This is a genomic window from Haloparvum alkalitolerans, assembly GCF_050122995.1.
Taxonomy (GTDB): Archaea; Halobacteriota; Halobacteria; order Halobacteriales; family Haloferacaceae; genus Haloparvum; species Haloparvum alkalitolerans.
Map to the genome: position 1 here is coordinate 1 of NZ_JBNLIA010000016.1, position 97,865 is coordinate 97,865.

The 97,865-nt window shown below is 70.8% G+C and carries 93 protein-coding genes and 1 other RNA gene; 45 read left to right on the plus strand and 49 right to left on the minus strand.

All coding sequences use genetic code 11. The features are described from left to right. Positions 1–401 precede the first annotated feature (401 nt). Positions 402–1,484, plus strand: a complete 1,083-nt coding sequence (gene ahbB, locus ACQE3L_RS14270; RefSeq protein ID WP_426964538.1) for a siroheme decarboxylase subunit beta — start codon at positions 402–404, stop codon at positions 1,482–1,484. Between the two features lie 60 nt (positions 1,485–1,544). Here the strand turns inward: ahbB and ACQE3L_RS14275 are convergent, their stop codons facing one another. Further along, positions 1,545–3,170 carry a heme-binding protein gene (locus ACQE3L_RS14275; RefSeq protein ID WP_426964539.1) on the minus strand — a complete coding sequence of 542 codons (1,626 nt, stop codon included), beginning with the start codon at positions 3,168–3,170 and terminating at the stop codon, positions 1,545–1,547. Positions 3,171–3,376: 206 nt separating this feature from the next. Between ACQE3L_RS14275 and ACQE3L_RS14280 the strand changes: the two genes are divergently transcribed. Further along, positions 3,377–4,735 (plus strand): LLM class flavin-dependent oxidoreductase, encoded by a 1,359-nt coding sequence (locus tag ACQE3L_RS14280; RefSeq protein ID WP_426964540.1) that lies wholly within the window; start codon positions 3,377–3,379, stop codon positions 4,733–4,735. A gap of 271 nt (positions 4,736–5,006) precedes the next feature. Further along, a complete protein-coding gene (locus ACQE3L_RS14285) occupies positions 5,007–5,846 on the plus strand; it encodes a hypothetical protein (RefSeq protein WP_426964541.1) in 840 nt (279 codons plus the stop codon). Between the two features lie 4 nt (positions 5,847–5,850). Here the strand turns inward: ACQE3L_RS14285 and ACQE3L_RS14290 are convergent, their stop codons facing one another. After that, complete coding sequence (locus tag ACQE3L_RS14290) at positions 5,851–6,384, minus strand: PadR family transcriptional regulator (RefSeq protein WP_426964542.1); 534 nt, start codon at positions 6,382–6,384, stop codon at positions 5,851–5,853. A 108-nt stretch (positions 6,385–6,492) separates the two neighbouring features. Here ACQE3L_RS14290 and ACQE3L_RS14295 point away from each other — a divergent pair, with 108 nt between their 5' ends. Further along, positions 6,493–7,734: a tRNA sulfurtransferase gene (locus ACQE3L_RS14295; RefSeq protein WP_426964543.1), complete on the plus strand. Its 1,242-nt coding sequence runs from the start codon at positions 6,493–6,495 to the stop codon at positions 7,732–7,734. A gap of 114 nt (positions 7,735–7,848) precedes the next feature. Next, complete coding sequence (locus ACQE3L_RS14300; RefSeq protein WP_426964544.1) at positions 7,849–8,031, plus strand: hypothetical protein; 183 nt, start codon at positions 7,849–7,851, stop codon at positions 8,029–8,031. Between the two features lie 480 nt (positions 8,032–8,511). On the opposite strand, the gene ACQE3L_RS14305 is transcribed toward ACQE3L_RS14300, so the two are convergent. Next, a complete protein-coding gene (locus ACQE3L_RS14305; protein ID WP_426964545.1) occupies positions 8,512–9,144 on the minus strand; it encodes a TorD/DmsD family molecular chaperone in 633 nt (210 codons plus the stop codon). Continuing rightward, the gene (locus ACQE3L_RS14310; protein WP_426964546.1) at positions 9,141–11,426 is read right to left on the minus strand and encodes a hydrogenase iron-sulfur subunit; all 2,286 of its coding nucleotides are present in this window, start codon (positions 11,424–11,426) and stop codon (positions 9,141–9,143) included. The genes ACQE3L_RS14305 and ACQE3L_RS14310 overlap by 4 nt, the downstream gene beginning before the upstream one ends. Positions 11,427–11,738: 312 nt before the next feature. Here ACQE3L_RS14310 and ACQE3L_RS14315 point away from each other — a divergent pair, with 312 nt between their 5' ends. The 6 genes from ACQE3L_RS14315 (at position 11,739) to ACQE3L_RS14340 (ending at position 19,557) form a co-directional block, all read left to right on the plus strand. Beyond that, positions 11,739–14,954 (plus strand): molybdopterin-dependent oxidoreductase, encoded by a 3,216-nt coding sequence (locus ACQE3L_RS14315; RefSeq protein ID WP_426964547.1) that lies wholly within the window; start codon positions 11,739–11,741, stop codon positions 14,952–14,954. Positions 14,955–14,956: 2 nt separating this feature from the next. Beyond that, complete coding sequence (locus tag ACQE3L_RS14320; RefSeq protein ID WP_058366297.1) at positions 14,957–15,637, plus strand: 4Fe-4S dicluster domain-containing protein; 681 nt, start codon at positions 14,957–14,959, stop codon at positions 15,635–15,637. Beyond that, entirely contained in the window at positions 15,634–16,113 is a 480-nt protein-coding gene (locus tag ACQE3L_RS14325) for a hypothetical protein (protein ID WP_426964548.1), read from the plus strand. Before ACQE3L_RS14320 ends, ACQE3L_RS14325 begins: the two co-directional genes overlap by 4 nt. Continuing rightward, positions 16,110–17,120: a cytochrome b/b6 domain-containing protein gene (locus tag ACQE3L_RS14330; protein ID WP_426964549.1), complete on the plus strand. Its 1,011-nt coding sequence runs from the start codon at positions 16,110–16,112 to the stop codon at positions 17,118–17,120. Before ACQE3L_RS14325 ends, ACQE3L_RS14330 begins: the two co-directional genes overlap by 4 nt. A gap of 170 nt (positions 17,121–17,290) precedes the next feature. Beyond that, positions 17,291–18,520 carry a poly-gamma-glutamate biosynthesis protein PgsC/CapC gene (locus tag ACQE3L_RS14335; protein WP_426964550.1) on the plus strand — a complete coding sequence of 410 codons (1,230 nt, stop codon included), beginning with the start codon at positions 17,291–17,293 and terminating at the stop codon, positions 18,518–18,520. Next, positions 18,517–19,557 (plus strand): capsule biosynthesis protein CapB, encoded by a 1,041-nt coding sequence (locus ACQE3L_RS14340; protein WP_426964551.1) that lies wholly within the window; start codon positions 18,517–18,519, stop codon positions 19,555–19,557. Before ACQE3L_RS14335 ends, ACQE3L_RS14340 begins: the two co-directional genes overlap by 4 nt. A 152-nt stretch (positions 19,558–19,709) precedes the next feature. Here ACQE3L_RS14340 and ACQE3L_RS14345 read toward each other — a convergent pair whose 3' ends face one another. Next, positions 19,710–20,186, minus strand: a complete 477-nt coding sequence (locus tag ACQE3L_RS14345) for a deoxyuridine 5'-triphosphate nucleotidohydrolase (RefSeq protein ID WP_426964552.1) — start codon at positions 20,184–20,186, stop codon at positions 19,710–19,712. A gap of 223 nt (positions 20,187–20,409) precedes the next feature. Between ACQE3L_RS14345 and ACQE3L_RS14350 the strand changes: the two genes are divergently transcribed. Both ACQE3L_RS14350 and rimI read left to right on the plus strand, forming a co-directional pair. Then, complete coding sequence (locus ACQE3L_RS14350; protein ID WP_426964553.1) at positions 20,410–22,395, plus strand: aconitate hydratase; 1,986 nt, start codon at positions 20,410–20,412, stop codon at positions 22,393–22,395. Positions 22,396–22,491: 96 nt separating this feature from the next. Beyond that, positions 22,492–22,995 (plus strand): ribosomal protein S18-alanine N-acetyltransferase, encoded by a 504-nt coding sequence (gene rimI, locus ACQE3L_RS14355; RefSeq protein ID WP_426964554.1) that lies wholly within the window; start codon positions 22,492–22,494, stop codon positions 22,993–22,995. A gap of 36 nt (positions 22,996–23,031) precedes the next feature. Here the strand turns inward: rimI and ACQE3L_RS14360 are convergent, their stop codons facing one another. Next, positions 23,032–23,517: a GNAT family N-acetyltransferase gene (locus tag ACQE3L_RS14360; protein WP_426964555.1), complete on the minus strand. Its 486-nt coding sequence runs from the start codon at positions 23,515–23,517 to the stop codon at positions 23,032–23,034. Between the two features lie 150 nt (positions 23,518–23,667). Here ACQE3L_RS14360 and ACQE3L_RS14365 point away from each other — a divergent pair, with 150 nt between their 5' ends. Then, the gene (locus ACQE3L_RS14365) at positions 23,668–24,372 is read left to right on the plus strand and encodes a helix-turn-helix domain-containing protein (protein WP_426964556.1); all 705 of its coding nucleotides are present in this window, start codon (positions 23,668–23,670) and stop codon (positions 24,370–24,372) included. Between the two features lie 36 nt (positions 24,373–24,408). On the opposite strand, the gene engB is transcribed toward ACQE3L_RS14365, so the two are convergent. Further along, the gene (engB, locus tag ACQE3L_RS14370; protein WP_426964557.1) at positions 24,409–25,032 is read right to left on the minus strand and encodes a GTP-binding protein EngB; all 624 of its coding nucleotides are present in this window, start codon (positions 25,030–25,032) and stop codon (positions 24,409–24,411) included. Positions 25,033–25,497: 465 nt separating this feature from the next. Here engB and mptA point away from each other — a divergent pair, with 465 nt between their 5' ends. After that, positions 25,498–26,427 carry a GTP cyclohydrolase MptA gene (mptA, locus tag ACQE3L_RS14375; RefSeq protein ID WP_426964558.1) on the plus strand — a complete coding sequence of 310 codons (930 nt, stop codon included), beginning with the start codon at positions 25,498–25,500 and terminating at the stop codon, positions 26,425–26,427. Positions 26,428–26,473: 46 nt separating this feature from the next. Here mptA and ACQE3L_RS14380 read toward each other — a convergent pair whose 3' ends face one another. Together ACQE3L_RS14380 and ACQE3L_RS14385 are read right to left on the minus strand one after the other, a co-directional pair. Beyond that, positions 26,474–27,280 (minus strand): TrmB family transcriptional regulator, encoded by an 807-nt coding sequence (locus tag ACQE3L_RS14380; RefSeq protein WP_426964559.1) that lies wholly within the window; start codon positions 27,278–27,280, stop codon positions 26,474–26,476. A gap of 103 nt (positions 27,281–27,383) precedes the next feature. Beyond that, entirely contained in the window at positions 27,384–29,033 is a 1,650-nt protein-coding gene (locus ACQE3L_RS14385; RefSeq protein WP_426964560.1) for a DUF255 domain-containing protein, read from the minus strand. A 127-nt stretch (positions 29,034–29,160) separates the two neighbouring features. Between ACQE3L_RS14385 and ACQE3L_RS14390 the strand changes: the two genes are divergently transcribed. Continuing rightward, on the plus strand, positions 29,161–29,724 hold the full coding sequence (locus ACQE3L_RS14390; protein WP_426964561.1) for a pyruvoyl-dependent arginine decarboxylase: 564 nt from the start codon (positions 29,161–29,163) through the stop codon (positions 29,722–29,724). Positions 29,725–29,785: 61 nt separating this feature from the next. Beyond that, on the plus strand, positions 29,786–30,169 hold the full coding sequence (locus ACQE3L_RS14395) for a DUF5811 family protein (RefSeq protein ID WP_426964562.1): 384 nt from the start codon (positions 29,786–29,788) through the stop codon (positions 30,167–30,169). A 9-nt stretch (positions 30,170–30,178) separates the two neighbouring features. Here ACQE3L_RS14395 and ACQE3L_RS14400 read toward each other — a convergent pair whose 3' ends face one another. The 6 genes from ACQE3L_RS14400 to ACQE3L_RS14425 form a co-directional block, all read right to left on the minus strand. After that, positions 30,179–30,463: a DUF8015 family protein gene (locus tag ACQE3L_RS14400; protein ID WP_426964563.1), complete on the minus strand. Its 285-nt coding sequence runs from the start codon at positions 30,461–30,463 to the stop codon at positions 30,179–30,181. Between the two features lie 125 nt (positions 30,464–30,588). After that, positions 30,589–31,812 carry a proteasome-activating nucleotidase Pan2 gene (gene pan2, locus ACQE3L_RS14405; RefSeq protein WP_426964564.1) on the minus strand — a complete coding sequence of 408 codons (1,224 nt, stop codon included), beginning with the start codon at positions 31,810–31,812 and terminating at the stop codon, positions 30,589–30,591. A 228-nt stretch (positions 31,813–32,040) separates the two neighbouring features. Continuing rightward, complete coding sequence (locus tag ACQE3L_RS14410) at positions 32,041–32,304, minus strand: DUF2250 domain-containing protein (RefSeq protein WP_426964565.1); 264 nt, start codon at positions 32,302–32,304, stop codon at positions 32,041–32,043. Positions 32,305–32,398: 94 nt separating this feature from the next. Continuing rightward, complete coding sequence (locus tag ACQE3L_RS14415; RefSeq protein ID WP_426964566.1) at positions 32,399–33,637, minus strand: cation:proton antiporter; 1,239 nt, start codon at positions 33,635–33,637, stop codon at positions 32,399–32,401. Positions 33,638–33,646: 9 nt separating this feature from the next. Continuing rightward, positions 33,647–35,062 carry a 7,8-didemethyl-8-hydroxy-5-deazariboflavin synthase subunit CofH gene (cofH, locus tag ACQE3L_RS14420; RefSeq protein ID WP_426964567.1) on the minus strand — a complete coding sequence of 472 codons (1,416 nt, stop codon included), beginning with the start codon at positions 35,060–35,062 and terminating at the stop codon, positions 33,647–33,649. 64 nt (positions 35,063–35,126) lie between these two features. Then, entirely contained in the window at positions 35,127–35,723 is a 597-nt protein-coding gene (locus ACQE3L_RS14425; protein WP_426964568.1) for a DUF6149 family protein, read from the minus strand. Between the two features lie 272 nt (positions 35,724–35,995). On the opposite strand from ACQE3L_RS14425, the gene ACQE3L_RS14430 reads away from it, so the two are divergent. The 3 genes from ACQE3L_RS14430 (at position 35,996) to ACQE3L_RS14440 (ending at position 39,537) form a co-directional block, all read left to right on the plus strand. Beyond that, entirely contained in the window at positions 35,996–37,234 is a 1,239-nt protein-coding gene (locus tag ACQE3L_RS14430) for an NAD(P)/FAD-dependent oxidoreductase (RefSeq protein ID WP_426964569.1), read from the plus strand. A gap of 111 nt (positions 37,235–37,345) precedes the next feature. Next, positions 37,346–37,762 (plus strand): DUF7124 domain-containing protein, encoded by a 417-nt coding sequence (locus ACQE3L_RS14435; protein WP_426964570.1) that lies wholly within the window; start codon positions 37,346–37,348, stop codon positions 37,760–37,762. A 695-nt stretch (positions 37,763–38,457) separates the two neighbouring features. Continuing rightward, entirely contained in the window at positions 38,458–39,537 is a 1,080-nt protein-coding gene (locus ACQE3L_RS14440; RefSeq protein WP_426964571.1) for an anthranilate phosphoribosyltransferase, read from the plus strand. A 19-nt stretch (positions 39,538–39,556) separates the two neighbouring features. Here ACQE3L_RS14440 and ACQE3L_RS14445 read toward each other — a convergent pair whose 3' ends face one another. From ACQE3L_RS14445 to ACQE3L_RS14475, 7 genes are all read right to left on the minus strand, one after another. After that, positions 39,557–40,675, minus strand: coding sequence for a hypothetical protein (locus tag ACQE3L_RS14445; protein ID WP_426964572.1), 1,119 nt, complete (start codon positions 40,673–40,675; stop codon positions 39,557–39,559). Positions 40,676–40,714: 39 nt separating this feature from the next. Next, positions 40,715–41,371: an HAD family hydrolase gene (locus ACQE3L_RS14450; protein ID WP_426964573.1), complete on the minus strand. Its 657-nt coding sequence runs from the start codon at positions 41,369–41,371 to the stop codon at positions 40,715–40,717. A gap of 71 nt (positions 41,372–41,442) precedes the next feature. After that, positions 41,443–43,536: a CARDB domain-containing protein gene (locus tag ACQE3L_RS14455; RefSeq protein WP_426964574.1), complete on the minus strand. Its 2,094-nt coding sequence runs from the start codon at positions 43,534–43,536 to the stop codon at positions 41,443–41,445. Between the two features lie 108 nt (positions 43,537–43,644). After that, a complete protein-coding gene (gene yciH / locus ACQE3L_RS14460; protein WP_058366189.1) occupies positions 43,645–43,938 on the minus strand; it encodes a stress response translation initiation inhibitor YciH in 294 nt (97 codons plus the stop codon). Positions 43,939–43,998: 60 nt separating this feature from the next. Continuing rightward, complete coding sequence (locus tag ACQE3L_RS14465; RefSeq protein ID WP_426964575.1) at positions 43,999–46,323, minus strand: transglutaminase TgpA family protein; 2,325 nt, start codon at positions 46,321–46,323, stop codon at positions 43,999–44,001. Further along, a complete protein-coding gene (locus ACQE3L_RS14470; protein WP_426964576.1) occupies positions 46,320–47,408 on the minus strand; it encodes a DUF58 domain-containing protein in 1,089 nt (362 codons plus the stop codon). Before ACQE3L_RS14470 ends, ACQE3L_RS14465 begins: the two co-directional genes overlap by 4 nt. A 4-nt stretch (positions 47,409–47,412) precedes the next feature. Beyond that, positions 47,413–48,429, minus strand: coding sequence for an AAA family ATPase (locus ACQE3L_RS14475; protein ID WP_426964577.1), 1,017 nt, complete (start codon positions 48,427–48,429; stop codon positions 47,413–47,415). Between the two features lie 326 nt (positions 48,430–48,755). Here ACQE3L_RS14475 and gcvT point away from each other — a divergent pair, with 326 nt between their 5' ends. From gcvT to ACQE3L_RS14500, 5 genes are read left to right on the plus strand one after another with little or no spacing between them, the layout of a single operon-like run. Then, positions 48,756–49,976, plus strand: coding sequence for a glycine cleavage system aminomethyltransferase GcvT (gene gcvT, locus ACQE3L_RS14480; RefSeq protein ID WP_426964578.1), 1,221 nt, complete (start codon positions 48,756–48,758; stop codon positions 49,974–49,976). Next, positions 49,973–50,356: a glycine cleavage system protein GcvH gene (gene gcvH, locus ACQE3L_RS14485; protein WP_426964579.1), complete on the plus strand. Its 384-nt coding sequence runs from the start codon at positions 49,973–49,975 to the stop codon at positions 50,354–50,356. The genes gcvT and gcvH overlap by 4 nt, the downstream gene beginning before the upstream one ends. 25 nt (positions 50,357–50,381) lie before the next feature. Beyond that, positions 50,382–51,725, plus strand: a complete 1,344-nt coding sequence (gcvPA, locus tag ACQE3L_RS14490) for an aminomethyl-transferring glycine dehydrogenase subunit GcvPA (RefSeq protein WP_426964580.1) — start codon at positions 50,382–50,384, stop codon at positions 51,723–51,725. Next, positions 51,722–53,155 (plus strand): aminomethyl-transferring glycine dehydrogenase subunit GcvPB, encoded by a 1,434-nt coding sequence (gcvPB, locus tag ACQE3L_RS14495; protein ID WP_426964581.1) that lies wholly within the window; start codon positions 51,722–51,724, stop codon positions 53,153–53,155. Before gcvPA ends, gcvPB begins: the two co-directional genes overlap by 4 nt. After that, positions 53,152–54,048 carry a DMT family transporter gene (locus tag ACQE3L_RS14500; protein ID WP_426964582.1) on the plus strand — a complete coding sequence of 299 codons (897 nt, stop codon included), beginning with the start codon at positions 53,152–53,154 and terminating at the stop codon, positions 54,046–54,048. The genes gcvPB and ACQE3L_RS14500 overlap by 4 nt, the downstream gene beginning before the upstream one ends. Positions 54,049–54,060: 12 nt before the next feature. Here the strand turns inward: ACQE3L_RS14500 and ACQE3L_RS14505 are convergent, their stop codons facing one another. The 3 genes from ACQE3L_RS14505 to ACQE3L_RS14515 all read right to left on the minus strand — a co-directional run bounded on the left by ACQE3L_RS14505 (position 54,061) and on the right by ACQE3L_RS14515 (position 56,087). Beyond that, positions 54,061–55,287 carry an RNA-guided endonuclease InsQ/TnpB family protein gene (locus tag ACQE3L_RS14505; protein ID WP_426964583.1) on the minus strand — a complete coding sequence of 409 codons (1,227 nt, stop codon included), beginning with the start codon at positions 55,285–55,287 and terminating at the stop codon, positions 54,061–54,063. 165 nt (positions 55,288–55,452) lie between these two features. Continuing rightward, positions 55,453–55,860 carry a PIN domain-containing protein gene (locus ACQE3L_RS14510; RefSeq protein WP_426964584.1) on the minus strand — a complete coding sequence of 136 codons (408 nt, stop codon included), beginning with the start codon at positions 55,858–55,860 and terminating at the stop codon, positions 55,453–55,455. Beyond that, the gene (locus tag ACQE3L_RS14515) at positions 55,857–56,087 is read right to left on the minus strand and encodes an antitoxin VapB family protein (protein ID WP_426964585.1); all 231 of its coding nucleotides are present in this window, start codon (positions 56,085–56,087) and stop codon (positions 55,857–55,859) included. Before ACQE3L_RS14515 ends, ACQE3L_RS14510 begins: the two co-directional genes overlap by 4 nt. A 171-nt stretch (positions 56,088–56,258) precedes the next feature. On the opposite strand from ACQE3L_RS14515, the gene ACQE3L_RS14520 reads away from it, so the two are divergent. The 4 genes from ACQE3L_RS14520 to ACQE3L_RS14535 all read left to right on the plus strand — a co-directional run bounded on the left by ACQE3L_RS14520 (position 56,259) and on the right by ACQE3L_RS14535 (position 59,134). Further along, positions 56,259–56,492, plus strand: a complete 234-nt coding sequence (locus ACQE3L_RS14520; protein WP_426964586.1) for a DUF7385 family protein — start codon at positions 56,259–56,261, stop codon at positions 56,490–56,492. A 358-nt stretch (positions 56,493–56,850) separates the two neighbouring features. Continuing rightward, a complete protein-coding gene (locus tag ACQE3L_RS14525; RefSeq protein WP_426964587.1) occupies positions 56,851–57,120 on the plus strand; it encodes a hypothetical protein in 270 nt (89 codons plus the stop codon). Next, positions 57,120–58,169 (plus strand): isocitrate lyase, encoded by a 1,050-nt coding sequence (gene aceA / locus ACQE3L_RS14530; protein WP_058366183.1) that lies wholly within the window; start codon positions 57,120–57,122, stop codon positions 58,167–58,169. Before ACQE3L_RS14525 ends, aceA begins: the two co-directional genes overlap by 1 nt. Then, complete coding sequence (locus ACQE3L_RS14535; protein ID WP_426964588.1) at positions 58,169–59,134, plus strand: HpcH/HpaI aldolase/citrate lyase family protein; 966 nt, start codon at positions 58,169–58,171, stop codon at positions 59,132–59,134. Before aceA ends, ACQE3L_RS14535 begins: the two co-directional genes overlap by 1 nt. Before the next feature lie 42 nt (positions 59,135–59,176). On the opposite strand, the gene ACQE3L_RS14540 is transcribed toward ACQE3L_RS14535, so the two are convergent. Together ACQE3L_RS14540 and ACQE3L_RS14545 are read right to left on the minus strand one after the other, a co-directional pair. Then, entirely contained in the window at positions 59,177–60,163 is a 987-nt protein-coding gene (locus tag ACQE3L_RS14540; protein ID WP_426964589.1) for a phytoene/squalene synthase family protein, read from the minus strand. Between the two features lie 162 nt (positions 60,164–60,325). Further along, a complete protein-coding gene (locus ACQE3L_RS14545) occupies positions 60,326–60,544 on the minus strand; it encodes an HVO_2523 family zinc finger protein (RefSeq protein ID WP_426964590.1) in 219 nt (72 codons plus the stop codon). Positions 60,545–60,652: 108 nt separating this feature from the next. Here ACQE3L_RS14545 and ACQE3L_RS14550 point away from each other — a divergent pair, with 108 nt between their 5' ends. Continuing rightward, entirely contained in the window at positions 60,653–62,176 is a 1,524-nt protein-coding gene (locus ACQE3L_RS14550; protein ID WP_426964591.1) for a molybdopterin-dependent oxidoreductase, read from the plus strand. Between the two features lie 104 nt (positions 62,177–62,280). Then, positions 62,281–64,080 carry an oligoendopeptidase F gene (pepF, locus tag ACQE3L_RS14555; RefSeq protein WP_426964592.1) on the plus strand — a complete coding sequence of 600 codons (1,800 nt, stop codon included), beginning with the start codon at positions 62,281–62,283 and terminating at the stop codon, positions 64,078–64,080. Positions 64,081–64,147: 67 nt separating this feature from the next. Here pepF and ACQE3L_RS14560 read toward each other — a convergent pair whose 3' ends face one another. Further along, entirely contained in the window at positions 64,148–64,351 is a 204-nt protein-coding gene (locus ACQE3L_RS14560; RefSeq protein WP_426964593.1) for a hypothetical protein, read from the minus strand. Between the two features lie 172 nt (positions 64,352–64,523). Between ACQE3L_RS14560 and ACQE3L_RS14565 the strand changes: the two genes are divergently transcribed. Next, positions 64,524–64,817 (plus strand): DUF8134 family protein, encoded by a 294-nt coding sequence (locus ACQE3L_RS14565; protein WP_426964594.1) that lies wholly within the window; start codon positions 64,524–64,526, stop codon positions 64,815–64,817. Positions 64,818–65,232: 415 nt separating this feature from the next. On the opposite strand, the gene ACQE3L_RS14570 is transcribed toward ACQE3L_RS14565, so the two are convergent. Beyond that, positions 65,233–65,682 carry a hypothetical protein gene (locus ACQE3L_RS14570; RefSeq protein WP_426964595.1) on the minus strand — a complete coding sequence of 150 codons (450 nt, stop codon included), beginning with the start codon at positions 65,680–65,682 and terminating at the stop codon, positions 65,233–65,235. A gap of 159 nt (positions 65,683–65,841) precedes the next feature. On the opposite strand from ACQE3L_RS14570, the gene ACQE3L_RS14575 reads away from it, so the two are divergent. Together ACQE3L_RS14575 and ACQE3L_RS14580 are read left to right on the plus strand one after the other, a co-directional pair. After that, a complete protein-coding gene (locus tag ACQE3L_RS14575; protein WP_426964596.1) occupies positions 65,842–67,650 on the plus strand; it encodes a nitrite/sulfite reductase in 1,809 nt (602 codons plus the stop codon). After that, positions 67,650–67,967 carry a DUF6360 family protein gene (locus tag ACQE3L_RS14580; RefSeq protein ID WP_426964597.1) on the plus strand — a complete coding sequence of 106 codons (318 nt, stop codon included), beginning with the start codon at positions 67,650–67,652 and terminating at the stop codon, positions 67,965–67,967. Before ACQE3L_RS14575 ends, ACQE3L_RS14580 begins: the two co-directional genes overlap by 1 nt. 24 nt (positions 67,968–67,991) lie before the next feature. Here ACQE3L_RS14580 and ACQE3L_RS14585 read toward each other — a convergent pair whose 3' ends face one another. Further along, the gene (locus tag ACQE3L_RS14585; protein WP_426964598.1) at positions 67,992–68,528 is read right to left on the minus strand and encodes a TspO/MBR family protein; all 537 of its coding nucleotides are present in this window, start codon (positions 68,526–68,528) and stop codon (positions 67,992–67,994) included. A gap of 81 nt (positions 68,529–68,609) precedes the next feature. Here ACQE3L_RS14585 and ACQE3L_RS14590 point away from each other — a divergent pair, with 81 nt between their 5' ends. After that, a complete protein-coding gene (locus ACQE3L_RS14590; protein WP_426964599.1) occupies positions 68,610–70,055 on the plus strand; it encodes an NAD(P)/FAD-dependent oxidoreductase in 1,446 nt (481 codons plus the stop codon). Continuing rightward, positions 70,056–70,415, plus strand: a complete 360-nt coding sequence (locus tag ACQE3L_RS14595) for a hypothetical protein (RefSeq protein ID WP_426964600.1) — start codon at positions 70,056–70,058, stop codon at positions 70,413–70,415. Here the strand turns inward: ACQE3L_RS14595 and ACQE3L_RS14600 are convergent. Together ACQE3L_RS14600 and ACQE3L_RS14605 are read right to left on the minus strand one after the other, a co-directional pair. Next, positions 70,403–70,882, minus strand: a complete 480-nt coding sequence (locus ACQE3L_RS14600; RefSeq protein WP_426964601.1) for a DUF5812 family protein — start codon at positions 70,880–70,882, stop codon at positions 70,403–70,405. The two genes, ACQE3L_RS14595 and ACQE3L_RS14600, sit on opposite strands and share 13 nt — an antisense overlap. Before the next feature lie 109 nt (positions 70,883–70,991). After that, positions 70,992–71,594 (minus strand): TIGR00296 family protein, encoded by a 603-nt coding sequence (locus ACQE3L_RS14605; protein WP_058366317.1) that lies wholly within the window; start codon positions 71,592–71,594, stop codon positions 70,992–70,994. A gap of 282 nt (positions 71,595–71,876) precedes the next feature. On the opposite strand from ACQE3L_RS14605, the gene rnpB reads away from it, so the two are divergent. The 4 genes from rnpB to ACQE3L_RS14625 all read left to right on the plus strand — a co-directional run bounded on the left by rnpB (position 71,877) and on the right by ACQE3L_RS14625 (position 74,549). After that, an RNA gene (rnpB, locus tag ACQE3L_RS14610) (RNase P RNA component) lies at positions 71,877–72,271 on the plus strand. A gap of 238 nt (positions 72,272–72,509) precedes the next feature. Next, the gene (locus ACQE3L_RS14615; protein ID WP_426964602.1) at positions 72,510–72,992 is read left to right on the plus strand and encodes a Tfx family DNA-binding protein; all 483 of its coding nucleotides are present in this window, start codon (positions 72,510–72,512) and stop codon (positions 72,990–72,992) included. A 98-nt stretch (positions 72,993–73,090) separates the two neighbouring features. Further along, positions 73,091–73,981 carry a YqcI/YcgG family protein gene (locus tag ACQE3L_RS14620; RefSeq protein WP_426964603.1) on the plus strand — a complete coding sequence of 297 codons (891 nt, stop codon included), beginning with the start codon at positions 73,091–73,093 and terminating at the stop codon, positions 73,979–73,981. Beyond that, on the plus strand, positions 73,974–74,549 hold the full coding sequence (locus tag ACQE3L_RS14625; protein WP_426964604.1) for a cysteine hydrolase family protein: 576 nt from the start codon (positions 73,974–73,976) through the stop codon (positions 74,547–74,549). Before ACQE3L_RS14620 ends, ACQE3L_RS14625 begins: the two co-directional genes overlap by 8 nt. A gap of 39 nt (positions 74,550–74,588) precedes the next feature. Here ACQE3L_RS14625 and ACQE3L_RS14630 read toward each other — a convergent pair whose 3' ends face one another. The 3 genes from ACQE3L_RS14630 to ACQE3L_RS14640 form a co-directional block, all read right to left on the minus strand. Beyond that, entirely contained in the window at positions 74,589–75,119 is a 531-nt protein-coding gene (locus ACQE3L_RS14630; RefSeq protein ID WP_426964605.1) for a DUF5815 family protein, read from the minus strand. Positions 75,120–75,198: 79 nt separating this feature from the next. Beyond that, complete coding sequence (locus ACQE3L_RS14635) at positions 75,199–75,456, minus strand: hypothetical protein (RefSeq protein WP_426964606.1); 258 nt, start codon at positions 75,454–75,456, stop codon at positions 75,199–75,201. Positions 75,457–75,601: 145 nt separating this feature from the next. Continuing rightward, the gene (locus ACQE3L_RS14640) at positions 75,602–76,294 is read right to left on the minus strand and encodes a DUF4013 domain-containing protein (protein ID WP_426964607.1); all 693 of its coding nucleotides are present in this window, start codon (positions 76,292–76,294) and stop codon (positions 75,602–75,604) included. Between the two features lie 103 nt (positions 76,295–76,397). On the opposite strand from ACQE3L_RS14640, the gene ACQE3L_RS14645 reads away from it, so the two are divergent. From ACQE3L_RS14645 to ACQE3L_RS14655, 3 genes are all read left to right on the plus strand, one after another. Next, positions 76,398–77,111 carry a 5-formyltetrahydrofolate cyclo-ligase gene (locus tag ACQE3L_RS14645; RefSeq protein ID WP_426964608.1) on the plus strand — a complete coding sequence of 238 codons (714 nt, stop codon included), beginning with the start codon at positions 76,398–76,400 and terminating at the stop codon, positions 77,109–77,111. Between the two features lie 74 nt (positions 77,112–77,185). After that, positions 77,186–78,481 carry a TIGR00341 family protein gene (locus ACQE3L_RS14650; RefSeq protein WP_426964609.1) on the plus strand — a complete coding sequence of 432 codons (1,296 nt, stop codon included), beginning with the start codon at positions 77,186–77,188 and terminating at the stop codon, positions 78,479–78,481. Between the two features lie 106 nt (positions 78,482–78,587). After that, positions 78,588–79,340 (plus strand): SIMPL domain-containing protein, encoded by a 753-nt coding sequence (locus ACQE3L_RS14655; RefSeq protein WP_426964610.1) that lies wholly within the window; start codon positions 78,588–78,590, stop codon positions 79,338–79,340. 596 nt (positions 79,341–79,936) lie between these two features. On the opposite strand, the gene serS is transcribed toward ACQE3L_RS14655, so the two are convergent. The 12 genes from serS to ACQE3L_RS14715 form a co-directional block, all read right to left on the minus strand. Then, a complete protein-coding gene (gene serS, locus ACQE3L_RS14660; protein WP_426964611.1) occupies positions 79,937–81,307 on the minus strand; it encodes a serine--tRNA ligase in 1,371 nt (456 codons plus the stop codon). Positions 81,308–81,418: 111 nt separating this feature from the next. Further along, positions 81,419–82,192 carry a Nif3-like dinuclear metal center hexameric protein gene (locus ACQE3L_RS14665; protein WP_426964612.1) on the minus strand — a complete coding sequence of 258 codons (774 nt, stop codon included), beginning with the start codon at positions 82,190–82,192 and terminating at the stop codon, positions 81,419–81,421. Positions 82,193–82,921: 729 nt separating this feature from the next. Then, a complete protein-coding gene (locus ACQE3L_RS14670) occupies positions 82,922–83,629 on the minus strand; it encodes a hypothetical protein (RefSeq protein WP_426964613.1) in 708 nt (235 codons plus the stop codon). 55 nt (positions 83,630–83,684) lie between these two features. Next, positions 83,685–85,415 (minus strand): cytochrome c oxidase subunit I, encoded by a 1,731-nt coding sequence (locus tag ACQE3L_RS14675; RefSeq protein WP_426964614.1) that lies wholly within the window; start codon positions 85,413–85,415, stop codon positions 83,685–83,687. A gap of 1 nt (position 85,416) precedes the next feature. Continuing rightward, complete coding sequence (locus ACQE3L_RS14680; RefSeq protein ID WP_058366330.1) at positions 85,417–85,959, minus strand: cupredoxin domain-containing protein; 543 nt, start codon at positions 85,957–85,959, stop codon at positions 85,417–85,419. Positions 85,960–85,965: 6 nt separating this feature from the next. Next, positions 85,966–86,112 (minus strand): hypothetical protein, encoded by a 147-nt coding sequence (locus tag ACQE3L_RS14685; RefSeq protein WP_176696662.1) that lies wholly within the window; start codon positions 86,110–86,112, stop codon positions 85,966–85,968. 142 nt (positions 86,113–86,254) lie between these two features. Next, positions 86,255–88,828 carry a heavy metal translocating P-type ATPase gene (locus tag ACQE3L_RS14690; RefSeq protein WP_426964615.1) on the minus strand — a complete coding sequence of 858 codons (2,574 nt, stop codon included), beginning with the start codon at positions 88,826–88,828 and terminating at the stop codon, positions 86,255–86,257. A 99-nt stretch (positions 88,829–88,927) separates the two neighbouring features. Next, positions 88,928–90,010, minus strand: a complete 1,083-nt coding sequence (nirK, locus tag ACQE3L_RS14695; protein WP_426964616.1) for a copper-containing nitrite reductase — start codon at positions 90,008–90,010, stop codon at positions 88,928–88,930. A 251-nt stretch (positions 90,011–90,261) separates the two neighbouring features. Beyond that, complete coding sequence (locus tag ACQE3L_RS14700; RefSeq protein ID WP_426964617.1) at positions 90,262–90,921, minus strand: helix-turn-helix domain-containing protein; 660 nt, start codon at positions 90,919–90,921, stop codon at positions 90,262–90,264. A gap of 162 nt (positions 90,922–91,083) precedes the next feature. Then, positions 91,084–91,617, minus strand: a complete 534-nt coding sequence (locus ACQE3L_RS14705; RefSeq protein WP_426964618.1) for a halocyanin domain-containing protein — start codon at positions 91,615–91,617, stop codon at positions 91,084–91,086. A 104-nt stretch (positions 91,618–91,721) separates the two neighbouring features. Continuing rightward, positions 91,722–92,921, minus strand: coding sequence for a TIGR04347 family pseudo-SAM/SPASM protein (locus ACQE3L_RS14710; RefSeq protein WP_426964619.1), 1,200 nt, complete (start codon positions 92,919–92,921; stop codon positions 91,722–91,724). Then, complete coding sequence (locus ACQE3L_RS14715; protein WP_426964620.1) at positions 92,918–93,304, minus strand: Htur_1727 family rSAM-partnered candidate RiPP; 387 nt, start codon at positions 93,302–93,304, stop codon at positions 92,918–92,920. Before ACQE3L_RS14715 ends, ACQE3L_RS14710 begins: the two co-directional genes overlap by 4 nt. A 120-nt stretch (positions 93,305–93,424) precedes the next feature. Between ACQE3L_RS14715 and ACQE3L_RS14720 the strand changes: the two genes are divergently transcribed. Together ACQE3L_RS14720 and ACQE3L_RS14725 are read left to right on the plus strand one after the other, a co-directional pair. Continuing rightward, entirely contained in the window at positions 93,425–94,540 is a 1,116-nt protein-coding gene (locus ACQE3L_RS14720; protein WP_426964621.1) for a radical SAM protein, read from the plus strand. Between the two features lie 84 nt (positions 94,541–94,624). Then, positions 94,625–95,608, plus strand: coding sequence for a nucleoside recognition protein (locus ACQE3L_RS14725; RefSeq protein ID WP_426964622.1), 984 nt, complete (start codon positions 94,625–94,627; stop codon positions 95,606–95,608). 258 nt (positions 95,609–95,866) lie between these two features. On the opposite strand, the gene ACQE3L_RS14730 is transcribed toward ACQE3L_RS14725, so the two are convergent. Continuing rightward, positions 95,867–97,249 (minus strand): M28 family peptidase, encoded by a 1,383-nt coding sequence (locus tag ACQE3L_RS14730; RefSeq protein ID WP_426964623.1) that lies wholly within the window; start codon positions 97,247–97,249, stop codon positions 95,867–95,869. A 101-nt stretch (positions 97,250–97,350) separates the two neighbouring features. Then, a complete protein-coding gene (locus ACQE3L_RS14735) occupies positions 97,351–97,644 on the minus strand; it encodes a DUF5808 domain-containing protein (protein WP_058366340.1) in 294 nt (97 codons plus the stop codon). Between the last annotated feature and the right edge of the window lie 221 nt (positions 97,645–97,865).

Consider the following 97,865-nt stretch of genomic DNA (forward strand, 5'->3'; position numbering starts at 1 on the left):
GCCAAGCGGAGAGCGAGGAGCGCAGCGAGGGTCCCGCGAGCTTGCCGAGTGGGACGACGGCAGTCGCAGCCCGGCAGCCCGCTACTGCAGGCAGCCCGGACCGTCTGCCGGAACCCGGCGCGGTCGAGCCGGCTGGGGCTTTCTGGACGGTGCTGTTCCAAGCAACAGGATCTACGACAAAACGAGATCAGTAGCAGGGAGAGCCGGCTGGGGCGTTCTGAGTGTTGCTGTCCAGATCAGCAGGATCTGTAGCAGTCACAGAAAATACGTCGGACGGAGGGCCGGCTGCGTCTTTCGAGACGTTTCGGACCCACCCAACAAGCTCCACAACCGATCCGGAACCGCCACCCGCTCGCTCCGGCTCCGAAACCCGTAGGTACGCCCGTCCCCAACCACCACCAATGAGCCTCGACGCGGACTGGCGCGCCGGACTGAACGCCGTCGACGCGCGCCTGATCGACGAGTACCAGAGCGGGTTCCCCGTGACGGAGCGACCTTTCGACGCGGTCGCCGCCGATCTGGCCGCCGAGACGGGCGCGGACCTGACCGGCGCCGATGTCCTCGACCGCGTGCGCGACCTGCGCGAGCGCGGCGTCTTACGGCGGTTCGGGGCGGTCCTCAACCCGCCGGTCATCGGCTCCTCGACGCTCGCGGCCGTGCGGGCGCCCGAGGACCGCTTCGGGGACGTCGCGGACGCGATCAACGCCCACCCGCAGGTGAACCACAACTACCGCCGCGACCACGAGTGGAACATGTGGTTCGTCGTCACCGCGGCCTCCCGCGAGAAGCGGGACGCGATCATCGACGACATCGAGACGGAGACCGGCTGTGAGGTCCTCGTCCTCCCGATGCTGACGGACTACTACATCGACCTGGAGTTCCCGGTCGTCAACGGGGACCGGTTCGCGCGGGAGTCGCTCTCGGAGACCGCGGTCTCCGCGACCCGCATCTCGGAGGAGGCGCGCGGCGACCTCACGCCGCTGGAGGCCGCGCTCCTGCTGGAGATCCAGGACGGCTTCCCGCTCTCGGAGACCCCCTACCGCGACGTGGCGGCCGCGGTCGACGACGCGCTCGGGGCGGACGGGACCGCCACGGTCGCGGACGTGCTCGCGGCGGTCGAGCGCCTGCGCGCGGACGGCTGCATCAAGCGCATCGGCTGCGTCGTCAACCACGTCGTCACGGGCTTTCAGAACAACTGCATGGTCGTCTGGGACGTGCCGGACGACGAACTCGACGCCCGCGGCGAGGCGGTCGGCCGCCTCCCGTACGTGACGCTGTGTTACCACCGGCCGCGGCGGCCGGATCAGGACTGGCCGTACAACCTGTTCACGATGATCCACGGCCGCGAGGCCGCGGCGGTCGACGCGAAGGTGGACGAGCTCGCGGCCGACCACCTCCCGTTCGACCACGAGCGCCTCTACTCGACGGAGACGTTGAAACAGACCGGCGCGCGCTACGAGGACCTGCTGCCGGGCGGGTCGTAGCGACCGGTTCGAAAACCGCCCGCGACCGGCCGCGGTCGGTTCGCGGGGGAGCCGCGGCCTCTAGGCCAGGAACACGTGCCGCGGCTGGTCCGCGAGCACGTCGCGGCCCCACTGGACGGTGTTGCGGAAGTCGTCCGAGCGGAAGAAGGCCATCGCGTCCTCTTTGGCGGCCCACTGGCTCGCGATGAACATGTCGTTCTCGTCTTCGACGTTGACCATCAGGTCGGTCTCGAAGTGCCCGTCCATCCCCTCGAGCTTCTCGCCGACCGCGTCGAACTTCTCCACGAAGTCCTCCTGGTGGTCGGGCTTGACGGTGTAGAACATGCCCATCGTCCCGAAGCCGGACTCCTCGCCCGCGCGGGCGACGACCTCGGGGAGCTCCGAGAGGAACCCCGCGGCGGTCTCGGCCGCGGAGGCGGTGTCCCAGATGGAGACGACCGCGGCGCGGTCGGTCGCGCGCCCCTCGTAGACGGCGGTCTTGACGTGCGTGCCGTAGTGGTCGAAGTTGGCGCGGAGCCCCTCGACCTCCTCGAACAGCTCGTCGGGGTCGGCCTCGCTGTAGAGGACGGTCGCGAACACGTCCTCGCCGTGGGGTTGGCCCGCGTAGATGTCCAGGTCCGCGAGTTCGCCACGGATCGACTCCGCGTTCGCGTCGCCGCCGTGGCCGCTCGCGGTCTCGCCGCCGGCGTGGTCGCCGCCGCCGTGGTTGCCGTGGTCGTGGCCCCCGCCGTCGCTCCCGCCCTCGTCGGAGCCGTGCGGGTGGTCGCCCTGCCCGCCGGAGCCGGAGCCGTGCGGGTGGTCGCCGTGGGCGGCGCCGCCCTCGCCGTGAGCGCGTCCCCCGTGACCATCTCCGCGCTCGTCCTCGCTCGCCGGACAGGTGCCGGTCCGGTCCTCGTCGTGGTCCGCGGTCGGCACCTTCGCGCCGTCGAGGAACGCGCCGAGGTCCGCGGGCGGGAACCGGCGGCCGACGTAGAACTCGCCGAACTCGCCGTACCGGGAGGAGGCCTCGTCGAAGCGCATCTCGTAGACGATGTCCTTGATGTCGGCGGGGTCGGAGCCGAACAGGGTGACGCCCCACTCGTGGTCGTCGAAGCCGACGGAGGAGGCGATCACCTGCTTGATCTTCCCGGCGTACTCCCGCCCCACGTCGCCGTGGCCGGACATCAGCTCCGCCCGGTCCTCGAAGGAGAGGTCGTACCAGTTGTACTCCTCGCCGCGGCGCTTGCTCATGGGGTAGAAGGAGACGTACTCGTCGTCGGGGATCTCGGGCTTGAGTTTCCCCTCGATGTAGCGGCGCAGGCCCTCGTCGATCTCCTCTTCGTTGCCCTCGAAGTAGTCGTCGGAGACGTAGCCCGATACCTCGGTGACGGAGACGTAGGAGGTCTCGCGCTCGGTGAACTTCGCGAGGGCAGTGTCCTCGAACCGGCGCTCGATGGCCGAGAGGTCGTCGAGCGCGGGCCGGAAGTGGACGAACAGCAGGTCCGCCTTGTGGCCGACCATGCCGAAGACCGCGGAGTCGCCGGCGTCGGCGTCCGCGACCGCCTCGCGGTGGACGAGGAACTGCTCGCCCTCCTCGACCGCCCGCTCGCGTTCTCGCTCCGGGGCGTCCCGCCACGCGTCCCAGTCGACCGTCCGGAAGTCGTGGAGGGCGTACCACCCTTCGTCGGTTTGTGGGGCTTCGACCATACCCGTGCTTGGACGGCCGGGCCTTAGGGGTTTGCGAGTCGGCGCCGCCGGAACGGGACTCGCGCCGGGTACCGAAGTCGGCACACATCGCCGGACTCCCGCACGGATTGCCGACGTCGGTGACGGTCGCCGCGCGGGCGGGCGAGATAGCCACAAACACCGCCACTTTCTCCGAGGTTTACCGCGTGGGGGGCGTATCGCGGCGCATGTCCGAGCAGATGCGCTTCAACCTCTTCACCATGAACTCCGTCGAGCACGTCTCGCCGGGGTCGTGGACGTATCCGGGCGACCAGTCGCACCGGTACACCGACCGGGAGTACTGGACCGAGGTCGCCCGCACCGCCGAGCGCGGCGGGTTCGACGCGGTGTTCTTCGCCGACGTGCGCGGCATCTACGACGTGTACGGCGACGACCGCGAGACCGCCGTCGAGAAGGCGGTCCAGACGCCGGCGAACGACCCGCAGCTCGTCGTCCCCGCGATGGCGGAGGTGACCGACGACCTCGGCTTCGCGGTCACGCGCTCGACCACCTACACGCACCCCTACCAGCTCGCGCGGGAGTTCTCCACGCTCGACCACCTCACCGACGGCCGGGTCGCGCTCAACGTGGTCACCTCCTACCTGGAGTCCGCGGCCGCGAACCTCGGGCTCGACGAACGCATGGACAAGGAGACGCGCTACGACCGCGCCGCGGAGTTCCTCGACGTCTGTTACGCCCTGTGGGAGGACTCGTGGGAGGACGACGCCGTCGAGGTCGACCGCGAGGCCGGCCGCTACACCGACCCCGAGAAGGTCCACGCCGTCGACCACGAGGGCGAGCACTTCTCGGTCCCCGGTCCGCACGGCTGCGAGCCCTCGCCGCAGCGCACCCCCGTCATCTATCAGGCCGGGTCCTCCGACTACGGCCGCGACTTCGCCGCGCGCAACGCGGAGGCGGTGTTCGCCAGCCAGCCCACCGAGGAGGGCGTCGTCGAGTACATGGAGGACGTGAAGGCGCGCGCGGCCGACGCCGGGCGCGACCCCGAGAGCCTCCGGTTCTTCATCGGCGTCGTCCCGGTCGTCGGCGAGACCGAGGCCATCGCGGAAGCGAAGTACGACTCCTACAAGGAGAACGTCGACGTCGAGGCGACGCTGGCGCTTTTGTCCGGCTTCCTCGACATGGACCTGTCGGAGCTCGATCCGGACCAGAAGGTCGAGCACATCGAGACCGACGCCATCCAGGGGACGATGAACGCGTTCACCTCCTCACAGCCCGACCGCGAGTGGACCGTCCGCGAGGTCGCCGAGTTCTCCGGGCTCGGCACCACCTCGCCGAAGATCGTCGGGACGCCCGAGCAGGTCGTCGACGAGCTGGAGTACTGGTTCCACGAGGTGGGCGTCGACGGCTTCAACGTGAAGGAGGTCGTCCGCCCGGACTCGCTGCAGGACTTCGTCGACCTCGTCGTGCCGGAGCTGCGCGAGCGGGACCTGATCCGCGAGCCGGACGGCTACGAGGGCGACACGCTCCGCGAGAACACCACCGGCGGCGGCCCGCGGCTCCCCGCCGACCACCCGGCGAGACGGTAGCTCCGACCCGACGGCCGGAACGGGAAAACGCACGACTGCGCGCCGGCCGGACGCGGTCCGAAACGGGAACTGATGCCGCGCTCGTCACGCTTAAGTGGATACGGCGGCTTCTCTCGGGTGACGCTTCGTCTTGGAGGGCCGAAGCGTCAGCGGGGACCTATCTAGGGCGGCAGGCCCGCGCCGATTCGGCGCGGGCTTCCCCTTTCGTTTTGCGCCGATCGCCGAGTCGAAAGCCGACACGCTTACTCGCGACCGGGAGGTACGCCCGGCCGTGATCGTCGTCGCCACCGAGGACTTCCGGCTCTATCACGACCTCGTCGACGAGCTCCGCGAGCGCGGCGTGACCTTCACCACGATCCGGCCGGGCGCGGAGGTCCCCGAGCGCGCGACCGTGGTCATCGCGACCGACGACGACGAGGTCGACCTCGGCGGGCGCGAGGACGTGACCGTCGTCGCCGCGGACCCCGACGAGCCGCGGACCGCGGTCGACGAGGCGCTGGCCACGCTCCGGGGCGGCGGCGGGCGGACCGTGGTCGGCGTTGACCCCGGTCCCAGCCCCGGCATCGCAGTGCTCGTGGGCGACACGGTCGTCGCCGCGTTCCAGGTCCCGCTCGCGGACGCCGTCGACACCGTCCGCGAGGAGGTCGCGGGCGCGCCGGACCCCCTCGTTCGCGTCGGCGACGGCGACCGGCTAAAGGGCGCCCGGATCGTGAACGACCTCCCCGACGACCTCGCGGTCGAGCTGGTCGACGAGACCGGGACGACGCCGTACCTCGGCGCCGGCGCCCGCGGGATGGCCGACGTGCTCGCGGCGGTCAACGTCGCGCGCATCGCGGGCGAGGCGGTCGACCGGCGGGAGATCGAACCGACCGAGGGCGAACTCCAGCGGATCAAAGACGAATCGCGTCGCCGCTCGGCCGGCGGGCGGACCATCGACGAGGCGCTCGCGCGCGAGGTGGCCGCCGGCGAACTCTCGCTCGAGGAGGCCATCGAGAAACACCGGGACGGAGGCGGGGACGGGACGGACGACGGGACGGAAGCGGACGACGGGACGAAAGTGGACGACGCGACGGAAGCGGACGACGCCGCAGAAATGGACGACCCCGAGTAGGCCGTCACTCCCCGTCGGCCGGTCCCCCGTCGTCCGCGTACCGCTCGTAGAACTCCTCGACCGTGCAGTCGAACCGCTCGAACTCGTCGAAGTCGCGCTCGTGGTGGCGGATCACCTGTTCGACGATCCAGCGGCTGAACGTCTCGGAGTAGCACCACTCGCCCCCCTCGTCGTCGACCGCGAACCGGTCGTCGGTCGAAAGCGCCGCGAACAGGTGGTAGAAGCCGAGCACCACGTCGCCGAAGTCGCGGGCGTTCGCCCCCACCTCGCGCCGCTTCTCGGCGAGCTTCTCGCGGCCGGCCTCGGTGATGGCGAAGTACTTGCGGTCCGGCTCGTCCTCGCGCTCGATACGCTCGGTGTACCCTTCCTCCTCGAACTTGTAGAGGATGGGGTAGACGGAGCCGTAGGAGGGCTCCCAGTGACCGCCGCTGATGTCGGTTATCTCCTTGAGGAGCTCGTAGCCGTACCGGGGTCGCTCCTCCAGAAGCTCCAGCGCGAGGTAGGAGATGAGTCCCTTCGGCGGTCCGCTGTTCCGCATTTGGCCGGGATTTCGCCGGTCTCTCCGAAAGGGTTTCGGTCCGGACGGAGCCGGCCGTCCCGGCCGCCGACCGGCGGGGATTTACCGCCCGGGCCGCTACCGTGTGCCATGAGTCACGTCCCGACCGCGTCCGTCGATCCAGACGCCCTCCCGCCGGACGCCGACACCGTGATCTGCCGCGTCGGCGAGGTCGGCACCAAGAGTGAGCGCGTCCGCTACGGGATGCAGTCGACGCTCGGGGAGAACCTCCGGGCGCTCCTGTCGGACCGCGGGATCGAGGGGTCCGTGAGCCACCGGCGGAACCGCCCCCTAATCGAGACCGCGGAGCCGGCGGCCGCGACCGAGGCCGCCACCGACGCGCCCGGCGTCGTCTCCGCGAGCCCCGCGACGACGGTCGACCCGACCCTCGGGGCAGTCACGGACGCGCTCGCGCGAACCGCCGAGGCGACCTACGCGGGCGGGTCGGTCGCGGTCCGCGTCAACCGCGTCGGGACCGACTACCCGTTCACCAGCGAGGACGCCGAGCGCGAGGGGGGCGCCGCGGTGCTGGACGCGCTCGAGGCGCGGGTCGGCCGCGAGGCGGGCGACGCCGAGGGCCGACCGGCCGTCGACCTCGACGACCCCGACTACGTCGTCCGGGCGGAGGTCCACCCGGACGCGGCGTACGTCTTCGGCCCGAAACACCGCGGCCCGGGCGGGCTCCCGCTCGGCTCCCAGCGTCCGCTCGTGAGCCTGCTGTCCGGCGGGATCGACTCCCCCGTGGCCGCCTTCGAGGTGATGCGCCGCGGCGCGCCCGTGCTCCCGGTGTACGTCGACCTCGGCGACTTCGGCGGCCCGGACCATCGCGCCAGGGCGGAGGCGTCCGCGCGGACGCTCGCGCGCTACGGACCGAACCACCTCGACGAACTCCTGGTCGTCGACGGCGGCGACGTCTGTGCGGACCTGGCGGCCCTGCTCGAGCAGGGCCGGATGCTCGTCTTTCGCCGGTTCCTCTACCGCGTCGCCGCGGAGGTCGCCGCCGACCGCGGCGCGACCGGCGTGGTCACCGGCGAGGCGATCGGCCAGAAGTCGAGCCAGACGACCCAGAACATGAGCGTGCTCGACTCGGTCACGGAGTTTCCGGTCCACCGCCCGCTTTTGACGGTCGACAAGAACGAGATAACCGAGCGGGCAAAGCGGCTCGGCACCTACGAGGCGGCGTCGATCCCCGCGGGCTGTAACCGGTTCGCGCCCGCCCAGCCCGAGACGAACGCGGGCCTCGACCAGATGGCCGACATCGAGCCGGCGTGGCTGGAGGAGCGCGCCCGCGCGGCCGCGACAGGCGCGGAGCGCGTGTCCCTCTCGCGGTGAGGCGCCCGCCGTGAGACCGCGGAGCCCGCGATATTCGTGGTGTAGCGTCCCGGACGCCGGGGAATCCTGCCACGGTGGGGTGTGTTTTTGAGGGTGGGAGGCGATCGGGACGGTATGAGCGATCGAACGGTTCAGCTGTCGGCGGAGCGCTACGAGCGGTTGGAGGGGCTCGCGGCGGCCCGCGGGCGCACCGTCGAGGAGCAGGTCGCCGCGCTGGTCGACGACGCCTGCGACGGCGCCGGCGACCGGCCCGCGCCCGCGGACCTCCCGCTCGGGGTCTGCGACGGCGACGAGTGACCGGGGGCGACCACCGGCCGGGCGGCGGGGATGGCCGTCCCGTCGCGTCCCCGTCGTTGCATAAATATCTGTCGCCGGTTCCGGTCGAGATGGAACCCGCCCGGGGTCCCTTATATCGGACCGGCCGTACATGTTGGTGGGCAGATCCCACTGACATGCACCCGACCGGTTCGCCGGTCCTCCCAAGCCTGCCCATGTGTGAGCACGGCGTGCCGGAGACGGCACGCGACCTTGTCTGTCTCTCGCGTCGGATCCCGCTCCGGCGCCTCTCTCTCTCCGTCGCCAGCGGATCGCGTACCGGTTGCGTCGACCGCCGTGGGCCGCGTCCGCGGGCGACCTCCCGATCTTCGCGACGGCTCGACCGACGGAGCCCCGGCTCCGTCGGGGCACAGAAAGAACGGCGGTCAGATCAGAAGCAGCGGTCAGATCAGAAGCAGCGGTCAGAGACGGAGCGCCCGTCCGACTCGCGCCGCCGACTGCTCAGGTCATCGCGTTCGCGATCTCCTCCTCGAAGGCGACGTAGCCGCGCAGCAGGTGCGCGGCCGCCTCGTAGAAGCGCTCGTCGGTGGTCGTCAGCGTCTCCTCGGCGCAGTCGTCGATCCACTGCGAGAGGTGCTCGTCGTGGAAGACGCGCTGGAAGCCGAACGCCTCCTCGTCGCCGTCCCGCTGGCGCTCGATGAGGTAGCGCAGGAAGGCGAGTTCGACCGCGACGTGGTCGTTCTCCTCGGGGTACTCCTCCGGGGGGGTCCAGCCCGACGCCCCGTAGGAGGCCTCCACCTTCGCGAGCCCCTCGCCGCGGAAGTCCGTATCCGTCCGGAAGTAGGTCTCGTGGGGGAGGACCGGCGGCCGCGGGCCGACGAAGACGCGCGTGTACTCCGGTTCGAGGTCCTCGCGCACGTCGGCGGGGTCGCGACCCTCGTTCTCGGCCGCGAACTCCTCCAACTTCGCGAAGCCGCGGTCCAACTCCTCGGAGACCTCGCGGTCGGGAACGGTGAACTCGCCCTCCAGCAGCCGCTCCAGCAGCTCCTCGGGCGGGTAGTCCGCGAACGCGTCGATCAGGAAGTTCACGAGCTCCAGTCGCGCCTCGTACAGCGCGCTCTGGTCGACGCTCATCGGTCACCCTCCGGGCCCGCGCCGCGACCTCCGGGGCCGGTGTCGGGGCCGTCGCCGGAGCCGAACAGCACGCGCGGCCGGCAGTCGTCGCAGTAGTCGAAGATGTTCTGTCCCTCGGGCGCCATGCCGGCGACCACGTCGCCGACCTCCTCCTGAACCTTCGCGGCAGAGCCCTCCGAGGCGAACGGCTTGCCGCACATCGCGCACTCGCGCATCGCGCCGTCGAAGACGACGCGCCACGGCTTGCCCTCGTTGCGCTCCGGGAGCTGGTCGAGGTGGAGGCCCGACTCGACGGTGATGGCGTCCTCGACGCAGCCCTCCTCGCAGAGCCCGCAGTTGACGCAGCGCTCGTGGCTGAACAGCAGGTCGGCGGTCTCGGTGTCGCGGTGGAGCGCGTCGGTCGGACACATGTTCGAACAGGTGGGCGTCAGCGTGCAGGCGTCCGACACCTCGACGCTCCCGAAGTCCTTCAGCCCGCGGATCACCTCTCGCTCGGGTTCGACGTGTTCCAGGATCGCCCGCACGCTCTCCAGCGTCCACGCGTGCGAGTCGAAGTCCGGGTTCGGCCGCGGGCCGAGGTCCGGACCGATAGTGGACGGGCCGCCCTCGCCGGGGGCGTCGCCCGGCACGGTACCGCCGTCGGTGGCGACCGCGTTCGAGCCGTCGGCGTCGCCCGGGCCCACCTCGATCCGGCCGGTCGCCTCGTGCTCGCCGGCGGGAACCGGCGTCTCCTCGAGCGTCTCGACCACGAACCGGCCGAGTTCCTCCTCGAAGGCGCCCGGCTCCTCGACCTCGGGCGCGAAGAAGCCGACGCGCTCGCCGAGGCCCAGGTCGCGGGTCGCGCGGTTGAGCCGGTCGACGAGTTCGGCCTTCGGGTCGGGGCCGGAGTGGAGACACTCGCCGCCGCAGCCGACGATCGCCACGCCGGCCGCGCCCGACGCGAGCGCGTGCATGACGTGCCCCTCACCGACCGTGTCCGTGCAGTTCACCTGCACCGGGAGGATCGGCGGGTAGGTCACGTCGTCGCCGCGGGCGGCGCGGCGGCCGAACTCCGAGAGCGCCTCCGCGGCGCGCTCCGAGCAGACGAACGCCACGACCGGCGTCTCGACGCCCGCCTCGCCCCCGCGACCGAACAGCCAGCCGCCGTCGTCGTCGACGGTGGGGGTGACGAGCGCCTCGACCTCGCGGGCGATCCGCTCGTTGGAGGGCTCGCGCAGTTGGACGGCGCCGGTCGGGCACGAGGAGGTGCAGGCGCCGCAGTTCTGACACGCGGTCTTGTCGAAGGAGACCTCGTCCACGCGCGGGCGCGAGACCGCCTCGTGGGGGCAGGCGTCGACGCACTCCGTACAGCCCTGCTTGCTGGAGGCGCCGGCCGCGCAGACGTCCATCGCGAGGTCGAGGAAGTCGGGCTTGGAGACGCCGCCGAGCAGGGAGGTGACCGCGGAGACGGTGCCGGCGTCGACCGGCCCGGTGTAGAAGCCGACGCGGCCGCCGCGCGCCTGCCGGGTCGCGGCCGGCCAGACGACCTGGTCGGCCGCGATCTCGCGTGCGGTGCCGTCGACCGCGATGGCGTCGACCGGGCAGCACTCCTCCCAGTCGCCGCGGGGCGCGTCGGGGTCGATGTCCACCGGGCGCGCGGTCATGTGCTCGTCGGGGCCCTGCTTCAGACACTTCATACAGGAGATGCAGTCCTCGGTGACGCCGGCCTGCAGTTCGACGCGGAAGTCGCCGAACTCGCCCTCGACGCCGACCGGCCGCCCGCGCTCGACGGTCACCTCGTCGAGGTCCGGGGCGTCCGAGAGGTCCTCGCCGTCGGCCACGAGCGTCACGTCCGCCTCCTCGGCGAGCGCGACCGCGGCCTCGGCGTCGCCGACGACCAGCACGTGGCTCCCGGCCTCCTGCGTGTGGTTCCCGGGGGCGGCCTCGTGGGCCATCCCGGCGGCCGCGGCGTTGACCATGCGGGCGGTCTTGTCGGTCGCGGCCGACTCCTCGTGGACCCAGCCGGCGCCCTCGCGCTGGTCCACGAACTCGACCGCGTCGGGGTGGACGCCGAGTTCGGTCGCCGTGTCTCGGATCCGGTCCTGCGCGGCCGGCTCCGGGCACGTGACGACGAGCTCGTCGAGGTCGCGCTCGTCGACGACCGCGGCGAGCCCGTCGAGCCCGTCCCCGCAGAGCATGCTGGAACTCGCCGCGACGTCGACCCCCTGGACGCCCTCGCGGGCCTCCTCCAGGTCGATGTCACAGGAGTCCGCACACGAGCAGACGAAGGTCCCTGTCCTCATTGCCCTCGAGTTACCGACTCAGCGGCATAGACCTTGCCCCCTCGGCCGGCCTGTCCGCGAAGAGTTTATAAGCCCCTGAGAAACCGTGACATACTGTCGGTTTGCTTATCATTCTCCGTGCTGTCGGCCGGTTTTGCCGGATGGTCCCCCGTCCGTGGTGGCAAAAGATTAATAACCGAGAGTCCGTGCCTCGGAACGCATGCTAGGCGCGCCGACGCGACCGCAGCGACCGGACGGAGCGGGGGGCGGCGCGGACGCCGCCGTATCCCGCGGCTGCCGGGGTCGATCGTGCGAGCGCGCGAGGCAGCAGCCATGAGTACATCCGAACCAGTAACCATCGACCTCGACCGACGCTCGTTCATGAAGGCGTCCGCGCTCGCCGGCGCGGTCGCCCTCGGGGGCGGCGCGACGGGACAGGTCCTTGGCCAAGACGAAGAAGAGTCCGGCATCGGCGACGACGCCGAGACCAGCAAAGTCATCTGTAACTACTGTTCGATCGGCTGCGGGTTCAAGGCCGTCAAGGAGGGCGACGCGTTCGTCGGCCAGGAGCCGTGGCACGAGAACCCGCTGAACAACGGGTCGCTCTGCTCGAAGGGCGCCGGCATCCTCGAGACGGAGCACTCGCCGCGCCGCCTCAAGCACCCGATGCGCAAGGAGGACGGCGAGTGGAAGAAGGTCTCGTGGGACGAGGCGTACACGCAGATCGCCGAGACCTACGAGGAGACCGTCGAACAGTACAGCCCCGAGAGCGTGATGTTGCTCGGCTCCGCGCACCACTCCAACGAGGCGGCCTACGCCTCCCGGAAGTTCGCGGCGTTCCTCGGGACCAACAACGTGGACCACCAGGCGCGCATCTGTCACTCCACGACCGTCACCGGCCTCGCGAACACGTGGGGCTACGGGGCGATGACCAACACGATCAACGACTACCGCAACTTCGACCTGCTCATCATCATCGGGCAGAACCCCGCGGAGGCCCACCCGGTCGTGATGCAGCACATCCTGGAGGGGCAGAAGCGCGGCGGCACCGTCGTCTCCATCGACCCGCGGTTCACGAAGACCTCGGCCCACGCCGACCACTACTACCGGATGCGGCCCGGGACGGACGTGGCGATCATGATGGGCCTGGTCAACTACATCCGCGAGCAGGGCGAGCTCGACCAGGAGATGCTCGACGAGCGCGTCATGGGCTGGGACGACGTCGAGCCGGAGCTCGGCCAGTACGACCTCGAGACCGTCTCCGAGCTGACGTGGATCGGCGAGGACGAACTCGCCGAGCTCGGCGACCTGATGATCGAGAACAAGCCCAACATCCAGATCGAGTGGGCGATGGGCGGGACCCAGCACAACAACGGGACCCAGAACATCCGCTCGTACGCGCTCACGTCGCTGGCGACCGGCTCCGCGGCCCGCTCGGGCGGCGGCCTGCAGGTCATGCGCGGCCACGCGAACGTGCAGGGCGCGACCGACCTCGGCGTCGAGTCGTCGATCCTGCCCGGCTACTACGGCGTCGGCGCGCCCGGCTCGTGGCAGCACTGGACCAACGTCTGGAACCGGAGCCCGTGGACCTCCGGGGACATCTCGGCCCAGGAGCTCCACGACGACTACTTCGCCACGATGGACGCGGAGACGTACGAGCTGATCAACGGGGAGCCGCCGTCGTCCGACCGCGATGCGAGCTTCCCGGACACCGACGGGAACATGATGTTCCACCGCGGTCTGACGGTGGCCCGCTGGTACGAGGCGGCGCTCGAACAGGAGGACCGCCTGCTTGAGTCGGAGCTCTACCAGCCGGACCCGGTGAAGATGGCCTTCTACTGGGGCCACTCCGCGAACTCCATCTCCGAGATGGACAAACAGCGGAAGGCGATGGAGGCGCTCGACCTGCTGGTGGTCGTCGACGTGTTCCCCTCGGTCGCGGGGACACTCTCGAAGGAGGACAACGTCCTCCTGTTGCCGGCCTCCAGCCAGTACGAGCACGTCCGCACCCTGACGAACACGCACCGCTCGGTGCAGTGGTCCGAGCGCGTCGCGCCGCCGGGCCACAACTCCAAGCCCGACCTCCAGATCTTCCAGGAGCTCGCCGACTACCTCGGCTTCGGCGAGCACTTCGACTGGGGGACCGGCAACGAGATCCACAACGGGCGCTCCTCCTACGAGGACGCGCTCCGCGAGATCAACCTGGGGACGCGCTCCATCGGCTACCAGCAGCCGCCGGAGAAGCTCCAGCAGCACGCCGAGTACGACTGGGCGTTCAACACGGAGACGCTCCGGGCCGACAAGCCCGGCCTGCCCGTCTCCGGCGACTACTGGTCGCTCCCGTGGCCCTACTGGGGCGGCGACCACCCCGGGACGCCGATCATCTGGACGTCCGACCGGGACCCGCGCGAGGGCGGTCACGACTTCCGGGCCAGTTGGGGCGTGCAGGCCCCGACGCCCGAGGAGTGGGACGCCATGGCGACCGACAAGGAGTACCCGATGCAGGAGACGTACGACGCCGAGGGCGAGGAGGGGCTCAACATGCTTCGAGACTCCTTCGAGCCCGACTGGTGGGACGGCGAGATCCAGGGCGTCCCCCAGTACCCGGCGTTCACGACGACGCTGCCGGACGACATCACCGAGCCGGACCAGCCGTCGCTCCCGCAGGAGTACGCGCTCCGCGAGGACACGTCGCCGTACGACGCGGCCGTGGAGCTCAACGAGAACTACGGCCACAACCACGACCTCGACTGGTGGGAGCAGTACGACTTCGCGCAGCCGGACGCGCCGACGGGGCGCGGCCGGGCGCGCGCGGTCGTCTGGAACTTCCTCGACACCGTGCCGGTCCACCGCGAGCCCATCGAGAGCCCGCGGGCGGAGTTCGTCCAGGAGTGGCCCGCCAACGGCCAGCAGCACAACTTCTGGCGGCTCGACCAGAACAACGCCGACGTCCAGGAGCAGGCGATGCGCGAGCTGGACGGCGTCAGCGACGACGCCCAGCAGATGATCCTCACGTCCGGCCGGCAGGTCGAGCATCAGGGCGGCGGCGCCGAGACGCGGAACAACCGCCTGACGGCCGACCTCCAGCCGCACATGTACGCGGAGATCCATCCCGAGATCGCCGAGGAGATGGACCTGGTCGGCGGCGAGGACCACGTCATCATCCACCCGACGAACCAGGGGAAGAGCTCGATCCTGGTGAAGGCGAAGGTGACGCACCGCCCGAACCAGGAGGAGATCTTCCTCCCGTACCACTGGGGCGGCGTCTTCGCCGGCCAGAGTCAGGTCGACCAGTACCCCGAAGGGGCCAAGCCGATGGCCATCGGGGACTCCGCCAACATCGTCACCGCGTCCGGCTTCGACGTGGAGACGCAGATGCAGGAGACGAAGGCCGGGATGGTCACCATCGAGAAGGCCACCGAGGCCCGCATCGAGGAGTACGGGATGGAGTTCATCGACTACCCGCAGGACGAAGACCGGCTCGGGCTCCAGAAAGGCTACGACGTGCGTGATTGGGACATGAACGAACAAGCGTTCGGAGACGACTGACAATGTCAACAAACGACTCCGGGGCGCGGATGAGCGACGGTGTGATGAGCACCGGCGAGGGCATGCGGATCTTCCCCGACGTCGAGGCGTGTATCGACTGCGGGTCGTGTGTCGTCGCGTGCAAACGCACCTACGACGTCCCCAACGACGAACAGCGTATCGACATCTCGACCATGCTCGAAGGGCAGGAGGGTGCCGAGGGGTACAACGCCCGCCAGACGGCGGCGCTCTCGGAGGGGCAGAGCCCCGGCGAGACCTCCCTGCCGATGCAGTGTTACCACTGTGAGAACGCACCCTGCGTGTCGGTCTGTCCGACCAACGCGCTCCAGAAGAACGACGACGGCTTCGTGTCGGTCACCGACGACCTCTGTGTCGGCTGCCAGTACTGCCTGTCCGGCTGTCCGTTCGGCGCGCCGCAGTTCCCCGACAGCGAGGGGACGATCACCTCCGAGGTGTTCGGCACCGGCGGCGTGATGGACAAGTGTACGGGCTGTCGCGAGCGCCAGCACGCCTCGAAGGGACCGGCCTGCGCCGAGGAGTGCGCGACCGACGCCATCCTCGTCGGCTCGACCGGCGACATCGTCGACGAGCTCGACAAGCGCGACAGTGGATCGTTCTTCAACGAGACCGCCCTGAACATCATCTTCGGGGAGGAAGAGGCGGAAATGTTCGACAGACTATGAGCGACGATCCAACCACCGACGGCGCGGACGGCGGCGACGAGCCGGCGGCCGACGCCGACGGTCACGGCGGCGCGGAGTCGACCGACGGGGCGGACGGAGGCGGCGGGCTGAGCGACGACGCGGCGCTGCTCGTCAGCGCGGTCGTCGGGCTGCTCGTGGCGAGCGGCTCCGTCTGGTACGTCGGTCAGCAGGGGGTCTGGTTCGAGGCGCTCCAGCGCGTGCGGCCGACCGTCTCCGGCGGCGGCGTCGGCTCGAGCTGGGTGTACGGCGTCAGCGGCGAGACGCTCGAGATCGCCCTGCTGAACGGCGCGATCAAGCTGATCCACATCGCGGACATCGTCCTCGGGGCGTTCATCCTCGTGCTGCTGTTCATCCACTGGGCGGCGTTCCACCGGCTCGCGGCGCGGATGCAGCCGCCCGCGGGCAGCGAGGAGCCGAGCCGCGAGGCCGCGGTGACCGACGGGGGGGAGCGATGACGAGCCTCGACCACGGGAAGTTCTCGAAGGTCACCACGACCTTCCACTCGCTTTTAGCGCTCACCGTGTTCCTGCTGTTCTTCACGGGGTACGCCATCGCGTTCAACGCGGAGCTGTGGTGGCTCCTGGAGCTGATGGGCGGCAACGCGGGCGTGCTGGCGGTCCACCGCGCGGCCGGCTTCGCGCTCATCGCGCTCACGACGACGTGGGTGCTGTACATGCTGCTCAGCTCCTCGGACGGCGCGCCGATCGGCGACCTGCTGCCCGACTTCTCGAACGACCCGCAGGCGTTCATCCAGGACGTGCAGTTCGCGCTCGGGCGCGCCGACGAGCGGCACCCGGCCGCGCGCCAGTTCGCCGGCTACAAGGCGGAGGAGATCCCGCTGCTGTCGTACGTCGGCAAGGGCGTCATCGCCATCTTCACCGTCGAGCTGCTGCTGCTGATGGTCTCGGGGCTCCTCATCTGGCAGAAGTCCTGGCTCATCGGCGTCTACAACTCCCAGTCGGCCGCGATGGCGTTCGTCGCCTTCCACGGCCTGCTCGGCATCATCATGCTGATGGGGATCATGTTCCACACGTTCGAGCACGCGATGCACCCCGCCTTCTACCCGGTTGAGATGAAGGCGTTCCTCCCGAAGGAGGAGACGCCCGGCTTCCACGGCGACCCCGACGACTACGAGTCGACGGGCATCGAGAAGCTCCGCCGGAAGAAGAGCTGGCGGCTCGCGGTCAACGTGTTCGGCGCGGCCGCGGTGCTCGGCATCGTGAGCGTCCTGCTCTCGTCGGTCACCTACGGGGGCTACCCGGTCCCGAGCGAGCTCGCGTTCAACGAGGGAAGCCTGCTGCGGACGATCGGTATCAACGTCGGCTTCCTCGTGCTGTTCGCGGGGCTCGTGCTCTCGATGTACGGCAACGTCCTGCGCGCCCGCTACAAGAGCCAGCGCGGGGCCGAGTCGGACGAGGGCGCGGGCGCGGCCGCCACCGACGGCGGCCGCCGCGACGACTGACGGGCGCTGGCTGCTGCCCACCCCTTCGCGGCCGGACGCCACTGCGTGCGGCCGCGGTTCGGTTGCGATGCGGTTCCGACGTGCGTCCACGCTGATTTTTCTTCGGTCGCGGCGGTTCCATGTGATCCATATTAATGGGACGACCGCGTTCGGAGAGCCGACACCCTCCGATGATCGCCGCCACAACGATACTCGTCGTCGGCGTGTTGCTCGTCGCGCTGCTGTCGCAGTTCCACGGCTACCGGCTCGGCGGTGTGCTGGTGCTCCCGCTCGTCGCCGTGTACACGTTCCGCGAGCCGTTCTCGCCGCTCGTGTTCGCGGTCGCGGCCGGCGGTGCGTGGGCGACGCTGTGGGCGGTCCGGGAGTACACGCTGTTGCACGGCCGGCAGGTCTTCCTCGTCGGCGTCGTGGCCGGAGCGGTCGTCTCCGTGCTCGCGACGCTCCTGTTGTGGGCGGCGTTCCCGGACCGGATCAGCTACGAGGACGCCGAAGTCGTCGGGAGCATCTTCCCCGGGATCGCGGCGTACAACGTAATGTGGCAGGATCCCGCGGACCGCCGCGAGGACCTGACGCTGTCCGTGGGCGTCTTCCTCCTGTTGCTCGCGGTCGGGACGATCGCCGTCTACCTCGTTGCCGCGCGCGGGTTGCCGACGCCGCCGGTGCTCCTGTTGCCGACGAGCGACGCCGTGGCGCTGCTCGGCGTCGAGCCGGTCGGGACGCCGACCCCGCGGATCGTCCCCGCGTGGCTCTCGGTGAGTCTCCTGCTCGCGGACGTGGCGGTGTATGAGGGGTTCCGCCGGCGCTACGACCTCCGGCTCGCGGGGATCGTTTTGATACCCCTTCTGGCGATGTTCAGTCTCCGATACGGCCCGACCGTTCTCGTGTACGGCGTGGGCGCGGCCACGGTCTTTTGGATGCTGTCGCTGGTCCACTGGACGACGCTGCTGTACGGCCGGAACCTGCTTGCGGTCGCGCTGGCCGGCGGGCTGCTGGTCGTCCTGCCGGTCGGCGTACTCGAGCCAGCCGCCGCGCCCGGAATCACGCTGCTTTTCATCGGCGTGTTCGTCGGCATCGGTGCGTACAACCTCCATCGCGTCGCCCCCTCGAACCGCTCGGCGCACATCCGGATCTCCGCGGGGCTGTTCGTCGTCTTCTACGCCGTCCTGCTGGCCGTCGTCCCCGTGCCGCGAACCGGACTGAGCAGCACGTTCGCTCCGGCGTACGTGGCGCTCGGTGCGGTGATCGTCGGGTTGGCCGCGGTCGAGATAGCGCGGCTCGAACGGTCCAGGCCCGACGCGCACGCGTTCGCGAGCGAGTCGGTGTTCGCCGAGGGACTGCCGGCCGATGCCGACACGGAGTCGTCGCCGCTAGTCGCGCGGCGGGAGGGGGACGACTCGTGAGCGACCGACGGCCCCTGCGGGACCGCACGGCCGGCGTGGTCCGGCGGCTCGCCCGGAGCGCGTTCCGGTTCACGCGCCGGGGGCGCGCACACTTCGAGCGCGTCGAGGAGGTCCCCTACCGGGTGACGGTCTCGGGCGTCCGCGGCAAGTCGACCGTCGTCCGGTGGCTCAACGAGGCGCTCGTCGAGCGCGGGCTGGAGACGTACGCGAAGGTGACCGGCGACCGCTCGTTCTCCTACCACGGTCTCGACGAGTACGAGATCGAACGCGACGGAGTCACCCGCCTCTACGAGAACGAGCGGGAGCTCCGCGCCTACTGGCCGGTCGAGGCGGCCGTCGTCGAGAACCAGGGGATCCGCGAGTACACGACGCGGCTCGCCAACGAGCTGTTCGACCCGCACGTCGTCGTGTTGCTCAACGTCCGCCGGGACCATCAGTCGACGCTCGGCGACGACCTGACGGACATCGCCCGCGCGTTCGCGCGAACCGCTCCCGAGGAGGCGGTCGTGATCAGCGGCGACCGCAACGACGCGATCAACGACTACCTCCGCCGGGAGTTCGACCGGCAGGGCGTGGAGTTCCGGGTGGCGGAGCCGCCGCCGGACTCGCCGTTCGCGGACACCTTCGGCGCGCAGTCTGCGTTCGTCGTCGACGAGACGCTGCGCGCGCTCGGGCTCGACCCCCTCAACCCGGGTCGCGTCGAGTCCCTGCTGACGGAGCTACAGAGCGACTGGCGGTGGCGGCGGCTCGCGGGCGGCGGACTCGTCTGTAACGGCGCGATGATGAACGACATCGAGTCGACCGAACTGCTCAGACAGCACCTCACGGAGCGTCTCGCGGAGCCGACGGTCACGCCGTTCCTGTTCACGCGCCGGGACCGGTCCGGTCGGACCGCGGCGTTCGTCCACTACCTCGACTGGCTCGCGGACGCGGACCTGATCGACCGCGTCCACGTCGCGGGCACGCACGCGGCGGTGGTCGAGCGGCGCGCGGCGCCACGGGTGATCCGCCACGACCTCTCGACGGACCCCGAGTGAGTGCTGGAGGCGTGTCTGGCACACGGCGACCCCGTCTACCTGATGGGGAACACGGTCCACCCGTTCATGCGCGACCTCGCGGCCGCTATCGACGAGCGCGCGATCGAGTGAACGCGACCGGCGGAGCGAACACCCCGACGGACGGGCGACCGTCAGAGCCGTTCGCCCTGATAGCTCCCGTCGTAGGTGCCGGAGTGGTCCGCGCGCGCGAGCACCAGTTGCGCGATCCGGGCGCCGCGCTCGACGGAGAGGTCGTGGCCCACTCGGAGGAGTCCCTCGCCGACGCCCTCGTAGCCGGCGTCCCACACCGCCGTGTTGAGCATACAGGAGTTACGCAGGAGCGAGGACCGCGGGTAGACGAAGCCGACGTGGCCCTCGGGGATCCGGACCGGCTCGCCGTACCGCACGACGTACGCGCCCGGCTCCAGGGCGTAGCGGTCCTCCGCGTCCGGGTCGATCCGTGCCCGGTCGCCGACCGACTTCCCGTCGGGCTCGATGCGGCCCGGTTCCGTCTGCACGAAGGCCTCGCCGAGCGTCAGGTCGACGCCGTTCGGCTGGACCTGCTCCTCGTCGAGGTCCGCGCCCGCGCGCTCCAGCGACTCCGCCACGTACGCGCCCGATTCGAACATGCCCGAGGGAGCGGGGCCGCGGCGCAAAGTCGTGTCGACTCGGGACGCCGGTGGAGCGGCCGCCTCACGCGAGCGCAGAACCGAGATATTGAGTGTTCAAATCATAATAGGGGATGGGGAAGACACCCGTTCTCTTACCGCCGTTTCGTGTGGCGATTCCACACGGTCGTTATGCGGAAAACTCGCGGGATTTATATCCGGGGCGACCGCATCTCGGATCGATATGGGACAGACGATTACGGAGAAGATCCTCGATAACCATCTCGTCGAGGGCGAGCTGACGCCCGGAGAGGAGATCGGTATCGAGATCGACCAGGTGCTCACACAGGACACGACCGGCACGATGGTCTGGCTCCAGTTCGAGGCGCTGGAGATGGACGAGGTCCAGACCGAGCTGGCCGCGCAGTACTGCGACCACCAGACGTATCAGTTCGACTTCAAGAACACCGACGACCACCGCTTCCTGCGCTCGGCGGCGGGCACGTACGGCGCCTACTTCTCCCGGCCCGGGAACGGCATCTGCCACCAGGTCCACAAGGAGAACTTCGCGGCGCCGGGCAAGACGCTGCTCGGCTCCGACTCGCACACGCCGACCCCCGGCGGGCTCGGCCAGCTCGCGATCGGCGCGGGCGGGCTCGACATCGCTGTCGCGATGGGCGGCGGCGCCTACTACGTCGAGATGCCCGAGGTCGTCAACGTCCACCTCGAGGGCGAGCTGCCCGAGTGGGCGACCGCGAAGGACATCGCGCTCCACCTCCTCGGCGAGCTGACCGTCAAGGGTGGCGTCGGCAAGGTGTTCGAGTACACCGGGCCCGGCGCCGAGTCGCTCTCCATCCCCGAGCGGACGACGATCACCAACCTCGGCACCGAGCTCGGCGCCACCTCCTCCATCTTCCCGACCGACGAGAAGACGAAGGACTGGCTCGCGAAGCAGGGCCGCGAGGACGAGTTCGTCGACCTCCAGCCCGATGCGGACGCCGAGTACGCCGAGGAGATCACGGTGAACCTCGACGACCTCGAGCCGCTCGTCGCCGCGCCGTCGATGCCCGACAAGGTCGCCCCCGTCAGCGAGTACGAGGGCACCGACGTCGAACAGGTCATCATCGGCTCCTGTACGAACGGCGCCTACGAGGACATCCTGCCCGGCGCGAAGATGCTCGAGGGCCGCGAGGTCGCGAAGCACACCGAGATGATCGTGGCGCCCGGCTCCAAGCAGGCGTCCGAGATGCTCGCTCGCGAGGGCTGGACCGCGGAGATGATGGCGGCCGGCGTCAACTTCTCCGAGGCCACGTGCGGTGCCTGTATCGGCATCGGCCACGTCCCCGCCTCCGACTCCGTCTCGCTGCGCACGTTCAACCGCAACTTCGAGGGCCGCTCCGGCATCGAGGACGACTCCGTCTTCCTCTGCTCGCCCGAGGTCGCGACCGCCGCGGCCATCGCCGGCGAGATCGTCGACCCCCGCGACCTCGCGGACGAGCTCGGCGACCTCGAGGCGCCCGGCCTGGAGATGGGCGAGTCCTACGGCCCCGGCATGGGTCAGGACGACCCCGACATCATCACCCCCGAGGAGGCCATCGACGACGAGCTGATCAAGGGCCCGAACATCGGCGACGTGCCCATCCGTGAGGGCATCGACTCCGACATCAGCGGCGAGGCGCTGCTGAAGATGGAGGACAACATCACCACGGACCACATCATCCCGGCGACGGCGGACATCCTCAAGTTCCGCTCGAACATCGAGAAGCTCTCCGAGTTCACGCTCTCGCGCGTCGACGACACGTTCGCCGACCGCGCGCTCGACGCTGACGGCGGCGTCCTCGTGGCCGGCGAGAACTACGGTCAGGGCTCCTCGCGCGAGCACGCCGCGCTCTGTCCGATGTTCCTCGGCATCGAGGCCGTCTTCGCCCAGAGCTTCGCCCGCATCCACAAGGCGAACCTGTTCAACTTCGGCATCGTCCCGCTGGAGATCGACGCGGAGACGTACGAGAAGATCGACCAGGGCGACGACATCGAGATCCTCGACGACGTGGACGCGGCCGTGCGCGAGGGCCAGGAGACGTTCACCGCCCGCGTGAACGACGACTGGGAGTTCACCGCGGAGCTCGACGCCTCCGACCGCGAACTCGACATCCTCGCGGCCGGCGGCAAGCTCTCGTGGACGAAAAAGCAGCACCAGTCCGGCAGCGGCGCCGCGCCCGCCGACGACTGAGGACCGCCAACCGCCCCGTTTTTGCCGATTTTTCGCGGACCGCGAGCGCCCTCGCGAGCGCCTGGTGCGTCGCCGTGGCCGTCCGCCGTCGGGCTTATGAGTCGACCGCCCCTGAGCCGAGGCGTGCACGAGGAATCGGCGAACGTGACCGTCCGCGGGGCGCGCCGCGAGGACCTCCTGTCGGTGCTCCGCATCGAGCGCGCCTGCTTTGCGGACCCGTGGCCCTACGACGCCTTCGAGCGGCTGGTCGAGGAGCCGGCGTTCCTCGTCGCGGTCCGCGAGGGCGCGGTCGTCGGCTACGTCGTCGGCGACGTGATGCCCAACGCCGGCCGCGACATCGGCCACATCAAGGACCTCGCCGTCCATCCGGACGCGCGCGGTCGCGGGATCGGTCGCCGGCTCCTCCGGAACGGGCTGGTGCAACTCGCCGGGGCGGGCGCGGTCGTCGTCAAACTCGAGGTCCGGGAGAGCAACGAGGTCGCGCGGTCGCTGTACCGCGACGAGGGGTTCGAACCGGTGCGGCGCGTCGGCGGGTACTACGGCGACGGCGAGGACGCGCTCGTTTTGCTGCTCGACCTCGGCGAGTGGGGCGCGCAGTAGTCGGAGGTCGGCGACGCGGCGGGAGGATGGCGACGCTCAGAGCTCGCGCGCGACGAGTTCGCCCCACGGCTCGAAGCCGTGGCGGTCGTAGAAGGCCCGCGCGCGCTCGTTCGCCGGGTCCACGTCGAGGACGACCCGGTCCAGCGGCAGGTCCTGGTCCCGGGCCAGCGCGAGTGCCGCGTCCATGAGGTCGTCCGCGACGCCCGTCCCGCGGTAGGCGGGGTCGAGGTACACCTCGTTTATCACCGCGGCGTCCCAGACGAAGGCCATCGTCTCCGGGAGGAGGAAGACGTAGCCGACGACGCCGTCGCCGTCGTCCGCGACCGTGAGACACCGCTCGTCGGAGGCGCGACAGCGGTCGACCCACGCGAACCACTCCTCGCGGTACTCGTCGGTCAGTTTCTCCGCGTAGACTGTCGCCTTCTCCTCGCCGCCGGTGTTCTCGCCGAGGCCGGTCTCGAAGGCGCGCTTGCACGCCCACAGGTCCGCGGCGTCCGCGTCCGCGTACGGTCGGATCTCCATGCGGCGCCTTCGCCGACCGCGGCCGTGAGGGTTGCGACTGCGGAGGGGCGGTCGGTGCGGTTCGGAACCGGGCGTCCGCGCTCGAGGCTCGACAGGTGTCGTACCCACCTTTCGATACCCTTTTGCGGGTCTCGGACGCACCGTGAGCCCATGAGCGAGACAGCCCGCGAGGAGCTCGCCCGGCGCATCGCCGGCGAGATCACCCTGAGCGACGACCCGGGAGCCACGCTGCGCAAGTGGCGGACGGACTTCGACGTGTCCCAGACGGAGCTGGCCGACCAGCTCGGGGTCTCCTCGTCGGTGATCTCCGACTACGAGAGCGGGCGCCGGGAGAGCCCCGGCATCGGCGTCGTCCGCCGGACCGTCGACGGGTTGCTCGACATCGACGAGGCCCGCGGCGGCGGCCGACTCCGGCAGTACGCCCGGGTGCTCTCGGCGGGCTTCGAGAGCGACATCGTCCACGACCTCCGCGAGTACGCGACCGCGGTGCCGATGGACGAGTTCTACGACGCGATGGGCGCGACCGAGATCGTCTCGGGCGACCGCGACCACGTCTACGGCCACACGGTGATCAACTCCATCGAGGCGATCACCCGCCTGTCCAGCGAGGAGTTCTACCGGCTGTACGGCCAGTCGACCAACCGCGCGCTGGTGTTCACCGGCGTCAGCCGCGGGGAGTCGCCGCTGGTCGCGATGCGCGTCGTCACCCCGACGCCGAACGCGGTCGTGCTCCACGGCATCGAGGAGGAGGACCTGTGGCCCCACGCCGCGGACCTGGCCACCATCGACGGCTTCTCGCTGGCGGTCACGACGCAGGACTTAGACGAGAGTCTGGAGACGCTGCGGGAGCTGTAGGCGGCGGACGCTGCAGCGCCGAGCCGAGCCGCGACCCTACTTCACGAACTGCAGCAAGTCGTCGCGTTTCGCCTCGTGGAAGCGGTTTCTGAGACACTCGTTGAGCGCCTCGATGTCGCCGCGCTTGGCGCAGATCGGGGCGATCGCCTCGCCCTCCCACTGCTGCCACGGCGGGTAGAAGCCGAGGCGGTCGCAGATGGCGTCGAGGCGCTCGTCGCGGTCGTCGACCTTGTCCATCTTGTTGACGGAGACGATGGGGTCGATCCCCACGTCCCGGAGGAACGACACCATCTCCACGTCGTGGGGAACGTTGCCGCGCTCGGCGTGGCGGTCGATGATGTCGACCGCGCTCTTGCCGTCCACGACGACGACCCCCGCGAGGATGGCCTCGGCGTTCTCCTCGACGTACCGGACGATGTCGGTCTTGATCGCCTCGCGGCGCTCGTCCTCGACGCCGGACATGAAGCCGAAGCCGGGGAGGTCGGTGAACATGAAGTCCTGGCCGGTCCAGTCGTAGTGGTTGGGCTGGCGCGTCACGCCCGGCTTCCCGCCCGTGTCGAACGAGTGGCCCGTCAGCTCCCGCATCAGCGTCGACTTCCCGACGTTCGACCGCCCCACGAGGACGACCTCCGCGTCGCGGTCCGGTCGGTCTTCGAACATACGCGGCGTAGACGGTCGAGGCGGTTAAACGCCGCGTGTACGTGTGGCGGATTTCTCGGGAGCGGTCTCCGCGGATCCGCGAGGTGGAGGTGGTGCGAGTTTGGATTCTTCGCGCGATGCTCTCTACTACTGATCTGGCTCTGCTGCTTTGGACAGCAACACCCAGAAATCCCCAGCCGGCTGCCCCGTTCAGTCCCACCCCGCACAGCCCCGCACCGCAACCGCACAGCACCGCAGCCTCACGCCTCCCCAGCCTCGGCCGCGGGCCGGGCGCGGAACCGCACCGCATCGCGCCCGGCCCGCGACCTCCCTCGCGCGGTCGCGGCGACGCGCGTCGCGGTCGCCGCGGCGCGCGCCGACAGCACCGCACGGTGTCGCGGAGCAGAGCGTCCGAACGGCCACGGGCGGGGGGTTCCCCCTCCGCTTCCGAAGCACTCATTCGCGTTCGTCCCTCTTCTCCCGATAATGAGTCATCAACTTCCCGACGTACAGGCGAGCGAGCCGGACGTCGCGGTCGGCCTCTCGCAGGTCGGCGTGACCGGCGTCGAGAAGCTCGTCAAACTGGCGCGCGAGGACAAGCGCCCCATCGTCCTCATGGCCGAGTTCGAGGTGTTCGTCGACCTCCCGAGCGGTCGCAAGGGGATCGACATGTCCCGCAACATGGAGACGATCGACGAGATCCTCGAGGAGATCACCCGCGAGGAGGCCTACCGCGTCGAGGACGTCTGCGGCGACGCGGCCGAGCGCCTGCTGGCGAAACACGACTACACCTCCACGGCGGAGGTCCGCATGGAGGCGGACCTGATCACGCGCGAGGAGACGCCCGCGTCGGGCCGACAGACGCAGAACACCGCGCGGATCATCGCCTCCGCGGAGGCGACCGAGGAAGGCACCCGCGAGGAGATCGGCGCCGAGGTCACCGGCATGACGGTCTGCCCCTGCTCGCAGGGCATGTCCGAGTCCCGCGCCCGCGACAAGCTCCACGATCTGGGCGTCGACGAGGAGACGACCGAGGAGTTCCTCGACGCCGTCCCCCAACCCGGTCATTCCCAGCGCGGACACGCGACGCTGACCGTCACCGCGAACGGCGATCCCGAGGTCGACCTCGGCGACGTCATCGACATCGCGCGCGACGCCATGAGCGCCCGCATCTACAACATGGCCAAACGCCCCGACGAGGACCACATGACGTTCGCGGCCCACTCCGACGCGAAGTTCGTGGAGGACTGCGTCCGCGCGCTCGCCGAGAGCACGGTCGACGAGTTCGACCATCTCGATGACGACGCCGTGATCCGCATGGCCCAGTCGAACGACGAGTCGATCCACCAGCACAACGCGCACGCCGAACGCGAGGTCACGATGGGGCAGCTGCGCGCCGAACTGAACGGCGACTGACCGAGGCCGTCACGTCCTCCTCCCTCCCCTCCATCTCCTCCCGGCCTCACCCGAACCGCAGCGGCTCCGCCTCCTCCCACCGCGGCTCGAACTGCGCTTTCACGTCGGCCGCGAACTCCGGGTCCTTCAGGTCGATCATCGCGAACGGCTCGTCCTCGGAGAGCGGGTGCGGCACCTCGATGCAGGTCTCGACGCCGTCGAACAGGTTGAACGTCCCGTCGACGCCCTCGGCGGTCCGCACCGCGAACCCGTCGTGGTCGGCCAGCTCGGCCGTGTAGCGCCGCCCGACGCTCCGGGGGAGCTCGTCGACGACCGCCGGCGACAGCAGGACCCTGATCTCGACGCCCCGGTCGAGCGCCGCCTCCAGCTGTTCGGTCACCTGCTCGCCGATCGACCCGAGGTCGAACCCGACCGTCGGCCCGCCGGCGACGACGACCATGCGTCGCTCGGCGGCCGCGATGCGCTCCAACAGGAGGTCCGTCGTCTCCTCGGCCCCGACCGCGGCGGTCCAGAACTCCCCCTCGACCGGCTCGGCGGACTCGAGCTCCGTCGAGAGCTCGTCGACGACGGACTCGTACTGCTCGGCCCGCTCGGCCAACTCCCGCTTCTTGGCGTCGAGCAGTCGGTCCAGCGCTGCGTCCGGCTCCACCGCGACGTACTTCTTGGGCCGGCTCGCCGCCTGACTCCTGACGAGGTCGTGCTGTTCGAGGCTGTTGAGCACGTCGTAGATGCGGCCCATCGGCACCTCGCTCGCCCGCGAGAGGTCCTTCGCGGTCGTCGGTCCGGTCCGCAACAGCGCGCGGTAGGTGCGCTCCTCGTACTCCGAGAGCCCGAGGTCCCGTAAACTCGCCATACCGGACCGACTCCGCCGAGACTCATAAACGCACCGGGGGTTTACCGCCGTGCCCTCCGACGACGGAGTGCTCGAATCGGTGCGGAGCCGGCGTCGATTCGCGCTACGCGATTACGTCCGCGACGCGCGCCATCAACTCGTCCGGGGTTGTCGCCGGGTCGGCGGTCCGGTCGCCCACGCGGACGACGGCGGCCCCCTCCTCGACGTCGAGCGGTCCCGCGCCGCGATGCGCGTTCGGGACGACGACCTTCTCGTGGTCGGCGACCCGCAGCGCGGCCCGGTGGAGGTCGCTGCCCGGTTCGGTGCCGACCGCGACGAGCGTCGACCCGCGCGTCAGCCGGCCGACGAGGCTGCCGTAGCCCGCAACCTGGACGCCGAACCGGTCGGACGCGCCCGCGAACGCGGCGGCCGTCTCGCGGGCCACCGCCTCGTACCGCTCCTCGCCGGTGACGAGTGAGAGGTCCAACAGCGTCTCCGCCATCTCCACGTTGCCGTCCACGGGTCGGAACGGGCGGTCGAGGAGCGCCTCGCCCTCCCGCGGCCCGTCGACGAACGACCCACCGTCGTGGAGGCGCTCGATCGCGCGGTCGGCGACCGTCCGAGCGAGGTCGGCGCCCTCGCCGAGGACCGACTCGGCACGGACGAGCGCGGCGACGACCCGGGCGGCGTCCTCGAGCAGGTCGGTCTCGCCCACGGCGTCGCCGGCGCGGAACCTGGTGACTGCGCCAGTCTCGGCGTCGATCAGGTCCCGGCGGAGGACGCCCAGGATCCGCTCGGCGTACTCGCCGGCGCGCTCGTCGTCGGTGTAGGCGTGGAACGCCAGCATGGCGTCGGCCGCGAGGGCGTTGCCGCCCGCGTAGACGGTGAGGTCCTCGCGCGGGGCGTCGAGGTCGGCGCGGTCGCCGGCGCTGCGGGCGTAGTAGGCGCGGCCCATCCCCGGCCCGAGGCTCCCGCCGACGCCGACGCCGGTCCAGAGGTCGTCGGTGAGGAACGACACCGCGCCCGCGGCCGGCTCGCGGTAGGCCTCCTCGCCGGTGTAGAGGTAGGCGTTCGCGAACGCCCGGAGGACGGCCGCGTTCGTGTCGAGGGGCTTCTCGTAGTGCACGTCGGTCCAGTCGCGGCCGCCCGCGTAGCGGAAGAAGCCGCCGGCGACCTCGTCGGTGAGGTGGTTCCGGACCGCATCGAGCGTGCGGAGGGCGCGGTCGCGGTCGCGCTTGAGCGCGAACTCGACGGTCCGCGGGAGCGGGAACTTCGCGTCGTCGCCCCAGCCGGCGTGTTCCTCGTCGAACTTCACGTCCAACTGCCCGACGAGGTGCTCCTCGATGGCCTCCGTCACCTCGCCGGCCGGCGGGAGGTCGCCCGCGAGCGCCCGCGGGACGCGCCCGGCGTCGGCGCCCTTCTCGGCGTACATTTCGCGGACCGAATCGAGCACCTGGCGCATGCCCTCGGGGTCGAGGTAGCCGGCGCCCGTCAGCAGGGTCCCGTCGGGCGCGAGGAAGACGGTCGAGGGGAACCCGCCCATGTTGTACCGCTCGCGGACGCGGGGGTTGCGGTCCACGTCGACGCGGACCGGCACGAAGCCGTCGTTGACGTTGGCCGCGATCCGCGGCTCCGCGTACGTCTTCGCCTCCATCTCGTGACAGTCTGCACACCACGTCGCCGTGAGCGAGAGCAGCACCGGCCGGTCGGTCTCCGCGGCCGCGGCGAACGCTTCCGGGCCCCACTCGCGCCACTCGACGCGCGTCTCAGTCATGGCCGGAACTGGGAGGGGCGCGAGGGTAAGCGCTTCGAGACGGCGGGGGCGACCCGCCCGGTGCCGGCGTCGGAGGCCGCCGACCGGGGTTCGTAACGCCTTACCGCGGCGAGCGCCGCGCTCCTCTATGAACGCGATCCACGTGGCCGCCGGGACCGGCGTCGCGCCCACGGAGATGGCCTCCTACGACGCGGCGCTCGCCGACGCCAACCTCCACAACTACAACCTCGTCTCGGTCTCCTCGGTCGTCCCGGCCGAGGCGACCGTCGAGGCGGTCGACCGCGCCCCCGACCTCGGTCCGGCCGGCAACCGCCTCACCGTCGTCGAGGCGCGACGGACCGTCGGCCCGGAGGGCGCGAGCTTTCGGCAGGGCGACGTGGCCGGTTCCGCGGAGGGCGAGACGGTCGCGGCCGACGCCGACGAACGGGAGAATGGGTCCGAGATGGACGCCGTCGTCGCGGGCCTCGGCTGGGCGACCGGGCCCGGTCCGGGGCTGTTCTACGAGGTGACCGGCACCGACGCCGCGGACGTACGCGAGCGCATCGACGCCGGGTTGGACGCGGGCGCCGAACTCCGCGACTGGACGCTCGACGACCGGGAGTGTCTCGTCGAGGCCGCGACCCCGACGCCGGACGCGTACACGACGACGGTCGTCGTGGCCGCGTACGGCGAATCGGAACCGGTGCTCTGAGGCGCCGAGCGACACCGCCGACGCCTTTTTACCTCGCGTTCTCCAACTCCCCTCACCCTCAATGAACGGAAACAACCCCTACGCGGGCGCTCCCGGCGTCGCGGGCGCCGGCGAGCCGGAGCCGGTGGACCTCTCCCCTGACCAAGAGCGGGCGCTGCGGACCGCCGTCGCGGGGATCGTCGACCGCACGGAGTCGTACCTCCCGGACGGCTACATCGTCGGCTCCGAGCTGTCGGTGGGCACGGGCGGGGCCACCGCGACGGTCGCGGTGAACCCACCGGCCGGTCACCCCGTCTCCGCCGGGTTCGCGCCGGACCCGGAGGAGCTGGAGACCGGCATCGAAGACACCGACGCCGAGGAGGTCGCGAAGGGGCTCGCGGCCAGCGCGGCGGTACAGGTGATGAACGCGGTCGGCGACGGCGAGCTCACGCCGACGGCGAAGTAAGACGCTGCGTCAGTCGCCGCCGGGCGCTCCCGGACGGCGGTCGCGGTCGAGATGCTGTCCTTCTGCGGACGGAGTCACGCCGAACAGCGCGTAGGCGACGAGCGTCGCGGCCACGACCGCGCCGACGCCCAGCCCCAGCGTCGCCGACGACCCCACGACCGGCGCGGTCGTCCAGCCGGCCAGCAACGGGACGGGGATCGCGGCGAGGAGCCAGTCGTACTCCGACCGGCTCGGTCCGCCGTTGCCGTCGTTGCCGTCGATGCCGTCGATGATCGCGTCGCCACTATGCACCATTCGTCTCACCCGGTCGGATCGCACGGCTGGAACTCACTTAGAAATTGTCCCGCCCGGAGACGGGGAACCGGTTCGCGGCCGGACGCCGCGGTGCCGGTATCGAAGGAGGCGTCGGTACCGGTGGGTCAGTACTGGTAGTGGATCGCGCGGTCGGCCGTCTCCTCGGCCTGGGCGAGCTTCTCGCGGGCGTCCTCGAAGTCCTCGCGGCGGACCTCGGTGCGGCCGTCGCGGATGGCGAACATCCCCGCCTCGGTCGCCAGTGACTCGATGTCGGCGCCGCTGTAGCGGTCGAGGTCGGCCGCCAGGTCGCGGAGGTCGATGTCGTCGGCGACGTTCATCTCCTCGGTGTGGATGTCGAGGATGCGGCTCCGCCCCTCGGCGTCGGGCTTGGGGACCTCGATGAGGCGGTCGAACCGGCCGGGCCGGAGGATCGCCTCGTCGAGCATGTCGAAGCGGTTGGTCGCGGCCATGATGCGGATCTCGCCGCGCTCGTCGAAGCCGTCCATCTCCGAGAGCAGCTGCATCATCGTCCGCTGGACCTCCGCGTCGCCGGAGGTCTTCGAGTCCGTCCGTTTCGCCGCGACGGCGTCGATCTCGTCGATGAAGATCACGGCGGGTTCACGCTCCTGCGCCAGCTCGAAGAGGTCGCGGACGAGCCTCGCGCCCTCGCCGATGAACTTGCGGACGAGTTCGGAGCCGGCCATCTTGATGAAGGTGGCGTCGGACTCGTTGGCGACGGCCTTCGCGAGCATCGTCTTACCGGTCCCCGGCGGGCCGTGCAGCAGGACGCCGCTCGGCGGGTCGACGCCGACGGTCTCGAACACCTCGGGGTTGTCGAGGGGGTCCTCGACCGCCTCGCGAACCTCGCGGATCTGGTCGGCGATGCCGCCGATGTCCCCGTAGGTCACGTCCGGCGACTCGTCGACCTCCATCGCCTGCGCGCGGGCGTCGGTCTCGTCGTCCAGCACCGTCTGGACCGAGAAGGAGTCGTTGATCGCGACGCGGTCGCCCGGTTCGAGGTCGCCGTCCATCCGGGTGGACGCCTGCGTGAACACCTCCTGGTTGTTGCCGTGCTGCTTGATGACGATGCCGTCCTCGGTGATCTCCTCGACGGACGCGATGTACAGCGACGAGGTCTTCAGCACCTCGTTCTCCCGCTTCAGCTCGTCGACGTCGTCCTTGAGGTCGTCGCGGCGACCCTGCGCGTCCTCGAGCCGCCGCTCCAGCTCCTCGTTCACCTGCACGATCCGCTCGTAATGTTTGCGGATCGCCTCCAGCCGCTCCGCCTCGGTCATCTCGGGGTCCAACTCGAGGCGGGGACGGTCCGGGAGTGATGGGCTGTGGGACATTCGTTGCCCGCGCTACGGTTCGCGCGTAAATGTGCCTTTGGGTCGGCGAAACGCGACCCCCGAGCGGTATCCGGAGCCCGCCGCCCCGGAGCGCGTCCCCGCGGAGACCTCCGCCCGCCGTCCGGGCGTGCGGATCGCCGCGGTCGAAGCGGTGACAGAAACGGACTGTCGGCGGTCGCGGCCGGCGAGTGAGAACCCGGCTGCGGCGGTGGGCTGCGGGCCGGGAGCTCAGTCCGACGCGCGGCCGCCGCCGCCCGAGAGCACGTCGCGGCCGTCGCCGGTGATGCGGTAGACCACCTCGCCGCTGACCGACTCCACCAGCCCGGCGTCGCGGAGCGCGTCGCACCGCCGCTCGACGTGGGGCGCGTGGAGTCCCGTGTTGCTCGCGACGAGCGCCGGGTAGTCCGCTCCCGACTCCGCGAGGTACGCGAGCACTCGGACGTCGGTGCTGTTGAGGTCTGCGGACGGGTCTCCGGCTGCGCCGTGGGACATGATCGTGACAAATGTTACCATTGGCCATATACCTTGCGCCCGTTCCCGCCGGTCGGGAGCCTGCACGCGGAGAGGTCGCTCGCGGGGCGGCCGCTCACCGCCCGAACGCGAGGCGGGAGATGTCGTCCGCCCGGTTCATCAGCACCGTTCCGAGCGTCGCGGTGACGAGCACGTAGCCGACCGTGAACGCGGGGAGCGTCTCGCGGAACACGGGCGTCGTTCCGGCGGCGGCGAGGAACGCCGCGATCACCAGCGAGAACTCCCCGCGCGGGGCGAGCGCGCAGCCGACCCGGACCGCGCGCGTGGCGTCGAGCCCGTACGCGCGCCCGGCGAGGTACCCCGAGACGAGCTGGCCGGGGACCGTCACCGCCACCGCGACGGCGACCGGGAGCGCCGTCGCCGCGAGCAGCCGCGGGTCGGTCGCGGCCCCGACCGCGAAGAAGAACAGCGCGGCCGAGAGGTCCCGGACCGGGACGACGAGCGTCTCGATGCGCTGTACGTGGCTCGTCCGCCCGAACGCGGTACCGACGAAAAAGGCGGCGACCGCCTCGCTGACGCCCGAGACGATCCCGAGGCCGGCCACGAGCGCCGCCACGCCCAACACTCCGAGCAGGAACAGCTCCGACGAGGTCGTCGAGAAGGCCCGCTCCAGCCGATCGGCGCCGTAGTGCGCGATCGCGACCACGACCCCCACGAACGCCGCGGCGGTCCCGAGCGAGCGCAGTAGCGTCTCCGGCTCGGCGACGCCCAGCAGCACCGCCGACAGCACCGCGAACGCGGCCGCGGTGAGCACGTCCTCGATGACGACCACCCCGAGGATGGCGTCCGACTCCGCGTCGGCGATCCAGCCGAGGTCCAGGAGCGACTTCGCGATGATCACCGTCGAGGAGTTGAAGACGATCAGCGCCAGGAACGCCGACTCCAGCAGCGACCAGCCGAACGCGAGCCCGATCAGGACGCCGATCGGGGCGCTGATGAGCACGTCCGCCGCCCCGGCCCGCACGAACTGCGCTCGGTTCGTGAACAGCTGTTCGAGGCTCAGCTCCAGTCCGACGAAGAACAGGAGCAACACGACGCCGAGTTCCGCGAGCAGCCGGAACGTCCCCGGGTCGCGCACGAGCGACAGCGACAGGTCGCCGACCGCGGGCGCGAAGGGGCCGACCGCCAGCCCCACGAGGATGTACGCGGGGATGACGGAGTAGCCGAGCCGTCGGCTCGCGCCGCCCGCGGCGGCCAAAAGCACCAGCACCGCGCCGGCGACCGCCAACGGGGGGAGCGTCGGGAGCCCTGAAGTACCCTGAAGCGAGAACGCGGGGAGGGAGGCGGCGGTCACGGTCAGCCCTCAGTCGTCCGCGGGCGTCGGGTCGCCGCCGTCTCCGTCCCCGGTTCCGCCCTCGGTTCCGTCCCGTTCGGCGAGCATCGGCGTCCCGTCCGCGCGTGGGCCGAGCGTCGGGCCGTGGGGGCCGTCGTCGGGGTCGATCCGGCGGCGTTTCTCGTAGTCCGTCGAGCGCTCGACCGGGACGCGGCCGATGGCGGTGATCATCTCGACGTAGTCGTCGAAGCTCCGGTACTCGCCGTACTGCCCGCCGGCGCGCTTGGTGATCTCCTCCGAGAGGATGGTGCCCATGAAGTCGTCCGCGCCGCAGTTGAGCAGTTTGAGCCCGTGCTCGTCGCCCGACTTCACCCACGAGGACTGGATGTGGTCGACGTTGTCCAGGAAGAGGCGCGCGACCGCGACCATGAGCTCGTCCTCCGCGAGACTCGCCCCGCCGTCCACGACGCCGTGTCTGTAGAGGGGCGTGTTCTCGTGGACGAACGAGAGCGGAACGAACTCCGTGATTCCGCCGGTTCTGTCCTGCAGGTCGCGGACGACCTTCAGGTGCTCCACGCGGTGGGCCGCGTTCTCGACGTGGCCGTACATGATCGTCGCGGTCGTCGGCAGGCCGGCGGCCATCGCGCCCTCCATCGCGGCGACCCAGTCGTCCGTCCGGATCTTTCCCGGGCAGATCACGTCGCGCACCTCGTCGACGAGGATCTCCGCCGCGGTGCCGGGCGCGGAGTCGAGCCCCGCGGCCGCGAGTTCGCGGTAGACGGCCTCGTAGTCCCAGTCGGTGCCGCGGCGGGCGTGGTACGCCTCCTCCGGCGTCATCGAGTGGAGGTGCACGTCGTCGACGGACATCGCCGCCATCTGCTCGAGATACGTCCCGGGGTCGGTCGCGTACGCCGCGGGCGGCTTGTAGTTCACCGCGCTCGCGGGGTCGTCGTACCCCTGGAGGATCTCGTGGTGCTCCTCGTTCAGCGCGAAGGCGGGGTGGAGCCCGGAGACGGAGGTCACCTCGTAGATGCCCATCTCGAGGGCGTCCGCGACGACCGCCCGCGACTCCGCGGGCGTCTTCGTGAACCCCGAGTGCTCGACGTCCGCGTCCGCCTCGAACGCGTGAGCGGTGTTCTTGAAGTTACAGAACAGACAGCCCGTGTTGCAGGCGGTGGTGACGTTGTTGTTGAGGTTGGCGACGAACGTCACCTCGTCGCCGACGACCGCGGCCCGCCGCCGGTCCGCGGCCTCCAGCACCTGCTCTTTGCGTTCGGGGTCGATCCCCTCGCGGTCGGTGCCGGTGGTAATCAGCTCGATCCCGTCGTCGACCGTCAGCCGGTCGCCCGCGCGAGCCTTCGCCAACGCGTTCTCGAAGGACTGGTCCGTCTCGGGGACCACCTCGAACTCGACCGCCTCGGGGTCGACCTCGCGCGCGTCGGTCATGGTTCCCCCTCACCGTCGGGACGTAAAAAGCGGGGCGGTCAGCGGAGAACGCCGCCGGGAGGTCTCAGTCCGCCGCCTCTTCCTCGTCGAGTCCGGGCGCGGCGCTGGGGTCCACGTCCGCGGGCTCCTCGCGCTCGCCGCCGACCACCGTCTCGCCGTCCTCCGTCTCGACGTAGGCGTCGTCCGCGAACCCCGCCTTCGCGTTCTCGTACTCCGGCTCCGTCAGCTTCTCGGGCGTCTCGGGGGCCTCCGCGATCCCCTCCGGCGGGCGGAACTCCCCGAGCGGATCGTCGATGGTGATCCCGTGTTTCGTGAAGAATTCCTCGTAGCGGCGGTAGTGGGGTTCGATCTCGTCGCCGGGGATCTCCATCATCTCCGTCCAGCCGTGGTTGAAGAAGTCGAAGTTGGCCTGGACGTGGGTGATCTCACGGGCCTTCGCCTCGGGGAAGCCGGCCTCCAGCGCCGTGAGGTAGGTCTCCATCGTCGCGTCGAAGAAGTCGTCGAGGTGCGCGCGGCGCTCCTCGCGGCGCTCCTCGTCGGCCTTGTTGAGGAAGATGGTCGTGTGGAGGTCGACGAGCTTGTCGTGGGCTGCCTCCCCGATCACCGGCGCGGTGAGGGCCTTCTTCGCGGCCCAGTGGCGGACGTTCTGGCGGATCTTCATACCCCAGCATTGGTGCCGTGAACCCTTCAATGTGTGGCGAACGGACCGAACGAGAGGTCCATCGGCTGCGAAAGGCGGGCGATTGCGGAAGGCCGGCGACCGCGGCGGACCGACGACCGCGGAAGCCCAGCGACCGCGACCGACGATCGGTCGGCGACACGCGGTGGATCCCTAATATTCGGTAAGGGGATCCCTTGAATCCCCATGAGAGAAACTCTCGTTCCCGGATTCGGATAGCAATCCACATTAACCCCGAATACGAACGGCCGCTTATGACCGAATCGTACGTGATCATCGGCGATGGGGTCGCCGGGTCCTCCGCGGCCGAGACGCTGCGAGAGGAGCAGCCGGACGCCGAGATCACCGTGCTCACGGACGAGGGCGAGGCCCTCTACAATCGGATCCTGATCAAGGAGTTCGCGAAGGGGAAACTGCCCGCGGCGCCCATCTCCATTCACGACGAGGAGTGGTACGCGGAGCGGGACATCGACCTCCGACTCAACACGCTGGTCGTCGACGTCGACGTCGAGGCGGACGAGGTGACGACCCACGAGGGCGAGACGTTCGCGTACGACAAACTGCTCTTGGCCATCGGCGGCACGCCGACCCAGCTCCCGGTGGACAACTCCGACGCCGAGGGCGTCCACCACTTCTGGACGTTCCAGGACGCCCGCGCGATCAAGGAGTCCGTCGAGAGCGCCGAACAGGGCGTCATCGTCGGCGCGGGCCTGCTCGGCATCGACTTCGCGGCCATCTGCGGCGCGCAGGACGTTGAGGGGAAATACCTGATGCGCGGCGACTCGTGGTGGCGGTACGCCCTCTCGAACGAGGGCGCGGAGATCATGCACGAGGCGATGCGCGAGCGCGGCGTCGAGCCGGTGTTCGACTCCGGCGTCGACCACTTCGAAGTGGACGACGACGGCCGGGTCGAGGCCGCGGTCGACCCCAACGGCGACCGCTACGACTGCGATTTCGCCGGCGTCGCCATCGGCCTCAACTTCAACACGGAGATCGTCGAGGAGACGCCGATCGCGACGGACAACGGAGTCATCGTCGACGAGTACATGCGAACCAACGTCGACAACGTGTACGCGGCCGGCGACATCACCGAGTTCCACGACGTCATCCTCGGCGAGCGCGCGCAGAACGGCGCGTGGGGCTCCGCGAAGGAGCAGGGGACGGTCGCCGCCAAGAACATGGTCGACTACGGCTCCGAGGAGTTCCGCTGGGTCTCCTCGTACTCGATCACGCACTTCGACTTCCCGTTCCTCTCCTTTGGCCACCCGACCCTCGGCGACGACGAGGTCGAGGCCACCACCGGCGAGGGCGAGTGGCGCAAGCTCGCGCTGAAGGACGGCAAGATCGTCGGCGGCGTCCTCATCGGCGACCTGGCCCCCCAGTCCGCCTACAAGCAGCTGATGCGCGAGGAGCGCTACGTCGCCGACCAGAAGGAGACCCTGATGCAGGAGGGGTTCTCGGTCGACGACCTGAAGGCCGCCTCCGAGCAGTAGACGCCGCGAACCGTCCGTTCTCCGTTTCCCCGTCCGCGGCCGCGGTCGGGCGAGCGCGTTCCCCGCAGCCCGAAGCGAAGCCGTTTTCGCCCCGCGCAGGTATCCTCGCGTATGGACAGCGGCGGATCTTCGGACATGACGTTGGCGTTCGAGCTCGAGGCGTTAAAGCGGCTCGCGGACCCGAACGCCGTGTTCAACGGCGCGCGCCAGTGGACCGAGTACGTCGGCGTCGTCTCCGAGAAGCCGACGTACGTCGTCACCAACTTCACGCGGAAGCACCGCGTCCGACAGGACTTCTTCTCGGGCCCCCGCGGCGTCGAGGAGAGCCTGGAGAACATTTTGCGGCAGTTCGACACCGATCGCCACGTCTTCGTCGGCACCAGCGAGGAGGACGAGGCGGTCGCGGAGGCGGCCGGCTGGGAGTTCCTCGACGTCGAGGCCGCCGCGGAGGCGGCGGGTTGGACGCTCGCGGGCGACGACCCGGAGGAAGAGTCGTCCGCGGAGTCGACGCGGGACGACTGGCCCTGAGACGGGGTGCAGAATTTCTGGGTTCGAACTTTTCCAATTCCCGTTGTAGAGTCTGTTGACCGGAATCGGACGCTCAGAACTTCTCAATCGGCTCGTCCTACTGCGGTTTTTCTGGGTCTGTCGTAGATCCTACTGATCTGGACAGCAACGTCCAGAAAGCCCCAGCCGGCTCGACCCGCCGGGCCTCGCTGCGCGCTCGCACCTCTCCGCCGCGCGGGACAAACCGCGTCCCGCTGGCCTCCAGCGTGCAGTAGCGCGCTGGAGACACCGCCCGGCGCGAGTGCTTGCGTCGTCCGGGCGGGATCGAGCCGGCTGCCCCTTTCAGTCCCACCCACCACACAGCACCGCCCCGCACCGCAACCGCACAGCAGCCTCGCACCTCCCCAGCCTCGCCGCAGCCGCGGTCGCGCGACCGCAACGCACCGCAGCGCGACCGCGGCCGCCGCCTCCCTCGCGCGCGTTTCTCGCGCGCGCCGACCGCCCCGCACGGTACCCCGAACGCACGCGAACGAGCCATTCCCGCCGCGCGTGCAGTCTGGTTGGCCGCCGTCAGAGTCCGGTCCGCGCGTGGGCTGTTCGTTCTCGGAGAAATCGGCGGCGAAAGTCGACGAACGTCCGCCTTGTCGGAGATCGATCGTCCCGCCGCGTGGGAGTCGAGCGGGAGGCTTTTCGTCGGAGAACCCGAACCGAGGGGTATGGCTCAGGCGACCACGGAGTTCGGCGAGTGGCCCCTCAAGCGGCTGATGACCGAGGTCTGCGGCTCCGGCCCGAAGTCGGCCGAGGACCTCACGCGCGCGCAGGCCCGGGAGGCGTTCGAGCGCATCCTCGCGGACGAGCCCGACCCGACGACGCTGGGCGCCTTCTGGCTCGCGAACCGCTGGAAGAAGAACAACCCCGAGGAGCTGGCGGCGTTCACGGACACCATGTGCGAGCGCGTCGAGTACGCGGAGCCCGACTGCGACCCCGTCGACTGCGGCGCGAACTACGACGGGAAGGAGCGGTCCGCGCTGCTGGGCGTCGCGGCGGGCGTCGTCGCCGCCGCGGCCGGCACCCCGGTGGTCGCCCACTCCGGCGACCGCGTCCCCTCGCAGAAGGCGGACGCCTACAAGCACGTCCTCGACGAGTTGGGCGTCGCGACCGAGCTGACCCCCCGCGACTCCGCCGCGATGGTCGACGAGGTCGGCTTCGGCTTCTACTACCAGCCGGCGTTCAACCCCGCGATCGACGACCTCTGGGAGCGCCGGGACATGATGGGCGTCCGGACGTTCGTCAACACCGTCGAGACGCTGGCGAACCCCGCGGGCGCGTCGGTCCACCTCGGCTCCTTCTACCACCTCGCGTTCGCCAAGAAGGTGATCGAGACGTTCGAGGCGAGCGAGTTCCACGACCTCGACCGCGTCCTGATGTTCCAGGGGATGGAGGGGTACGACGACGTGCGTCCCGGCTACACGAAGGTCGCCGAGTGGGAAGCCGTCGGCACCGAGGGCGGCTCCAGCTTCGAGGACTTCGAGATCGAGACCGCCGAGTACGGGATGGACTTCGAGACCGAGGACCTCGGCGTCGAGGACGTGGCCGCCGACTCAGCGACCATCACCGAGGAGGTGCTCGCCGGCGAGCGCGAGGACCGCTTCGCCGACGCCGTGGCGCTCAACGCCGCGCTCCGGATCTACGCCCGCGAGGACGCCGACACCATCGACGAGGGACTGGCGGCCGCCCGCGAGGCGATCGCCGACGGCTCCGCGGCCGCGACGCTGGAGGAACTGCAGGCGTTCTGAGACCCTGCGCTCGGAGCGACTACTCTTCGACCACGGTGAACCGGGCCGCGAACCGCCGTTCCCAGTCCTCGCCGCGCGCGTCGATCTCGAAGCGGTACTCGCCGGGCTCGAACGCGACCGCCTCCTCGATCCCCGCGCCGGGACCCGGCTCATCGGCGGCGTCCACCGTGACGCGACCGCCGAGGTCCCAGCAGTCGCCGTAGCGAAGGACGCCGCCGAGGTCGGTCCGGATCTCCCGACGGTCGGCGGAGACCCACTCCCCGCCCTCCCGTCGCTTCACGGCCCAGTGGTCCGGCCCGAGGGTTACCTCCTCGCCCGACCAGTTGCAGAGCTCGGCGGACAGCGTCTCGCCGAGCGCGACCGTCTCCGGCTCCGCCCGGAGGTAGACGCGCTCGTCGCCGTCGAGCGCGTGGTAACACCGGAGGCCCGCCGGACAGGCCTCCCCGCGGAACGCCGAGGACTCCGGGTCGGGAAGCGCGCCGTCCGGCACCGGCGGGTCGTCGCCGGCTTCGACCGCGAACAGCGCGGCGTGGACGAGGTCGCCGGGGTCGGGGGCCGCGACGACGAAGGCGTACCGGCCGGGGCGGAACGCGACGGTCTCCCCGGCCGTCGTCTCGTCGTCCGGCGCGTCGCCGTCGACGGCGAGCTGCACGTCCCACTCGTGGGTCTCGCCCGGTTCGACGTGGTCCTGATAATCCTCGATGGCGTCGCGGTCGGTCGCGGAGCGCCACGCCCCGTCGCTCCGGTCGTAGCGAAGCACTTCCCAGTGGTACGGGCCGAACGGGACCGCCTCGTCGGTCCGGTTGTGGAGCCGCATCCGCACCGTCCCGCCGAGCGTCCCGACCTCCGAGACGGGTTCCAGAAGGACCGCCTCGTCGCCGTCCGACCGGTGGTAACACCGCACCTCGTCGTCGGGGTCGATCCACCACCCGGCGTCGGCGAGGTCCGGGCACGGCTCCGTGTAGAACCGCGAGTCGATATCGACTTGCTCCGGGGACCCGGGGCGGTCGGTAGTCGTGTCGTCCGCCGTCGCGGCTCCGTCGTCACTCGGGGTCCCGGCGGTCGGCGCGGTACGGTCGGCACAGCCGGCCAGCAAGGCTCCGGAGCCGACGGCTGCGAGGAGGGCGCGGCGTCGCATGGAGGAGACTGCTCGCGGGGCCGATAAGTGTCTTCGGGGCTACTCGGTCGAGCGCGCACTCGGGAAGTCGTCGAACGACTCCACGCGGTAGTCGCCGAGGACGCAGCGGCCGCGCTCCTCGTGGCCGAGGCGTTCGACGTGGACCGCGTCGAGGCCGGCGTTCCACGCGGCGCCGACGTCGCTCGCACCGTCTCCGGCGTAGTAGCCGCGGTCGCCCGCGGCGGGGTCGACGCCGAGGTCGGCCATCGCCAGTTTCACCGGGTCCGGGTCGGGCTTCCAGCCCGTCTCCTCGGTGCAACAGACCACGGTGTCGAAGTGGTCGCGCAGGTCGAGTCGGTCGAGCACCGGGTCCGCGAGGAACTGCTGGCAGTGCGTGACGAGGCCGGTCGGCCCCTCGACGCTCGCGAGCAGGCGCGCCGCGTCGTCGTGGAGGTAGGTCGCCTCGGCGCGGGCGCGGGGGTCCTCGTTCGCGTGGAATGCCTCCCAGAACGCCGCGGGGTCGACGCCCCACTCGCGGAGCGTCCGGTCCCGCGAGCCCCCGAGCCCATGCCAGAGGACCCGCGCCTCGGCGTCCGAGAAGTCGCGGCCGAGCGCGTCGCCGACGCCGTCGAACACCTCGCGCGTGTAGCGCCACTCCGCGTCGACGAGCGTCCCGTCGAGGTCGAACAGGTGGAAGTCGTAGGCGTCCGCGACCATCGGCGGGAGGTAGTCGGTCGGCGGACATGGCCCTTTCGGAGGCGGACCAGTCCGCGCAGGGCCGGCTTCGCTCAGACGCGTCGCCGCGCCAGCACCGCCGTCAGCGCCACCGACAGCGCGGCGACCGCGGGGCCGAAGCCGGGCGCGCCGGCGTCGGTTTCCTCCGTGGTGCCGTCGGCGCTCGCCTCCGCGGGAGCGACCGTCGCCGTCGCGGTCGCGTCGCCGAGTGCTATCGTCGTCTCGCCCGGCTCGTCGAGCGAGACGGTGGCGCTGAACGTCGTCGACTCGCCCGCGTCGAGCCGGACCGTCTCCGTCGACACCGTCTCGCCGCCGACGACGAGCGCGAGGTCGCGCTCGGCGGGGATCGCCTCGTCGTTGCCGACGGTCGCGGTGACGGTCACCTCGTCGCCGGCGGTCACTCGGTTCGGCTCGACGGCGAGGTCCGAGACGGTCGCGGTCGCGGGCTCCGTCACGACCACCGTGAGGCGCGTGCCGCCGACCGCCACCTCGTGTTCGCCCGGCTCGGAGAACTCGCGTTCGAAGGGCTCGACCAGCGTCTCGTTCGCCCCGATCCGGCCGCTTCGGGTCTCGACCGGCTCGCCGTCGACGGTCAGCGCGAGGTCGTACTCCCCGGCGACGCCGCCGGTGTTGACCACGGTCGCGTTCAGTTCGAGCGTCTCGCCGGTCACGAGCCTGACCGGGTCGCGCTCGACCGGGCGGTTGCGGTAGGGGCCGCTCGCGCGGACCGCCTCCGCGTCCGCGAGCGAGAACCCGATCCGGGCCGGGAGCCGGCCGAACGCCTCGTCGTGCGCCTCGCGGTCCCACGTCCCCGGGACCGCGTCCGTCGTCGTGTATCGCTCCGCGCTCTCGCGGGCGTCGCCGCCCGCCGCCTGCCCCACGTGCTCCAGGAATCGGTCGCCGGTGACGGGCTCCCCGGCGGCGTTCAGTTCGCGGAAGACCGTCCCGAGCGACGCCTCGCCGTCGGTCGCCAGCCGGATCCGGCGGTCGATCTCGCCCGCGACGAGGCCGCCCTTCGTGTACTGGGCGTAGTTCGCCCACGTCCCGGGGTCGGACAGCACCGCCGACGCCTGCGGGTCGCGCTCGCCGCGCGCGAGGACGCTCCGGAAGTCGGCGAACTCCGTCTCGCCGCGCTCCAGCGTCAGCAGCGCGGCGTAGTAGGTCGCGGACGCCTCGGTGAACCACCGGGCCGACGCGGTCGTCTCGTAGCCCTGCCTGGTGTGGACGTACTCGTGGACCCAGACGTTGTCCGCGGTGTCGAGCCGCTCCTCGTCGCGGACCCACACGTCCGCGTCCCCCGTCTGGAGCCCCCTGACGCCCCACGTGACCTCGCCGGTCGGCGCCGCGACGGCGAAGACCTCCGGGTCCCGGTCGCCGACCTGCATCGCCCCGGAGGCGTGCTCGAGCGAGTCGAGCACCGCGGCCGGCGGTTCGGCCATCTCGGCCGCCTCGGGGACGATCAGTCGGAACCGCTGGCCGTTCGCCTCGCGCGTGACCGTCTCGTGCGGTCCGAGAAAGGCCATCGCGCGGCTCGCGGCGCCCTCGCCGTCGACGCGGTTCTCGCGGACGAACTGCACGTCCCGCGTGCTCCGCCAGCTCGCGCCGATCGCGGGCGGGCGGACGAGCGCCCAGTCGCCCGCGTCCGCGAACAGGTAGTCGCCGCGTCCCCCCAGCGGCCCGCTCTCGTCGACCGTCCGGTTCGCGGGCATCCGGTAGGTCAGCGTCGGCTCCTCGGTCGTCCCGTCCCAGCGCCAGACGCCGTCGCCCTCGCTCGCGAACCCGTCCGCGCGCACGTCCCGTGCCCCCGCCGGGAGCGTCAGCCGGAACTCCGTCACCGCGTCCGGCAGCGACACGCGCGAGGTGGCGCCGTACTCCCCCCGAGCGTCGACCTGCCGGAGCGCGCTCTCGAGCCGGATCGCGTCGCTGCCGGTCTGGTCGGTCAGGTCCGGACGTCGGCGGTCGAACGCCTCGTCGGCCGGAGCCGTCCCCGCGACCGTTTCGGCGGCGGCCGCGGTCTGGGCCGACGCGCCGGCGTCGGCGACCGCGGCGTCCGCGGACGCGTTCCCGCCGACCGTCCCCGCCAGCGGCGCGGCCGTCACCGCGACCGCCAGCAGGACCGCGAGCGCGAGCCGTCGGTGCGTCTTCATGGCGGAGGAAGGATCGGGACCCGCTTAGTGGTGGGGGATCGAACCGGCGCCGCGGCTGGCGGGCGGTGTCAGAAAAACGGTGCTCGACGCGGGGTGGTTAGGTGACGGTCACGCGACGTTGAACCCCTTCTCGCGGAGGAAGTCCTCCACGCGGCCGGAGTGGTTCCCCTGAAGTTCGATGGCGCCGTCCTCGACGGTGCCGCCGCAGGCGAACTTCGATTTGAGGTCCGACGACAGCGAGTCGAGGTCCACGTCCTTGGGGTCGAATCCTTCGATGACCGTTACCTCCTTACCGTATCTACGCTCGTCGATGCGGATGCTGATCTGCTGGGACTCCTTGGCGACGTCCTCGCAGACGCAGAGTTCCTGGGGCAGCCCGCACGTCGAGCAGACTTCCGACATTACAGCCTGAGACTACTGGACGGCGGTATTAAATAGTGTCGGGAGGGGGCGCCGTGGCGGTCACAGGAACCGCCGCACCACTGGCGTCGCCTCCAGCGCCAGCCGTCGGACCGTCCGCACGGCCGCGTCGGCGCTCTCGCGGTCGACGCCGTCGCCGTACCGCGCTCGCTCGTAGGCCTCGCGGACGACGGCGGTCCGCTCGTCGACCCCTCGAAGCTCCAGCGCGTCGAGGTACGCCCGCGGGGTCTCACCCGGCCGCCGCGCGCGGTAGCGCCGCTCCAGCAGGTACTCCAGCCGCGCGTACGCCCGGAGGGCGTCCGAGTCGGGGTCGCGCCGCCGGAACGGGAGCCGGAGCCACAGCGCCCGGTACGTCCGGCTCGTAGCGCCGACGTGGTGAGCGCCCGCGACGACCCCGAGCAGCAGGAGCAGGCCGTACCCGACCGCGTCGCGGTCGACCGGCAGCCCGCCCCCGTCCTGCTCGCCTTCCACCTCGGCGCCGGTCACGTCGGCCGAGACCGTGTCGATCCCGCTCGCGCCGGTGTCGTCCGGGTCGAGGCCGGCGGGACCGGCGGCACCGGGGCCGCTGACCTCCGCCTCGTCGCTCCCGTTCGTCTCCGTGTCCGTGTCGTTGCCGTTCGGCGCGTCGGTCGGCGTCGTCGGGGTGGACGCGGGGTCGTCCTCGGGGTCGGGCGCGGTACGGTTCGTGTCGACGCCCTCCTCGCCCGCGTTCCGCGCCTCAGTCAGTCGCACGTTGCGGGCGTCCGCGCGCTCCGTGCTCGGCGTGGGGTCGAACCGGACCCAGCCGTGGTCGGGGACGTACACCTGCACCCACGCGTGGGCGTCCTGTCCGCGGACCACCCACTCGTCCTGCGCGACGCGCTCGCCGGGGCCGTACCCGGTGACGAACCGGGCGGGGACGTCCTGCGAGCGCAGCATGGCGACCATCGTCGTCGCGAAGTAGACGCAGTAGCCGGCGTCCATCTCGAAGAGGAACGCGTCCGCCACGTCGCCCTCGGGGCGCTCGACGGTCAGCGAGTACGCCTTCGACTCCTCCAGGTAGCGCTCGACCGCCCGCGCCGTGTCGTAGGGGTTGTCGGCGCCCGCCTCGGTCCGTATCTCGCCGGTCAGCTCGCCGACCCGGTCGGGCGTGCTCTCGGGCAGTTGCGTGTAGCGCTCCTCGATCCCCTCGGGATAGTCGGTCCCGGCGGCTCGGAGCTCGCCAGGCGTCGCGACGAGGACCTCGCTCTGGACGTCGATCGTGTCGCCCTCGGGGACCGTGGTGCCGGGCTGGATCCGCCCCTCGCCGTCCACCTGCGCGCTCCGGGCCGTCTGCCCGCCCACCGAGACGGGGCTGTGCGCGGCGGGGATCGCGTCGAGGTCGGTCTCGGCGGTGACCGTCTGATCGACCTGCACGGTCGTTCCCGGCGGCCCCTCGACCGGGCCGTCGTACGGTTCGGCCTCGCCCGTTCGCACCCAGCCGTCGCCGGTGTAGCGGTCGAACGTCGACGTGCTCCAGTAGGCCTCCTGCGTGCTCTCGACCGTGAACCGCACCTCCGGGGAGAGCCGCACCGACCCGGCGACCTGCACGTCGTCCTGCGTCCCCACGAGCGACGACTCGATGCCGGGCGTACCGCGGTCCGACAGCAGCGGCTGCGTCGCGCCGCCGGGGACGACCGCGACCGTCGCCGACAGCAGCACCATGGCCGCGAGCACGGTCGAGAGCGTGCCCCGTCGCGCCGCGAGCGCACCCGGCGCCGACAGCGTCGTCAGCCCGGCCGACAGCGCCGCCCCGACGACGCCCGCCAGCGTGGCGGCCGTGCCGGCGTCGCCGGTCAGCACGAAGAAGCCGAGCGCGCCGGCCGCGACCGAGGCGCCGGCGACGTGGCGGCCGCGCGCCGCGAGGTACCACGTCAGGAACGTCGGCACGGGCGCCAGCGCGAGCGCCCACAGGTCGGCGGCGGTCAGCCGAAGCACGGAGAGCCCCGTCAGGAGGGAGACGGTGTCGAAGGCGACGTTCCGCGCGGAGAACAGCGCGCGCTGGCTCGCCGGTACCGAGAAGTAGTAGGCCGCCAGCCCGGCGACGAACAGCCCGCCGGTGACGAGCACCGCCGCCCGCGGGGCGAGCACGCGCGCGACGGCGACGCCCGCGACCGCGGCGACCGCGACCGCGAGCCGCGCGCTCCCGCCGACCACGTCGGTTATCGACAGGAAGACGCCGACGTAGGCCGCTGTCACCAGCGCGACGCCCGCCGCGGCGGGCTGGACGAGTCCGGCAGGCACCAGCCCGAGGGGACCGACGCCGCCGTGGGCGTCCTCGCCGTCGGGCGGTGTGCGGCCGCCGTCGGCGAGCGCGTCGCCATCCCCAGCCGGCGGACCGCCGCTCACCGCGGGTCACCCCCGTCGGTCGCCGGCCGCGCGGCGTCGTCGGGCGAGCGCGCAGCGGCCGTCACGGCGGTCTCGGCGTCCCCGTCCGCGGGGAGCAGCGCCTCGAAGGGCGTCTCGGCGTCGTCGACCCGGACGGTGGTCCCGGTGCGGTCCGCCTCGATCACCACGTCGGCGTCCGCGTCCGGCACCGCCCCGCGGGGGGTCCGCGCCAGCAGTTCGAGCAGGCGCCGACGGCCGTCCGGGCCGCCGTCGGTCGAAACGCGACCGTTCGGGACCGCGACGTCGACGGGGACCCCGTCGTCCAGCAGCGCCAGCGCGACGCTCGCGACCGCGCTCGCGAGGTCGTCGGCGGCGTCGCCGCGGGCGCCGCCGCGTATCGAGACGCGGCGCTGGTCGGTCTCGGCGGCGAACTCGTTGACGATCAGGTCGTCGCGCTTGGCGGTCGCCGCCCAGTTCACGTCCCGCAGGGCGTCGCCGCGCGCGTACTCGCGCAGGCGGTCGAACTCGTTGCGCTGCCGGCTCGCGCCGAGCGCGTCCTCGCGGTAGAGCTCCCGGCGGAACCAGCCGACGACGGGGCGCCGCTCGGGGTACACCAGCACCGACTCCGTGCCGCGACAGAGCAGGTCGCGCTCCAGCAACCCGAACACGTCCGTCGCGGACAGCGTGACGGGCCCGAGCGTCCGGTCGCCGCGCGCGTCGTAGGTCACCTCGTACCGGACCGGCTCCGCGCCCACCGTCGCGCGCGTCGGCGCCTCGGGGCCGTCGAGGCCCTCGCCCAGGTCGTCGCGGACCGCCGCCACGAAGGGCGCGTCGAGCGCCTCGCGGAGCGCGTCGCCGTCGCCGAAGCGCAGGACGACCTCGTGGGTCGCGCCGACGAAGTCGTCGGGCGGGAGCCGGCGGCGAACGCTCGGCGCGTCGAGCCGCGAGAGCTGGACCGCGCCCGCGACGACCGCGACGATACCCGGGAGCACGACCGCGTTGAGCGAGCGGGCGCCCGACAGTGCAGCCATCCCGAACCCGACGGCGACGATAGCGAGGACGACGCGGCCGCGGCGCGTGAGCCGGAGGTCCGAGAGGGCGCCCATCGGCTCACTCCACGGCCACCGAGTCGAGCGCGCTCGCGACCACGTCCGCGCCCGTCCGGGAGCCGGACTCCGGCCTGATGCGGTGCGCGAGCACGGTCGGGGCCTCACCCTGCACGTCGTCGGGGATCACGTAGTCGCGGCCGTCGAGGACGGCGCGGGCCTGCGCGGTTCGCAGGAGGGCGATGCTCCCGCGGGGGCTCGCGCCGAGGGCGGCGTGCTCGCGGGTGTAGGCGGTCAGCCGGGAGACGTACGAGCGGACCGGCTCCGTCGCCTCCACGTTTGCGACCGTCTCGCGGGCGCGGCGGAGGTCCTCGACGGTCGCGACGGGCTCCAGCGACTCGACGGGGTGCTCTCCGGCGGGGCGGTCCTCCCCGTCCCGGCCCTCCCCGCCCCGGTCGCCGGAGACGCGGTCGAGGATCTCCGCCTCCTCGTCCGGGTTCGGGTAGCCGAGCCGGAGCTTCTTGGTGAACCGGTCGACCTCCGCGACGGGGAGTTCGTACGTGCGACCCGGCTCCACGTCGTTCTGTGTCGCGATCACGCAGAAGGGGTCGGGAAGCTCGCGGGTGACGCCGTCGGTGGTCACCTGCCGCTCCTCCATCGCCTCCAACAGCGCGGACTGCGTCTTCGGCGGCGCGCGGTTTATCTCGTCGCCGAGGACGACGTTCGCGAAGACGGGGCCGGGCTGGAAGTCGAACTCGCTGGTGCGCTGGTTGAACACGTTCACGCCGGTCACGTCCGAGGGGAGCAGGTCCGGCGTGAACTGGACCCGCTTGAACGAGCAGTCGACGGAGGCGGCGATCGCCTTCGCCAGCGTGGTCTTGCCGACGCCGGGCACGTCCTCGATCAGGAGGTGCCCGCGCGCGAGGATCGTGACGAGGATGTGCTCGACGGCGTCGTGTTTGCCGACGATCACCGACTCGACGCTGTCGACGATCCGGTCGGCCAGCGCGGCCGCCTCGTCGGTCGCGAGCGGCGTTCGACGGGCGAGACCGCCGTCGGATGCGTCCGTGGCGTCAGTCATGTGAGAACCCGCGGCTGTCGACCGTCATGGCCGGCCATGTAAAACGATTGTGGGGTACTCACACGGACCGTGGTTCTCGGTGGCACGTACCGCTCGGTAGGGGTTCCGACTACCTAAGGGTGCGGTTCGGCTCCGTGCGCGCACGACCGCGGTCGGCTCGCGATGCCGCCGTCCGCGAACGAGACCCACGAACGAGGCGATTTCTGCACCGATCGAGAATTAATAGTACAGAAACGTGGATCGAAGCGGGCGTTGTTGCCTCTTCAGGACCCCGTCCGGACGGCCGCGATAACAAAACATTAGGTACGGGGCCCGTAGTTGCGCACATGGCCCGACGGAAGCCGCCGCTGCACGCGGTTCACGAGGACCGTGGCGCTCGCTTCACGGACTTCGGCGGGTGGGACATGCCGGTGGAGTTCGACTCCATCCGCATGGAACACTCGGCGGTCCGCGAGGCGGCCGGCATCTTCGACGTCTCCCACATGGGGGAGGTCGAGGTCGCCGGACCGGACGCCACGACCCTGATGCAGCGGCTGACGACGAACGACGTGACCGCGCTCGACCCGGGCGACTCCCAGTACGCCGCGATCACCGACGCGGAGGGGATCATGCACGACGACACCGTCGTCTACCGACTCCCCGACGGGACGCCCGCGGGCGAGGCGGCCGACGGCCGGGTCGCGGCCGGTCGCAACGGCGACGAGCCGGCGTACCTGTTCATCCCGAACGCGGGCCACGACGACGAGGCGTACGCGCGCTGGGTCGAGTACCGCGACGAGCACGCGCTCGACGCCGACGTGGAACTGACCACCGGGGAGTGGGCGATGGTCGCGGTGCAGGGCCCCGACGCCCCGGAGCTGCTGTTCGAGGCGACCGAGGTCGGCTCCGAGGGCATCGAGAGCACCGCGGGCGGCGCCGACGCCGCGGCGGTGCGCGACCTCTCGAAGTTCGAGGCGACCCACGCGGCGGTCGCCGGCGTCGAGAGCTGGGTCGCGCGGACGGGATACACCGGCGAGGCCGGCTTCGAGGTGCTCTGTCCGGCCCCCGACGCGGAGGCGGTCTGGGACGCGCTCGACTGCCAGCCCTGCGGGCTCGGCGCCCGCGACACGCTCCGCATGGAGGCCGGCTTCCTCCTGTCCGGACAGGACTTCGACCCCGACGAGGAGCCCCGGACGCCCTACGAGGCCCGCATCGGCTTCGCGGTGAAACTCGACACGGAGTTCGTCGGCCGCGACGCCCTCGAACGACAGAAGGAGGAGGGCGTCGACGAGAAGTTCGTCGGCGTCCGCCTCCTGGACCGCGGCGTTCCGCGGGGCGGCTACGCGGTGACGGACGGGTCGGGCGGCGACGCGGACGACGGCGAGGAGACGACCGGCGCGGAGGTCGGTCACCTCACCTCCGGCACGATGAGCCCGACGCTGAACGAGCCCATCGGGCTGGGCTACCTGCGGAGCGAGTACGCGGACGCGGGCGAGCGCGTCGGCGTGGTCGTCCGCGGCGAGGAGAAGCGCGCGGAAGTTGTGATCCCTCCCTTTATCGACACATGAGCTTCGAGACTCCCGACGACCGACGGTATCTGGAATCGCACGAGTGGACGACGACGGACGGCGACACCGTCCGGTTCGGCATCTCCGACTTCGCACAGGACGAGCTCGGCGACGTGGTGTTCGTCGAGCTGCCCGACGCCGGCGACGAGGTGACCGCCGACGAGGAGTTCGGCGTCGTCGAGTCGATCAAGGCCGTCTCGGACGTGTACGCGCCCGTCTCCGGGGAGGTCGTCGCGGTCAACGAGGACCTCTTCGACGCGCCGGAGTTGCTCAATCAGGACCCCTACGGGGAGGGCTGGCTGATCGAGGTGGAGCCGGCCGACGACGCCGACTTCGACGCCCTGCTCTCGCCCGAGGACTACCGCGACCAGATCGAATGACGACCGGAACCAACGGGGGACGCCGATGAGCGGCCGCGACTACGGACAGAAGGCCGGGAGTCCGTACGCGCCCCACACGGACGCGGAGACGGCCGCGATGCTCGAGGCGGTCGGCGCCGACGACGAGGACGACCTGTTCGACATCCCGGACGCGGTGGCGTTCGACGGCGAGTTCGGGATCCCCGCGCGCTCCGAGCGCGAGATCCGCGCCGAGCTCCGCGAGACGCTCGCGGACAACGACGATCTCACCGAGTTCCTCGGTCGGGGCCATTACTCCCACTACGTCCCGAGCGTCGTCGACCACCTCGCGGACCGCGCGGAGTTCCTGACCAGCTACACGCAGTACCAGCCGGAGATCGCGCAGGGGTTCCTGCAGGCGCTCTTCGAGTACCAGTCGATGCTGGTGGAGCTGACGGGGCTCGGCATCGCCAACTGCTCGATGTACGACGCCGCGACCGCGCTCGGCGAGGCGGCCACGCTCGCGGACCGCGTGCGCTCCACGAGCGGCGACGTGGTGCTCGTCCCCGAACAGCTCCGCGAGGGGAAGCGCTCGGTGCTCGAGAACTACTGCGACGGCGCGGACCTCGCCGTCGAGGCGTACCCGATGGCGGACGGCAACGCCGACCTCGACGCGCTCGCGGAGCGCGCGGGCGAGGACGTGGTCATGGTGTACGCCGAGAACCCGACCGTCCGGGGCTGCATCGAGGAGCGCCTCGCCGACGTGGGCGCGGTGGCCGACGAGACGGACGCGCTGTTCGTGCTCGGCTCCGACGCCGTGGCGCTGTCGGTGCTGGAGGAGCCCGCGGCGGTCGGCGCCGACGTGGTGGTCGGCGAGGCCGGCGCGCTCGGCCTCCCGGCCGCCTACGGCATGGGCCTCGGGCTGTTCGCCTGCCGCGAGGAGTTCCTCCGGCAGGTGCCGGGGCGCCTGGTGGGCGCCAGCGAGGACGCCGCGGACCGGCGCGCGTACACGCTGACGCTCCAGACGCGCGAACAGCACATCCGGAAGGAGCGCGCCACCTCCAACATCTGCACCAATCAGGCGTGGGTGGCGCTGCGCGCGGCGATGCACGCCGCGCACCTCGGCCCCTCGGGGCTCGTCGAACTCGCGAACGACTGCGTGCGCGAGGCGGCGTCGCTCGCCGAGCGCATCGACGACCTCTCGGGCTACGGCGCGCCGGTCCACGACCGCCACCACCTCCGGGAGTTCGCGGTCCGGACCGACCAGCCCGCGGCAGCGGTCGCCGGCGACGTGGAGGCGGCCGGCTTCGCGGTCCACACGATCGGCGACCACCTGCTGCAGGTGTGCGTCACCGACCTGAACGCGGACGCGGCCGACGAACTGGTCGCGGCCCTGGAGGCGGCAGCATGATCTACGACCAGGCCAGCTACACGCGCGAGGAGGAGGCACAGCACGAGCCGCTGCTGGCGGAGAAGGACGAGACGACCGTCGACGTGCGTGAGGAGTCGCCGCTCCCCGAGGAGCTCACGCGGGAGGCGGTGACCCTGCCGGAGCTCTCCGAGCCGGAGATCGCGCGGCACTACACCCGGCTCTCGCAGATGAACTGGGCCATCGACGCCGGCGCCTACCCGCTCGGCTCCTGCACGATGAAGTACAACCCCAAGTTCACCGAGGACGTGGCGGCCAATCCCGACGGCGCGGTCCACCCGGACCGCTCCTCGCGGTCGGTGCAGGGGACGCTCGAAGTGCTCTACGGCCTGCAGGAGTACCTCGCGGAGATCGGCGGTATGGACGCCGTCACGCTCCAGCCGCCCGCGGGCGCGGCCGGTGAGTTCACCGGCATCCGCGTGGCGAAGGCGTACCACGAGGCGAACGGCGAGGGGAACCGCAGCGAGGTGATCGTCCCCGCCTCCGCGCACGGGACGAACTTCGCGACCGCGGCGCTGGCCGGCTACGACGTGGTCGAACTCCCCTCCGACGAGGACGGCCGCGTCGACCTCGACGCGCTGGAGGCGGCCGTCTCCGAGGACACCGCCGCGCTCATGCTGACGAACCCCAACACCGTCGGCCTGTTCGAGCGCGACATCACGGAGATCGCCGAGATCGTCCACGACGCCGGCGGGCTGCTCTACTACGACGGCGCGAACCTCAACGCGCTGCTCGGGCGCGGCCGCCCCGGCGACATGGGCTTCGACGTGATGCACTACAACGTCCACAAGACGTTCGCGACGCCCCACGGCGGCGGCGGGCCGGGCGCGGGCCCGGTCGGCGTCGTCGACGAGCTCGCGGAGTTTCTCCCGACTCCGCGCGTGCGTGAAACCGAGTCGGGTTCGGGCTACGAGCGCTTCGAGCCCGAGCACACGATCGGGAAGGTCCAGGGCTTCGAGGGCAACTGGCTCGTCCTGATCAAGGCGTACGCCTACATCGCCCGGCTCGGCGACGAGGGGCTCGCGGACGCCGCGGCGAAGGCCGTGCTCAACGCGAACTACCTCGGCGAGCGGTTGGACCTCGAGATCCCGTACGGCCCCTACCACCACGAGTTCGCGGCGACCTCGGGCGACCGCGACGCCGCGGACGTGGCGAAGCGGATGCTCGACTACGGCGTCCACCCGCCGACGACGAAGTGGCCCGAGATGGTCCACAACGCGATGTTGACGGAGCCGACCGAGATCGAGAACAAGTCGTCGCTGGACGACCTCGCGGCGGCGTTCAACCGCGCGTTCGCGGACGACGACGAGACGCTCGAAAACGCCCCGAACCGCACGACTGCGGCCCGTATCGACCAGACGTCCGCGGCGCGGAACCCGCGGCTGTCGTGGCAGGCGCTCGACGGCGAGTGAGCGGACGCGGCTTCGCGGTCGGACCCCTCGTCGCCGCCGTGCTGTGGGGCGGCATGTACGTCGTCAGCAAGTGGGGGTTCGAGACGATCCCGCCGCTGACGCTGAGCTTCCTGCGGCTCGCGGTCGGCGCCGCGACGCTGCTGGTCGTGGTGCGCGTCGTCTCGCCGTCGCGGTCGTTCAGCCGGCGCGAGTGGGGCCAGTTCGCGGGGCTGGGCGCGATGGTCGCGCTCACCATCGTCTCGCAGTTCGTCGGCACGGACCTCACGACCGCGAGCCAGGGGTCGCTGTTGACGGTGCTGACGCCGCTTTTCACGCTCGCGTTCGGCGTGGCCGCCTTCGGCGAGGCGGCTGGACCCAGAAAGATCGCCGGCATGGGGCTGGCGGCGCTCGGGACGCTGTTCGTGCTCGCGGGGCAGTACGACCTGACCGCGATCCCGGCGGGCAACCGGACCGGCGTCGCGTTCCTCCTGCTCGCGAGCGCCGGCTGGGCCGCCTACACGGTGTGGGGCAAGCCGCTGGTGCGGCGCTACTCCGCGCTGGAGACGGCGACCTACTCCACCCTCTTCGCGGTGCCCATGAGCGCGGTGCTCGTCCCCTGGGAGCTGTCGACGACCGGCGTCGACCTCGCGGCGGTCCCGGTCACCCCGGCGCTGGTCGCGGCGGTGCTGTACCTCGGCGTGCTCAGCACCGCCGGGGCGTGGTACGCGTGGTACAAGGGGTTGGAGTTCGTCGACGCCGGCACCGTCGCGGTGTTCTTCTTCGCCCAGCCGGTCGTCGGCGCGGCGCTCGGCGCGCTCCTTCTGGACGAACCGGTCGGGCTCGGCATGGTCGCCGGCGGCGCGGTGATGTTCGCGGGGATCTACCTCGTCTCGACCGGCGACGCCACGTCGTGAATCGCCTCGGGGTCAAGCCCCGAGGCTTCCTGTTTCAACGACGCGCTTTGCAGACACCGTAGTGGTGTCCGTAGGGAGCGCAGTCTCCACAGGCGTGTCTTCGGGCCATCCCAGCCCTAATTCAGAAAAGCCGCGTTGAAGAACGTTCATCGCCGCATTCGCGTCACGGTCACACTCGAACCCACACGATGGACACGAATGTTCCCTAACCCAGATTGGCTTCGCCGTCTCCACGCCGCACGACGCACATTCTTTCGTCGTTCCTTTTGCTTCGACTTGCACGACGTGACAGCCGTACAGGTCCGCCTTGTATTCCAGCAAGAAGATGAACTGTCGCCATGCTGCATCCTGCCTGGTGCGGGCGTTGTGCGACTGTTCGAGCATCCCCTTCACGTTCAAGTCCTCAACGAACACGGCGTCGTATTCACCGACGAGCCACGTCGTGATCTTGTGCTGGTAGTCCAGCACCTTCCGCTTGATGTGACGCTTCACTCTCGCCACTTCCCGACATTGCTTCTCGTAGTTGTTCGAGCCTTTCTCCTTCCGCGAGAGTTTGCGCTGCTCGCGCTGGAGTCGTTCGTACTCGGCTTCAAGGCCGAGCCAGTCCACGGTCTTGCCATCCGACGTGTGGATGTAGTTGAGGATGCCGAGGTCGATTCCAACGCTGTTGCTCGCGTCCAACGAGTCCACGTCGGGCTTCTCGGGCACGCCAGCATCGTCAGTTTCGAGGCCGAAGGAGACGAACCACTCGCCGGTTGTCTCCTTTTTGACTGTGACTTCTTTGATGTCGGCTTCGTTTGGAATGTCGCGGTGGTAGCGGATGGTGATGTCACCGATCTTGGAGAGCCAGAGTGTCGCGCGTCGGCCACTCGTGTTTTTGAGTTCGAAGCCGGACTGCGAGAACGTCATACTCTGGAACTCCCGTGGTGACTTCCACTTGAGCTTCCCCACCTTGTTCCCGTTTTGTTTCTGCTCGGAGAGGCTGTCGAGGTTCTGGTAGAACCGTGTGACGGTTCGTTGCAGAGCCTTCGAGTTGACTTCCGAGAAGATGGGGAACTGGTCTTTCCAGCTGGGGAGTCGGGAGTGGTGTTTGTACGCGGAACCGATGTTGTCGGCGTCCACGTTCTCGTACTCGTACCGGGTGTAGTTGTACGCTTGGCGATGAACGTCGATGTGACGTTCCAGTTCAGCCGCTACCTCTTGTGTCGGATATGCGGGGTAGCGGTGACTGTACTCCATCGCTATCTCCCAATTGGAGATGTGTTTAGTTAATGGTTTGTATCACGAGTTGTCGGATTCAACCCCGGGGTCAAGCCCCGGGGCATTCTCCTTGCATTCTGTAAAGAGGTCCGGTGCGTTCGCCGCGGACGGCATGCGGACGTTACACTCTTTCGTCGTTCGTGCTCATCTGTAGTTCTCGTGCTCGACGAGTGGGATGTCGCCGTAGTGGGTATCGGCGGACAGCACCGGCTCGTCACGTTCGATCGCTGTTGCCGCGACCGCGGCGTCAGCCTTTCCGATGCCCGGACCGTCTCCCTCCTCCGTGGCGGCCATCCGCTCTCCGAGGAGCCGCCCTGCGCGTCGCGAAATGCTCGGAGTCATGTCGACTACGGGGTAGGAATCGAGCACGGCATCGACCTGTCGCCGCTCCGTGCTCGTGTTCGCGACCTTCCCCACGCCGATGTAGAGTTCCAGAACGACGACGGAGGGGATAATCAGTGGTACCTTCTCAGCTTCGAGTTCGCGCTCCTTTTCGACTGCAGCGTCGACGTCGTCGATAACGTCCAGTAGGAAGCTGGTGTCGACGATCATTCGAAGCGCTCCGCGATGTCGCGGACCTCATCGCGGTCCCGCTGATCGGCCTCATCGATCGCTTCTCGCATCTCCTTCACCTGATCGTCGTCAAATACGTCGCGGAGATCTCGGAGCGACCGTCCCCCGATGAGCCGGTCAACGGCGTCGCTGAACGACTCGTTGTCGTGTTTCGTACTCCGAATACGTTCGTACACGTCGTCGTCGAGCCGTATCTGATGCGACATCTTTTCGTTGACATCGTTGACACTCCGCGTGAATGAGCCTTTGGGTGCTCTCTGCTCCGACCTCGACGCTCTTCGTGAAGCCACTGCTTTGCTTTCGAGGAATCTTCCCCCCGAGATGCTGTAGTTTCGCTGGACGCCCGGCTTTAAGCGGGTCCGCTCGCAACGAGGCCCATGGACGAGGTGGACCTCGACGAACTGGTGTCGTCTTTGACCCCGCGCGAGGAGAACCGGACGATAAAGACCTACCAGAACACGGTCGCGGTCGCGTGCCCGGCCTGCGAGGAGCCGTTCGACGACCTCGTGGTCTGCAAGGAGAACCCGACGAGCCTCAACCTCTCCCAGCAGCTCGACTTCTGCGTCGGCACCGATGACGGGCAGGCGCTCATCTTCACGCACAAGAAGTAGCGCTCGCGGCCGGTCGAGCCGGCTGGGGCTTTCTTGGTGTTGCTAACCAGAGCAGCAGGATCCACGACAGAACGAGATCGGAAGCGGCGGCTGGTGTCGTCGGTGGACGGACACTGGATTTCGACACTCGATTCGGGCAGATATTGTTCCATGTTACCGCACCTCATTTAAGGCGGCTTGCCGTCCTAAAACCGATTAACGAATAATATCATTATTGTTCATTAACTTTATCACCCTCCTCCCGGTCTCTCCCGGTGTCGCATGAGCGTACCAGTATCCGCATCCGGCGTACATCGCCACGGCGCACGGCCGACCGACCGCACCGGCAGACGACCACCACAACCACCCACGTATCCAGATGCCCCGAACTGACGACACCGACACGACGCCCACGACGACCCGAGCGACGAACCGCACGCCGACCGATCCGACGACCGCGGAGACCGCGACCGAGACGACCGCTTCTGGGCAGCGTCCCGACCCCGAGACGGACGCGCCGCTGGTCCCGATGCTGAACGGCCCGACGACGCGGCCCCAGCCCACGATAGCCACGCTCCAGCGCGAGCTGTCCGCCGTCAACCGCCGTCTGGACCGGATCGAGGAGTACCTGCAGGAGAACTCGAACTGATGCACCCCTCAGAACTCGACGACGACGTCTTCACTCGCGACGTGGACAACCCGGCCGGCCGCGAGTTCCGCCGGCTGCTGGACGAGCAGGACTACGTGTTCGCGCCCGGCATCTACCACGCGCTCGACGCGCGGCTCGCGGAGATGGCGGACCTCGACGCCGCCTACATGAGCGGCTACTCCACCGTGCTGGGGCAGTTCGGCTTCCCCGACCTGGAGATGGTCACCATGACCGAGATGGTCGAGAACGCCAAGCGCATGGTCGAGGCGACGAACCTCCCCGTCATCGCCGACTGTGACACCGGCTACGGCGGGATCCACAACGTCCGCCGCGCCGTCCGCGAGTACGAGAAGGCGGGCGTCGCCGCGGTCCACATCGAGGACCAGACCTCGCCGAAGCGGTGCGGCCACATCGCGGGCAAGCAGATCGTCTCCCGCGAGGAGGCGCGCTCCCGGTTCGAGGCCGCGGTCGACGCCAGACAGAGCGAGGACACGGTCGTCATCGCGCGCACCGACGCGTACGGCTCCGCGAATGGCGACTGGGAGGAGCACCTCGAGCGCGGCCGGATCTACGCCGACGCCGGCGTCGACATGGTCTGGCCGGAGATGCCCGACCCCTCCCGCGAGGACGCGGTGCGGTACGCCGAGGAGATCGGCGAGACGCACCCCGACCTGGACCTCGCGTTCAACTACTCCTCCTCGTTCGCGTGGAGCGAGGAGGAGGACCCGCTCACGTTCCAGGAGCTGGGCGATCTGGGCTACAGCTACATCTTCATCACGCTGTACGGGCTCCACTCGGGCGCCCACAGCGTCTACGAGGACCTCTCGAACATCGCGGAGAACGCCGAGGAGGCGCAGTTCGACCTCGAGGAGCGCTACCTCGGCCACGAGACGGAGAGCCACCACGAGCTCTCGTTCGTCCCGCACTATCAGGAGACCGAGGCCGAGTTCGACCCCGAGGCCCGGCGCAGACAGGAGGAGTCCGCCGGCTTCAGCGAGGAGGAGAGCGACCCGATCACCGCGGACGGCTCGGCGGGGAGTGACGACTGATGGCGGACGCGGAACCGACGACCGCGGACGCCGCCGAGGCGGCCGACCCGAACTCCGAGTCCGTCACGCTCCGTCGGAGCCAGCTCGCCACCCCCGGCTCGGACCCGCAGATGATCGAGCGCGCGCCCGACTCCGGCGCCGACGAGGCGTTCCTCGACCTCGAGGACTCCGTCGCGCCCCGCGAGAAGGTCGACGCCCGCGAGAACGTCATCGAGGGCCTGATCGAGTACGACTGGTCCGACACCCGGCCCTGCTACCGGATGAACGGCGTCGACACGCGGTGGTTCTACGACGACGTGATCGAGGTCGTGGGACGGGCCGGCGAGTTCCTCGACACGATCATGGTGCCGATGGCGAACAACCCGGAGACGGTCGCCACCGTGGACAACCTGCTGACGCAGGTCGAGCGGAACAACGACCTCCCGGTCGGCGGGATCGGCCTGCAGGCGCAGATCGAGTCCGCCGAGGCGATGACGAAAGTCGGGGCGATCGCCGGGGCGAGCGACCGGCTGGAGTCGCTCGTCTTCGGTCCCGGCGACTACACCGCGAGCGTCGGCGCGGCCGGGCTCACCATCGGCTCGGGGGGCGGCTACCCCGGCCACTACTGGCACTACCAGCTCGCGCGCATCGCCCACGCCGCGAAGGCGGAGGGGCTACAGGTGATCGACGGCCCCTACGCGGAGATCGAGGACACCGAGGGGTTCCGCGACTCCTGTCGGTGGGCGAGCCAACTCGGCTGTGACGGCAAGTGGGCGATCCACCCCTCGCAGATCGAGCCCGCCAACGAGACGTTCGCGCCCGACCCCGCGGAGGCCGAGAAGGCCCGGCGCATCGTCGAGGCGTACGCCGAGGCGAAGGAGGCCGGGAAGGGCGCCGTCTCCGTCGACGGCGAGATGGTCGACGAGGCGACCGACAAGATGGCGCGCGGCATCGTGGCCCGCGCCGAGCGCGCCGGCATCCTCTGAGCCGGCGGCTGAGCCGGCGTTCTTTTTTCCGCTCGCAGGCGGCTATCGCGTCAGGTAGGAGACGAGCCGACAGTTACCGAGCCGGTGGTTCTCCAGCGGCCCGCTGGCGGGCGCCGAGTCGAAGCCGTCCGAGACCGCACGGAACACCGCCTCGGGGTCGTCGTTCCACTGCCAGAGCCACCGCGTCCGCGCGAGCAGCCGGAACTTGCGCGTCGTCGACAGCGACGGCGTCGTCGACAGCGTGTCGTAGTTCAGGCCCCGGATCAGCCGGTGGTGGTCCGCGTACAGCACCGCCGCCAACAGCACGGCGAGCTGGCAGTCGTCGGGGAGGTACCGGATGCCCGCGACGCCCTCGGCGTAGAGGTCCTCCGTCCGGTCCAGCAGGTCGCGCATCGCGGCCGCAACGCGGTCGTCGAACTCCAGGTCGAGAATCTGCTCGACCGAGGCGTCGTGGCGCTCCAGCGTCTCGACGGGGAGGTAGACACGGTCGCGCTCGCGCACGTCCTCGCCCACGTCGCGCAGGAAGTTCGTGAGCTGGAACGCCTCGCCGAGCTTGGTCGCGTGCGGGAGCGCCTTCTCGGGCTTAGCGACGTCCATCACGGCGGTCATCATCCGGCCGACCGCGGCCGCGGAGCCGTCCATGTACGCCTCCAGGTCCGCGTACGTCTCGTAGCGCGAGCGGTCGATGTCGGCCGCCATCGCGTCGATAAAGACGTCCACGTCCGAGGGGGCGATGCCGTGGTCCTCGCGGAGATCGGAGAAGGCCGCCAGCACGTCCTCCTGCGGACCGTCGCCGGCCGGCTCCTCGCCGAGCGCGACACGGCGGATGCGCTCCAACTCCGCGCGCTGCTCGTCGGGCGGCGCCGTGTCCGCGGCGTCGACCACCTCGTCGGCGACCCGGAAGAAGCCGTACAGGACATACGTCGGATGGCGGGTTCGCTCGGGGAGCAGCCGGGTGGCGACGTGGAACGTCTTGCCCGTGCGCTGCTGGATCCGCTTCCCGCGAGCGACCCGGTCGTCGGCTACCATCCTGTCCCCGCCGGACGAGTCTCGCGGGCGAGCGTGCGGAGGTTCATGTCGGTCGTTAGTACGGCACGTGGGGACATAATTGTTCGTCCGAGCGGGCGTTGGGATACCGGTCGGGAGCGCGGACCACCGCCGAACGACTCGGGAGTTCGAAACGTTCGCGGGTCAGTAGAAGGTGTCGCTGCAGTCGTAGACGACGCCGTGTTCCGGACAGACGTACTTGCAGTGGCGGTGCCGCATCGACGCGCCACAGACCGGGCAGGGACGGCCGCGCGGCGTCTCGACGGCGCAGGCGTCGGCCGTCGCATCGCCCGCCGCCGAGTCGGATGCGGCCGCGCCATCCGCCGCCGACTCGGCCGTTGAATCCGTCGGATCGCTCGCCATGCCCGACCGTTCGGGCCGCCGGCTATTAACTCCCGGCGTGGCGACCACGTCCGGCGCCGATCCGGGATCCGTGCGGGTTCTTAACACGCTCCGTCTCTAACGTCGGTTATGGACCGACTCTCCGCGCCCGCGGAGTCGCTCGCCCGCCGTGCCGCGGTGCTCGCGCTCGCATTCGGCGCCTCCGGAGCGGCGGCCGTCGCGGGATCGTTCGTCGTCGCGGGCGACGGTCCGGCGTTTCTCGTGACGGCGGTCGCATCGACGCTTCTGTACCTGCTTCCGGACGCGCTGGTGACGTGGGGGATCCTGACGCTCGGCGAGTACGGGCGCCCCCTGCTCGCGGTCGCGGCCGCAGTCGGGACGGTGGCGCTGTTCGCGGCGCTCGTGGCCGGCGTCGTACGCCTCGCCGGACAGCTGAACCGGAGTCGAGCGGACGCCCTCTTCGGTGCGTTTCTCGTCCAGACCGTTGCCGCCTTCGCGCTCACGGTCCGTCCCCTCGCGGCGCTGGCCGCGGGGGCGGCGGGCGGCGTCACGCTCGCGGTCGCCGGGCGGGCGGTGACGGACCCGGACGCTCGCACGGTGCCCGACCGCCGCGCCGTCCTGCGGGCGGTCGGTGCGGCGGGAGCCGCAGCGGGGATCGGCTGGCTGGTCGCTCCGCGGGCCGCGGACCTGCCGGACGAGACGGTCGAGGACGAAGGGGTCCTCGCACTGCTGGAGGCCGCCGACGAGCGCTCGCTCGGCGTTCCGGGCATCGACCCGCTCGTCTCCGACGGTTTCTATCAGGTCGACATCAACACGTCGACGCCGGTCGTCGACCGCGAGGCGTGGGAGCTGACCGTCTCCGGCGGGCCGACCGAGTTCGCGGTCGACTACGACGAACTCACCGACCGCGAGGGAGAGCACCGGTTCGTCACCCTGCGCTGCGTCAGCGACGAGTTGAACGGTCGGACGATGGACACCGCGCTGTGGACGGGGATCCCGGTCGCGGACCTGCTGGCGGAGGCCGACGCGCCCGAGGAATGCTGCGTCCGGATCGAGGCCCACGACGGCTACTACCAGGGGTTCCCGCGGGCCGCGCTGGAGCGCGGCTTCCTCGCGTGGCGCATGAACGGCGAGCTGCTGCCCCGCGGGCACGGCCACCCCGTGCGACTCCTGATCCCGGGCCACTGGGGCGAGATCAACGTCAAGTGGGTGACGGGGATCGAGGTCCGCGACGAGGAAGTCACCGGCTACTGGGAGGAGCGCGGCTGGCACGGGACGGGACCGGTGGAGACCGTCGCGAAGATCCACGCGGTCGAGCCGCGCGGGGACGGGACGGTCCTCGTCGGCGGGCACGCCTACGCGGGGACCCGCGGCGTCGACCGCGTCGAGGTGTCGACCGACGGCGGCGAGACGTGGACCGACGCGACGCTCTCGGACCGGCTCCCGGGGGCGGCCCCGGCGGACGGCGAGGCACGGGTTGAGGGGGTCGCGGCCGACGCGTGGCGGATGTGGCGTCACGAGTACGAGGCCGACGAGCCACACGAGGTCGTCGCGCGGGCGGTCGAGCCGGACGGCACCGTCCAGCCCGCCGAGGAGTCCGACGCGTTCCCCTCCGGAGCGACCGGCTGGGTGCGGCGAACCGTGGAGCCCTGAGGCGGCGAGTGACCCACCGTCCCTGAGGCGGCCGAAGACCCCTACGAGCCTTTCCGGCTCACGGTTTGGCAAGGTTTACACCGACCCACACCGTCGCGCGAATCATGAGTGGTGTCCCCGAACGATCGGAGATCGACGCGGCGTACCAGTGGGATCTGGAGAGCATCTACGAGAGCGACGAGGCGTGGGAGGCGGCCTACGAGGCGGTCTCGGAGCGCGTCGAGGAGCTGCGGGCCTACGAGGGGCGCGTGACCGAGGACGCGGCGACGCTGCTGGAGTTCCTCGAGCTCCGCGAGGAGATCCTGCGCGAGGTCGCGCAGGTGACGACGTACGCCCGGCTCCGTAGCTCGGAGGACACCCGGAATCAGGAGTATCAGGCGATGTCCGCCAAGGGGTCGTCGCTAAGCTCCGAGGCGTCGAGCGCCACCTCCTTCGTCGAGCCGGAGCTCCAGTCGCTCTCCCGCGAGGAGGTCGAGGCGATGATCGACGCGGAGCCGGGACTGGAGACCTACGAGCACTACTTCGACGACGTGCTCCGGATGAAGCCGCACACGCGCTCCGCGGAGGTCGAGGAGGTGCTCGCGGACCTCTCGGAGGTGACCGACGCGCCCTCGGAGATCTACTCGATGCTGACGAACGCGGACCTCACGTACGGCGTCGTCGAGGACCCCGAGGGCGAGGAGGTGGAGATCACGCAGGCGAACTTCACGAAGCTCCAGACGAAGCCGGACCGCGAGTTCCGCAAGCGCGTCCACGAGACGTTCTACGAGGAGTGGGCCGGCGTGCGCAACACGGTCGGCACCTCGCTTGAGAAGGCGGTCCGGAGCCACGTCACGAACGCGGAGATCCGCGGCTACGAGACCGCCCGCGAGGCCGCCCTCGACGGCACCAACGTCCCGACGGACGTCTACGACAACCTCGTCGACACCGTCGACGACAACCTCGACGCCCTCCACCGCCACGCCGAGTTGAAGGAGCAGGCGCTCGGCGTCGACCAGCTGGAGAGCCACGACCTCTACATGTCCCTCACCGGCGAGGAGGGACCGGACGTGGAGTACGAGCAGGCCCGCGAGTGGGTGATCGAGGCGGTCGCGCCGCTCGGCGAGGCGTACCAGGAGCGCATGCGCGAGGGGCTCGACAGCCGGTGGGTCGACGTCTTCGAGAACCGCGGCAAGCGCTCCGGCGCCTTCTCCTCTGGCACCTACGACACGCAGCCGTTCATCCTGATGAACTACCAGGACGACATCGCGTCGATGTTCACGCTCGCGCACGAGCTCGGCCACTCGATGCACTCGGAACTGGCCGGCGACGCGCAGCCGTGGCACGACGCCAGCTACGAGATCTTCGTCGCGGAGATCGCCTCCACCGTCAACGAGACGCTGCTGACCCACCACCTCCTCGAGACCCTGGAGGACGACGAACTCCGCACGCACGTCCTCGACGAGTACCTCGAGCGCTTCCGCTCGACGCTGTTCCGCCAGACGATGTTCGCCGCCTTCGAACAGGAGATCCACGAGGTCGTCGAGGACGACGGCGCGCTCACGCCCGACGCCTTCGACGAGATCTACGGCGACCTGAAGGGGCGCTACTACGCCCCCGTCGAGCTCACCGGCGGCATCGAGCGCGAGTGGGAGCGCATCCCGCACTTCTACTACAACTTCTACGTCTACCAGTACTCGACGGGCATCGCCGCCGCCGCGGCCATCGTCGACCGCATCCTCGACGAGGGGGACGAGGCGGCCGCGGACTACCGCGCGATGCTGGAAGCGGGCGGCTCCGACTACCCCCTCGAAGTGGTCCGCGAGGCCGGCATTGACATGGCCCAGCCGGAGCCGGTCGAGTCCGCCATCAGGATCTACCGCGACTACCTCGACGAGATCGCGGGGCTGCTAGACCTGGAGTAGACGCTCGCGCGAACCGGTCTTCCGCGCATCATTCCGGCGGTCGCTTCTGCGCGCCGCTCAGTGACCGCTACTCCTCGCGGCGCTCCGAGAGGTGCTCCCAGATCTCCGTGCAACCGGCGCCCTCCGGAAGGCCGTCAAGATGCTCGTCGTCGCCGGAGTCCTCCTCGCCAGCGGCGTCCGCGTCGCTTTCGGCCCCGCCGTCGGTCGCGTACAGCTCCGGCGCCACGTCGGCAGAGGCGTGTTCGCGCACGCCGCGTCCCTCGTCGGTCATGTCCGGGCCTACCGCCGCGGCCCCCAAGAAGGCGGCCGGCGGCGACAAACTCGGACGCCGCTCGCCGATAGCGTCGATACTTGTCCGCGTCCGTGACTGTCACCCCGTCCGACACGCCGGCAACGGTTGCGACCGTCGCCGGGATGAGGCGTCCGCGGGGTGAGGAACGGGCATGGACACCTCCGTCCGCGTCTTCGACGACGGCGCGTGGATCTCGGTCGGCGGCGACCGCGCGGTCGGCGTCGCCGATGTCTGGCGCCTCGACGCCGCCTGCTGTGACTGTGACCGCTCCGACGTGCTCGTGGAGGCCTTCGAGAAGGCTCGCCGCGAAGACGGGATCGTGGAAGCGCGGACCGTGGGACGGTGTCTGGACTGCGGCGCCTCCGGCCGCGTCGGGTGGGTGCGCGTGGGTCACGTCGATGAGGACGGGTTCGCCGTGGCGGAGCGTCCGGCACGTGTCGAGTGATGGCGATACTCGGCATCGCGCGGAGTTTTTGTCGGGTCCCCGTCCCGGGGTGGTGTTTTTGTGACTACTGTCGATACTGCCGTGCTGGACAGCACCACCCGGAAAGCCCCACCCACCGCAACCGCACCGCAGCACCGCCACAGCACCGCCACAGCACCGCCACAGCACCGCCACAGCATCGCAGCACCGCCACAGCATCGCAGCACCGCCACAGCATCGCAGCACCGCCACAGCATCGCAGCACCGCCACAGCATCGCAGCACCGCAGCACCGCCACAGCACCGCGTTCGTCCGGACGCTTTTCAGGGATCGGGCGCGACTCCCGCCGTGAGTGCAGCGTGCTCGCTCCGGGTGGGGGTTCTCGGACCGTCGATCCCCCACCCTGGTGTGCGATCTCGGTCCCGTATGGCGACGGCTAACAGGGCTGGATCTCGTCCCCCTCGACGCGACGCTCGTCGTCGGCGGTGACCTCGTAAACGGCTTCGCTCGCGCTGTCGGCCTCCGCGCTGGCCGTGGAGTACCAGTAAGGGTGCTGGAGCTCCACGCGGACGTGCTCGTCGGTACGGGCGACGACCGCCGCCTCCCTGCTCGCGGTCGTCGGGGTCGTTCCCCAGTTCTCCAGACAGTCGGCCGCGGACAGGCGGTCCTGCAGGTACGCCTCCTCCGCGGCGAGGGCGCGCTCGGTCGCCTCCTCGTCGCCGACGGGGGGGTTCGGAGTGGGGGTGGGAGTGGGCGTCTCCGTGCGCGTCGCTGTCGGCGATTCCGTCCCGTCGGAGGCGGGGGGCGCCCCGAGACAGCCCGCGGAACCGACCGCGACAGCGCCGACCGCCGCGAGGAGGCGACGCCGGGGGTGATCGGAGGGCATACGCGGCGGAAGCGCGGGACGTCATAAGTGCTTTCTCCGCTGAATAGGCAAAAATCTCCGCCATCTCGCGACGGTGACCCCCTCGGGTCCCGTCCGCGGTCGCGCGAATGGTTGACGCGGCGGTCCCCCCTTTTCTCCCGACGGGCACACCGGGGATCCATGCCGACCGACGTCGAGCGATGGAAGGAGGACGTGTACGGCGAGGAGATCCGCGAGCACATCGAGCGCTTCGCCGAGGCGGGGTTCGACTCGATCCCCGACGACGAGCGCGACGCGTGGTTCGAGCGCTTCAAGTGGTACGGCCTGTACCACCAGCGCTCCGGCCAGGAGTCGTACTTCATGCTCCGTATCGGGCCGCCGAACGGCGTGCTGGAGCCGGGGCAGTTCCGCGCGGTCGCGGAGATCGCCCGCGAGTTCGCGACCGGGCCGGTCGAGAACCCCGAGTTCGGAAACGGCTACCTCGACGTGACCACCCGACAGGCGATCCAGCTCCACTGGATCAACCTCGAGGACGTGCCCGACGTCTTCGAGCGCCTCGAGAAGGCCGGGCTCTCCACGCAGCAGGCCTGCGGCGACTCGTGGCGGAACATCGTCGGGTGTCCGGTCGCGGGGAAGGACGAGGCGGAGTTCGTCGACGCGCTCGGGCTGGCGACGGACCTCCACGACGCGTTCAAGGGCGACGACGCGCACGCGAACCTCCCGCGCAAGTGGAAGGTGAGCGTGACGGGCTGCCGCGAGGGCTGCGGCCAGGGCGACATCAACGACCTCGCGTTCGAGCCCGCGGAGGCGGAGCGCGACGGGGTGACCGTCCGCGGGTACAACCTCCGCGTCGGCGGCGGGCTGGCGCGCAACGAGCCCCGGTTCGCGAAGGACTTGGAAGTCTTCGTCACCCCCTCGGAGGCGGTCGAGGTCGCGGGCGCGGTCAGCGCGCTGTTCCGCGACCACGGCGACCGCGAGGACCGCTACAGCGCCCGCGTGAAGTTCCTCGTCGACGAGTGGGGGATCGAGAAGTTCCGCCGCGTGCTCGTCGAGGAGTACGTCGACGGCGACCTCGCGCCGGCCGGCGAGGACCTCCGAGAGAGCTACTCGTACAACGCGGGCGGGGCGGGGACCGACGACCGCGGGCGTGCGGAACCCGACCGCGGCCACGCCGACCACGTCGGCGTCCACGCGCAGGCGGACGGCGACAACTACGTCGGGCTCAACGTGCTCGTCGGGCGCATCGGCGTCGACGACGCGCTCGCGCTCGCGGACGCTGCGGAGACACACGGCTCCGGCGAGGTGCGGCTCACGCAGCGGCAGAACGTGATCCTCACCGACGTGCCCGACGACGCGCTCTCCGCCCTGCGGGACGAGCCGGTGCTCGACCGGTACAGCCCGGACCCGCACCCCTTCCAGCGCGGCTCCATCGCCTGCACCGGGACGGAGTTCTGCTCGCTGTCCATCGTGGAGACGAAGAACCGACAGGTTCGGTTCGCGCGCTGGCTCCGCGCGAACGTCGACCTCCCCGACGACGTGGAGGATTTCCACATCCACCTCTCCGGCTGCACCGCCTCCTGCGCGCAGCCGCAGATCGCGGACGTGGCGCTTCGCGGCATGAAGACCCGGAAGGACGGCGAGCCGGTGGAGGCGCTCGATATCGGACTCGGCGGCGGGCTGGGGGAGGACCCCACGTTCGCGCGGTGGGTCGTCCAGCGCGTGCCGGTCGACGAGGTGCCGGGCGCCATCGCGAGCCTGATCGAGGCGTACGCGGAGCGCCGCGAGGGCACGGAGTCGTTCCGCGAGTTCGTCGCCGCCCGCGACGGCGAGGCGCTCGCCGACCTGATCGAACCCGCGGAGACCTCCTACGAGGACCCCTTCATGCACAACACCAAGCGGACCTGGTACCCCTACGCGGAGGAGGACGCGATCGAGGACAGCCCCGCACCGACCGCGCCGGACGACACGCCGCTCCGGAGCGACGACTGATGCCCGACCGGATCTCTCGCGTCACCGGATACACGACGCTCGATCTGGTCGAGGGCGAGGCAGTCGGCGCCGACTGGTCCGCCGAGGCGCTCGGCGTCCTCGACGCGACCGCGGATCGTCGAGACCCGGACCACGTCGAGTTGCGCGTCGAACTCGACGGGACCGACCTCGCCGGCGTCGAGGATCTCCGCCACCACGCGGACGTGCTCCGGCTGACGCCCGAGCAGGCCCGAGCGGTCGCCGAGGACCTGCGGAGCCACGCCGACCGCGTGGCGGCGTCCCGGGACCGGACCACCGGCGACGTGAACGCGGACTGAGGCGGGCGACCGAGCCGCGCAGCGTTAGTTCCCGAACAGGATCGCTGCGTTCAGCACGGTCGCGAAGCAGACCCACGCGAGGTAGGGGACCAGCAGGGCGGCGGCCCGGCGGTCGACGCGGGCGAAGGCCGCGACCGTGGCGCCGACGAGTCCGATCAGGAGGACCAGCACCGCGAGCCCGAGGTCGAGGCGCCGCAGCCCCCAAAAGACCGGCGACCACGCGACGTTGACGGCCAGTTGGACCGCGAACAGCCCCAGCGCGAGGCGGGCGTCGCGGTCGGTCGGGAGAAGTCCGCCGCCCCCACCGATCCCGGCCGCGCTCGCGTCCCGCGATCGCCCCTCGCGGTAGACGAGGTAGGCGCCGATCCCGAGCAGCGCGTACAGTATCGGCCAGACGACGCCGAAGGCCCAGTTCGGCGGGTAGAAGACCGGGAGGTCGAGCGCGCGGAACCAGGCGGCGTCGGGCGTCGTGAAGGGAACGCCGAGCGCACCGAGGACGTTACAGGCGACCGCGGCGCCGGCGGCGGCGAGCGTGTCGCGGCGGGTCCAGTCGGGGGCCATGGCCGGGATACGGGAGCCGTCCCCATAACCGATCCCTCGGGTTCCACAACGCACTTACGCCGGTCACGCGGAGTGAGGGACATGTACGCAGTCGTCGGCGGCGGGATCGCCGGCCTCGCGGCCGCCTACCGGCTCCAGGAACGCGGCCACGAGGTGCAGGTGTTCGAGGCGTCCGACGAGGTGGGCGGGCTCGCGGCGCTCCACGAGACCGCCGGACAGCCGATCGAGAAGTACTATCACCACCTCTCGAAGTCAGAGGAGACCATCGTCGAGCTGGCTGAGAAGCTGGGGGTCGGCGACCGGGTCGAGTGGCGGATCGGCGAGAACGCCTACTACGTCGACGGCGTGGTCCACCCGCTGGACAAGCCGTGGGAGATCCTCGCGTACCCGCACATGAGCCTCTACGACAAGTTCCGGCTGGCGCTCCTGACGCAGGAGGTCGACGTGCGCGGCGGGATCCCGTCGTTCGACACCTACGACGACCTCACCGACTTCGAGGACGTGCCGGTCGACGAGTTCCTGATCGAGCACACGACTCGCGGCGTCTACGACCACTTCTTCGAGCCCCTGCTCGACGCCAAGTTCGGCGACAGAAAGGGGGACGTCTCCGCGGCGTGGCTGCTCGGGCGGATCAAGTTCCGCGGCGAGCGCGACCTCCTGCGCGGCGAGGTGCTCGGCTACCTCGACGGCTCCTTCGGCGTCCTGCTCGACGCGCTGGTCGACGCGGTCGGCCGCGAGAACGTCACCACTGGCGCCCGCGTGACGAACGTCGGCTTCGCGGACCCGCGCGTCGCGGGCGCCGGGGGCGCGACGGTCGCGGGCGGCGACTCCGCGGAGAGTGCCGACCCCGCGCCCGACGCCGACCTCCGCGGCCCGGTCGAGACCGTCACGGTGGAGACGGCCGACGGCGAGGCGGTCAGGGAGGTCGACGGCGTCGTCGTCGCGGCGATGCCGAACGTCCTCGAAGCGCTCACCGGCTACGCCTGCGACATCGACTTCCAGGGGGCGGTCTGTGCGACGGTGACGCTCGAGGAACCCCTGACGGACACCTACTGGCTCAACGTCGCGGACGAGGCGCCCTTCGGCGCGCTGATCGAGCACACGAACTTCGTCCCGCCGGAGCGGTACGGCGGCGACCACCTGCTGTACGTCGCGAGCTACGTCCAGTCACGCGAGGAGCGGAACTGGCGGGACGACGACGCGGCGCTCGAGGAGCGCTGGCTCGACGGCATCGCCGACCTGTTCCCCGACTTCGACCCCGACGAGGACGTGCGGGAGTTCCGCGTCGCGCGCAACCCCCGAGCCGCCCCGGTGTACGAGCGCGGCTACCTGGAGAAGGTGATCCCCTACGACCTCGCGGACGCGGTCGCGCCCGGCGTCTACTACGCGGGGATGGCGAGTCGGGCGCAGTACCCCGAGCGCTCGCTCAACGGCGGCATCCTCGCGGGGTTCGAGGCGGCCGACCGCGCCGCGGAGGGGGCCGAGGCGCCGATCGATCCGGCCGTCGAGGCCGACGCGGGGGAGTAGATGTACCTCTCGCACGCCGTCCGGAGCATCAGGCGCGACCCGCAACCGGACGAGGAAGTCGGCCTCGTGGTGGAGGTCGACCCGGACGCGGTCGGGAGCGACGCCGCCGAAGGTGCCTCGACCGCGAACGCGTCGACCGACGACGCGGCCGGGCCGGAGCCGCTCCGGGAGGCCGTCGCGGCGGTCGAGGGCGCGGTCGTCCGCGATCTCGGGTTCGACGCGTGGCTCGTCAGCGTGCCGGAGACGGGGGTCGACGCGCTGTGTGAAGTCGACGCCGTCGTTCGGATCGAGACCGACGCGACCATCACCCTCGACCCCGAGCGTCCCGCAGAGACCGAAGGCGACGGTCAGGGCATGTAGCGGACGCTCACCACGCCGGGCTCCGAGCGCACCTCGACCCGGTTCACGCCGAGCCGGGCGGCCCGGGAGAGCGTCCCCTCGCGGTCCTCGACCACGTCCGCGACCGCCTCCTCGGTGCCCTCCTCGGGGACGGTGAGTACGTGGATCTCCCCCTCGCCGGCGCGGGGTTCCGTGGTCAGTTCGCCCACCGCCTGGTCGGCGGCGATCGACCGCTCCTGGGTCGTCGGCGGCTCGCGGCTCTCCTCGATGGCGACCGTGCGGCGCGACTCCACCTCGACGAGCCGGTAGGTCACCTCCAGCGGCGGGTCCGGGGCGACCCGCCCCTCGACCACGTCGTCCTCGTCGAGACCGGGGTTGTCGCTCAGCGTGTGTACCTGCCCGTCGTGGACGTCCTTCAGGACGGCGTCGTCGTCGTCCGCGTGCGTGACGAGGAAAACGCTCTCCTTGGCGGTGTCGTCGTCGGTCATTGCCCGTCAGTAGCCGGCCGACACTTTTCGGGGTTTCGGGCCGGAACGGCGCAGCCGCGGCTCGCGGGCGGGCGAGGATCGCGGGAGAACCACCGTCGGGAACCGGCCGCTACAGCGCCTCGACGGCGCCGCCGTCGTCGCGCTCGCGGAAGACCTGCCCCTCGATGAGCGTGACCATCACGTCGTCGTCCTCCCACGCGTCCGCCGCGAGGCCGGCCTTGCGGCAGGCGCGGGCGAGGAACTGCTCGGCGCTCCAGCCGTGCTCGACCGGGAGCGTCGGGTAGAGCCACGACTGGTCCCCGCCGGCGTCGATCGCGACGCCGTGGGTGCCGACCTCGAGGTCGGCGAGGGGGTCGTCGGTGAGGACGGTGTTGGAGACGATACAGACGGAGACGTTGAGGCTGTCGAGCTCCTTCGGCCCGACCTCGGAGCCGCAGGAGTCGTCGGACGCGGCCGAGATGGCGGCGTCGACGATGGCGTGACCGAGCTGGTCGGAGCCGCGATAGGCGCCGGCGCACCCGCGGAGCTGACCGCGACCCCGCGTCGACTGGAGGCGCACGAAGGCCCCGGTCCGGTTGTAGAAGGCGTCCCGCATACAGCCGGGCTGTTCGCGCTGCCCCTGCCGGACGAACGCCTCGACCGATTCGCGGGCGAGTTCGACCGCACGAGCGCCGTCCTCGTAGGAAACCTCGACGGTCTGCGCCTCGGACATGTACGTTTGGTAGTGGTGTGCTGACTTGAACCCTTCCCTTCCGGCCGGACGATAATGAAGGATCTGGCCGGCGCGGTCGATGATTCGTCGCCGACACGCTCTCGACGGCGACGTATCGTCGGAAACATCGGGGTCGTCGCGGGGACTGTTCGGGGTCCTCGAGCCTGATCGGTCCCGGCGGAGGTCTCGGTCGGCCGTGTGTCGGCGCCCGCGTCGCCGGGACCGTGGCGCGCACTCGTCCGACCGAACGGCTTATTCGCGCCGGTCCGCTACCCCGAATCGGGCAGAGGGAGCCCGACTCCCGTGCGTTACGCATGAGGAAAGTCCCCCCACCGACCGGACGGGCGACCGGGCGCAAGCCCGGAGTCGGAGACGGCTGGCTCTGGAACAGAAACGAGACCCCCCGCCCCGACCGATGAGGTGCGTCGGCCGCGTCGCGGCCGGCGGCGTCCGCGGTCCGCCGCGGACGTGCGAACCGACCCGCGAGGGAAGGGAGCGAACCCACCGAGGGAACAGGTGACGGTCCCGTCGCCACGCCGCGGAAGCGGCGACGGGCGGGAAGGGATGGAACGGCGAATCCTCGCCGGTGCAAGTCCGCGCCGTTTGGTAGTCCGGTCGAGGCGCGGACGCTCAGCCGAATGTCGGGCCGAACAGAAGGGGGCTTACTCCCCTCAGTCCGTTCTCGAGCGCCGAGCGGCGGCGCCGTCGCTCGCCTTCGCGGTCCAGCTCCGCGGAAAAGCGCGGAAGCCCTCACACAGACCCGTACCGTTCTCGCGCCGGCACCACCCGGCGCCGGACTTCCGCACCGGGGGGATTTGCCGGGTTCCATAAAGGATCGCCGGTGGGCGCAACACTCAGTCGACCGCCGGCCGCCGCGACTGTAGCTTTTTGAGTCCGCCACTCCTCGGGGGAGACATGGCCGACGACGAGCCGGCGGACGACGACGCGGTCGACGCCGACGACCTGTTGGACCGGACCGGCTTCGACGCGGACGCGAGCGTGCTCACGCGGCGGCAAGCCGAGGTGCTCGCGCTCCGCGAGCGGGGACTCAGACAGATCGACGTCGCCGACCGGCTGGGAACCTCCAGGGCGAACGTCTCGAGCGTCGAGGCGAGCGCGCGGGAGAACGTCGAGAAGGCCCGCGAGACCGTGGCGTTCGCGGAGGCGCTCGCCGCGCCCGTCCGCGTGGAGATCCCGGCCGGAACGGACCTCTACGACGTTCCGAGCCGGGTGTACGACGCCTGCGACGAGGCGGGCGTGAAGGTGGGCCACACCGCGCCGGACCTGATGAAGGTCGTCGGCGACGCGGCCGGGGACGCGGTGCAGGGCCGGGAGGTCCGCCAGCGGCTGTTCGTCACCGTCGCCAGCGACGGCACCGTGCGCGTCCGGCGGCCGTAGGGGCGGCCGGACGGAAGCGGTCGGGGCGGCCTGATCGGGCGATCGGTCCCGCCGAGGCGGACAGAAGGCTCAAGAGCGCACCTGCCCGAACTCGCCCCATGAACGAGCCGGGGATCGACGGCGTCCTGCTGGATCAGAGCGCGCTCCGGGACAGGATCGACGACGGCGTCCCCGAATGGGTCGAGCGGCACTACGAGACGTTCCGCGCGTCCATGCTCGGGGAGCGGAACGACACCCCGTTCCCCTGTTACTTCGGCATCGAGGCCGAACGCGAGGGCGACCTGCTGTATACGGTCTGTGACTCGCTGACCGACCCCGCGGCCCTGCTCCGGCTGCGCGACGCCCTGCTGGAGTACCTCGACGCCTACGAGGACCACGCCGAGCGCGCGCCGCTGGTGACCTACTTCCGCCCGCCGGCGGACGATTTCTCGGAGGCCGACTACCACGAGGCGCTGTGGCACGTTCTGCAGTTCCTCCACGTCCACGACCCCGAGCCCTGGCCCGAGGACGTGCCGACCGACCCCGACGACCCCTACTGGGAGTTCTGTTTCGGCGGCGAGCCCCTGTTCCCGACCTGTCGAGCGCCCTTCTACGACGAGCGTCGGAGCCGGTACTGCCCGGTCGGACTGGAGATAACCTTCCAGCCGCGGGCGGTCTTCGAGGGCGTCACCGCCGACACGGAGGCCGGACAACGGGCCCGCGAGGTCATCCAGGGACGGCTGGAGGAGTACGACGGCGTCTGTCCGCACGCGGACCTGGGCGACTACGGCGTGGCCGGCGACCGCGAGTGGCCCCAGTACCTCTTCCGCGAGGAGGAGGACGAAGCGCCCGACGCCTGCCCGATGACCGTCGACCGCGAGCATCCGAAGGTGGACGACTGGCTGTTGGAGCCGGGTGCGTGGCGGCGGTTCGACTCGGGGGACGACGGCACCGCGCCGCGCGACCGCGGCGGCGCGCCCGCGACCGACGGGGGCGTCCGCGATGTCTGAGGACGGCGAGCGGCGTCCGCTGGATCGAAAGCTCGACGACGCCGTACTCCTGCTGATCGATTTCCAGCGCGGATTCGACGGGCCGGCGTACGGCGAGCGCAACAACCGCGACGCGGAGGCGGTCGCGGCCGACCTGCTCGGGCGCTGGCGCGAGGCGGGGCGGCCGGTCGCGCACGTCAGACACGCTTCCACCGAGTCGGGCTCCCCGCTCCGCCCCGAGTCGCCGGGCTTCGCGTGGAAGCCGGGACTGGAACCGCTCGACGGCGAGGCGGTCTTCGAGAAGTCCGTCAACGGCGCGTTTCTCGACACGGGGCTGGAGGAGTGGCTCCGCGAGCGCGGCGCCGAGACGCTCGTCGTCTGCGGGCTGACGACGGACCACTGCGTCTCCACCACGGTCCGGATGGCCGAGAACCGCGGCTACGAGGTGTTGCTCGTCCGGGACGCGACCGCGGCCCACGAGCGCGAACTCGACGGGGAGCGCATCGATCCGGAGACGATCCACTGGACCGCGCTCGCGCACCTCAGCGGGGAGTTCGCGGAGATAGTCGAGGCCGCGGACCTGCAGTAAGTCGGGGCGTGAAGGACCGACTGCGTGGCTGCGAGACGACTACGCGTAGGGGTCCTCGGCGTCGAGATCGCGCTCGTCGCGGTACTGGTCGACGAACGCGCTCACGTCGAACTCGTGCATCATCCCCTCGAACTCGCGGAGCGCGCCCTCGTCCTCGCCGTGGCTGACGGCGTGTTCCATCAGCTCGATCACGAGTTCGACGACGACCTCGTGGAGCCGGCGGGCGTCGAAGTCGGCCACCCACACGAGCGCGTAGCCCACGTCCGCGTCCTCTGAGGCGTCCTCCGCGACGACCGCCTCGGGGAACTCCTCCATCACGATGCCCATGAGGTGCGGGGTGCCGAACTCCCGCATCTCCTCGCTGGTCGTGTCGATGGCCTCCCGCAGCACCTCGACCAGGAAGTCGGGGAGGAAGCGCTCCGGGGGATGGACGTCCATCACGACCGCGTGCGCGTCGCCGCAGTCACACTGGTACTCGCGCATCCCGAGGTCGAGGTCGCCGAAGCGGACCGTCTCGCCGCAGGGAAGCTCGATGACGCTCCCCTCGCCGGGGACGCGTGGGTCGGACATACCCGCCGTTGGCCGCCGTCGCGGGTAAAAGGCGCGGATGCGGGTCGAAGGGACGGAGAGGAGGGGACGTGCGACCGCGCTACTCGAAGTCCTCGTAGCCGCCGTTCTCCTCGTCCGCTTCGTCGGCGTCCTCCTCTTCCTCGTCCGCCTCGTCGGCGTCAGCGGCCTCCGAACCGCGCTCACCGCCGTGCGTCTCGACTTCGGCCTCGATCTCGATCTCGACGCCGCTCGCCTCGTAGCTCGCCTCGATCAACTCGGCGTCCTCGCGCTCGACCTCCAGTTCGTCGGCGTCCACTTCCACCTCTACCTCCAAGTCGACGGTCACGTCCTCGGACATGGCGGTCGACGGTTCGGCCGCGAACAGGAAAGGTGCTCCGGCGGTGCCGCCGGCTCCTGCGCCGCGGCGGTCGCGGCGGTCGCAGCGTGAGACCGCGGCCGAGTCGCGACGGTCGCGGCGCGACGATTGCGGCCGAGTCGCGGCGTCAGACCGCGGCCGAGGCGGTGCCGCTTCCGCCGAGCGTGACGCGGTCGCTCACGCTGGCGAAGGCGGTGCCGAACATCCGGAAGATCGCGACCTGCCCGTAGAACTGCAGGAACGGGAGGAGCACGATCCCGACGACCGTGACCGCGAGCACCAGGGTGGCGATCCAGAGGACGAACGTGACGACGATCGGCAACAGCACCGCCACGAGGTACTCCGTGCTGAAAAGCACCGGCCGGAGGATCGACACGTCGAACGCCGCGCCCGCCGAACCGCGGGCGGCGTAGGCGGTCAGCGCCGCCGGCACGGCGTAGTAGACCAGGAACAGCACCGGCAGGAACGCCAGCGCGGCGATCGCGCCGAGGCTGCCGACCAGCGCGCCGGCGTCGCCACCGATCGCGCCGCCGGCGCCGAGCACGACGAAGACGAACACGAAGTAGACGAGGAGCGGGACGATCGTGTACGCGAGCGCGATGGCCGTCGCGACGATCCCCTTCACGAGCAGGTCGCCCCACGCCTCGAACTCGGGCGGGTCCTCGGCGCCCGCGACGGTCGTCTCCAGCACCTGTACCAGATACCCCATCAGCGCGAACGCCGGGATCAGCAGGAACGAGAGGAAGCCCAGCACGCCGCCGATGATCACGCGTCCGATCCAGTCGCCCCGAACGGGGTACGAGAGTCCGTCTTCGAGCATGTCGGCCGAACATCCCACACTCAATACATAAACGTTGCGACGGATCGGCGTCGGACGCCGCCGCCGTCGGTGCGTTCTTGCCTCCCGCGACCCATCGCGGGGCATGGACAAGCAGGCCGTTCGCGAGTCGGTCTGGGACGCGCTGGAGGCAGAGGGGATCGCGCGGTTCCCCTTCCCGCCGCACGGCCGCATCCCCAACTTCGCGGGCGCGAGTGAGGCGGCGGAGCGACTGGCGGCGACCGAGGAGTGGGCCGCCGCGGCGACGCTGAAGTGCAACCCCGACGCGCCGCAGCTGCCGGTTCGGCGGGCCGCGCTGCGGGCGGGGAAGACCGTCTACGCGGCACAGCCCCGACTCCGGGACCCGGAGCCGTTCCTGGAGCTCGACCCCGACGCGGTGCCGGACGTGGACGACGCGACCACCGTCTCGGGCATCTCCGAACACGGCGTGCCGGTCGGGCCGGAGGACGTCCCCGACATCGACCTGATCGTCTCCGGCTCCGTCGCGGTCACGCCGGCGGGCGCGCGGGTCGGCAAGGGCGAGGGGTACAGCGACCTCGAGTGGGCGATGCTGGCCGAGCTCGACGCCGTCGGCCCCGAGACGACCGTCGCGACCACGGTCCACGAGCGACAGGTGCTCGACCCCGCCGACGCGCCCGCGCCGGACGCCCACGACGTGCCGATGGACCTGATCTGTACCCCCGAGCGGACGATCCGCACGGGGACGCCCTTCGAACGCCCACGGGGCGTGGACTGGGACGCGCTCGACGACGAGAAACTGGCGGCGATCCCGGTGCTGGCCGAGCGCGCGCCCGAGTGAGAGCCGCGACGGGCGCCGCGCGACGCGGACCGCCCGTCCCCGCTTTTTAAGCCGTCCGCGGGAGAGAGACGGACGTGCGACTGGTACAGGTGATGATCCCGGCCGGCAAGCGGGCCGCGGTGATCGACGCGCTCGACGAGGAGGGGATCGACTACGTCGTGACCGACGAGACGAGCGGCCGCGAGTTCACCGCGGTCGTCACGTTCCCCCTGCCGACGGCCGCGGTCGAACCGGTGCTCGACCGGCTTCGCGACGCCGGCATCGACGAGCGGACCTACACCGTCATCGTCTCGGCGGAGACGGTCATCTCCAGACGCTTCGAGCAGTTGGAGGAGAGCTACGCCGAGCAGTCGGACCGGAGCGAGGACCGGATCGCGCGCGAGGAGCTGCAGACGAAGGCGGAGAACCTCGTCTCCGGCACCGGCACCTACGTCCTGATGACGGTCGTCTCCGCGGTGATCGCCACCGCGGGACTGCTCCTCGACTCGCCCGCCACGGTGGTCGGCTCGATGGTGATCGCGCCGCTCATCGGCCCGGCGATGTCCGCGGCGGTCGGGACCGTGGTCGACGACGACGAGCTGTTCCGGAAGGGGATCCGGCTGCAGGCGCTCGGCGTCGGGCTCGCGGTCGCGGCCGCCGCCGTCTTCGCCGCCGGCCTCCGGACGCTGAATCTCGTTCCGCCGGGGATGGACCCGCTGGCGCTCGCGGAGGTGTCGGAGCGACTCGCGCCGAACGTGCTGGCGCTGGCAGTCGCCATCGGCGCCGGCATCGCGGGCATCGTCTCGCTCATCACCGGCGTCTCCTCCGCGCTCGTCGGCGTCATGATCGCGGTGGCGCTCATCCCGCCGGCCGCGGCGGTGGGCATCGGCATCGCGTTCAACATCCCCCGGCTCGCGATCGGCGCGGGCGTGCTGGTGCTCGTGAACGTGCTCTCGATCAACCTCGCGGCGCTCGTGATGCTGTGGTACGAGGGGTACCGCCCGGACTCGTGGTTCCGACAGGCGGAGGCGAAGTCGGCGCTGATCAAGCGCGCGACGGTGCTCGTGGCCGCCATCGCACTCCTCTCGGTGTTCCTCGGCGGCGTCACCTACGACGCCTACGCGGCCGCGACGACCGAGGAGCAGGTGCGGACGGCCGTCGGCGAGGAGCTGGAGCGCGCGGAGGCACAGCTCGACCTGCTGGACCTGGAGCTGCACCGGACCGGGACCGTCCCGCCGCTGGAGCTCGAACGCGTCACCGTCACCGTCGGCGCCGAGCCCGGCGGAACCGTCTCCGGGCTGGCCGACCGGCTCGACCAGCGGATCGAGGCCGCGACCGGCACGTCCGTCACCGTGGAGGTCCGGATCGTCGCGGTCGAGCGAGCGACCTGAGCGCCGGAGAGCGGCCGAACCGGCCGAGGGCGACCCGCCGGCCGTGACACAAACCGCTCTTTGTGTCAACGGCACGTTAAGGGAGCCGGGGTGCGACGGGTCGCGTATGGACGGACGAACACGAAAGCTGCTGGCCGCGCTCGCGGCCGTCGCGCTGCTGGCGACCGCCGGCTGCGCGGGGCTCGCGGGCGGGCAGACGGACGCGTCGACGACGAGCGAGGACGCCCCCGAGCGCACCATCGAGGTGAGCGCCGGCGGGGAGGCGACCGCCGAACCGGACCGCGCCACCCTGACGGTGTCGGTGCTCGCGACCGGCGACAACCCCGAGGAGGTGCGCCAGTCGCTGGCCGAGCGCGACGACGGCCTGCGCGACGCGCTGATCGAGTGGGGCGTCGCCGAGGACCGGATCCGCACCGAGTACTACTCCATCCGCGAGACGCGGGAGTCCCGCGAGCGACCGAACGTCACCACCTACGAGGGCCAGCACCGCTACGAGGTCGTGCTCCACGACGTCGAGGCGGTCGGCGAGGTGATCGACGTGGCCGTCGACGCCGGTGCGGACGGCGTCGACCGCATCAGCTTCGGTCTGAGCGACGAGCGCGAGCAGGAACTCCGCGAGGAGGCGCTGGAGAACGCGATGGAGAACGCCGACGCCGACGCCGCGGTGCTGGCCAACAGCTCCGGGCTGACCGTCGACGGCGTCTACGCCGTCTCCACCGCACAGACCAGCGTCAACCCGTACACGACGCGGTACGCGGCAGAAACGGCCGAGGCGGGCGACGCCGCGACCGGCGTCGAGACCGGCGACGTGAGCGTCTCCGTCGACGTGCGCGTCGTCTACGAGGCGAGCGAGAGCTAAGCAGTCGGTCGGAGCGGTTCGGACCAGTCGTCGGACGATTTTTCTGGATCAGTCAAGCGCGCTGCTGTGCTCACCGCCAACATCCAGAACGCCCTCGACCGCTCGCCATACGTCGGTTTTTGTGTGATCAAGCGTTCTGCTGTGCTTGCCGACAACACCCAGAAAGCCCTCGACCGCTCGCGGGCGCTCAGCGACATATCGGCGCTCTCCGGCGGGCGAGACAAACCGCGTCTCGCTGCTCTCCAGCGTGCAGTGGCGCGCTGGAGACACCGCCCGCGCCGATAGGGGTCGTCTGAGCGCCCGCGACCGGCCTCGCCCTTTCAGTCCGCCAGGACCGGGATTGTGGAGTCAGCCATCGCGGTCAGTTGCTCGGTGACTCTCTACGCCGGCTGTCGAGTCAAGCGTGGCCTCACGCCTCCCCAGCCTCAGCCGCCCGCGGCCTCCGCGATGCTCCGGCCGCGGGCGGGCTTCCCTCGCGCGCGTCACTCGCGCGCGCCGAGCGTTGGACAGCCTGCTGGGGCTTTCCGGGTGCTACTGTCCCGGTCAGAAGTATCGACGTCCGGGTGAGAGACGCCGCAGCCACCGACGTCCGTGACCTATTCGTCGCCCAGCGCCGATTCGCCGACCGCGTCGTGGCCGTCGATGACCGAGGTCCCGCCCATGTACGGCTGTAGGGCCTCCGGGACGTCGACGGTGCCGTCGTCGTTCTGGTAGTACTCCAGGATCGCCACGACGACGCGAGGGACCGCGAGCCCCGAGCCGTTGAGCGTGTGGAGGTAGTCGGCCGACTCGTGGTGCTCCTCGCGGTACCGGATGCCGGCGCGGCGCGCCTGGAAGTCCCCGAAGTTGGAGACCGACGAGACCTCCAGCCATCGACCCCCCTGCTCGGGGCCGTCCGCCATGTCGTCGCCGGGCGCCCACACCTCGATGTCGTACTTCTTCGCCTGGGTGAAGCCGAGGTCGCCGGTACACATCTCCAGGATGCGGTACGGGAGGTCGAGCCGGCGGAGCACCTCCTCGGCCTCGTCGAGCAGGCCCTCGAAGCGCTCGTCGCTCGCCTCGGGCTTCACGAAGTTGACCATCTCCACCTTGTTGAACTGGTGGACGCGGACGATGCCGCGGGTCTCGGTGCCGTGCTCGCCCGCCTCCTGGCGGAAGTTCGGCGAGTAGGCCTGATACTTCAGCGGGAGGTCCTCAGACAGCAGGATCTCGTCGCGGTGCATGTTGGTGACGGGCACCTCCGCGGTCGGGAGCAGCCAGAGGTCCTCGTCGTCGTACTCGTCGGCGTTGTCGCCCTCGATCCGGTAGGCGTCCTCGGTGAACTTGGGGAACTGGCCGGTGCCGCGCATCGACGCCGAGTTGACCGGGATCGGCGGGAACACGTCGCGGTACCCCTGCTCGCGGTGGACGTCGAGCATGAACTGGACCAGCGCGTGCTCCAGCCGGGCGCCGTCGCCCTTGGCAAAGTAGAAGCCGCCGCCGGAGACCTTCGCGCCGCGGTCGAAGTCGAGGATCTCCAGCTCCTCGCCCAGGTCGTAGTGCGGAACGACCGTCTCCGGGAGCCCGCGCAAGTCGTCGAACCCCTCGCGGCGGCGCTCGACGTTCTCCGACTCGTCCGCGCCGACCGGGACCGAGTCCTGCGGGATCTGCGGGAGCTCCAGCAGTCGGCGCTCCAGTTCGGTCTCCAGTTCGTCGGCGCGCGCCTCGACCTCCTGCAGCTCCGCCTTCAGCTCGCTCGAGCGCTCGATGGCCTCCTGGGCCGCCTCCTCCTCGCCGGACTGCTTCAGCTCGCCGATCCGCGAGGAGACCTCGTTGCGCTCGTGGCGCAGGTCGTCCCCGCGCGACTTGAGCTCGCGCCACTCCTCGTCGACCGCGAGCAGGCGGTCCAGATCCACATCGACGCCCTTCTGTTCGAGGGCAGCCCGCACCGTCTCCGGATTCTCCCGGACGAACTGTCGCGACAGCATTTGTCCTCCGTTCCGCGGGACGGCGGAAAACCGTATCGGAGCGTCGCCACGGCGGCACAGACCACCGAAACGTTCAGAAAGCCGGCATCGAAGCCGGAGAGCCGACCCGTCTCAGAGCCCGGTCGGGTGGTCGATGAACGTCGTCTCCAGCCCCCAGTCCTCGGTCAGTTCCTGCAGTCGGCGCACGCCGAACGTCTCCGTCGCGTAGTGGCCCGCGAGGAAGACGTTGATCCCCGCCTCGCGCGCCTCGTGGTACGTCCGGCCCTTTCCCTCGCCGGTGACGAGCGCGTCCGCGTCCGCCGCGACCGCCTCGTCCAGCCAGTCGCCGCCCGCGCCCGTCACCACCGCCACGCGGTCGATCCGGTCCGGGCCGAACGCGAGCGTCCGCGTCTCCGCAGGCCCCTGGTCGAACCCCGCCAGCGTCGCCTCCACGTCCGCGACCGACAGCGGCCCCTCGTCCGCGGCGACGGTGCCGACCGTCCCGATCGTCTCCGGTCCGACCGAGCCGAACGGCTCGCGGTCGGTCACGCCGAGCGCCGCCGCCACGCCCGCGGCGTTGCCGAGCTCCTGATGGCCGTCCAGCGGGAGGTGCGAGACGTACAGCGCCACGTCGTTCTCGATCAGGGGGGCGATCCGGCCGTACGCGCGCCCCGTCACGCGCTCGATCCCGCCCCACGAGACGCCGTGGTGGGCGACCAGCGCGTCCGCCCCCGCGTCGACGGCGGCCTCCGCGGTCGCCTCGACCGCGTCGACCGCGAAGGCGACGCGCTCGACCGTCCCCTCCTCGGGGCCGACCTGCAGGCCGTTCGCGCTCGCGTCCAGGTCGGCGTACGCGGCGGTGTCGAGTCGCTCGTCCAGTCGGTCGACGAACGCTGAAAGTTCCATGGAGGCGCCTCGCGGCCCGAGAGGAAAAGCGGGGCGGTCGCGGCGGGGAGGAACGGCGACGGTGGTAGTGGGTGCTGTGGCGGTGAGGTAGCTGTGGTGGTCGGTGCTGTGACCCGTATCGATGCGGTCGGCGCGCGCGACCCTGACGCGCGCGAGGGAGGCGGCGGCGCGGCCGCCTGCTGTGCGTTGCGGTTCCGCGGCCGCGCCGCCGCCGAGGCTGGGGAGGGGCGAGGCTGCGGTGCTGTGCGGTCGCGGGGCAGTGGGTGGGACTGAAAGGGGCAGCCGGCTCGATCCGGCCCCGGCGCCTCAAGCACTCGCGGCGGGCGGTGCGGAGAGGCGCGAGCGCGCAGAGCGTGCCGCGTTCCCGCGAGGCACGAGCGGGAGCCCGTGAGTCGCAGCCCGGCAGCCCGCTACCGCAGGCAGCCCGGACCGTCTCACGACGGCCGGTCGAGCCGGCTGGGGCTTTCTGGGTGTTGCTGTCCAGATCAGCAGGATCGACAGCAGTTTCAAAAACGTCGTACAGAGAGCCGGCTGGGGCTTTCTGGACGTTGCTGTCAAGATCAGCAGGATCAGTAGCAGACACAGAAAAAGCGCCGTATAGAGAGCCGGCTGGGGCTTTCTGGACGTTGCTGTCACGATCAGCAGTCACAGAACCGGGGACACGGAACCGGAGGCACGGAACCGCCCGGACGCGGCGGCGCGCCCCGTCTCACGTGCTCGACCGCGGTCTCAGGCCGGGACGGTCTGGACGTACCGCCGGAGCGTCTCGCCCTCGGCGTCGCGCAGTTCCACCACGAACTGCTTGCCCGTCGCGCCGTCGGTCAGTTCGGCCTTCCGAAGCTCGAACTCGTAGGGGGGCTCCGAAAGCGTCACGAGCTCCTCCCCGCCGGTCGTGACGACGACGCGGTCGGCGCCGCGGACGGCCTCCAGGTGACAGGCCACGAGGTCGCCCTCGTCCTCGCAGATCACGTCCGCGCCGGCGTCGGGGGCGGCGTCGCCGCCGTCCGCGAGCGGCGAGGCGTACTCGAACATCATGACGCCGGGCGTCACGGTGCCGGCGAGGAGCACGAGCGTCAGGAAGACGGACAGGTTCAGCTTGGAGGCCTGTCGCGCGAGGAACCGGGCGACCGGGTGCTCGGCGGTGCGCCGGAGTCGGATCGCGGCCGGGACGACCCCGAGGTGGGTGAGCGGCCCCCAGACGATCAGGAGGAAGCCGTACGCCATCGTGTAGGTGAGGAACCCCCAGTCCGGGCGGTACGAGAGCAGGACGCTCGAACCGGTCCAACAGAAGAAGCCGAACACGACGAGCGTCCCGCTCTTCAGCCAGCGCCACGCGGGCGTGTTGGCGTAGTAGACGCTCAACAGGTCCCGCCAGAGCTGGCGAACGACGCGTCGGAGGCCGGCCACGGGCGCTGAGGCGCGGTGGATGATCGACATGGAGTGTGTGGGGTGATCCGGACGGAGCGAAGACGACTCGCGACCGATCGGGGCGTCAGGCCCCGATCGACCACAGCTGCGTGAGCAGGTACCAGTTCAGGACGTACGCGGCGACGAACGCGGCCATGAACACCAGACAGAGGACGAACGTCCCCCGGAGCTCGACGGCGTGGACCGAGGTGCCGCCGTCCGGCGTCAGCCCGCCCTCCGCGTGGAGGTCCGTGAGGTCGCCCCCGCTGTTGTCCGCACCGAACAGCAGCGACCCGACGGTCGCGACGACGAACAGGATCCCCGAGAGGATCGCCAGCAGCGCGAAGACGCCGAACAGCGCGAACAGCGGGCTCGCGGCCGCGAGGCTGAAGTCGGTGCCGGGGATGTTCCGAACCACCTCGGCGGTGCGGCGCGGGACGCCGTAGAGGATGCCGGCGTACATCAGCATCAGCGTCGCGACGCTCATCGTCCCCGCGTAGGCGTAGGGGACGAGCGACGCCAGCCGGTCCGAGACGAACTCCCGGCGGAACATCGTCTTCACGACGAACAGGGTCAGCCCCATGAACGTCAGCGTCGTCCCGAGCGCGACGGTCGCGTGGAAGTGGCCGACGGTCGCGAGCGTGTTGTGCCAGGTCATGTTCACCTGCATCTGGCCCATCACGACGCCGGTGATGCCGCCGAGGAAGCCGAACAGGATGACGCTGAACACCACCGACGAGAAGACGGGGTTGCGCCACGGCGCGGACGTGAGCCAGCCGAACAGCCCGCCGCCGAGCCCGCGCTGGCGCCGCCCGGCCTCGATGCCGGCCGGGATGGCGAACGCGTGGATCATGCTCGCGAAGGCGGCGCCGTAGAAGGCGTAGGAGGTGTTCCAGACCCGCCAGCCGGTCGACATCCCGGGGTCGACCAGCAGGTGGTGGGCCGCGCCGAGGTTGATGAAGAACAGGTAGAGGATGAACGCCGACCGGGAGACCTTCTCGCTGACGACGACCGCGCCCCCCACGACGTGCGTGAGGAAGTACCAGACGGTCACCATCGCCAGCAGGTTGATCTGCTGGGTCCCGTGGCCGACGATCCAGTAGAGCTGGCGGTAGATGCCGACCTCGACCGACTCGATCAGGCCGACGCGCCAGACCAGCGCGTACGCGAACGCCGCGATGCCGCCGAGGATCGCCTCCACGGCGATGACCCCGGTGACGAACGCGCCGAACGTCACCAGCGGGAGCGTCTTCGTCGCCGCGCCGCGCTTCTCCGTCCAGACGGCCGCGAAGAAGGGCAGCGCGGCGACCGTCGCGCCGAGCAGGAAGACGATGGCCGTCGCGTAGAACCACGGCGACACCGGGAGCGGCACGTACGCGGTCAACAGCGGCGCCTGCTCGGGCGCCTCGGTGAACCAGATCGAGAGGTTCACGCCGACCGCGCCCGCGACCATCACGGCCCAGCCCGCCTTCGCGAGCGTCGTCAGCGGCAGTCGGCGGCCGAGCACCATCGGTCCGCCGACGTACAGCACCGCGATCTCCATGAACACCATCCAGAAGATCAGCAGGTTCCACGCGTGCAGGCTCAGGTGCGTGTAGAAGTCGCCGGGTTCGAGCAGGCCGATCAGCTCCCAGCGCGTGGTCGCGACGGTGAACGCGAAGCTCCCGCCGACGACCAGGGCGATCACGGCCGTCACGCCGAACAGCTTGACGTGCTCCTCGACCGAGCGGTGGACGTCCAGCCCGGTCACCGAGCAGCTACGATACCCCTCGGCGTCGTACTCGTTGCCGAACAGCGCGCGTAGGGTACCCAGCATCTCAGGCCTCCTCGACGACCAGCGTGCCGTGCATCGAGCGGTGCCCCTGCCCGCAGAACTCGTTGCAGATCACGTGGTAGGTCCCCGGCTCGTCGAACGTCATGGGGATCACCCACTCGTTGCCCGGGAACACCTGCAGGTTGATCTGCTTGCTCAGCGTCTCCTCGGGCCGGATCGAGAACCCGTGCTGCACGTCGTAGGCCCCGAGGTGAACGTCGTACTCGCGGCCCGCCTCCAGCACGACCGGGAGCGCGTCCCAGTTGTAGCGCATCGCGCCGACGTACACCGAGTCCTCGGGCGGCACGAGCCCGCGCTCGGTCTCCTCGGCGGCGTCCTTGTACTCCTGCACGCGCTCTCGGTACGCGTCGGGCTCAACGTCGTACGTCTCGCCGATGGGGTTCTGGTCGCCGAACTGGGTGAAGCCGCTCATCCAGCCGAAGATGCCGACCGACCAGAGGCCGGCGATCCCGAGCCAGATCGTCTCGCGGCGGTTCACCGGCTCGTCCCACCAGTTCCCCTCGGGCGGATCGAGTGGTGCTGGCATGCGTGATCACCTCACGGGCAGCGACAGCACGTCCATGATCCCCCAGCCGACGTATGCGACGAGGAAGAACAGGAACGCCGCCGCCGCCAGCAGCCAGATGCGGTTGTAGAGGCGCTGCATGAACGGCGCGTCCGCGGGTCGTTGTGCGCTCATTGGTCGCTCACGGACTTCGGTTCTCGCGGATTCCCACTGTGGGTTATCGCGCACATGTTCGTCCGGCAGTCCCGCCGATCGGGAATCGCGAGGTCCGCGGGCCGCCCGGGTCGGCCGGGTCGGAACATCGGCCCGGTGCGGGTCACTCCTCCCCCAACACCGACCGTCGCGAGTTCGTCACGACGATCAGGCTGCTGCCGGCCATCGCAACCGCCGCGAACAGCGGGTTCAACAGGCCGAACACGGCCAGCGGGATCGCGACCGCGTTGTAGCCGAGCGCCCAGCAGACGTTCTCGCGGATGCGCCGGCGCGTGCCGCGCGCGAGGTCGAAGACGGTCCGCAGGGAGCCGAGGTCGCCGTCCACGACGGTCACGTCCGCGGCGTCGGCCGCGCGGGCGGTCCCGTCGCCCATCGCGACGCCGAGGTCCGCGGCCGCCAGCGCCGGCGCGTCGTTGGTGCCGTCGCCGACCATCACCGTCGTCCCCTCGGCCGCGAGGCGGCGGACGGTCGCGGCCTTCCCGTCCGGCGGGACGCCCGCGAACACCTCGTCGACGGCCGGGTGCTCGCGGAAGCGGTCGGCGCTCCCGCCCGCGTCGCCGGTGAGCACGCAGACGGTGCGGTCCGCGAACGCCTCGACGGCGTCGGTCCACGCCTCGCGGACGGGGTCCTCGACGACGACCACGCCGCGCGCCGCGCCGTCCCAGCCGACGACGACCGGGAGCGCCCCGCGCTCGTCCGCGGCCGCGACCGTCTCCGCGAGGTCGCCCTCGACCGGGCCGGCCTTCTCGGCCACGAGGTCGGGGGTGCCGACGACGACCCGATTGCCGTCGACCGTCGCCGCGACGCCCTCGCCCGGATGGCGAGTGAAGTCGGTCGCGTCGGGGATCGTCGCGGCCCCGACATCGGCGGCCGCCTCCCCCGCCGAGTCGGCGCCGTCCGCCGCCGCGGCCCCGCCGTCCACCGCGACGCCGGCGGCCGCCTTTTTCTCGCTCCTGGCGGCCGGATTTCTGTCGCCGCTGTCGCGGTCGCCGTCGTTGCCGTCGCCGTCCGCCGCCGCCAGCACCGCGTCCGCGACTGGGTGGTCCGAGAACCGCTCCGCGGCGGCGGCGTAGCGCAGCGTCTCGACCGCGCCGACCACCTCGGCCACGCGCATCTCGCCGGTGGTGAGGGTGCCGGTCTTGTCGAAGACCACCGCGTCCGCCTCCGGCGCGGTCTCGAACACCGTGTCGTCGGTCACGACCACGCCGCGGTCGAGGGCGTCGCGGAGGCCGGCCGACACCGCCAGCGGCGTCGCGAGCCCCATCGCACAGGGACAGGAGACGACGAGGACCGTGAGGCCGGCAAGCAGGGCGGCAGCGACCGTCGCGCCGGTCGCGAGCTGCCAGAGGGCGACGGCGGCCCCCAACACGAGTACGAGCGGGACGAAGACCGTCGCGAGCGCGTCCGCGAGTCGCTGCACGCCGGGCGTCGTGCTCTGGATCTCCCACAGCGCGGCGGCGATGCGGTCGGCCGTGCTCTCGGCGGCCGGTCCGACCCGGACCACGAGCGCGTCGTCGACCGCGACGGCGCCGCCGACCACGCCGTCGCCCGGCCGCTTCGTGACCGGGAGCGACTCGCCGGTGAGCACCGACTCGTCCACGTCCGCGACGCCCTCGGCGACGGTGCCGTCGACCGGCACCCGGTCCCCGGGCCTGACGAGCACCTCGTCGCCCGGCTGCAGGGCCGCGACCGGGACCGGTTCGCGCTCGCCGTCCTCGCCGAGCCGCGTCGCCTCGCTCACGCGGGCCGCCGTGAGCGCGGAGAGCCGCTCGGTCGCGGCCGCGCGGACGCCGGACTCGTAGTAGCGTCCGAGCGTCACGACGAGGACCACGGCGACGCTCACGTCGTAGTAGAGGTGGGTGCTCCCCGCCGCCAGCGCGACGGTACTGTACGCGTACGCCGACAGCGCGGCCACGGAGACGAGGAGGTCCATGTTCGGCCGGCGCGTCCGGAGGCTCACCCACGCGCCGCGGAGCACCGGCGCGCCGGTGTAGCCGACGACGACCGCGGTCGCCAGCGCGATGAAGACGAGCGGGAGGTACTGTCCCACTGCGGTCGTCGTGTCCACCTCGAGGACGCCGGTCTCGACGCCGACGTAGCTCGGGTACAGCGAGAAGAGGTACCACGGCATCACCAGCACCGCGAAGAACCCGCCGACGACGAGCCGCTGCACCGTCTCGTCGCGCCGGTTCCGGCGGGCGGCGCCGCCGCCCGATTCCGCGTCCGGTCCGGCCGGTCCCGTGCCCGCGTCGGCGTCCGCCGGACGGACGGCGTAGCCGTATCCCGAGAGCGCGCCCGGCAGGTCCGCCTCGTCGATCCGGTCGGGGTCGTAGGTGACGCGGGCGGTCTCCGTGCCGTAGTTGGCCTCGACCGCGTGGACGCCGGCGGTCTCCTCGCCCCGCAAGGAGAGGAACGCCTCGCAGGTCGCACAGTGCATCCCCTCGACCGAGAGGAATGCCCTCGCGGCGTCGTCGGGACCGTCGGGGGCGCGCTGCGAGGCGGACGCCGCTTCGTCGGCGCTCGGCCGGCCGGCGACGGCGTCGCGGTCCGCGCGGTCGGGGTCGTCGAGCGCGCGGGCGACCTCCAGACAGCCGCGGCAGCAGAAGGCGCCGTCCACGTCAGCGGCCGTCAGCGGGCTCCCGTCGGTCGGCAGCCCGCAGAGGCGACAGGTTCCCATCGGGAGACGCTTCGGGCCGGGTCCCCGAGGCGGTGTCTGCGAACGTGTTCGGGCGGCGGCCGCGCCGCCGGGGCTGTCCCGCTCGGGAGGCCGACCGCGTCACGGGTCCGGGTCGTAGATCTCGGGGCGTTCCTCCCCTTGCACCTCGAGGACGCCGAGCAGCCCCTTGCGGACCACGCGGGTCAGCGAGTGGTCGACAATCTTGATCGGGCCGGGGACCGGCGTCTCGATCTCCGCGGCGGCCACGGTGCCGGGCTCGACCGGCGTCGTCTCCACGAACCGGCCGGGGTCCGAGACGAGGTCGCCGTCGCGGTAGAGCTTGTCCCAGACGTTGCCGATGGCGTGCCACGAACTGCTGAGGTTCGGCCCGCCGTTGGAGAGGTAGATCCGGACCCGATCGCCCTGCTCGACCGGGATCCGGCCGTAGCCGTCCTCGGTGAACGCGTACGCCTCGCCGTTGAACGCCATGTAGGTCGGCTCCTCGTTCTTGGCGGCCTCCGTGCTCCACTCGTGGTGACCCTCCTCGCCGGCCTCGCCGTTCGTGTAGATCTCGTGTTGGCCGAAGTAGAGTTCGCGGTCGACCTCCGGGAGCCCCTCCTTCGGTTCGACGAGGATGGCGCCGAACATGCCCGCGCTGATGTGGTGGTCCATGTTCGGCACCGCGCAGTGGTAGATGTGGACGCCGGGGTAGGTGGCCTTGAACTGGATGGTCGCCTCCTCGCCCGGCCCGATGGTCGTCGCGTCAGCGCCCCCGCCCGGGCCGTACACCGCGTGGAAGTCGATGTTGTGCGGGAGGTTGCTGTCCTCGGGGCTCCGCAGCGTGAGGTTCACGGTGTCCCCGCGGCGGACGCGGACCATCGGCCCGGGCACCTGCCCGTCGAAGGTCATGTAGTCGAAGGTGACGCCGGGTTCGATCTCGGCGGTCACCTCCTTCGTCTCCAGCGTCACGTCGTGCGTGCGCGGCGAGTTCCAGTCCACCGGGTCGGGGACGTCCGTCGGGTCCGCCGCGATCCGGTCCACGTCGACCGACGCTGTCGAGTCGAGCGAGTCCGTCGCCTCGGTCGCCGGCGTCGCCGCCGCGGCGTCCGCGCCGTCCTCGGTACAGCCGGCGAGCGCCGCCACCGCGCCGATACCCGCCGCTTTCAGGAACGAGCGCCGTCTGCTGTAGGGATGTCGCGTCATTGGGTCTCCCTCCGGTTGGTAGTTGCCGGAGTTACCCCGTATAACTGCACAAATATTCCCAATTCGCGGGTAGATACCTGAACATCTGCGGCGTGCAATACTTAAAGGGCGTTCGGATTCCTCGAAGCGTGTCGGAACATGTTCGACGGGGGCGCGGCCGAAGCCTCGGCGCTGCTCGCGGCCGCGCGGTCGGAAGAAGAGAGCGGGGCACGGCGCCGGGAAAAGCGCGCGTCGGGAAGCCCCGAGCCGCCTCACTGCGCCGCAGCGTCGGCGTCGACCTGCGGCGGGAGGTCCTCCACGAACTGCTTGACGACGACCTCCTCGGCGCGGTGGAGCGTCTCGCTGCAGGTGGACTTCGCGAGGTCCACGCGGTCGGCCAGCTCGGTGAGCGAGCAGGTGCGCGGCGTGTCGTAGTAGCCTTCCTCGACCGCGCGGAGGAGCAGGTCCTGTTGGGTCTCGGTCAGCAGCTGGCTCGCCTGCAGTCGCTCCTGGATGTACTTGACGCGGAAGTTCAGCCCGAGCTCGTCGAACTGCCGGCCCAACTCGGAGAGCCGGTCGTGGGCGCCGGTGACGTCGATGGTCGCGTCGCCGTTCTCGATCTCGACGGGCATCTCGATCGGGATGCCGGACCGCTTGGCCGCGATGAGCAGCATCGGCGCCGAGGTCTCGAACTGCACCGTCACCTCGTGGTCGGCCCGGCCCATCACCGACATGTCGGTGACCGAAGGGTGCGACTCCATCGCGTCGAGGACGGCGTCGACGTCCGGGGCGGTTATCCACACGAGCGCGAACCCCGGCCCATCGCCCGGGAGCGCGGCGATCACCTGAAACGTCGCCGCCGGGAACTCGCGGGAGACGTCCGCCACCCACGGGCCGTCCGGCAGGTCGACGACGAGGCGTGCTTGTGTCATAGGTCGTGTCCTTGTGTGTCCCGGGTTGTCGGTGGGATGTGCCGGCCCGTCGGCGCGTCGCGCCGACCGCGAACGGCGGCGCGTCGCTCCGACGGGAGCCGTGATCGGTTCGGGCCGCGGGCGCGGGCGCGGAGTGCGGGCCCGACCGCCGCGGCGCGAGCGCTACTCCACGTGAACGGCGCCCTTCATCCCCACGCTCTCGTGGGGGGTACAGACGTACCGGAAGGTGCCGCTCTCCTCGAACGTGTGTTCGAAGGTGTGGCCCTCCTCGTCGGTCAGCTCGGACTCGAAGGCGCCGTCCTCCTCGGTGACGTTGTGCTGTCCGCCCTGCCCGGTCCACTCCCAGACGACGGTGGTGCCGGTCGAGACGGCGACCGCCGGCGGGGCGAACTTGAGGCCGTCGGCGGCGCCGACCTGGACGGTGACCTCGTCCGCGTCGGTGCGGTCGAGCGTCGCCTCGTAGTTGTCCACGTCGTCGAACCAGCCGCCGTAGTCCGGTTCCTCGGAGAGGTACTCGCCGCCGCCGTCGCCACCGCTATCCCCGCCGCCGTTACCCCCGTCGCTACCGCCGCTTCCGCCATCCCCGCCGCCGCTCCCGCTATCGCCACCGCCGGAACAGCCGGCCAGAAGCGTCGCGGTCGCGGCGCCGGCCGTCACCTGTACGAAGCGTCGTCGGTCGAGGTCGTGCGTGGTCATCGTCGGACAGGTAGGCGTTCGAGGGCGACTGAAAAGGGGGCGGCGGCGGTTCCTACGGCGCGATACCGTCCGCCGAACACGTTCGGTCGCCGCACTTATACCCGTCAGAGCGGCACCGCCTCGCCGCCGCGGACCTCACCCTCGGTCAGGTAACACTGCGGGTCGGGCGCGAACAGGTCCCCGTGGACGGTGAGCGCGCGCAGGCGCGAGCCGCCGCGACAGAGCGAGCGGTACTGGCAGTCGGCGCACCTGCCGGTCAACCGCTCCTCGCGGTTCCGGAGCGCGCCGAGCAGGGGGTTCGCGTCGTCGCTCCAGAGCTCCCCGAAGGGTCGTTCGCGGACGTTCCCGAGGCTGTACCCCTGCCAGAACTGCGTGAGGTGGACGTTACCGACGGGGTCGACGTCCGCGACGCGCTCGCCGGCGGGGTCGCCGCCGTTGCGCTCGAGATACGTCCGGATCCGCTCGGCGTGGTCGCGCCCCAACTCGCGGTCGGCGTACTCGATCAGGTAGCCCGCGTCCGCGTAGTTGCCGACCAGCAGGGTCTCGATCTCCTCGCCCGCGTCGTGGTACTCGCGGGTGAGGTCACAGAGCCGGCGGACCGCGTCGCGCTTCGCCGCGGGGGACAGGTCGGCGTCGACGATCCCCTTCCCGCGACCGCCGTAGTCGAGATGATAAAAACAGAAGCGGTCGACGCCGACGTCGACCAGCAGGTCGATAACGCCCCCCAGGTCGGCCGCGTTGCGCTCGGTGATCGTGTAGCGCAGTCCCGTCTTGAGCCCGGCGTCCAGACACGCCTCGATGCCGCGGACGGCGGCGTCGAAGGCCCCCTCCTTCCCGCGGAAGGCGTCGTTGCGCTCCGGCAGCCCGTCGACCGAGACGCCGGCGTACCGCAGGCCGGCGTCCTTCAGCGCGCGGGCTTTCTCCTCGGTGATCAGGGTGCCGTTGGTCGAGAGGACCGGACGGATCCCCGCGGCGCTCGCGTGCGCGACGAGTTCCGGGAGGTCGTCGCGGACGAGCGGCTCCCCGCCGGAGAAGAGGACGACCGGGACGCCGAAGTCGGCGAGTTGGTCCAGAAGCGCCTTCCCCTCGGCCGTGGAGAGCTCGCCGGGGATCGTCTCGGTGTCCGCGGAGGCGTAGCAGTGGGAACAGTAGAGGTTACACTGCTTGGTCGTGTTCCAGACGACGACCGGCCGGTGCTGTTTCCGCTCGGTGATCTGGTCGGCCGCGGACTCGTCGGCGGCGTCGTAGCGCAGGCCGTCGCTCTCGGCATCGAGCCCGCACAGGAGCTTGCTGATCGAGATCACGCGCCGTCACCTACCCCCGGGGTCCCCTCGGTCTCCTCGTAGACGCGCGGCTCCGGCGGCGCGCGGTCGGCGGCGGCGTCTCCGCCCGCCGCGTCCCCGGCACTCCGAGCGTCGTCGCCGTCGCCGTCGGCCCCCTCCGCGCCCTCCGCCAGCGAGTAGGTGGAGTACCGGTGGGTCTCGTCGCTCGGGCAGACCCACACGTCGCGGGCGTACCACGCGAACAGCTTCCCCGCCTCCTCGTGGGCGGTGTCGGGGTCCGGCGCGGCGATGGTGCCGACGTGTTCGAGCGGCTCCGCGGCCGCCTCGCGGACGAACACCTCCCAGCGTCGCTCCGTCGTCGCCCGAGGCGCCGCCTCCTCCGTCCGCGTCGCTTTCTCGACCATGGTGGGCGATTCGTCGCCCCCGAATAAATCCGGTTGCGGGCAGTTTCAGCCCGTGGTAATCCGGGCGAAGGTGTTCGGTCGAGGACCGAAGGGGCCGGCGCCCCGACCTCCCGACGACCGATGTTCGACGACCTCGACACCGACCGCCGGCCCCTGGTGCTGATCTGGGAGGTGACACAGGCCTGCGAGCTCGCCTGTCGCCACTGTCGGGCGGACGCGCAGCCGGCGCGCCATCCCGACGAGCTGACCACCGCGAAGGGGAAGCGGCTCCTCGCGGACGCCGCCGACTTCGGGGACGGGCAGCTGGTCGTGCTCTCCGGCGGCGACCCGCTCGCGCGCGAGGACCTGTTCGAGCTGATCCGCTACGGCGACGAGCAGGGCCTCCGGATGACGATCACGCCGAGCGGGACGCGGTCGCTGACGCCCGAACGCGTCCGCGACCTCGCCGACGCCGGGGTGCGGCGGATGGCGCTCAGCCTCGACGGCGCGAGCGCGACGACCCACGACGCGTTCCGCGGCGAGGAGAGCTTCGAGGACACCCTCGACGCCGCGGCCGCCGCCCGGGAGGCCGGCCTCCCGCTGCAGGTGAACACGACCGTCTGCGCGGACACGGTTGGGGAGCTCCCGGCCGTGCGCGACCGCGTGCGCGAGCTCGGCGCCGTGCTCTGGAGCGTCTTCTTCCTCGTTCCCGTCGGTCGCGGCCGCGTCCTCGACCCCATCGCACCGGACCGGGCGGAGGCGGTCATGGAGTGGCTCCAGGAGGTCGCCGCCGAGGAGCGGTTCGGCGTGAAGACGACCGAGGCGCCGTTCTACCGCCGGGTCGGGCTCCAGTCGGAGGGCGACGCCGGCGGCGCCCGGCGCCGCGGGGGGATCACCGCCGGCCGCGGGTTCGCGTTCGTGAGCCACACCGGCGAGGTGTACCCCTCGGGCTTCCTGCCGGAGTCCGCGGGCAACGTCCGCGAGCGCTCGGTCGTGGACGTCTACCGGAACGCGGACCTGTTCGAGGCGCTCCGCGACCCGGACGAGTTGACGGGCAAGTGCGGTGCCTGCGAGTTCCGGCAGGTCTGTGGCGGGAGCCGGTCGCGCGCGTACGCCGAGACGGGCGACCCGCTGGCGAGCGACCCGCTCTGCCCGTACGTCCCGGAGGACTATGAGGGAGACCTGCCCGCGCGACAGGCGGAGGCGGGCGGGAAAAGCGGCGCCGGAACCGACGAGCTCGTCGACCCGGCGGACTGAGGCAGGGCCGTTCCCCTCCGTCCCTCCGTTTCCGCCCGCCGGCACACCGATGCGCCTTTGCTCGGCAGGGTCCAACGCCGGGTCGTGCAATCGGCGGCCACGGAACTGCTCGGTCTGCTCGCCGAGGTGGCGCCCCGGCTGGCGCGGGTGACGCTGTTCATCGCGGTCGGGGTGACCGCCGCCAACGTCGCGGTCGCGTTCGGGCTGGTGCGCTACGTCGCCGGGTTGTCGGGGCTGTTGACCCGGCCCGCGAACCTCCCCGACGAGGTCGGAACGGCCATCCTCACCACCGCCGCGTCGACGACCGCCGGCTACGCGACGCTGGCGGAGTACCGCGAGGCGGGGCTGCTGGACGACCGCGCGACGCTGGTGGCGGTGACCATCAACACGTTCTTCGGCTTCGTCCAGCACGTCTTCACCTACTACGTCCCGGTGTTGATCCCCATCCTCGGCTGGTACACCGGCGTCCTGTACGTCTCCGCGCGGGCGGGCGTGGCGCTGGCGATAACGGTCTCCGGGGTACTCGCCGGCGGCGTCCTGCTCTCGGAGCGCAACGTCGACCGATCCGCGCTCGCCGACGTCGAGGCCGGCGGCCCGGACGCCGACGACCGCACGTCCCGCGAGCGCGTCCGCGACGCGCTCTCGAAGTCGGCGAGCACGCTCGGGCGGATCGTGCCGCGGCTCGCGGTCGTCTACACGCTCGTCGTCGCCCTGATCACCTACGTCGACGTGGAGGCGCTGACCGCGGTCGCGGAGCCGTTGACCGCCGCGGTCGGCCTGCCCGGTGCCGCGGTGGCCGTCGTCGCCATCTACTCGCTCGACACCACGGCGGGCGCGGTCGCCATCGCGCCGCTGATCGGCGGGACGTTCACGCCGGCGCAGGCGGTCGCCACCATGCTGCTCGGCGGCATCGTCTCCTTCGCGGTGTCGACGTTCAAGCGGTCGATACCCTTCCAGTTCGGCATCTGGGGGCCGGAGTTCGGGGCGAAGGTCGTCGCGGTCAACACCGCGCTGAAGGTGCTGTTCATCGGGATCGCCGTGGCGCTGCTTTTGGCGTCCGGCGTCTGAACCCGGCGTGACGGTGTCGTGAGCGGCCGAGGCGGATCGGGGTCGACGCCGTCCTCTACGCGCGATATCGCACCCCCTCCCCCGCACGCGTTGCTCGCGCTCACCGACCCCACCGCTCCCTACAGCATCGCCCCGCACAGCACCGCTCCCTACAGCATCGCCCCGCACAGCACCGCTCCCTACAGCATCGCCCCGCACAGCACCGCTCCCTACAGCATCGCCCCGCACAGCACCGCTCCCTACAGCATCGCCCCGCGTTCAGTAGGGCCAGCGGCCGCCGGTTTTCAGCTCCGTTACGTACCCCTCGTCGATGGATTCGCGGATCGCAGCACGGGACTTGTGGGGGACAGAGGTGCCGGCGTCCGCGAACCGAACCGTCGCCTCGGCGACCTGGATCGCCACCTCCGCGAGGTCGCGGCGGTCGAGCTTATCGAGCGTGTCGGCGTGGGTGTGGCCCCACCCGCGACCGGACTGCTCGGAAGTCGTCGACGCCATCACCGCGGGGATCCCCTCCTGTGCGAACGCCCACTGGTCGCCGTGCGGCGAGATGGTCGACCCCGTCGACAGCGGCGCGCCGAGGTCGTCGGTCACGGCCTCGAAGACGCGCCGCATCGGCTCGAACTCGTTGTAGCTCACGCGCAGGTTCCGGGAGTTGCAGGCGCCGTCGAGGTTGACGACGCACTTGATCTCCTCGTGTGGCGTCGTCTCGGCTGCGTGGTAGGCACCCCACAGCCCGATCTCCTCGGCCCCGAAGGTGATCAGCCGGACGCGCGTGTCCAGGTCGTCCTCGACGGTCGCCAGCAGTCGACCGACCTCCGCGACGAGGGCGGAGCCGGCGCCGTTGTCGTTGGCGCCGTCGGAGATGTCGTGCGCGTCGACGTGCGCGGTGAGGAGGACCGCCTCGTCGGTGTCCGGTCCCACGTCCGCGACCGCGTTCACCGAAGTCGTCGGCTCGTTGCGGCAGTCGACCGCGATGGAGACGGTCGGGCGGTCGGTGGCTCCCTCGCTTTCCCCCTCCACATCCTCGGCGAGCCGGGCCAACCGCTCGCCGACCTCCTTCGAGACGCCGACCGCGGGGATCGGGCCAGGACGGTTGTGGTAGCCGATCTCGCCGGTCGGCGGGAGCGCACCCTCCAAGTGATTCCGGAAGACGAACCCGACCGCGCCGCGCTCGGCCGCGTTGACGTACTTCTCCATCCGGTGGATCCACCGGTCCGCCTCGTCGGGCGTCCGCGAGGACGCCATCGCTATCGCTCCGTCGAGGTCCTCGGCGACCGCCTCGAACTCCTCGACGGTGCCGGTCCCCACGTCCACCAGCGGCGCCTCGACCTCGCCCGCGGGCGTGCCGGGGAGCGCGATGACCGCGTGGCTCCCCTCGTGGGTACGCTCGACCGGGTCCGGTCCCGGTCCGGTGACGGCGAGCGAGGAGTCGCCGCGCCACCAGCCGGGGATCTCGAACTCCTCGAGCCCGGCGTTGCGGAGGCCGGCGGCCTCGTACGCCTCGACGACGCGCTCGGCGCCGCGGCGCTCGCCCGCCTGTCCGGCCATGCGGTTGCCGATGTCCGCCAGGTCGGTCAACAGGTCCCACCCGAAGTCGCTGGTCCGCGCGTCGCCGACGACGCGGTCCGGAAGCTCGGTCATGCGCGCACCCACGGCGGTTCCACAAAAGGACGTTCGGGTTCCGGCCGGGGAGGCTGGTTCCCCGGCGTGATTCTCGATCAGACGGGGGCGAAGAAGCCGGATCAGTCGTCGACGATCACTTCGACGGGGCCGTCGTCGCCGTCGGCCTCCTCGTCGGGGCTCGCGGCGTCGGCGGCCGCGCTCTGCTTGCCCTGCCAGTAGAGCCCGAGCGCGACCGCGACGACGACCCACGAGCGCGGGTTCGCGAGGTTCAGGGTGTAGCCGACGCCGAACGGCTTCTCGACGAACATCCCCTTGCCGGGCTGCCAGTACGACGAGAGCAGGCGGCCGAGGCTCGGCCGCTCGAAGTTGTACGGGATACCGAAGAGTTCGCCGGAGGACGGTTTGTCGCTCATACCTCACGTCTCGGGCGCGGGGGATAAATCGTTTCGGCCGACGCTCGCGATGCGGTCGTGGTGCGTTTGCGATGCGGTCGTGGTGCGTTTGCGATGCGGTCGTGGTGCGTTTGCGATGCGGTCGTGGTGCGGTTGTGGTGCGGTCGTGGTGCGGTTGTGGTGCGGTCACGGTACCGTGCTGTCGGCGCGCGCCGCGGCGACCGCGAAGCGTGTCGCCGCGA

Bases quoted from the DNA above. Each gene is read 5' to 3' on its own strand.
- ACQE3L_RS14670 (WP_426964613.1), bottom strand. From the start codon at position 83,629: ATGTCGATCATCCACCGCGCCTCAGCGCCCGTGGCCGGCCTCCGACGC.
- ACQE3L_RS14395 (WP_426964562.1), top strand. From the start codon at position 29,786: ATGAACGGAAACAACCCCTACGCGGGCGCTCCCGGCGTCGCGGGCGCC.
- ACQE3L_RS14310 (WP_426964546.1), bottom strand. From the start codon at position 11,426: ATGAGGACAGGGACCTTCGTCTGCTCGTGTGCGGACTCCTGTGACATC.
- ACQE3L_RS14700 (WP_426964617.1), bottom strand. From the start codon at position 90,921: ATGACACAAGCACGCCTCGTCGTCGACCTGCCGGACGGCCCGTGGGTG.
- ACQE3L_RS14640 (WP_426964607.1), bottom strand. From the start codon at position 76,294: ATGCTCGAAGACGGACTCTCGTACCCCGTTCGGGGCGACTGGATCGGA.
- engB (WP_426964557.1), bottom strand. From the start codon at position 25,032: ATGTTCGAAGACCGACCGGACCGCGACGCGGAGGTCGTCCTCGTGGGG.
- ACQE3L_RS14680 (WP_058366330.1), bottom strand. From the start codon at position 85,959: ATGCCAGCACCACTCGATCCGCCCGAGGGGAACTGGTGGGACGAGCCG.
- ACQE3L_RS14455 (WP_426964574.1), bottom strand. From the start codon at position 43,536: ATGAAGACGCACCGACGGCTCGCGCTCGCGGTCCTGCTGGCGGTCGCG.
- rimI (WP_426964554.1), top strand. From the start codon at position 22,492: ATGAGTCGACCGCCCCTGAGCCGAGGCGTGCACGAGGAATCGGCGAAC.
- ACQE3L_RS14675 (WP_426964614.1), bottom strand. From the start codon at position 85,415: ATGCTGGGTACCCTACGCGCGCTGTTCGGCAACGAGTACGACGCCGAG.
- gcvPB (WP_426964581.1), top strand. From the start codon at position 51,722: ATGATCTACGACCAGGCCAGCTACACGCGCGAGGAGGAGGCACAGCAC.
- ACQE3L_RS14590 (WP_426964599.1), top strand. From the start codon at position 68,610: ATGTACGCAGTCGTCGGCGGCGGGATCGCCGGCCTCGCGGCCGCCTAC.
- cofH (WP_426964567.1), bottom strand. From the start codon at position 35,062: ATGACCGACGCGCGCGAGGTCGACCCCGAGGCGGTCGAGTTCGAGGTG.
- ACQE3L_RS14295 (WP_426964543.1), top strand. From the start codon at position 6,493: ATGAGTCACGTCCCGACCGCGTCCGTCGATCCAGACGCCCTCCCGCCG.
- yciH (WP_058366189.1), bottom strand. From the start codon at position 43,938: ATGTCGGAAGTCTGCTCGACGTGCGGGCTGCCCCAGGAACTCTGCGTC.
- ACQE3L_RS14325 (WP_426964548.1), top strand. From the start codon at position 15,634: ATGAGCGACGATCCAACCACCGACGGCGCGGACGGCGGCGACGAGCCG.
- ACQE3L_RS14615 (WP_426964602.1), top strand. From the start codon at position 72,510: ATGGCCGACGACGAGCCGGCGGACGACGACGCGGTCGACGCCGACGAC.
- ACQE3L_RS14315 (WP_426964547.1), top strand. From the start codon at position 11,739: ATGAGTACATCCGAACCAGTAACCATCGACCTCGACCGACGCTCGTTC.
- ACQE3L_RS14565 (WP_426964594.1), top strand. From the start codon at position 64,524: ATGGACACCTCCGTCCGCGTCTTCGACGACGGCGCGTGGATCTCGGTC.
- ACQE3L_RS14625 (WP_426964604.1), top strand. From the start codon at position 73,974: ATGTCTGAGGACGGCGAGCGGCGTCCGCTGGATCGAAAGCTCGACGAC.
- ACQE3L_RS14470 (WP_426964576.1), bottom strand. From the start codon at position 47,408: ATGGGCGCCCTCTCGGACCTCCGGCTCACGCGCCGCGGCCGCGTCGTC.
- ahbB (WP_426964538.1), top strand. From the start codon at position 402: ATGAGCCTCGACGCGGACTGGCGCGCCGGACTGAACGCCGTCGACGCG.
- ACQE3L_RS14445 (WP_426964572.1), bottom strand. From the start codon at position 40,675: ATGCGACGCCGCGCCCTCCTCGCAGCCGTCGGCTCCGGAGCCTTGCTG.
- ACQE3L_RS14430 (WP_426964569.1), top strand. From the start codon at position 35,996: ATGACCGAATCGTACGTGATCATCGGCGATGGGGTCGCCGGGTCCTCC.
- ACQE3L_RS14540 (WP_426964589.1), bottom strand. From the start codon at position 60,163: ATGGTAGCCGACGACCGGGTCGCTCGCGGGAAGCGGATCCAGCAGCGC.
- ACQE3L_RS14290 (WP_426964542.1), bottom strand. From the start codon at position 6,384: ATGCGGAACAGCGGACCGCCGAAGGGACTCATCTCCTACCTCGCGCTG.
- ACQE3L_RS14360 (WP_426964555.1), bottom strand. From the start codon at position 23,517: ATGGAGATCCGACCGTACGCGGACGCGGACGCCGCGGACCTGTGGGCG.
- ACQE3L_RS14655 (WP_426964610.1), top strand. From the start codon at position 78,588: ATGGACGGACGAACACGAAAGCTGCTGGCCGCGCTCGCGGCCGTCGCG.
- ACQE3L_RS14350 (WP_426964553.1), top strand. From the start codon at position 20,410: ATGGGACAGACGATTACGGAGAAGATCCTCGATAACCATCTCGTCGAG.
- ACQE3L_RS14510 (WP_426964584.1), bottom strand. From the start codon at position 55,860: ATGATCGTCGACACCAGCTTCCTACTGGACGTTATCGACGACGTCGAC.
- gcvPA (WP_426964580.1), top strand. From the start codon at position 50,382: ATGAGCGGCCGCGACTACGGACAGAAGGCCGGGAGTCCGTACGCGCCC.
- ACQE3L_RS14330 (WP_426964549.1), top strand. From the start codon at position 16,110: ATGACGAGCCTCGACCACGGGAAGTTCTCGAAGGTCACCACGACCTTC.
- ACQE3L_RS14715 (WP_426964620.1), bottom strand. From the start codon at position 93,304: ATGGTCGAGAAAGCGACGCGGACGGAGGAGGCGGCGCCTCGGGCGACG.
- ACQE3L_RS14730 (WP_426964623.1), bottom strand. From the start codon at position 97,249: ATGACCGAGCTTCCGGACCGCGTCGTCGGCGACGCGCGGACCAGCGAC.
- ACQE3L_RS14620 (WP_426964603.1), top strand. From the start codon at position 73,091: ATGAACGAGCCGGGGATCGACGGCGTCCTGCTGGATCAGAGCGCGCTC.
- ACQE3L_RS14550 (WP_426964591.1), top strand. From the start codon at position 60,653: ATGGACCGACTCTCCGCGCCCGCGGAGTCGCTCGCCCGCCGTGCCGCG.
- ACQE3L_RS14300 (WP_426964544.1), top strand. From the start codon at position 7,849: ATGAGCGATCGAACGGTTCAGCTGTCGGCGGAGCGCTACGAGCGGTTG.
- ACQE3L_RS14630 (WP_426964605.1), bottom strand. From the start codon at position 75,119: ATGTCCGACCCACGCGTCCCCGGCGAGGGGAGCGTCATCGAGCTTCCC.
- ACQE3L_RS14545 (WP_426964590.1), bottom strand. From the start codon at position 60,544: ATGGCGAGCGATCCGACGGATTCAACGGCCGAGTCGGCGGCGGATGGC.
- ACQE3L_RS14475 (WP_426964577.1), bottom strand. From the start codon at position 48,429: ATGACTGACGCCACGGACGCATCCGACGGCGGTCTCGCCCGTCGAACG.
- ACQE3L_RS14705 (WP_426964618.1), bottom strand. From the start codon at position 91,617: ATGACCACGCACGACCTCGACCGACGACGCTTCGTACAGGTGACGGCC.
- ACQE3L_RS14525 (WP_426964587.1), top strand. From the start codon at position 56,851: ATGCCCCGAACTGACGACACCGACACGACGCCCACGACGACCCGAGCG.
- ACQE3L_RS14600 (WP_426964601.1), bottom strand. From the start codon at position 70,882: ATGACCGACGACGACACCGCCAAGGAGAGCGTTTTCCTCGTCACGCAC.
- ACQE3L_RS14690 (WP_426964615.1), bottom strand. From the start codon at position 88,828: ATGGGAACCTGTCGCCTCTGCGGGCTGCCGACCGACGGGAGCCCGCTG.
- pan2 (WP_426964564.1), bottom strand. From the start codon at position 31,812: ATGTCCCACAGCCCATCACTCCCGGACCGTCCCCGCCTCGAGTTGGAC.
- serS (WP_426964611.1), bottom strand. From the start codon at position 81,307: ATGCTGTCGCGACAGTTCGTCCGGGAGAATCCGGAGACGGTGCGGGCT.
- ACQE3L_RS14570 (WP_426964595.1), bottom strand. From the start codon at position 65,682: ATGCCCTCCGATCACCCCCGGCGTCGCCTCCTCGCGGCGGTCGGCGCT.
- ACQE3L_RS14720 (WP_426964621.1), top strand. From the start codon at position 93,425: ATGTTCGACGACCTCGACACCGACCGCCGGCCCCTGGTGCTGATCTGG.
- ACQE3L_RS14665 (WP_426964612.1), bottom strand. From the start codon at position 82,192: ATGGAACTTTCAGCGTTCGTCGACCGACTGGACGAGCGACTCGACACC.
- ACQE3L_RS14575 (WP_426964596.1), top strand. From the start codon at position 65,842: ATGCCGACCGACGTCGAGCGATGGAAGGAGGACGTGTACGGCGAGGAG.
- ACQE3L_RS14275 (WP_426964539.1), bottom strand. From the start codon at position 3,170: ATGGTCGAAGCCCCACAAACCGACGAAGGGTGGTACGCCCTCCACGAC.
- ACQE3L_RS14645 (WP_426964608.1), top strand. From the start codon at position 76,398: ATGGACAAGCAGGCCGTTCGCGAGTCGGTCTGGGACGCGCTGGAGGCA.
- ACQE3L_RS14425 (WP_426964568.1), bottom strand. From the start codon at position 35,723: ATGAAGATCCGCCAGAACGTCCGCCACTGGGCCGCGAAGAAGGCCCTC.
- ACQE3L_RS14345 (WP_426964552.1), bottom strand. From the start codon at position 20,186: ATGTTCGAATCGGGCGCGTACGTGGCGGAGTCGCTGGAGCGCGCGGGC.
- ACQE3L_RS14365 (WP_426964556.1), top strand. From the start codon at position 23,668: ATGAGCGAGACAGCCCGCGAGGAGCTCGCCCGGCGCATCGCCGGCGAG.
- ACQE3L_RS14410 (WP_426964565.1), bottom strand. From the start codon at position 32,304: ATGTCCCACGGCGCAGCCGGAGACCCGTCCGCAGACCTCAACAGCACC.
- ACQE3L_RS14450 (WP_426964573.1), bottom strand. From the start codon at position 41,371: ATGGTCGCGGACGCCTACGACTTCCACCTGTTCGACCTCGACGGGACG.
- ACQE3L_RS14595 (WP_426964600.1), top strand. From the start codon at position 70,056: ATGTACCTCTCGCACGCCGTCCGGAGCATCAGGCGCGACCCGCAACCG.
- ACQE3L_RS14440 (WP_426964571.1), top strand. From the start codon at position 38,458: ATGGCTCAGGCGACCACGGAGTTCGGCGAGTGGCCCCTCAAGCGGCTG.
- nirK (WP_426964616.1), bottom strand. From the start codon at position 90,010: ATGACGCGACATCCCTACAGCAGACGGCGCTCGTTCCTGAAAGCGGCG.
- ACQE3L_RS14685 (WP_176696662.1), bottom strand. From the start codon at position 86,112: ATGAGCGCACAACGACCCGCGGACGCGCCGTTCATGCAGCGCCTCTAC.
- mptA (WP_426964558.1), top strand. From the start codon at position 25,498: ATGAGTCATCAACTTCCCGACGTACAGGCGAGCGAGCCGGACGTCGCG.
- ACQE3L_RS14305 (WP_426964545.1), bottom strand. From the start codon at position 9,144: ATGAGCGTCGACCAGAGCGCGCTGTACGAGGCGCGACTGGAGCTCGTG.
- ACQE3L_RS14435 (WP_426964570.1), top strand. From the start codon at position 37,346: ATGGACAGCGGCGGATCTTCGGACATGACGTTGGCGTTCGAGCTCGAG.
- gcvT (WP_426964578.1), top strand. From the start codon at position 48,756: ATGGCCCGACGGAAGCCGCCGCTGCACGCGGTTCACGAGGACCGTGGC.
- ACQE3L_RS14390 (WP_426964561.1), top strand. From the start codon at position 29,161: ATGAACGCGATCCACGTGGCCGCCGGGACCGGCGTCGCGCCCACGGAG.
- ACQE3L_RS14735 (WP_058366340.1), bottom strand. From the start codon at position 97,644: ATGAGCGACAAACCGTCCTCCGGCGAACTCTTCGGTATCCCGTACAAC.
- ACQE3L_RS14515 (WP_426964585.1), bottom strand. From the start codon at position 56,087: ATGTCGCATCAGATACGGCTCGACGACGACGTGTACGAACGTATTCGG.
- aceA (WP_058366183.1), top strand. From the start codon at position 57,120: ATGCACCCCTCAGAACTCGACGACGACGTCTTCACTCGCGACGTGGAC.
- ACQE3L_RS14535 (WP_426964588.1), top strand. From the start codon at position 58,169: ATGGCGGACGCGGAACCGACGACCGCGGACGCCGCCGAGGCGGCCGAC.
- ACQE3L_RS14520 (WP_426964586.1), top strand. From the start codon at position 56,259: ATGGACGAGGTGGACCTCGACGAACTGGTGTCGTCTTTGACCCCGCGC.
- ACQE3L_RS14560 (WP_426964593.1), bottom strand. From the start codon at position 64,351: ATGACCGACGAGGGACGCGGCGTGCGCGAACACGCCTCTGCCGACGTG.
- ACQE3L_RS14335 (WP_426964550.1), top strand. From the start codon at position 17,291: ATGATCGCCGCCACAACGATACTCGTCGTCGGCGTGTTGCTCGTCGCG.
- ACQE3L_RS14320 (WP_058366297.1), top strand. From the start codon at position 14,957: ATGTCAACAAACGACTCCGGGGCGCGGATGAGCGACGGTGTGATGAGC.
- ACQE3L_RS14385 (WP_426964560.1), bottom strand. From the start codon at position 29,033: ATGACTGAGACGCGCGTCGAGTGGCGCGAGTGGGGCCCGGAAGCGTTC.
- gcvH (WP_426964579.1), top strand. From the start codon at position 49,973: ATGAGCTTCGAGACTCCCGACGACCGACGGTATCTGGAATCGCACGAG.
- pepF (WP_426964592.1), top strand. From the start codon at position 62,281: ATGAGTGGTGTCCCCGAACGATCGGAGATCGACGCGGCGTACCAGTGG.
- ACQE3L_RS14585 (WP_426964598.1), bottom strand. From the start codon at position 68,528: ATGGCCCCCGACTGGACCCGCCGCGACACGCTCGCCGCCGCCGGCGCC.
- ACQE3L_RS14605 (WP_058366317.1), bottom strand. From the start codon at position 71,594: ATGTCCGAGGCGCAGACCGTCGAGGTTTCCTACGAGGACGGCGCTCGT.
- ACQE3L_RS14505 (WP_426964583.1), bottom strand. From the start codon at position 55,287: ATGGAGTACAGTCACCGCTACCCCGCATATCCGACACAAGAGGTAGCG.
- ACQE3L_RS14280 (WP_426964540.1), top strand. From the start codon at position 3,377: ATGTCCGAGCAGATGCGCTTCAACCTCTTCACCATGAACTCCGTCGAG.
- ACQE3L_RS14635 (WP_426964606.1), bottom strand. From the start codon at position 75,456: ATGTCCGAGGACGTGACCGTCGACTTGGAGGTAGAGGTGGAAGTGGAC.
- ACQE3L_RS14380 (WP_426964559.1), bottom strand. From the start codon at position 27,280: ATGGCGAGTTTACGGGACCTCGGGCTCTCGGAGTACGAGGAGCGCACC.
- ACQE3L_RS14400 (WP_426964563.1), bottom strand. From the start codon at position 30,463: ATGGTGCATAGTGGCGACGCGATCATCGACGGCATCGACGGCAACGAC.
- ACQE3L_RS14580 (WP_426964597.1), top strand. From the start codon at position 67,650: ATGCCCGACCGGATCTCTCGCGTCACCGGATACACGACGCTCGATCTG.